This window comes from Jidongwangia harbinensis, from assembly GCF_020216025.1.
In the GTDB taxonomy this organism is placed as follows: Bacteria; Actinomycetota; Actinomycetes; order Mycobacteriales; family Micromonosporaceae; genus Actinoplanes; species Actinoplanes harbinensis.
Genome location: NZ_JAIWNC010000018.1, coordinates 1 through 115,343 on the forward strand (window position 1 = coordinate 1; position 115,343 = coordinate 115,343).

Consider the following 115,343-nt stretch of genomic DNA (forward strand, 5'->3'; position numbering starts at 1 on the left):
ACCCAACCACCCAAACACCAACACACCGCCGACGAGGAACTCGCCCTACAACACTGACCACCCAACGACACGAACAACATCCGGGACGGGCCCCACGCCCGTCCCGGACCTCTTCATACCCCCCACCGCTCCGCGGCGGGTGAGCCGCGCCGCCGGGGCGGCCGGGACGAGTCAGCGCACCGCGGTGTCCTCCCCGGCGGTGAGCCGCGCGACCGGGGCCGGCGGGGCCGCGGCCGGGAGGTCGACCCGAAGCAGCGCGCCACCGCGCATGGACCGGGCGACGGCGGCCCGGCCGCCGTGGGCATCGACGACCCGCTGCACGATCGACAGCCCCAGGCCGGATCCCGGCAACGCCCGGGCGCTGTCCGCACGGTAGAACCGGTCGAACACCCGCGGTACGTCGGCGGCGTCGATGCCCGGCCCGGCGTCGTCGACCTCGAGCACCGCCGACGCGCCCTCGGCACGGAGCCGGATCTGGACCGGCTGGTCCGCGGGGGACCACTTGCCGGCGTTGTCGATGAGGTTGAGCACCGCCCGCTGGAGCGCCGCCGGACGCCCGCTCACCCACACGGACGTGACGTCGAGCGCGATCTCGATGTCGGGCACCCGGGAACGCGCCCGGGTCGTGGCGGCCACCACCACGTCGGCGAGGTCGAGCAGCTCGGTGCTCTCGTTGCTGACGTCACCGCGCGCCAGGTCGGTCAACTCGGCGGCAAGGGTGCTCAACTCGGCCGCCTGGGCGCCGAGATCGTTGAGCAGCCGGGTCCGGCTCTCCGCCGGCAGTGCGCTGTCCAGGGTGCCCCGCCGATCGAGCCGGATCAGCAGCTCGACGTTGAGGCGCAGGCTGGTGAGCGGGGTCTTCAACTCGTGGGCGGCATCCTCGGCGAGCAGCCGCTGGGCCCGACGGGAGTCCCGGAGCGCGGCGAGCATGTCGTTGATCGACTGGATCAGCCGCCGGATCTCCCCACCACCCTCGTCCGGGATGTCGGCGTCGAGATCCTGGGTGTGCGCGACCCGTACCGCGGCGGCGGTCAGCCGGTCGATCGGTGCCAGCGCGGCCCGCGCCACGGTCCGCCCGACAAGGGCGCCGCCGACCACGCAGAGCAGCCCGATCAGCAGCATGCCAAACCCGAACTGGTTGATCGGGCTGTCGTCGGCGAGGTCGGCCACCTGGACCGCGCCGTCGCCCGCCCGCAGTGTGTAGATGCGGTAGCCGTCGTTCCAGTCGGTCGACTCCAGCAGGTCGGTCGACAGGCCCTGCGCCACGCGCCCGGCGTCCTCGCTGAGCGGGGGCAGCGCGGGTTGGCCGGCCGGCGTCCGGGTCGAGCCGTCGGGCAGGATGACCCGCACCAGCCGACCGGATCCCGGATACGGCGACAGCTGGACCTGCGCCAGACCGGCGCGCTCCGCGCTCGTCGCCAGGACGCGGGAGTCGGCGCGCAACTGATCCTCGGCGGTGTCCCGCAGCTTCCGCTCCATCAGGTCGCTGGCCACCTGGAAGGCCAGGAACACGCTGACCGCGATGGCCGTCGCCGCGATCACCGTCAGCCGGGTCCGCAGGGACTGCCGCCGCCACCATCGGAACGGCCAGCGCGTTTCCCGGCGGGCGGGCCCGCTCACGGAGGAGTCTCCCGCAACGTGTATCCCAGGCCGCGCAGTGTGTAGATCAATCGTGGCTCACCCTCGGCCTCCATCTTGCGGCGCAGGTAGCTCACGTACACCTGGAGGTTGTTGGCGGTGGTGCTCATGTCGAAGCCCCAGATCGCCTCGAACAGCGCGTCGCGGGTCAGGACCCGCGTCGCGTTACGCACGAGAACCTGCAGTAGGGAGAACTCGGTCCGGGTCAGGTACAGCGGCCGCTCGCCCCGCCACGCCTCGAAACGGTCAGGATCGAGGCGGACGTCGGCGTACGACAGGATCTGCGACTCTCCGTCGATCGGCGTGCGCCGGCGCAGCAGCGCCCGTACCCGGGCCAGCAGTTCCTCCGTGGCGAACGGCTTGGGCAGATAGTCGTCGGCGCCCGCGTCCAGCCCGGCGACCCGGTCGGAGACCTGATCCCGGGCGGTCAGCATGAGCACCGGCAGATCCCGGCCCGCCGCCCGCAACCGCCGGCAGGTCTCCAGCCCGCCGAGGCGGGGCATCATCACGTCGAGGATCAGCAGATCCAACGTGTCACCGCCGGCCCCACTGACCCCGTCGAGCACGGCGAGACCGTTGGCGACGGTGCTGGTGTCGTACCCCTCGACCTGGAGCACCCGCTCCAGCGACTCACGGATGGCCGCCTCGTCATCCGCGATCATGATCCGCACGCCGGCCCGCCCCCCTCCAGTCGATGCTTTTGCCGCTCATTCTCGCCGATCAACCTGAGGCCAGGATTAGAGCCGTCGCCGCTGTGATGCCCGCGAGGGGTGGCATTCCGACATCTGACGTTGCCAGTAGATCTTGCCGGATCGGGCCATCGCCGACGGCAGAATCCTGATCTGGTACGCCGTCCAGGGCCGGCCGGCGAGCGGCGCCAACCTCGTCGCCGTCCGGCTTGGTGCCGACGGACGGTCTGACCTGGGCCGGCTACACCGCCGACGACGACATCGCCGGTTTCCTCACGGACTTCGGCGATCTGGAGCACCAGGCGCGGTACTGACCTGCGAACCATATGCCTGCTGCCGCCGTGGCCGGAAAGAGCGCCGGGACGCAGTGTCGGCAAGGCATTCCGTTCGGCCCGCCGTGCTACAGCGATGTCGCCGGCGGATCGTATTTCGGCTGGTAGAGCGCCATCTCGGCGCCCTTCGCCGGCAACTCGGCCATGGTCGCGTCGAGGTCGTCACACATCAGCGAGACGTCGAACCGCTGATCGGTGGAGCCGACGGCCCCTTCCCGCCGCTTCGACGTCGTGGGCGTAGATGAGGGTGTGCACCGTGGTGATCACACGGGTCGTCGTATCGATCGGATGGTCCGCCCAGACAGCCTTGACACGATCTCTGCGCACCTGCGCGTCACGGGTGCCGGGGCATGGCAAGAACAATCGAAAGACGGCCTTCTTGCCATCACCCCGGGTCGGGGCGTCCGATGAGGACATGACGTCGACAGACAGCGCTGAACACCCCGGCTCCACGGGCAGCCCGGTGATGCTCGCCCTGCACCAGACCGTCCTCGGCGGCCCCGAGGTCCTGCGGCTGACCGAGCTTGCGCGGCCTGCGCCCGGCCCGGGCGAGATCCTGGTCGCCGTGCACGCGGCCGGGCTGAATCCGACGGACTTCAAACACCGCGCCCACCCCATCTTCCTGCCGCCACCGCCGATGACCCTGGGGTGGGACGTCTCCGGCACCGTGGTCGAGACCGGCATCGGCGTCACCCTGTTCCGCCCCGGTGACGAGGTCTTCGGCATGCTGCCTTACCCCCACGGCGCCGGTTCCCATGCGGAGTACGTGACCGGTCCCACCCGCGCCTTCGCGGCCAAGCCCGCCGGTATCGACCACGTCCAGGCGGCCGCTCTGCCGCTGGCCGCGCTCACCGCCTGGCAGGCTCTTGTCGACACTGCGGACCTGCGGGCGGGGCAACGGGTGCTGATCCACGCCGCGGCCGGCGGTGTCGGCCATCTCGCGGTGCAGATCGCCAAGGAGCGCGGCGCGCACGTCACCGGGACCGCGAGTGCCGCCAAACATGACTTCCTGCGCGAGATCGGTGCGGATGCCTGCATCGACTACCGCACGGAGGACTTCACCGACACCGAACAGCGGTACGACGTCGTCCTCGACCCCCTCGGCGGGGACACCGCGACCCGTTCGGTGCGTGTGCTCCGTCCCGGTGGGATCCTGGTGTCCCTGGTGCCGGGCGCCGAAGACACCCCGGCCGCCGCGGAGAGGGCGCAGGTCCGCGCCGTCATCATGCTTGTCGAGCACGACCAGGCCGGAATCCGCGCCATCGCCCGGCTCGCTGACCGGGGAATGCTCCGCGCGCACGTCTCCAGCACCTTCCCCCTCGCCGAAGGCGCCCGGGCGCACGCCCTGGGCGAGACCGGACACACCACGGGCAAGGTGGTCATCACCGTGCGCTGAGCCCCGAGGCCGGACCATCGCCCCATACCCGGGCGCGGTGCGAAGCCCAGTCTTCTAGCTGGAACTCGGCGGTCCGGGAAGTGACTTCTCCGAAGAGCCGGCCTTGCGGTTCGGACCGGCCAGCACGGGACTTCTGCTCGGCCGGACGACTGTGGCCAGCGCCGTCACATCGTCGCCCGGCTCACCTGTTACCCGGCCGGCGAGGCCGTACCCAGCCACAAGGGCGTGCTCGGCGACTGGACCACCCTGGTCTACAAGGACGCCGGCAAAGCCGGCCGGCGCGTGGTCCCGCGACCCGACCACGTTCATCGACCAGCTTGGCGGCAAGATGCGCGACGAGCTCGCCGCGCTCGACACCGGCCTGCCGGAGCTGGCCTGGCCGGAGGTCGCCGACCGGGGCAGGAACGGTGCGATCAGCTCACCGACGCCGACCGGCGCGGCTTGACCCCGGTGTTTTGGACGCATGTCGCCCGTACGGGCAGGTGAAGCTGGACGTGAGTAGCCGTCTGTCGCTGCGTATCTGACGAGTAACGCCGATGGCCTCGGTGGGGTGCACCCGGTCCTCTTCCGCCTCGGTGTCGGAGGTGTCGGGCAAGGTGATGGCCGGTCGGTGGTGCTTACGCCGTGCGGGTGGCGGTGAAGGGGATCGTCATCATCGCCGCTTTCGCTTTGCCGGACATGGTGTTGTTCTCCACCGTGGCCGTGCACGTGATCTTCATTTTGAAGGGCGAGGTGAGGTGGGCGGTGTAGGTGAGTTCGCCGTTGTCGATGCGGCCGTCCTGGATCGGGGTGCCGTCGTAGGTGCCGGTGACCGCGGACCCGTCGGTGGTCAGGATCAGGGGCGCGGTGCGTTCGCCGCTGCCGGTGGTGAAGGTCATGGTCCAGGTGCCGACGATGGTGTTCATGTCAGTGGTGCCTTCCTCGGTGGGGTTGGAGCCGGGGATCTGGTCGACGGTGGCGACCCACCGGGTCAGCGCGTCGGTCAGCGTCGTGGGCTTGAAGGGGGTCGCGGTCGGCTTGACCCAGGCGACGTAGCCGTCGGGGCGCACGAGGGCGGCTTCGAAGGGTGGGATGTCGCCGAAGACGGGGACGTGCCAGAGGCCGCCGCGTTCGTCGGGCGCGTACTCGGCGGTCACGTGCTTGATCCGGCCGGCCCAGGGGGCGAGGGTGTCGGCGATGCCGTCGACGCCAAGATCGATCAGGACCGGACGCGCGTCGTGCAGCAGGGCGAAGACGTCGGTGCCGCCGGTGAGGGCCAGATCGGGCATGCGTCGCCCGAGCAGGGGGTGGTACTCGCCGAGCGGGTAGCGCAGCGCCAGGCCGCTGAGCCCACCGGCGAGTTGCAGGGTGGCCTCCGGTGCCGCGAACAGGTCGCTGAAGATCTCCCGGACGGCTTCGCGGCGGCGGCCGGGCTTGAGGACTTCGGTCTGCGCCATCGACCACTTGAGGGCGTCGGCGCCGGCCGGGTGCCGTTCGTCGTGGTAGGTGTCGAGCAGGCTGTCGGGTGCGTCGCCGCGCAGGACGGCGGCCAGCTTCCAGCCGAGGTTCACCGCGTCCTGGATGCCGAGGTTCAGGCCCTGGCCGCCGACGGGGGTGTGGATGTGGGCGGCGTCGCCGGCGAGGAAGACCCGGTTGTCCCGGTACGTGGCGGCGTGGCGGTAGCCGTCGGACCAGCGCGACATCCAGCGCGCCCCCCGCAGGCCGTAGTCGGTGCCGAAGGCATAGATCATCGCCTCGCGGATCTCGTCGAGGGTGGTCGGCTGGTCGGGGTCCTGCGGCGGTGTCTGGCGCATCACCGACAGCCGGATCCACTCCGGCTCGGCGCGCGAGATCTGGTAGAAGCCGACCCGGTCGTTGTAGCCGAACCCCTGGTCCGGCGGACAGGCGAGGTCAAGGTCACCGACCACCCACCAGGTCTCGCCGGGCAGGCCGGGGAAGTCGATGCCGCTGCTCTTACGGACGGTGCTGCGTCCGCCGTCGCAGCCGATCAGGTAGGCCGTGTGGATCTGTTCGGGTCGGCCCGCCGAGAGCAGCTGCACCTCGACGCCGTCCCGGTCCTGCTTGATGCCGGTCACCTCGGTGGACCACTGGATCCGCGTGCCGAGTTCGACGGCGCGCTCGGCGAGGATCCGCTCAGTCTGGTGCTGAGGCAGGATCAAGGCGTCCGGCCAGTCCGGGTCGATGCTCTGCGGGTCGAGCAGGATGCCGGAGAACATGACGCCGGACAGCGGCTTGCCCACGGCGCGGAACGTGTCGGCCAGGCCCCGTTGGGCGAGGACCTCCATGCTGCGCGCGTTGATACCGGGGCCGCGTGACTCACCGACCGTGCCGGCCGGCCGGCGCTCCACGACGAGCACCTCGACGCCGCCGAGCCGCAGTTCGGTGGCGAGCATCAGGCCGACCGGGCCGGCGCCGGCGATGACCACCTGGGCAGTGTTGTTCATATCGGTCACCCTTCGATTGCCGTCCAACTAAATAGGATCCGATGCAACCGTAACAAGCATAGGATGCAATGTAAAGTCAGGAACATGACTTCACGTACGCCCAAGGCGTCGCCGAGCCTGTCCCAGTCGATGAATCGGGTAGCCCGTGCACTGGCCCGGCACGGCGATGCGGCACTCACGCCTCTGGGGTTGCGGTTCGCCCAGATCCCGGTGTTCGCGCTGCTGAAGAGGCGCACCGGGATGACCCAGAAGGCGCTGGCCGAGGCGACCGGCATCGAACAGTCTTCCATGGCCCAGTTACTCGCGCGCATGGAACGCGACGGGCTGATCGTTTACCAGCCGCACCCCACGGACGCGCGCAGCCGCACGATCGTCCTTACTGACCCCGACGACCCCCGGATCGGCGAGGGCAGGAACCGGCTGACGGACCTCGAGCGCCGGGCCGTCGCGGGACTCAGTGAGGAGGAGGTGGAAACGCTCACGGCGCTGCTCGCCCGCGTGCTGGAGAACCTGGAACGCTGACCCAGCGATTTACATCGGGTCGCTCGCTCCTGCTGACCGTCGCCCCCGGCGGCGAGGCGGCCACAACACCCACGACGGCGTTCCCATCCACGACGGACGCGCGTCGTCGGCAACGAGCTCACCTACACCGCCCGGCTCAGCCCTTCGCGATCGGGATAAGCGCCAAGGCGACAGTCACAGGCGACACCATGACCAGTGCATTTGGTGGCCTTGCTGGCCACAACCCGTCGGCTCGGGCCACGATTCTGACCAATCACCTAAGCTTCGCGTTTAGCGTCTGAGTTGGGTTCAGTCGCTCCATGGAGGGACTGGCATGGAACGGCCACCTGACCACTCTGAGGAGGGGCGAATCTTTTCGGGAGGTTCAGGTGGCCGTTGTTCGTAGTGTCGCGCAGGCCGGGTGGCCTGGCCAGGGTGAACTGCGCCGGTTCCGTGGCGAGGTGTGCGACTGTTTCACTGCTCGGCCGGACGCGTTGTTCGATCTGATCGATGGGCTATGCACGCCGATCTGAACACCCACCCGCACCGGCCGCCGCCCGCACCACGAAGTCTCACGCCGAATCCGACACACGGCGAAAAGGTCACGCCGAACGGCATGCGAGTCGTGCCGCAACGCAGCGATGGCGGCGGTAACGGTCATCGGCATCCCCTCAGTCGGTCATCCGTAGCCGGTGGGCCACCGAACGGATCCTGCGTCCGGCAGGTGGGCGGTCGAGCGGACGTTCTCCTGGATCACCGGTGCCGACGCACCGCGATTACGACGGCTCCGCAGCATCACGCTGCGACGGTTCAAATGGGGCCATGATCATCATGATGCCCCCGCCGGCTAGCCCGCCGCCACCACACCTGAAACCCTTATTTACCAGGGTCTGAGCGCCGCATTAACGGTCGCCTAAGGTTCGCTCGGTACGAAGTATGCATCAGTTAAGCGATGCAACTCGCATGAGGAGCTGTTGATGACAGTCAATGCACGGCCGTCTGGGAAAGTATGGAAATTCGGGGCGGCCACCATGGCGCTGGTGACGGCGTTCGCTGTCGCCGCCTGCGGGTCGGATGCCGACAACAGTGCGGCGCCCGCCGCGCCCCCCGCGGGTGTCTCGCACGGCGCGCACGCGGGCGCGTCGGTGGGTCCACCGCTGCCGCTGCGCGCCGGTGAGCGGTTTCTCGACCTGAAGATGGCCGAGGCATACACGCCCGCTCCGCCGGATGGTAGCGGCACGGACGAGTACCGGTGCCAGGTGATCGATCCGGGCCTGACCAAGGCGGCGTTCCTGACCGGGACCCAGGTCATGCCGGAGAACCTCGACATCGCGCACCACGCCCTCGTGTACGCGGTGCGGCCGGGCAAAGCTGCCCTGGTGCGCGAGCAGGACGCGAAGGTCCCCGGCCCCGGCTGGCAGTGTTTCGGTGGAACCGGCGTGGAGGGCGCCGACGTGGAGGGCGACGGCGAACCGGGCGCGATGTGGGTGGACACCTGGGCGCCGGGTGCCACGGAGGCGCTGCTCGACCAGGACGCCGGTTTCAAGCTGGAGCCGGGCACCCTGATCATCTTCCAGATGCACTACAACCTGTTGACGACCGACGGCAAGCCGGCCGGGCCGGACCGCTCCGCGTTGCGGCTGCGGCTGACCGACGGCACGCCGCAGACCCGGGAACTCGACACATACCCGCTCGACGCGCCGACGGAGCTGCCCTGCGCCGCCGACGAGTCGGGCCCGCTCTGCGACCGGGCGGCCTCGATCGCCGACGTGACGAAGCGGTTCGGGGCGGAGACCGGCGAAACCGCGGATCGTCAGGTGGAGGAGTGCGGCCAGAGCGCACCGAAGCCCGGTAACACCCAGACCTGCGACCACGAGGTGGAGGAACCGATGACGGTGTTCGCCGGTTTCGGGCACATGCACTGGCTTGGGCGATCCATCAAGGTCGAACTCAACCCGGGCACGCCGAGGGCCGAGGTCCTGCTGGACGTGCCGCAGTTTGACTTCGACAACCAGCGGCTACAGAAGCTGCCGTCGCCGGTGGAGGTCGGCCCCGGCGACACGCTGCGGGTGACCTGCACGCACGACGCGGGGCTGCGCAAACAGCTGCCGCAGCTGAAGAAGCTGCCGCCGCGCTACGTGGTGTGGGGCGACGGCACCAGCGACGAGATGTGCGCGGGCATCATGAGGGTCTCCCCCCGCAAGTCCTGACGAAGCGTCGAACCTGTGTGGGATCCCTGAGGTCAACGAGCTGAGCTCCCATACGTCCGCACTGAACTCACACCCGTGCGGCGTCGTGGCGGTCGGACGGGCGGTGACGTGGGGCGGCAGCACGCTGACCGGGCCGCGGAGCACCGACCGCGAACCCGGCGGCCAGGCGGGTCAGGTGTCACCGTTACGCCGGTGAGCCAGAGCGAGCAGTGCTTGCCGGCCGGGCTCCAGGCGCCGCCAGCGGGATCGTCGCTCTTCCCGACGCCGCCGAGCCAACCCCGTCCGTGACGCCCGATGGCAGCGTGCGGCTGAGACGTGTGCCGGGCAGGACATCGCCGCGCGCCCTCGGCGGCGCCGGTGCGACCACGACTCAGGTCGGCGTAGAGCGATCGGAACCATTCCGCCCGGAAGCGACGACCAACAGTCCGTAGAACTCAGTCCAGATCGACTGGGTGTCCACGAGGGAGGCCGGACGTCACCGGAAGTGGCGATCTCGGTGCCCACCACCACCCACCCTTGCCGCGAAGGAATGGATGCCATGCCTGCTGTTCTCACGCCCCGCGCCGCGAAGGCGGCGACTCTCCCCGGCTTCGGACGTGCTGCCCTCGCGCTGACCGTCGTTGCCACACTTGTCGGCGCGGGTACGCCCCCCGCACCCGCGGCCGGGCCGTCCCCTGATTCCACCATGCGCGACGTCGCCAGGCAGGTGCTGGACAGCGGGGTGCCCGGATATGCCGCACGAGTCGACGACGGCCGACGGATTGCCGTCACCGCCGCGGGGGTGGCGGACCGGGCCACCGGACGACCGATGACCGGCCGCGATCAATTCGAGATCGGCAGCGTCACGAAGGCATTCACCGCAACGCTCGTGCTGCAACAGGTCGACCGCGGCCGAGTCGACCTCGACGCTCCCATCGATCGTTACCTGCCAGGCGTCGTGCCCGGCGGCGGCGAGATCACGGTGCGGATGCTGCTCAACCACACCAGCGGCCTGTTCCAGTACGTCGCTGATCCCGGCTACTTCGTCCGGATGGAACAAGACCCATATCACGTTGCCACCGAGCGGGAACTACTCGACATTGCCTTCGCCCATGGGCCCGAGTTCCCACCCGGGCAAGGCTGGAGCTACTCCAACACCAACTACGTCCTGCTCGGCATGCTGCTGCGGGAGGTGACCGGCAGGACCATGCCTGACCTCGTTCGCCGGCACATCGCCGTCCCTCTCGGCCTCACGCGTACCTACTACCCCGACCCGAACGCCAGAAGTACCGGCCCCGGGTACGCCCACGGCTATTCCGTCTCGTTCGGCGATCCCACTCCCACCTACGTAGACGTGTCCGACCGGCCGCTAGGCGGTTGGGCCGGAGCCGGCGGCGCAATCATCTCCACCCCTGACGATGTGTCCCGCTTCCTGTCCGGGGTGCTGCAAGGCAGGTTGTTCTCACCGGCGGCGCTGACACAGATGAAGACCACAGTCCCACTCCCGGACGAAGTCGGCGTTCAGGGCGGCTACGGCCTCGGCCTGTTCCGCCTCGACACGGCGTGCGGCATCGTCTGGGCCCACGCCGGCACCACCAGAGGCCATCAGACCAGAGCCACCGCCACCGAGGACGGCAAACGCACCGCCGTCGCCGATATCACCGCCACACCCGGCATCACCGCGACACCCGGAGGCCAAACCCGCTACGCCCAGGTCGTATCCGCCGCCGACACCGCTCTCACCTGCCGGATGCTCAATCGCCCGGTTCCCCCCACCGTGACTCGATCCCTCATCAACTGAACCGCGAACTACGAGTCCGGCTGGGCCGCGATCACCGCGGTGGCCCAAAACTCGGCGTCGGTACCGCGGAGACGCTACGGAAATGGGTCCGCGAGGCCGAGGTTGACCGCGGGCAGTGGGCCGGAGCCAGCACTGATGAGTCCGCGGAGTTGAAGCGGCTGCGCCGCGAGAACGCACTCACGCAGTTCGGGTGGCCGATCGCGTCCAGCACCTACCGCGCCGTCTGCCGGTGGCTGCCATCGGCCAGGGCCCGCCGCGACGCCTGGCTGAGCGAGCAGATCCGCCGGGTCCACGCAGCCAACTACGGCGTCTACGGCGCTCGCAAAGTGTGGCCAGCGCTCAACCGTGAAGGCATCGAGGTGCCCCGGTGCACCCGTCGAACGGCTCATGCGCGAGGTTGGCCTGCGCGGTGTCGTGCCCGGCCGCACCCGCCGGACCACCATCGCCGACCAACACGCCACCCGGCCGGCGGACCTGGTCCAGCGCCGGTTCAACGCCGACCGGCCGAATCGATTGTGGGTCGCTGATTTCACCTACGTGCCGACCTGGTCCGGGATGTCTACGTCGCGTTCGTCATCGACGTGTACTCCCGCCGCATCCTCGGCTGGCGCGCCCCGACCGGCATGAAGACCGCCCTCGTGCTGGACGCCCTCGAGATGGCGATCTGGCCGGGCCGACACGGCGCCACCGATCTGAGCGGGCTGATCCACCATCACGACGCCGGTAGCGCAATATACGTCCATCGCCTTCACCGAACGCCTCGCCGCAGCCGGCGTCGACGCGGCGGTCGGCACCGTCGCGGACGCCTACGACAGTGCTCTGGCAGAGTTCACATCGGGCTGTTCAAGACCGAACTGATCAATTGACGAGGACCGTGGAAGACCTGCGACCAGGTCGAGATCGCCACCCTGGAGTACGTCGACCAGTACAACGACCGCCGCCCGCACAGCGGCGCCGCGGACCTGCCCGCCACCGCCACAAACAAACCAAAGCGATCAACGACCCCGAGGCCACGACGCATGAGTTGAGATCGAGCTAGTACTGGCCCCAGACCGCCGTGGCGCCCGAGTCGCCAGTCCGGTAAACGTAATAGCCGGTGACCGCGGCCAGCGCCACCATCACCACGGCCAGCCCCAGGTCGGCCACCCGCGGCAGCGAACCGGGCCGGCGCTGAGTGGTCAGGACTAGGACCAGCGTTACCACGCCCAGGGCCAGCGAGAACCAGAACGTACTCGTGCCGAAGCCCATGTGGTCGTTGATGATCTCCGCGCCGCGCCCCTTGAGTCCCTGCTCGAGCAGCCGCTCATGCAGTTTGTTGCCGGACAGCACGGTGACCAGCGCGCTGATCGGCGCTATCACGGCCAGTAGCAGAACCGCCCAACCGATCTTGGCGCGCCACCGTCCGACCAGGGCGTATACGAAGGCACCGAACGCCAGCAGCGGCACTAACACGACGGCGGCATGCAGCACGAGAGCGTGCACCGGCAGGCCGTTCACCTGGTCGAACACGGAGCGCCTCCTTGATCATGGACCGGGCGACCGACCGAGAGCCGGCCAGGCGCCGAACAGGGCTGCCAAGCGACCGGCCGCGCTTCCCCGGACGGCTCTGCGTTGACTGCCATCAACGGCCCCCGTACATACGGGTTACATGGCTTATCTAATGCTTACTTCGTACTGAGCGAACCTGAGACGACCGTTAATACGGCGCTCAGGCCGGTTGGCCGAACCAGGTACCGTCGATCACCGACCGCGCGGAGTAACTTAAATGCGCGCTGGTGCCGTTTCTCGGCGTCTGAGTGCCTCCCGACGGCGCCATGCCAGGAAGCCGAGGTTGGTGAGCGCTTCGGCCTCGCCAGCGAGGTCGCCGGCGGCACGGGCAACACGTGTCGGCGTACGGGTTCCGATGGCTCTGGCAAGATCTTCGTGGCAGGAGATCACTTGAACGGGGAATTGCGACAAACGCGGCCTCCGGGCGATCCTGTCGATATGTAATGTTGAACTCTCTGAACTGCTTCCCCATCTGGCCACCGTCATGGTCACCTCGGTCGACACGGCCGGTCCTGTAGTAGTCGTTCGCGCCCGCCGCTCGCCGAGAAGGCGTCTGCCTGCATTGGTGGCAGCAGGGAGAGGTCTGGATCCACAGGAGATATACGCGCCGTCTGGCCGACACCGCGATCGGTGGCCGACCTGCTCGCATCGAGCTGCAGGTTCGCCGTCTGTACTGCCCCAGCTAAGGTCGATGATCGCGTCCGCGTTCTGACGGCGACGAGGGACGGTTCGAGGAGTACCTCGTCGGCGAATTCGCCGCATCGATCCTGCTGCCCGCCGCCGTTCTGACACTTGCGCTAAGGCGATGCCCGATCCTCGGGCGTAGCCAGACCTCAGATCGACACATAGTGTCAGCGAATGGAGACCACGAGTAGTGAGTGGATCTCGCTGCCGGACGCTGGTGATGGTCGTAGTCGACACCGTACCGACCCGAGCCGTCCGGTGTGGACGTTGTGCGGCCGGCAGCTGCCGGCCGCAAAGCAGCCCGCACCTCGGGAACAAGCCGGCTTCCCCTGCGCGCGATGTTCGGCTCGGTTCACCGCCCTCGCTCGGATCGGGATGGCGCCGATGAACGCACCGGCTTCCCGACTACCGCGTCAACGCACGCCGTCACGCAAGACAGCCCGTGTCGAACGCCGGTCAGTGGCACGCACTCGGACACGCGAACGCAACCCGAGCCCGCCGATCGACCCGCCTCGGCGGCCAACCATCGCCAAGACCTCCGCGAATCCCTGGCACACCACAGGATGGGTCATCCTGACAGAAATCCCAGGTCGCCCCGTCGTGCACCAACCGTATCCGGGCCTGCGCCTACGGGCGATGTGCGGACGCCGCTTCTCGCCGACCGCACAGATCTGGTTCCGGCGGCCATCCGCAATTCCTCGTGCCGCGATGCAGCACGATTCGTGCCGCCGTTCTGGCCGAACGCCAGGCGCCCTCTCGTAGGACGCCCGCGGGTCGCCGGCGAGCCGGCGACGTTGCCGAGATCCGTCTGCGGGTAGTGCGCGGAGGTCTACCTGGCCTGGGGCGTCAGCGATAGCCGGAGGTAGCAAAGACGTTCAACCCTTGGCAGGCCGCAGCGCGCGACGATCGCCGCGGTCAGCCCCGCCGGGTACATCCTGTTGATCGACTACACCAATGGCCGGGACTGGGTCGACCTGCCTGGCCGCGAGCAGGACTGGACCAAACTGTCGACCCGAGCAGCCGGCGAGCGGCCCAGCGACGAGGAACTGATCGCCGTCGACGTTGAACTCTCCAGCACGGCGGCTGCGGCGCACTGAAACCATGGGGAATCGACGGCGAGGGGCGTCTTTGCGCATCGGTGATCTCGGCACGCGCCTGATCAGCAACGACGAGTAGCCCCACTTGGTGGGACCCGCCATAGTCGCCGGTCACCCCAACAAGCGCCGACCGAGATGGCCTGGGTGGCACAGGATCCAGGGATCAAGAGCCCGTTCGGCCTGAGGCAGGGTGCAACCACCCTGCCTCAAGTTTTCCCAGCTCGAGTGACGTATCGCGAGCAACACGAAATAGGCATTCTACGCGAACGCCATATCGTGGAGCTGAGGGGACTCGAACCCCTGACCCCCACACTGCCAGTGTGGTGCGCTACCAGCTGCGCCACAGCCCCATGCCGTCCCCGGTCTCCCGGGCACTCACGGAATAGTACACACCATCCCGGACCACCGTACGCAGGCCCCTCAGTTCAGCGACACGTCCGGCGGGAAGTGCGCCACCGCCGCCAGGATGTCGCCCTGGCGGCGCAGCACCATGGCCCACAGGTCGTCCGGCCGGGACACGAACGGGTCGCCGGGCAGGGCGTCGAAGACGAACCAGGAGCCGGACGAGATCTCCTCCTCGAGCTGTCCGGGAGACCAGCCGGAGTAGCCGGCGAAGACCCGGATGCCGGCCACGCTGCCCCGGAGCCGCTCCGGGTCGGCGGAGAGGTCGACCGTGCCGAGCGCGCCGGCCACCTGGTGGAAGCCGCTCACCCTGGTCTTCACCTGGGGGCGGGTCCGGGCGAGGCAGATCGCCGACTCGGGCTGCACCGGGCCGCCCTCGAACAGCACCGCCGGGTCACCGGCCAGTTCGCCCCAGGCGCCGAGCACGTCGGCGACCGGGACCTCGGTCGCCCGGTTGAGCACCACGCCGAGCGCGCCGCCGGTCTCGTGCGCGACGAGGAGGACCACCGTACGGTCGAAGTTGGGGTCTTTGAGCGTCGGGGTCGCGACCAGCAACTGACCGGTCATCGACTCCATCGGCCGACCTCCAACCCGTTGCTCCTCGCTATGCACGGCAACCCCACGGGGGGTGCCCGCCGGGAAGCTCACCCGCGTTTCGTGCGGGTGTGTCAGACGCCTGCGTACCACGTGCGAGCAACGCCATGCTTGGCACATTAGCTTGCGTCTCCGGCCGCGGATAAGGTCTGCGCATGAACCATCCACCGTCAGCGGCGGACATCGGTGTCATCGGCGGCTCCGGCCTCTACGCCCTTCTGGAGGGTGCCACCGAGATCGAGGTGTCCACGCCCTACGGCCCTCCGTCGGATCCGATCACGGTGGCCGAGGTGGGTGGCCGCCGCGTCGCGTTCCTGCCCCGGCACGGGCGCGATCACCGGTTCCCGCCGCACAAGATTCCGTACCGGGCCAATCTCTGGGCACTGCGTTCGATCGGGGTACGCCAGATCGTCGCGCCGTGCGCGGTCGGTGGGCTGCGGCCGGAGCTGGGTCCGGGCACGTTCGTGGTGCCGGATCAGTTGATCGACCGGACGAGCGGGCGCGCGCAGACCTACTACGACTCGGGCGCGGTGCACGTGTCGTTCGCGGACCCGTACTGCCCGGACGGGCGGCGCACCGTGCTGGCCGCCGCCGAGCAGGTGGGTGCGGTGGACGGCGGGACGATGGTGGTGGTGGAGGGGCCCCGGTTCTCCACCCGGGCGGAGTCGCGGTGGTTCACCGCGATCGGCGGGTCGATCGTCAACATGACCGGACACCCGGAGGCCGCGCTGGCCCGGGAGCTGGCACTCTGCTACACCGCGATCGCGCTGGTCACGGATCTGGACGCGGGCGTGGAGGGCGACCACGGCGTCACCCAGGAGGAGGTCTTCCGGGTCTTCGGGGAGAACACCGCCCGCCTCCGCGGGATCCTGCTGGACGCGGTGGCGGCGCTACCGGCGACGCGGTCGTGCCCGTGCGCGGGTGTCCTCGACGGGATCAAGCTGCCGATCACGCTCCCCTGACCCGCCGCCCTGGACCGGCCCGATCGGCACGACTTTCTCCGTACTTCCGGGCATTCCCACCGCATCGGCATTCCCGCCCGCACCGCCTCGGATGAGGATTCGCCCCTCGGCGTGGCATAGTTCCGCATCGGCGTCGCGTTGCGCCATGGTATTCGCGCAGGCGCCCGGCCTGGCCCACCCGGCCGCTCGTCGGCCCGACGAAGGGACACTCCGTGAACCGGCTCCCGATCCGGATCGGATGGCGCGTCGCGTCGGTCGGCCTGCTGCTCGCCGGCCTGGTCAGCGGCGTGTACCTCGGCCAGGACCGGGACGTCCGGCAGCACGGGGTGTCGCGGAACGCCGGGCACGTCGAGGTCGACGACATCCAGCTGCTGAAGGAGCGGCACAACGCGCACGCGGCCGCCCGCGCCTGGCAGCGCGAGGCCGAGGGCGTCGCCGCCGAGCGGGCCGCGGTCGAGGCCAGGACCGCCGCCGCCAAGGCCAAGAAGATCGAGACCCGGGTGATCGCGAAGAAGAAGGCGGCCGAGGAGAAGAAGAAGGCCGAACAGAACGGCGGTACGGTCGAGTTCACCGGACCGATCCCCGACTCGTGCGACGAGTACAGCGGCAACCGCGAGATCGGATGCGCGCTGATGCTGGAGGCCGGCTTCAAGATCGACCAGTTCCCCTGCCTGGACAAGCTCTGGAAGCACGAGAGCGGCTGGAACCACCGCGCCGAGAACCCCAACTCCGGCGCCTACGGCATTCCGCAGGCCTACCCGGGCAGCAAGATGAGCTCCGTCGGCTCCGACTGGCGGAGCAACCCGGCGACCCAGATCAAGTGGGGTCTCGGCTACATCGAGGGCCGGTACGACACCCCGTGCGGCGCGTGGTCCCACTTCCAGGACGCCGGGTCCTACTAGCCTCCGTTCCAGACGGGGCGGTGGCCGATTCCTTCTCCGAATGTGCGAGCACGATCGTCGCGTCGATGTCCAGCACGAACCCCGGCAGCGCCCGCGCGAGGACCTGGTGGCGGGCAACGAGCGGCGCGTCTCCTGCACCTGCAGCCAGGCCAGTTCGGTCTTGTCAGCAAGATCGGTGAGCAGGCGGGACCGGCATGACCGACCACACCCCGGGCCCCACCGCTGACGACAACCTTCGGACGCGTGCCGGTACTCTGCTCTGCACCTTTCGCGTTCCGCGGTCCGCCACCCGTCAGCCTCAGTGAAGGCGCAAGGTTAACGACTCACGACGCCAGGTTAAGCGGTGGTGACCACGCCGTCGACGATTCGAACCGGGATTCTGGCCAGCGGTGCCGGTGGTGGCCCGCCGGTCACTTGGCCGTTGCGGTCGAACTTACCGCCGTGGCAGGGACAGCGGAATCCGTTGTCCTCCACGCTGACGGGGCACCCCTGATGTGTGCAGGCAGCTCTGAAGGCGAGGTAGGAGTCGGGTGCGGGATGCAGCAGATAGGCCATGCCGCCGTCGGAAGTTGTGAACTTCAAGGACTCACCGACGGACAGTTCGGCGACTGGCACGATTGCCAACCCGGTAACAGCCGCGTTGTTAGCCCTTCTGCCACCCCTCCGGCCGAGTGCGACTGCACTGCCCACGCTGACGCCGGCCGCGGCGAGCGTCGTCGCAATGGAGCCGCCGATAATCATTGTTCGCCGTTCGGCGTTTCCCTCGGGCCACCGCCTACGCACGGCGGTGCGCAGGCGGTTCGCTATCGAAAATCTACCGTGATCCCCGACGATCGCCAGTGGCGTCCAGGCGAAGGCGACGAATATGTCTGCACCGAGATAGTAGGGGCTGACGTTCCAGCTTATTGTGAGGAAGAAGCTGAGTGCCAGAAGGGCACCACCGATTGCCGCGACGCGGGTCCAAAACCCGACCAGGACGGCCGCTCCGATGGCAACCTCACCGAAGGCAATCGCCAGCCCTGTGAACGTCGAGTATTCGGCGCTCAGTCGAACGACGGCTCCGATCGGCGAGGTCTCGGCGGCCGTCAGCATCTGCTGCTTGACGCCGAGCGGTGATGACGGATCCAGATAGACTCTGTCGAATATTTTGGAGAGGCCGGCATACAGGAAGGTGAAGCCGAGGAAGAAACGCAGGGGCCACAGTGCGAGGTCTCTCATGACGCCGAAACGGTGAGCAGGCCGGTGCACATTTCATCGGTTGTTCCGTCGCCCCAGATAACGTATCGCGGTGGAGTGTTCTTGAGCTGCGGCAGTTTTCGGCGAAGGGTGGCGTCGTGGGTGCAGGTGAGCTTGAGTGTGTCTCCCTTCTTAAGGTCGACAGGGGCTGGCAGCAGGTGCAGCGCTTGGTCGTCGAAGTTGAAGGTCGGAACGTCGAGAAGGGTCTGCTGCTCGGGCGTTCCCGGGTTGAGCTCCACCTTGATCGACTTGCCCAGCATGTGCATGTGCCCGCGCGTAGCGTGGATGGTGATCGGTTCCGGAACCTGAATGGTGCAGGTCTGGGTGTTGCCCGGCTTGGGAGCGGTGTGCCCGCATTCCCGGAGTAGCTCGTCCGCCTTGCCACCTTCCTGCTCACCGAAGCGCTTCTTGACGTCGGCGAACGAGGCGGCGCGTTCACATAGCGGGCCGGATTCGTTCTCGGCGCACGGCAGTTCGATCGGCCCGTTCATCGGCAGTGTGTCCAGCGCAATTGTGGTAGCAGTCCCCTTGGTGACACGCAACCGGACCTGGGACTGGTCGGATTCGGCGGCCTTGCCGTTGGTGGTGAGAAGGTTGTAGTGGACCTGCAGAATCACCAAACTGCCGGGTTCCATGCGATATCCGACGTCACCATCGAAAAGAGTCTCCTTGGCGCCGGGCGTCCAGGTATCCACCCACGTTGAGGAACTCAGGCCATCATTGCCGAAACAGGTGTAGCCCTCGCCCGGATCCGCGGCGTCCTTCGTGCGGGCGGCGGCGGCTTCCTTCGGGTCGACCACATAGGTGATGGCATGATGCGCGATCGGCTCGTTCTGGGCTTGGAACTGGATGCCGGTCAAGTATTCCTGACCAGCGGCCTTCGGATCCAGCACCATACATCGATACTCGTCCGTGCCGCCGTTCGGCGGAGTCGGCGTGTAGGACTTCGCCACGGTCAACTCGACGAACCGCTCGCCAGGCCGTAGCGGCAGAGCTGGCGCATCCGATGACGCGTGGCTGTGCGAGGGTGCCGCCGGCTCCGTGATGCCGGAATCGCTGTTACCACAGGCCGAGACCGTCGCCAGCAGGGCGCCCACGACGACGGCGACGGCCGGACCGGTTCTGAGTTCCACCATGTTCCTCATAGGGATAAATGGTGTGGGCGGGGGCCATTGGTGAGCATCCTCCCGTTGGTGGCAAACCAAGCTCCTCCCCCGGGTGTAGGCAGGGGTACGGAGTACCGCAGAAGGACGATGCGGGTGCGCACGACGCCCGCCTACCATCGCCGCCATGACGCCGAAGCGGGTGCTACCCGGAATCTCCGACGCGATTCGGAAGTACCCGGTCCTCGGAGACACGTTTCTGGCTACGGCTCTGGCCTTGACGGCGACTGCGTTGGCGCTGATCGAGTCCTCGCCGGAGAGACACCTCCCCACGACGACCGCCGACCTTGTCGCGTTCGTCTTCGCGGTGATCGCCGTCGCCGCGCGCCGCCGGTTCACCGTCGCGGCCATGCTCGTCAGCGTCGCCGCGGCGACTGCGCTTACCGCCATCGCGCATCGTCAGGATCCGGTCCTGACGGCGGCGATCGTCCTGCTGATATACACGTTTGCGACCCGTACCGAGCGACAAACCGCTTGGCTCACCGCGGGTGGCGTCGCCGCTTTCTTGACCATCGGCACGCTCCTCTGGGACCCCTTGAACGGGCACAGGCTCAGCACCATTGCCGCGATCGGCGTCGGCGCCGCGATCGGTGATGCGACTCGCAGTCGCCTCGCCTACGTTGCCGAGGTGGAGCACCGGGCGCGGCAGACCGAACAGTCCCGCGATGAAGAGGCGCGGCACCGTGTCGCGCAGGAACGGGTACGAATCGCGCGGGACATTCACGACGTCGTCGCACACCACATTGCGGCGGTCAAGGTGCTGGCGGCCGGGGCGAGGCGCATCGTGGACCACCGTCCGGAGCAGGTCACCCCGGCTCTGGAACACATCAGCCAGCTGGCGGACGATGTGCTCAAGGAGATGGCATCCGTCATCGGCCTCTTGCGCCAAGAGCCCGATCAGGATGCACTCACGATTGAACCGGCCCGGGGACTTGCCAGCCTCCATCGGCTCATCTGCGACTTTACGGCGACGGGCCTGTGTGTCGAGCGCCAACAGATTGGAGTTCCCCGGAAGCTGCCGGCCATGGCAGATCTGGTGGCCTATCGAATCATACAAGAGGGTCTTACGAACGCTTGGAAGTACGGTGACGGGAAGGCTCACCTGACCATCACCTACACCAGCGCCGGGGTCACCGTCGACATTATCAACAAGGTTGGCCAAGGCTATTCCGGGCAGAGTTTTGGTTACGGCATTCTCGGCATGGGCGAACGGGTGGCCGCGAACGGCGGAAGATTCGCGGTCGGCCACGCTGAAGGGAACGCATTTTCGGTCCGAGCCGAACTGTCCGCGCCGGCGTCATGACCATTAGATTGTTGCTCGTCGACGACCAGACCCTGGTCCGGGCAGGATTCCGTATGTTCGTGGATCCGGAACCCGACATCGAGGTCGTCGGAGAAGCTAGCAATGGTATCGAGGCGGTTGCCCTTGCCCGTACGCTGCGCGCCGACGTCGTCCTCATGGACCTGCGCATGCCCGACATGGATGGACTGGAGGCCACCCGGTTGATGGCACAAGCCGAGGATCTGGCCGCCGTCCGAGTGCTGGTCCTGACGACGTTCGAGGACGATGAGAACGTAATCCTTGCGCTGCGAGCTGGCGCTAGCGGCTTCCTCGGCAAGCATGTGGAACCGGCCGAACTAGCCAACGCGATCCGGGTGGTGGCGACGGGCGAAGCGCTGTTGTCTCCCAGCGCGACAAAGGGGCTGATCAGCCACTTTCTGAACCAGCCAATGGCCGCTTCGCTGCCTGTCGCGCCCAGCCTGACGCAGCTCACCAATCGGGAGAGGGAGGTCTTGTCGCTAGTTGCCTGCGGCCTGTCCAACGAGGAAATCGCCGGTCGGCTTCACTTGTCGCGGCTGACGGTTAAGTCACACGTAACGCGAACGATGACCAAACTCGGCGCACGCGACCGTGCACAGCTCGTCGTGATTGCGTATCAGAGCAAGCTAGTCCGCATCGATGAGCCGTACCCGCCAGAGTCTTCGGCGTGATGGCATCGCCGATGCCAGCTCCCCGGCTGGCAGCAGGTTGCGCTGTTTCGAGCACCGGGGTGCGCGAGCCTGACAGACGCGGTCACTTGCCGAGTTGGGCGGCGAGGCCGTCGAGCAGAAGGGCGAGGTGCCGTTCGAACCGCCGGTCGCCTTCATCCCGGACGTACCCGGCCTCCCTGACCAGGGGCATGTCTTCGCCGAGCCAGGCGTCGCGCTCCGCGAGCGAGTACCGGGTCTGGTCGGCCTCGGCCGACTGGCGGCGTTCCTGCTCCTCGATGACGAAGCCGACCACGAACGCGGTGACCAGGTCGACCGCGTCGGTGGCACCGGCGAGGTCGAACCCGTCCGCGATCAAGCGGGCCAGCCAGGGTTCCAGCGTGCGTAACACCTCGGGGTCGGTGATCCGGGCGCCGCTGAAGGTGCGGGCGCCGTCGCGATGCAGCAGGTACTCCGCCCGCAGGGCGCGGGCGAAGGTCGCCGAGGCGGCGCGCCAATCGGTGCCGGAAGGGCTCTGGGCCAGGGCGCGGGCGACGCGTCGGTGCACCACGGTGCTCATCTCGTCGAGCAGTTCCTGCTTGTCGCGCACGTGCCAGTAGAGCGCGGGCGCTTTCACGTCGAGGCGTGCGGCGAGCGCCCGGACCGTTACAGCGTCGATGCCCTTCTCATCGAGCAGATCCAATGCCGCCGCCACGATGCGGTCCCGGGTGATGCCCTTGGCCATGGGAACAGTTTAACGTCGCTAAGGAGCGTGGGCGCCATCCCCCGTTGCCGGTGCGGGGATGGCGCCCAGCGCCGACCGGGTCAGGGCTTCCAGTTGCCGATCATCTCGACATAGTTTCTTCCGCTGACCTTGGTGTTCTGATAGGTGCCGGTGAAGGCGGCGGTGGCCTCCAGGCGCCCGTTGTCGCCCTGGGCGAATTCCTGATTGTCGGTTCCGGTGATGTCGACCGTGAGGTCGGCCGAGAGCGCGGGAATCTTGATCCGCCAGCGGGTCGGGTACCTCTGGCCGCTGGTGGGGCTCGTCCAGAACTGGTTCGCACGCTTGGCGACCGGTTCGACCGCGACGACCTCGTGGGAGCCGTCGCGGTGCACGACGGTCGCCCAGGAATTCTCACCTGTGTCGGTGAGCGTGTCCCAGATGGCCACGGCGTCGCCGTTGGGCAGGTTGAGGTTCATCCAGGTCCAGTGCAGGCTCGGGTCGTCCGGGGTCGGTCCCCACTGGCGGTCCAGCCAGGACCGGCCGGTCACCCGCTGGGCCTTGCCGTCGATGGTCAGGGTGCCGGTCGTCCGCATGTCCGGTAGGGCGTACTCGTAGTTGGTGTCGCCGAGGATGGGGAACACTCCCGTGCCGCCGTAGTACAGGACCGGTCCCCGCGAGGTGAGCGTGACGTCGAGGGAGCCCCACGGCACGGTGAGCGACACCGACATTCGCTCCGCGTTCCCGGTCCACTTCAGTCCGGGCGCCGAGATGTCCAGGCCGGTGGTGCTCCAGTGGTAGTCCTCCGGGTCGACGCCAAGCATGTAGTTCTTGTACCAGCCGGTGGTCACGTCGGTGACCGCGAACGACACCAGTCGTCCGAACCCCTTGGGGACGTTGATGGTGTGCACCAGTAGCCCGATGTCGTGGCCGCCGGCCTTTACCTGGCTGGTGAAGTAGATGGAGTCGGCCCAGCGCGTCTCCGGTCCGGGCGGCTTGGATCCCAGGTCCGCGTCGGGGTCGACCATCGCCGGAATCCCGTTGTCCACGGTGGTGGCGGGTGTGCCCCGGGTCGATTCGCCGGCAGCCTGTGCGCCGGTCGGCACGAGGGTGGAGCAGAGCAGTGCGGTCAGGGCGACGGCAGCGCCCACTTTGGTTGCGGTCGTTCTTTTCAACGGAACCTCCGATGGTGATGAAGAGCGATGACGTTCAGGTCAGTCCGGGACCACCACGGCCCGGGTACGTCCCCGGTGCGCCCACGCGTCGCCGACGCGACTGAGCGGGTAGGCGGTGTACGGCGCGTGCAACCTGCCGTCGGCGAGGTGCAGCATGACCGCGGGGATCACGGCCAGCATCTGCTCCTTGGTCACCGCGCCGATGCCACTGCCGGTGACCCGGAACCGCCGACTGCGCAACAGCGCCGCGGGCAGCGCCGCATGGTCCCCGGCCAGCGAACCGACCTGCACATAGGCGACGCCGGGGGTGTTGTCGTCATGCATGCCGGTCCCGCCCAGCGCGGCGAAGGCAGCCACGGCGACCCAGCCCCACAGATAGTCGAGGACCAACGTCGGCGGCGTGCCGGCGAAAGCCGTACGCAGAGCCGCGGCCAACGCCTCCGGTGTGGCGTCCGCGAGCGACACGGTGGTGGCGCCCAGGCTCCGCAGCCGGTCCAGCGCCTCGGGGTCACGTCCGGCGGCGACGACCCGCTCGGCTCCGAGAGCGAAGGCCGACTGCACCGCCATGCTCCCCGACACGCCGGTCGCCCCGAGCACGAGCACCGTGTCGAGAGCGCCCACTTCCTCGCGCCGGTCGGCCAGGGCCACCCAGCCGGACGTGCCCGGGTTGATACCGGCGGCGATCGCCAGCGGATCGGCCCCGGCCGGCAGGTCCAGCGCGAACGGGGTGGCCATCCGCTCGGCCATGGTGCCCCACGGCGCCTGGGCGAAGCCGGTGTAGACCAGGCGCCCGTCGCCGGTGCGGGCGACCGCGTCGATGCCGGGTACCAACGGATAGACGTTCGTACTGCGGTAGTGCCGGCCGGCGGCGACCCCGCGTACGACGTTGTGCACACCGGCACCGACCAGGTGCAGCGCTTCCAGGCCGGGCGGTGGCTCCGGATCCGGGAAGTCGGCACAGACGGGCGGTGACTCAGGGGCGGTGACCACAGCAGCGCGCATCAGCTCTCCTTAACTAAGTTCAACTGACTGCATCCCAGAGTCCCTTAACACCGTTAAAGTGTCAAGGGCAGGTTGGGGCTCGACGGCCGGCGGGCGTCACGGTCGGGAACCGGCTCCAGCTCGACCTCGACACTTCTCCGGTGAGATCACGCAGGCTCGGCCGGAAGGACGAAAGAACCCGGCCGAACACCCCGTCGGCATGCATCTGTGCAGCTCACATACGTTCATGAGCCGGCCGGGACTCGCGCTCACCAGGTTCGGCCCGTGGCGCCGACTAGTACCGCGGTACCACGGCGTCGTCGAAACGTCGGACCGGAGTACGACGGTTCGTTCCCCGCCCAGACCTAGCGTTCTGGTGACAGACAACAGATCCGGCGATGGAGGCACCATGATCGAGGCTCGACAGCTCAGGAAACGATACGGGGACAAGACCGCCGTCGACGCCGTAGATTTCACTGTCCGGCCGGGCGCGGTCACGGGCTTTCTGGGGCCCAACGGCGCGGGCAAGTCCACCACCATGCGCATGATCGTCGGGCTGGACGCGCCGACGTCCGGGACCGTGACGGTGAATGGCCGCCGATACGACCGGCACGCCGCGCCACTGCACGAGGTCGGCGCGCTGCTGGAAGCCCGGTCGATCCATCCCGGGCGGTCCGCGTTCCAACACCTGATGGCCCTCGCGCACACCCACGGCATCTCCCGGAGCCGGGTCGACGACGTGATCGAGATGACCGGTCTGCAGTCCGTGGCGCGTAAGCGGGCCGGCGCCTTCTCGCTGGGCATGGGCCAGCGCCTCGGTATCGCCTCGGCGCTGCTGGGCGACCCGCAGACCGTGATGCTGGACGAGCCGGTCAACGGACTCGACCCGGAGGGCGTGCTCTGGATCCGCAACCTGCTGACCGGTCTGGCCGCCGAAGGCCGCACCGTGTTCGTCTCCTCGCATCTGATGAGCGAGATGGCTCTGGTTGCCGACCATCTGATCGTGATCGGGCGGGGGCGGGTGCTGGCCGACACCACCGTGCAGGACCTGGTTCGGCAGGTGGGCGGCGACACCGTGCTGGTCGCCGGCACGGATCCGGCCCGGCTCCGCAACGTCCTGGCCGGCCCCGGCGTGAACGTGGTGGGCTGGCCCGGCTCGCAACAGCTGAGCGTCACCGGCCTGCCGGCGCGCGAGATCGGGTTGCGGGCGGCCGAGCACGGCATCGCCCTGTTCGAACTGACCGCCAAGACGGTGTCCCTCGAGGAGGCCTTCATGGAGTTGACCAGGGACGCGGTCGAGTACCACGCCGCAAGCAGCACCGGGAGCGCAGCATGAGCATCGTCGCCGAGAAACCGCAGGAGCGTACGCGCCACACCCAGCAGGGCACCAAGCTCACCGCCATACGGGTGGCCCACTCCGAGTGGGCCAAGCTCTGGTCGCTGCGCTCGACCTGGATCACGCTCAGCCTGGGACTGCTGGTGCTGCTGGCCTTCGGCACGATCGCGGCCCTGCAGTACACCAGCATGACCGAGTCCGGGGCCGAGATGGATCCGGAGTGGGCCGAGGCGAGCACCCTGACCCTGGCGTTGTTCGGCGTGCCGTTCGCCATGATCGCTCTGGGCGTGCTCGGGGTACTGACCGCCTCGGGCGAGTACACGACGGGCCTGATCCGGTCGACCCTGGCCGCCGTACCGACCCGGCTGCCGGTGCTGTGGGCCAAGGCCGCCGTCTACGGGGGGTTGGCGTTCGTGGTCGGCACGGTGGGCGCGTTCGCCGCGTTCCTCATCGCCAGTGGCCTGCTGTCGGACAGTTCCATCGCAATGAGCATCTCGGACACCGGTGTGGTGCGCAGCCTGTTCGGCGCCGGCGTCTATCTGGGCCTGGTCGGCGTGGCCGGCGTCGCGCTGGGCGCGCTGCTGCGCTCCACCGCGGGCGGCATCTCCGCGCTGGTCGGCACGTTCATGCTGGTGCCCGGCCTGATGTCGCTGCTGCCGGAATCGTGGCGGGACGACATCACCCGGTACCTGCCCAGCAACGCCGGGGAGGCGATCTTCGCGTTGCCGCAGGCTGACGGGATGTTGTCGGCCGGGGCCGGTCTGCTGGTACTGACCGGCTGGACGGCGCTGGCTCTGGGCGGCGCCGCGTACCGGCTGAGACGGTCCGACGCCTGATGCTGCGGGCCAGGTGGCGCGGCACGGGGCCGGCCCCGGTGCCGCATGCGGCTGTTCAGCGTAACCTGGGCCAAGCCGCAACCAAGGTGACCGATGATCGTGCTGTGAGCCACGAAGATGGCGCCGTCGCGCTCATCTCGCATCCCGTCGCCGCCCGGCTGTTCCAGGCCGGGCGGCGGCTGCGGCAGTGGGACACCGCCCACCGGTGGGCGTGGGACACCGCTCTGGTGCTGGTGTTGTTCGGGTTGTTCAGCGGCGCCGACCTGAGCCACCAGGAACGTCCGCCGGACACACCGTTCGATTTCTCCCACCTGTCGGTGCGGCAGGTGCTACTGCTGCAGGCGGCGTTGGTGCTGCCGCTGTGGTGGCGACGCCGTACGCCGCTGCCGGTGTTGTACGCCACCGTCGCGGTCTTCCTGCTGCAGTTCTCGGCGGGCATCATCCTGCGCGCCGACGCCGCGGTCCTGGTGGCCGTGTACAGCGTCGTCCGGCACGGCCGGATACGACGGCTCTGGTGGGCGATCCCGCCACTGCTGGCGGTGTTCGTCGTGGCCCCGGTGCGGCTGGCGCCGCTGGCGTCGGTGTGGGACGTCTCGTTCTTCATCGCGACCGCCGGCACGGCCGCCGCGGCGCTGGGATTCGCAGTACGGGTGCGCGGCGCCCAGCTTGCCGTGCTGCGCGACCGCGCCGTCCGGCTGGAGATCGAGCGCGACCAGCGCAGCCGGCTCGCCATTGCGGCCGAACGCAGCCGGGTCGCCCGAGAGATGCACGACATCATCGGTCACAGCCTGTCGGTCATCGTGACGCTCGCCGACGGCGGCGCGTATGCCGCGGAGACCGCACCGCACCGCAGCAAGGAAGCGCTGGGCCTGATCGGCGACACCGGCCGTCGATCGCTGGCCGACCTCCGCCGCATGCTGGGCGTGCTGCGCGAGCAGACCGACGAGCCGAGCCTGCAGCCCCAGCCCGGCATCGCGGACATCAGCCTGCTGTGCGAACGCATCCGCGCCGCCGGACCCGCTGTCGAGTACCGCAGCACCGGCGACCTGAGCACTCTGGACCCGGGCGTGCAGCTGGCGACGTACCGCATCGTGCAGGAAGCGCTCACCAACACCCTCAAGCACGCCGGCCCGCACACCACGGTGCAACTCGCTTTGAGCGTCGACGGCAGCAAGCTACGCATCCTGGTCCGGGACAGTGGTTCACCCGGCGCGGTCACCCGCCCCAGCCATGAGGGCCACGGACTGATCGGGATGCGGGAACGCGCCGCGCTCTACGGCGGGACCGTTACGGCCGACCCTGCTTCCGACGGCGGATGGCAAGTCCGGGCGGAACTCGATCTGACACCACTGCCGCACTCGGGAGGGAACCCGGCATGATCACCGTTCTGATCGCGGACGACCGGCCGCTGCAACGCCTGGGCTTCCGCATGCTGCTGGACAGCACCGCCGACACGCATGTCGTCGGAGAGGCCGGGAACGGCGCCGAGGCGGTGCGCCGGGCCGCGGAGCTCAAACCCGACGTGGTGCTGATGGACGTCCGGATGCCCGGCATGGACGGTATCGAGGCCACCCGGCGGATCGTGGACGCCGGCGGCCGCTCACACATCCTCATGCTCACCACATTCGACCTCGACGAGTACGTGCACGCCGCGCTGCGCGCGGGCGCCAGCGGATTCCTGCTCAAGGACGCCCACCCGGAGGAACTGCTGGCCGGCATCCGCGCGGTCGCCGCCGGCGACGCCGTCATCGCTCCCGCCCTCACCCGGCGGCTGCTCGACGAGTTCGCGCAGCATCTGGGCGGCGCCCCCGCACCCGAACGCCCCACCGATCCGCGGCTCGGCACGCTGACCGACCGGGAGCACGAGATCCTCCTCGCCATCGCCCGCGGCCTGACCAACGGCGAGATCGCCGAGGAGCTAGTCGTGTCCGAGTCGACGGTCAAGACGCACGTCGGCCGGATCCTCGCGAAGATCGGCGCCCGCGACCGGGTCCAGGCCGTCATCTTCGCCTACGACCACGGCCTCGCCGGCAGCCCTTCCCCGGAGCCCGTGCCCAGACGCCGGATCTCCCCGGAGCAATGACCGGCGTGGCTGGCACCGCGGCTCCGCCAGCAAGGCGGCGCCCGCGGTGGTCCGGTCAGCCCGTCGGCAGGCGCCGGCAAAGCGTCGGTATGACGATGGCTGCGGCGGCCACATGCGTCAGCATCAACACGATCCTCGAACCGAAGCTGACCTGCACCAGTAGATCCGGCACCAGCGACAGCACGGTCAACACGACCGTGGTCACCGTGAAGGTGCGCCGGGGCCGGCGTGTCCAGTGGGCCAGAGCCACGGCCAGCGCGATCCCGACCACACCGGCGATCACGGTGAACATCGGGAACGCGAGGAGCGGAATGGCTTCGCCGTCGATGGCGATGGGTGCGCCGAGAGCGCGACCGACGACCGCGATCACGGTGGTCGCGGCGGCCGCGACCGCGACCGCGGCGGCACCGGCCGGCCAGAGGTTCCGAGGTACGGACCCGCCGGTCTTGCGTCGCCCGGTCACCGGATGTGTCATGGTCATCGCCCCTCCTGTCATTCACGGGGCTGTCGGCCCCAACCACCACGAACGCTAGGAGCCGCCACCAGCCGGATCGTCATCCCGCGGCATGACAACCGGACGCCGCGGGTGGTACCGCGGTACCACCCGAGCACCGGCCGGCCCATGGCGAACCGGGAGTCCTTCCAGGTGCCGACCTGCTTCCCGTCTCCCGGTGAACGACCTGCGCGGCCGTCGGCGTCGATGTCCACCGTGATCCGGCGCAGCCCACCGGTTCGTCGAACGGGAACACCGCTGTCCGCTCGACCATTTTGGGCCGGTTCGGATATCTGCGGGGCATCATCTGCGTCCCCGACGGGATGACCAGTAGTCCCCGAATAGAGGCGCCGCGGTGCTACCGCGCTTCGAAGCGGCGGTCGCACCGCGAGGCCTCGTGCTGGCGTCACTCCTCCTTGCCCGGCGGAACCTCCTCTCCCTGACCGTCCTCGGATTCCTCGTCGAGGGGCGGAGGCGGCGGGGGAAGCTTGCCGGGGGCGAGGGTGCTCACGTCGACGGTGGCGAATCTGCGGAACGGGTGCCGCCGGCCGTCCAGCACCGCCGTCTGGCCGGTGTCGCCCTTGAGGTAGCGGCTGAGGAACGCGTCCAGGTAGCCGGTCAGGACCCGGCGCTGCTCGGTCTCGGTCAGCTGCTTCTCCACCTGTTCGACCCGGCGGCCGACGCAATGCCCCGGCTTCGGGTGCCCGCCATCGTCGGCGTCATCCTCGGCGAACAGCAGCCCGCTGTTCGGCGACCAGTTCGTGTTGGAGAAGTTGTGGTTGGCGCCGTGCACGAGCATTCGGTGGACCGGTGCCCGGCTCGGGGCGACCAGCCAGTCCCACTCGCCGCCAGCGCCGTAGTCGCAGTTGCCGTTCCAGACCAGCAACGGGATGCGAGTCGTGCGGTAGTCGGCCACGAGAACCGGGTCCGGGCGGTATGGGTCGACGGCCCCGGGTTCCGGACTGGCGAGCGTCATCGCCGCCTGGATCCGTACACCGCGCGGCACCTCGCCGGCGTGCTTGTCCGCCACCTGCCACATCATTCCGCGACCGCCCCGTGAGTGGCCCATCAACCCGACCCGTTGCAGGTCAATGTGCCCCCGGAAGGGCGAGGCCACAGCCTTGCCGGTGCGCGCGTCGCGCAGGACGCTCTTGAGCGGGCCGGTGCCGGCGACCAGGTCCCGCCACAGCCGCAGGTGTTCGTTGCCGACCGCGGCGCGGGCCATGTCCGCCGCCTCACCCATCGGGCCGGCGTTCACCCCGTTCACGCTGACCGACAGCACCACGAAGCCCTTCGCCGCGAGGGCGCTGCCGAGGTAGTCGTAGCCGCGATGGCTGTCCAGCGCCGGCACGCCCGGCGCGCACGGCCACTGCACGATCGGGTCGTACGCGGCGGATGACTTCTCCTCCAGGCGCTCCTTCTCGGCCGGGTCGGTGGCCGCGTCCGCCTCGGCCTGCAGGCGGTTCGACTTCTCCAGCGCAGACTTGTCCAGGCAGGTGACCGCCAGGCCGTGCTGCAGTACGACCAGTGGCAGCTTGCCGGTCAGCTTGAGCGGGTAGTGGACGACTCCGGTCAGCTCAATCGGGGCCGGCGGCTTACCTTCCTCTCGGAAGTCTCTGATCCCGAAGGCCTTGTCTCCCAGCGAATAGGTGAGCACGCCGACCCCGGCACCCGCCGACGTCCGGGCGGAGCGATCCGTCGACGCCCCGGCCACCATCGTCGTCGTGACCACCGCCGCGCAGGCCGCGATCGCGACGAGCGCCAACCCGGCCCGCGGTCGCCACCGGGGCCGTTGCCTCCGCGGTTGTCGCGCGGGCTCCTGGGAGACCCCATCACGCCGTTCGTTTGCAGTCATGCCCGACGAGGCTGCTACGGCTTTGTCAGGAACCGGTGAGGAGGGACCGTCAGGGACGCGGAAAGTGCCCCGGCCTCGTGGCAGGGACAAGCCCACTTTTCCGTCCCATGTGGGCAAGCTGCCATCTGGCAATCGTCTGGTGAACGGCTTCGCGCAAATATCTGTCAATGGCGGGCGGCGCGGGCGGCGACGTGCCGCCGTCCGCACCCGCGGCCCCGGCTGCCCCCGCCACCACGGCCGACGGCGCTCTGACCGCCTGTCGGTCCCCCGCAGGTAGCCGCCCTCAGCCCTTGGGCGCGAACACCAGCACGCCGAGGCACATCTCGTCGCTGGTGCCCTCGCCCCACACCACGTAACGCGACGGGAGCTTCTTCAGCTGCGGCAACTGCTTGCGCAGCGTCGCGTCGTGGGTGCAGGTGACCCGCAGGTTGTCGCCCTCGTCGACGGTGATCGGTGCGGGCGGCGGTACCAGCGCCTGGTTGTCGAAGTTGTACTGCGGTACGTCGATGACGGTCTGCGCTTCGGGCGTACCCGGATTGACCTCGACCTTGATCGAACGACCGAGCAGGTGCATGTGGCCGCCGGCGAGGTGGATCGTGCCCGCCTGGCGCACCGGCCGGTCGCAGTGCTGGGTGTTGCCGGCGACGGGCGCGGCACCCTTGTTGCACATCTTGTTGAGGCCGCGGACCACCTCACCGGCCCGCGCCCCGAACCGCTGCGCGACGTCGGCGACGGCGGCGTCCCGGTCGCAGAGCGGCCCGCTGCCGCCCGGCTCGCACGGCAACTCGATCGGCGCCGCCACCAGCTCGGTCTGCAGCGCCTTCAGCGGGGCCGTCCCGCTGGCCAGCCGCATCCGGATGCCGGAACGGTCGGAAGGGGGCTTGCCGGGGTCGGCCGCCAGCAGGTTGTAATGCACCTGCATGACGAGCTTGCTGCCCGGCGGCATGGTGAATCCGAAGCCGTCCGGAAGCAGCGTCTCACCGGTGCCCGGGGCCCACTGCGCGACCCAGGCGGTTTCGCCCTGCACCCCGGTGTCGCCGAAGCAGGTCCAGCCCTCCCCCTTGGCCTGCGCGTCGACCTGGCTGGCCGCCTTGGCCTGTTCCGGGCTCAACCGGTAGAAGATCGCGTGGTGCACGATGTCCGCGTTCTGCGGCCGGAAGCTGCTGCCGGTCAGGTACGCGGCCTCGGTCAGCTTCGGATCGACCAGGAAGCACCGGTACTCGTCGGTGCCGCCGTTCGGGGCCGCCGGGGTGTACGGCCGCGGCAACGCGAGATCGACGAAGGTCTCACCCTGGCGCAGCGGCGCGGGCGGTGCCGCGGAGGCCGCCGTATGGGTGCCGTGGTCGCTGGGCGTCGCGGCGGGTGGGCCGCCCGAGCCGCTTGCCGGGGTGGCCGGGTCCGAGCCGCATGCCGCGATGAGCAGCAGGGCGGCGAGCGTAGTGACGGTTCCGAGCGTGGGGCGCGTGAGTCTCATGGCTGCCTTCCCGTCGGCCAGGCTACGAGGTTCCAATCATTCCCGTGGATGTCTCGACGGGACATCCGGGAAAACCCCCAACCCACCCGAAACGGCCGTCACGCGACCGCGTCGGGGGCGCCGCCAGCCATCTGAGGGTTCCTGGTGTGACGCACACCATCAGGCACGATAGGTCCGAGCCTCCATACGCTGAGTAGTCACAGTCGTCCCCCCGGTCACACCTTCTCCTCGGCGCACGGGTTGCCCGACAATTGGGGCGAGAACTGGCGATTCGGCGGAGTTTCGCGTTCCCAACAGCCGATCCCGGGCCACCCTCAGACCGAGTGATCCCCCTCAACATCACGCTTAGTGTTCTCGCTGCCGCCGCCCTGCCCGGTGTGCTCGAGCAGCCAAGGAGAACACTTGCGACACAAGCTTGTGGCGACTCTCTCGACCGCCGCCGTTCTGGCCGGTGGCCTGATCGGCTTACCGGCCGTCGCCGCTCCGTCCGGCGCCGTCATCAACGAGGCGGACTGCATCGCGAACCCGCTCGCCGCGAACGACGACAGCTCCACCGCCCCGGTACTGCTCCCGTTCAAGGTCAACTTCTACGGGAGTACGTACGACCGGCTGTACGTCAACAACAACGGCAACGTCACGTTCGACACCCCGCTGAGCACGTACACGCCGTTCGGGCTGGCCGGGACCCGCGCCCCGATCATCGCCCCGTTCTTCGCGGACGTGGACACCCGCGGGGGCGGCGGCTACGTCGGCTACGGCTGGGGCACCACCCTGTACGAGAACCGCCCGGCGTTCTGCGTGAGCTGGAAGTCGGTCGGTTACTACAACAACCACAGCGACAAGCAGAACACCTTCCAGATGCTGCTCGTGCAGCACGGCAGCGGCGGCGACCTGGACATCGTCTTCAACTACGACCAGGTCCGGTGGGAGACCGGCGACGCCAGCGGCGGCAGCAACGGCCTCGGCGGCAGTTCCGCCCGGGTCGGCTTCTCCAACGGCTCCGGCGAGGCCGGCACCTTCTTCGAAATGCCCGGCTCTGGCGTGCCCGGCGCCTTTCTGGACAGCAGCAGCACCGGACTGTCCGTGACGAACACCGACAGCGCGCAGCGCGGCCGACACGTATTCCGCATCCGGGGCGGCTACGCGCCGCTGACCCGATACGTGGCGCTGGGCGACTCCTACTCGTCCGGGTACGGCATGGGCGGCTACGCCCGCGGCACCCACCCGGACACGTGGGGCGGGGTCAACGACTGCCAGCGCTCCGACAAGGCCTACAGCAACCTCGTCGCCCAGGAGCTGCGCCTGAACCTCGACTTCCACGCCTGCCAGGGCGCGGTCACCGAGGAGTTCTACCAGTCCCGCGAGGGCGGCGCGTGGGGCGAAAAGCCCCAGCTCGATCACCTCGACACCAACGACGTGCGCCTGCTGACCTTCACCATCGGCGGCAACGACTCCGGCTTCGCGGACATCTACGAGGAGTGCGTCCTGGGCATGGAACTGCTGCCCTGGAACACCTGCAACGGCGACGACAAGGTCACCAAGCCGTTGGCGGCCGCGATGGCACGCCTCGACGGCGGAGCCGACGGCGGGGACGCCGCCATCGCCAAGATCCACCCGTACCCGTCCGTCTTCGGCGAAGCACGCCGGCGGACCCCCTACGCCCAGCGGGTCGTGGTCGGCTACCCGACGTTCTTCCGGCAGGGCGGCGCCGACACCACCTTCCGCTGCCAGGGCATCAAGCGGGTGGACCAGGCATGGATGCACGACAAGACGGTCGAGCTGAATAAGATCATCAAGCGCAACGCTGAACTCAACGGCTTCCGGTACGTCGACCCCAACGAGTACTTCCAGAACCACGAGTTCTGCGGCACCGACGGCAGCTGGTTCTACGGAGTCACCGACGACGGCGCGGTGCACCCGACGCCGCCGGGGCACGAGGCGATCGCCAAGGCCATCCTCGAAGAACTCACCAACGACAGCCGCCCGCACTTCATGGTGAAGCCGAACGCCTCGGTCACCACCAGCATCGCAGTCGGCCAGGCCCTGCAACGCCTCGCGGTCGGCATCGAGTGGCCCGGCAGTGACATCCAGCTGACGCTCACCTCGCCGTCCGGCACGGTCTACGACCGTACGGCGCGGCCCGGCGGCGCTTCCGGCTCGCACGGTCCCACCTGGGACCAGCTGTCGATCCCGAACCCGGAGCCGGGCACCTGGACGGCGACCATGTTCGGCGCCGACGTCGACCCGCTGGGTGAGGAGGCCCGGCTGAGCGTGGCCCAGCTCGAGGCACCCAACAAGGCGCCGGTCGCCGACTTCGACGTCGCCTTCACCAACGGCGCCCTGATGCTCGACGCGACCAGGGCCGCCGACGCGGACGGCACCATCCAGTCCTACGACTGGTACGTCCAGCTCGCCGACGGCACCGAGCGCGTCCTGCACGGCGTGCGAGCCAGCACGGCACTGCCCGCCGGCCAGCAGTTCAAGGTGACCCTCGCGGTCCGTGACGACGACGGCACCAGCACCTACGCCGCCCGTACCGCCGTGGCCGCCACCATGGACGTCAAGCCGGGCTCCGCCGACAACCCGGTCAACATCAAGAGCAAGGGCGTCACCCCGGTGGCCATCCTGTCCACCGCCGGCTTCGACGCCACCGCGGTGCAACCGTCTTCGGTGCGCGTCGGACCGGCCGGCATCGCCATCGACAAGTCGGCGGTCCAGGACGTCAACGGCGACGGCCGGGCCGACCTGCTGGTGCACGTGTCCACCACATCGCTGGGCCTGCGCGGCGGCGACACCAGCCTGGCGCTCTCCGGAACGCTGCGCACCGGTGTCCCGTTCGTCGGATCGGACCGCGTCCGAGTGCTGCAATGACAACCATGTCCCGACCGAACTCGCCGCGTCGGACGACCATACTGGTCGTCCGGGTGGTGGCCGCCCTGCTCCTCGGATACCTGGGCGCATTGCTTGCCTTCGGCAGCTACGTGGCCATGATGTGGCAGTTGCGCCCGTCGGCCGGGGGCAGCGGCACCGCGCTCGGCGCGGCCGGGTTCGGCCTCCTGGCGGGCGCCCTCGTCGCGGCCGCCATGGCGGCCTGGTGGTTCCTGGTGCCGCCGGCGCGCTGGTGGGGCATTCCGATCAACACGCTGTTCGTCGCGGGCACCTTCGCCGCGTTCCTGTCGAACGTCTGATCACTCGGCCGAACACCGTGCCCGGGGCGGCCGACCCGCCGCCCCGGGCACGGTGCTGTCCGCATGCTCGCCGGCTCGTACCGTGGAGGAACGCTTTACCGGCAGCGGTGGGCTCCGCCGCAGCGAGCGCCTCGCGGATGATCCGCGCGCCCGCCGGCGTACCGGGACAGGGAATGGCAACGAAAGCGGCACCGCCGTGCTGGGCGGTGCCGCTGGGGGTTCACGTAAGAACCCTCTCGTGGAGATGCTGTCGGCCTACTTGAACCCTGCGCAGGACGTGCAGCAGCTTCGGGCAGGCACTCGCAGATCTCCATCACCCGGTGCGCCAGCCGACGAGCCGGAGCCCGGAATGATCAGTCACTGGCGACCGGCCGTCCTGCTGGGCGAGCGGAATGTCGTAGGCATGTGGTTAGGTGAGACCACAGTTGGTCGGCATCAGCCTTTGCGGCTCACCCGACTGACCGCCCGTCACTGTGTCTACCCAGTTACAGGGAGTATTGATGATTCGATTCTTCTATGTCTACGTTCCCGCGAGCGGCAGGACCAACCTCGACATCGGCATCACCGGTGGCATCTGGGGCTGGAAGTCCGAAGCGCTGAACGATCGCCTCAAGGAGTTCAACCGCACCGAAGCCCGGCAGATTGCCCGGGAGATCCAACCCGGTGACTATCTCATTCTGGGCCATCGCGGTCCGAACTCCCGGGTATCCAAAGGAACGTGGACGTCCGGCGTCCTTCACCAGGTCGTGTTCGGGCAGGTCAAGGCCCCACTGTTTCGGTCGGAGGAGCCGGTCTGGCCGGACGACACCTACCCCGAGCGGATCCGGCTCGACGTTCTCCATCGTGCCGAGAACGTATCCGGCGTCCACCTCGGCGCCGCGGCAATGGAGGCGTTGCGGTCTTCGGCCAACGTCGGCGGCGTGCCGATCCCTTCGGACCCGGTCGACATCCTTTCCGTGGAGGATGAGATGACCGCGGAGCAGGGCGCCTCAGGCCGAGAGTCTGATCAGATCCTGGGTGTCGAAGGCGGCTTGGACGCGCTCGCTCGCGTCCTGGTACGCAAGGAGCAGAGGAAGCTCCGCAGGATGAAGTTCGGCGACTCCGCCGAGATCCGCTGCGAACTCTGCGGCCGGCTGTTCCCGCGACGATTCGTCCGCGCGGCACACGTCAAACGCCGCGCTGACGCCAACGAGCAGGAACGCCGCAACCTGGCCAACATCATCGCGGCTTGCTTGTTCGGGTGCGACGAACTCTTCGAGCACGGATATGTGTTCGTCGACGCGGGCGGCCGGATCCGCGTGAGCAATGGACCTACGAAGCACTCCACTGCTGACCTGCTGGCACTCGCGACCGTGCTCGACGCGCGGCAATGCGCAGCAGCGAAGCCGTCGTCGGCGGAGTTCTTCGCCTGGCACCGCCGCTGGGCCACCGAGGCAGGCTGAGTCAGCCCGCTTGGACAACGAAAAACATCGGCGGTACCGCCGTGAGGCGGTACCACCGATGATCTTGCAGTGGAGGTGCTCACTACTTACTTGAACCTTGCGGACGGAAATGTCCCTGGTTGGCCGCAGTCTCCCGACCGTCGCCGGCAGATGGTGCAGGGGATGCAGCGTGGACTGGGCGTCGAGGCAGCGGGCTGACCACCCGTTCAGTTCTACCTTCTGTTCAGTAATACCGAACCGAGGCCAATACTGAACGCTGCTCTCCAACCCACGAGCTGTACCGGCAGGCGTGCAAGGACCCGCCGCGTGCTCGATTAGCCGCCTTCCGCGCAGTACCTCGGTGACGACGGGAACGGCCCGCATGTTGCCACCGATGAGCTGGCCGACCCCTCTCTTACGCTGGTCGGCCAAGGCCAGAAACGAGAGCGGCACCGCCCTGGCGAGCGGTGCCGCTTCGGGTTCGGGTAAGAACCCTCTTCGTGGAGGTGCCGGGAATCGAACCCGGGTCCTTCGTTGTTTTGTCAGGGCTTCTCCGAGCGCAGCTCACTATGCCTCTACTCGGCCCCACCAATCACGTGAGCAAGTTGGTGTGACGGGCCCAGTCGCTGATTAATCTCGCCGCACGGACCCCGCGACCGGGTCCGATTGGCCAACCTCCTAGCTGATGCCGGTTACTGGGCCGGAGGCACTCCCAGACCGACAGACTCCGCTACTTGCCTCAGGCGGCGAGAGCGTAAGAGTCAGCGCTATCCTGCTTGGCGCTTATAAGTTTCCGACGACCGATTCTCGAGACGACGTCGGCTTCCTCGGCTCGCTTCCCCTGTCTCCACGTACGAAGTCGAAACCAGTCACCCCCTGGACAGCTGCCCCAGTGGCAGCCCCACCAGCCTAACGCCTCCCCGCCCCGACTTCATTCCGGTATCGCCTCCGAGTTCGGCACCGGGCTCAACGAAAGGAGATGCCGGGCTCAACGAAAGGAGATGCCGGGCTCAGCGGGAGGAGGTGCCGGGGCTCAGCGGGAGGAGATTTCGCAGGCCCGGCCGTCGACCTGGCAGGACGTGGGACGGATCTCGCCGTCCCCTTCGGTGGACGCGCGGAAGCCGATCATCGTGCTCCGGCCCGCGGCGAGCGGGCCGCCGCTGAAGACGACGGTGCTGCCCGAGGTGCTGGCGTCGGCGCCGAACGTGCGCTCCACGCGTACCTCGGCGTCGGGGTGGTAGGTCACCCGGACCTGCCAGTTCCGTGCGGTGTCACCCTCGTTCTCGATGACGATGCCGGCCTGGAACTGGCCGCGCCGCTCGCCGCCGCTCAGGTAGCGGGCGGTGAAGGCGGGCTTCGGGGTGGGCGAGGCGGACGGGCGCCGGGACGGGGTCTTGGCGGGGCGCGCCGACTTCGACGCGGACACCTTCCTGGTGGCGGGGCGGGACGACGGCGGGCGGGACGACGGCACGACGGACGGCGCCGGGGGCACCGCCGTCGGGGACGGAGTCGCACCCAGTGCCGGGGTGATCATCAGAGGTGGGTCGAGGTCGCGGCGCTGGGTGACGGACCACAGGACGACCAGGGCGAGGAGCAGCACGGCGAGCACCGCGGCGAGGAGGGTACGGGGACGGGATGCCCAGGTGGCGCCTTGCTGGTCGGGCATCGTTCCTCCGCTGTCGTGGATCACGAAGCGGGACCCTAACTCAGGTCATGCCCTTGCCGCGTCGGCCCAACGCCCGAGTGATCTCCCGCTGAGCGTCTCGATTCGCCAGGTCCTGACGTTTGTCGTAGCTCTTCTTGCCCTTCGCGAGACCCAGCTCGACCTTCGCGTACCCGTTGTGGAAGTACACCGAGAGTGGCACCAGGGTGACGCCGTCGTCGCGCAGCTTGCCCTGCAGCTTGTGGATCTCGTCGCGCTTGAGCAGCAGCTTGCGCACCCGGCGCGGCTCGTGGTTGGTCCAGGTGCCCTGGGTGTACTCAGGGATGTGCATCCCGTGCAGGAAGATCTCGCCGTTGTTCTCGTGGCCGAACGCGTCGACCAGCGAGGCCCGGCCGGCGCGCAGTGATTTGACCTCGGTGCCGGTCAGCGCCATGCCGGCCTCGTAGGTGTCGAGAATGGCGTAGTCGTGCCGCGCCTTGCGGTTCGAGGCCACGACCTTGCGCCCCTGTTCGCGCGGCATGCCGGTCTCCAAGAGGTATGCGGAGGGATCGGCTCAATCTAACAGAGACAGGAAGGCAGATATTTCGCCGGATTCTTCGGTACGCCGCTCAGCCGGGTCTCGAAGTGCAGGTGGTATCCGGTGGAGGCGCCGGTGGTGCCGACCCGGCCGATGACCTCGCCGCGCCGGACGTACTCGCCGGTGCGTACGCCGATCCGGGACTGGTGGCCGTAACAGGTGGAGAAACCACGCCCCTGCAGCCGGCCGTGGCTGATGCAGGTGTAGTTGCCGTATCCGCCGTTCCACCCGGCCCGCATCACCCGGCCGGCGGCGGCGGCCCGGATCGGGGTGCCGCCACCGGCGGCGATGTCCATGCCGGCGTGCAGCTGCCAGACCCGGTAGTACGGGTCGAAGCGGTGGCCGAAGTTGCTGCTCTTCCAGCCGCGGACCGGCATCAGGAGCCGGCCGCCGCGGTGTACCGCGGTGCTGCCGGCGCGCGCCTGGCCCCGTTCCCACGCCTGCAGCGCGGCCACCACCCGGAGTTCCTCGGCGCGGACCGCCCGGTAGCGGGCCAGCACGGCGGCGCGCTGCGACTGCGCCACGGCGAGCGCCTGGCGGCGCATCTCGGTCAGGCGTACCACGGCGGCGCGGGCCCGGACCGCGGCGGCCTGCGCCGCCCGCGCCTTGGCCAGGGCCCGGGCGGCCTCCCGCTCGGCGTCCTCGGCGTTGCGCTTGGTGAGCCCGGCCCGGTCCTGTTCGGTACGCGCGGCCCGGCGCGCCACCGCCATCTCGTCGACGCTCTCCTGCCGCTTCTGCATGACCTGTTCGACCAGGCCCATCCGGTCCATGATGTCCTGCGGCCCGGTGGCGCTGACCAGCACGTTCAGGGAGGCGAAGTCGGCGGCGCCCATGTAGCTGGCCGCGGCCACCCGGCCGACCCGCTCCCGGGCCTGCTCGACCCGCCGGTGTGCCTGCTCGTACCGGGACACGACCTGCTGGTGCAGGGCACGGGCGGTGTCCGCCTTGCGCCGCGCGGTGTTCGCCTCGGCCTGGGCGGCGACGACCACCCCGTTCGCGGTGGCGACCCGGTGCTGGGCGGCGGGCAGCGCCGCGTTGGCGAGTTCCAGGCGGCGGGCGGCGGCGCGGGCGACGGCGGTGGCGTCCTCGAGGACGGCGGCGGCCCGGTCGGCGGCCCGGCCCGCGTTCCGGGCGTCGTCGCGCGGGTCGGCGGCGACGGGCCGTGGCCCCACCAGTCCCACACCGGCGATGCAGAGCAGGCCGAGACACACGGCCCACGCGGGCGAGACACGGCGATGTCGTCGACAGGACCCCACATCGGCACCGTACCCCGGGTAAGCCGCTTAAGGGCCCAAAACGACCAATAGCCGCATCCCGGACGGGAATGCGGCCATCGGGCCGGGCTCGGAGTGCCTAGACGCGCAGGTAGAAGCGCAGCGTGATCCAGCCGGTGATCGCGCTGACGCCGGCGCCGGCCGCGGCCAGCAGCGGCAGCATCAGCCACACGTTGCCGTCCGGGATCGGGGTCAGCACGTTCGTCAGCGCCTGGAGGCGGCCGTCGAGGAGCACCACCTTGATCAGGAACAGCGCGATGAAGGCGAAGATGGAGCCGATCAGGCCGGCCACCACCGCCTCGAGTACGAACGGCGCCTGGATGAACCAGTTCGACGCGCCGACCAGTTTCATGACCGCGACTTCCCGGCGCTTGCTGTACGCGGCCACCTGGATCGTGTTACCGACCAGCAGCAACGCGGCGCCGGCCATGAACACCGCCCCGATCAGCGACCCCAGTTGGATGGTGTTGAAGATGTCGAACACCTTGTTGAGCAGTTCGCGCTGGTCGACGATGTCCTGGATGCCCTGTTGGCCCTGGATCTGGTCGGCGAACGCCTTGTACTGCTCGGGGTCCTTCAGCTTGACCCGGAACGACTCGGGCAGGCTGTCCGGGCCGACCGAGTTGATGAAGTCGGGCGAGTCCTGCCACATGACCTGGAACCGCTTGAACGCCTCGGCCCGCGTCTCGTAGGTCTTGTCCTTGACCAGCGGGTTGGTGTCGATCGCCTGGTTGATCGCGTTGCGCTGCGCTTCGGTGACGTCTTCCCGCAGGAAGATCGAGACCTGGATCTCCCCGTAGTAGAAGTCCTTCATCTGGTCGACCTGCATGTACATCAGGACGCTCGCACCCAGCGCGAAGAGCGAGACCGACATGGTGATGATCATGGCGATCGACATCGTGACGTTGCGCCACAGGCCTACCAGGACCTCGTTGAGGACATACTTCACGCGCATCGGGGGAGTTCCTTCCGGGACCTCGCGTCTTCTACCGAACAGTGCATCCGAAGCCCGGAGCTATCCGTACACACCGCGAGCCTGGTCACGGACGATCCGTCCGCTTTCGATCTCGATGACCCGGCGGCGCATCTGGTTGACGATGTTGGAGTCGTGGGTGACCATCACGACGGTGGTGCCGGTGCGGTTGATCCGGTCCAGCAGTCGCATGATCTCGATGGAGGTGTCGGGGTCGAGGTTTCCGGTCGGCTCGTCGGCCAGCAGGATCAGCGGCCGGTTCACGAACGCCCGGGCCACCGCCACGCGCTGCTGCTCACCGCCGGACAGCTCATGCGGGTAGCGGTGTTCCTTGCCGCCGAGACCGACCAGCTCCAGCACCTCCGGCACGACCCGCCGCGCAACGGCCTTGGTCTTGCCGATGACCTCCAGGGCGAAGGCCACGTTCTCGTACGCGGTGCGGTTGGGCAGCAGGCGGAAGTCCTGGAACACACAGCCGATGGACCGGCGGAAGTGGGGGATCTTCCACGACCGCATGGTCGTCACGTCCTTGGCGTTCACCATCACGCGGCCGGCCGAGGGGGACACCTCGTGCAGCAGAAGCTTGATGATCGTCGACTTCCCGGAACCGGAGGGTCCGATGAAGAAGACGAACTCACCCTTCTCGATACCGACGCTGACATTGTCCAACGACGGCCGAGACGCCTTCGGATACGTCTTCGTCACGTTCTCGAGCTGAATCACGGGAGCAGAGTCTACGCGGTGTAACGGAAACGCCAAGTCCGGCGGTCCTCGCTATTTGCACCTACCGTACGGAATCGAACCGTCACGCAGGCGCCACCGGAACGTTCGTTCCGGTGGCGCCGGTACCTTCGGGCGACCGCCCAGGCTCCTCGGTCAGCTGCTCATCTGGTTCTGCTTGCGCCACCGGATGCCGGCCGCGATGAACTCGTCGATGGCCCCGTCGAAGACCGACGACGGATTGCCCGTCTCCTGCTCAGTGCGCAGGTCCTTGACCATCTGGTACGGGTGCAGGACGTACGAGCGCATCTGGTCGCCCCACGATCCGGTGGTGTCCTGCTTGAGGCCGGCGAGCTTCGCCTCCTCCTCCTGGCGCTTGCGCTCGAGCAGCCGCGCCTGGAGTACCCGCATCGCCGAGGCCTTGTTCTGCAGCTGGGACTTCTCGTTCTGGCACGTTACGACGATGCCTGTCGGGATGTGCGTCAGGCGCACAGCGGAGTCCGTGGTGTTCACGCTCTGTCCACCTGGACCCGACGAACGGTAGACGTCGGTCCGCAGCTCGTTCTCCGGGATGTCGATGTGGTCGGTCTGCGCGACCACCGGCATCACCTCGACCCCGGCGAAGCTGGTCTGCCGGCGGCCCTGGTTGTCGAAGGGGCTGATCCGGACCAGACGGTGCGTGCCGGACTCGACACTCAGCGTGCCGAAGGCGTACGGCACCTTGACCGCGAACGTGGCGGACTTGAGGCCCGCCTCCTCCGCGTACGAGGTCTCGTAGACCTCGGTGGGGTAGCCGTGCCGCTCGGCCCAGCGCAGGTACATCCGCATCAGCATCTCGGCGAAGTCGGCGGCGTCCACTCCCCCGGCGCCGGCCCGGATGGCCACGACGGCCTCCCGCGAGTCGTACTCGCCGGAGAGGAGCGTGCGGACCTCCATCTCCTCGACCGCCTTCTGCAGGGCGGTGATCTCCTCACCGACCTCGGTGATCGACCCCTCGTCCGCCTCCGCCTGGGCCATCTCGAGCAGCAGCTCGGCGTCGTCGATCCGGGACCGGAGCCGCTCCAGGCGGGAGATCTCACCGGTGAGGTAGGAGAGGCGGGAGTTGACCTCCTGGGCGCGCGCCTGGTCGTCCCACAGGTCGGGGGCGGAGGCCTGCTCCTCGAGCTCCGCCCGGTCACGGCGCAACTTGTCCACATCGAGGACGTTCTCGATATTGCGCAGGGTGGCGTCGAGGGCTTTGAGCTGTTCAGGAAAGTCGGCTGCACTCACGACTCTCGAGTTTACGCCGCCCGGCCGGTCGCCCGGCCGGGCGGCAGTGGTTCGTCACTCCGCGGGCGCGACCTTCAGCCAGTTCAGAGCCGCCTTGTGATAGGCGACGGCGAACTCGAGCGCGGCGGCGCCGTACGCGTCGCCCGCCTTCTTGGCCTCCTTGGCCTGCTCGCGGGCCATCACCAGGGCCTCCGAGTGGTACTCGTTGGCGCCGGTGTAGAGCGACTTGAGCTGGTTACCGGAGTGCTGTTGGCCAAAGGCCACCCGCAGGGCGACCGGGTTGCGGAGCGCGTCCCGGCCGGGCGACTCGGCGAGCCACCGGCTGAAGGCGCGCTTGCCGGACGCGGTGATGGCGTAGGGCTGGCTGGACCGTGGCCCGGGCTTGCCGAGGCGGACGTATCCCATCTCGGCGAGAACGGGCAATTCGCGGTAGACCTGGCTCCGGGTCATCGACCAGTACGGCCCGAGGCGACGTTCGGCAGCCACCATGAGCTGACCGCCGGTCATCGGGCCCTCGTGAAGCAGGCCCAGGAGGGCGGCAGCTGTTGGGTTGATTTGAGAGTCGGGCATGCCTTCTAAGCTGCCACTTTGTCGACGCGGCGTCCAGGATTTCGCCCGATCCGTCCAATTTGCGTCTCCACATGCGACTGTCCCGCACAGACAGTCCGACCACGAGGGTCGTGACCGGGCGTTTTACCCATCTGGATCAGTCTCGCGAGGTAGACTGGCACGCTGAAACGCCCAGACGGCGATGCGTGGGCGGAAGCCGTCAAAACGGACGGCTCTCGGGCGGGAAACGGCGGGGCCGTCGCGCATAAACTCGCAACGGCCCCATACCGGGACGATCATCCCATGTGGGGGTATCGCCAGTCCGTCGGCGCGTCGAACGTTTCCTTGATCGTCCGCGGCGACACCCAGCGCAACAGGTTGAGCACCGAACCGGCCTTGTCGTTGGTGCCACTTCCGCGGGCCCCGCCGAACGGCTGCTGGCCCACCACGGCGCCGGTCGGCTTGTCGTTGACATAGAAGTTGCCGGCCGTGAAGCGCATCGCGTGCGAGACCCGGTCGATCACCGCACGGTCGGTGGCGACGATGGACCCGGTCAGCGCGTACGGCGAGGCGGCGTCCGCCTGGGCCACCACGTCGTCGAAGTCGCCGTCGTCGTAGACGTACACGCCCAGAATCGGACCGAAGTACTCGGTCGAGAAGATCTCATGTGCCGGGTCGGTCGACTCCACCAGCGTGGGCGCCACGAACCAGCCCTCCGAGTCGTCGGCCGTACCGCCGGCCAGCACCGTGCACGACGCGCTGTTCTTGATCCGGTCCAGCGCGGCGGCGTGCTTCGCGAACGCCCGGCCGTCGATCACCGCACCGCCGAACGTGGACAGGTCGGTCACGTCGCCGTACTGGATGGCGGCCACCGACGCCGCCAGCCGGTCCCGCAGGCCACCCTCCCAGAGGCTCCGCGGCAGATACGCCCGGGACGCCGCCGAGCACTTCTGCCCCTGGTACTCGTAGGCCCCGCGGATCAGCGCGGCGTGCAGCACGTCGGCGTCCGCGCTGGCGTGCGCCACCACGAAGTCCTTGCCGCCGGTCTCCCCCACCAGACGGGGGTACGACCGGTAGCGGTCGATGTTCGCGCCCACCTCACGCCACAGGTGGCGGAACGTGGCGGTGGACCCGGTGAAGTGGATGCCGGCCAGGTCCGGGTCGGCGAGCGCCACCTCGGACACCGCGAGCCCGTCCCCGGTCACCATGTTGATCACTCCGGGCGGCAGACCGGCCGCCTCGAACAGCCGCATGGTGAAGTGCGCCGAGAACTGCTGGGTCGGCGACGGCTTCCAGACCACGGTGTTGCCCATCAGCGCGGGCGCGGAGGGCAGGTTGCCGGCGATCGCGGTGAAGTTGAACGGGGTGATCGCGTACACGAAGCCCTCGAGCGGCCGGTGGTCGAACCGGTTCCACACGCCCGGGGACGACTGCGGCTGCTCGCGCAGGACCTGCTCGCCGTACGCGACGTTGAACCGCAGGAAGTCGATCAGCTCGCAGGCCGCGTCGATCTCCGCCTGGTAGCAGGACTTCGACTGCCCCAGAATGGTGGCCGCGTTCAGCGTGTCCCGCCAGCCTCCGGCGAGCAGCTCGGCGGCGCGCAGGAACACCGCGGCGCGCTCACTGAACGGCAGCGACCGCCACATCGGCGCGGCCTGCTTCGCGGCCCGCACCGCGGCGGTCGCGTCCTCCCGGGTGGCGTTGCCGGTCACGCCGAGCACGTCCCGCCGGCGGTGCGGCTGGACCACCTCGATCGCCTCGCCGCCGCCCATCGACTGGACGCCGCCGATCGTCATGGTCAGGTCGAGGCGGTCACCGCGCAGCGCCGCCACCCGGGCCTGCAGCGCGGCCCGCTCGGCACTGCCCGGCGGATAGCTGCGTACCGGCTCGTTCCGCGGCTCCGGCACGGAAAGCTGGGCGTCCATCTCGCACTCCTCGACGTCGTCTCCTGGGATCATCACCATCCTCGCACGGGGCGAACGACCGTTCAGGGCCCCGCGCGTACCCTGAGCCGCATGAGTACGCAGGAGGAAGCCGTGGTCCCGAAGGCGCCCGCGGAGCGGCCGCCGGCCACCGGGATCGTGCTCGCCGCCGTCGGCACGCTGTACATGGCCGCGCTGCTCTGGTCGGCCCGGGCCACCATCACCGGCCGGGTGGACGCCGAGTCGGAGGTCACCTCGGCCGCGTACGCCCTGCCCGGGGCGATCTCCGCCAGCCTGGTCGCCGGCGCGGCCGTCGCGCTCACCGCACTCGCGCTGGCCGGCCGCCGCCGCACCCTGGGACCCACCGCCCGCTTCGCGGTCGCCATCGGCGCGGGACTGACGCTCGGCCTGCTGGGCGCGCTCTCCGTCATCACGATCAACACCGAGGGCTGGGTGTACGCGGTCCTCGGCGGCACCGTGGCCGCCGCCGCGACGATCGGTGGCGCGCTGGCCGGCGTGCGCGCGCCCCGGGTGGTGGCGGCGGGCTGCTGGGCGGCGATCGCGGTGTTCGCGGTCGGCTTCGTGCTCAGCCTGGCCGTGGTGCAGAACCCGGCCCGGGACCTGCTCGGCGGCGGCGACAGCCAGGCCGCGCAGTCGTCCGCCGCGAACTGGTACTCGCTCCTGCAGGCCGTGCTGAGTGGCGTGGCCGCCGGCGTGGTGGCGTACACCGCCCTGCGCCGGGCCTCCCGCCGCGACGCCGGCACCGCCCCGCCCTGGCCGATGTACGCCCTGGCCGGGGCCGCCCCCGGCCTGGTCCTGGTGCTCGCCGAGCTGCTCACCCGCACCGCCGGCGCCCGCGTCGTCGACCTGGCCGGACGGGTCAGCGAGCTGGAACTGACGGTGCAGCAGATGCTCAGCGGCTCCCGGCTCAACGGCGGCCTGATCATCCTGTTCGTCGGCGCGGTCACCGCCATCATCGCGGTCGGCCGCACCCTGCAGCCGCCGGCTAGGTGAGCCCGTCCAGCTCCGAGACCGCGTACCACTCCAGCTCGTGATCCTCCGCCCCGTCCACCGTGAACTGGGCGTCCGGGTCTCCCGCCAGCGCCTCCTCCACCACCTCGGCGGCCGCCGCGACGGACTCGGCCGCGTCCGCACCGTCCAGGTGGATGGAGGCGATCTCCTTCAGGGACACCGGCTGCGGCAGGCGCACCGTGCTGGAGCCCAGCTCGACGTCCTCCCGGACCAGGTCGCCGGAGGGCACGTCGGCCGAGACCACCACCCGCCGGCGAGGGGCCGCCGGATCGTGCCGGAGGAGCTGCAGCGCGGCCTGAGCGGCCCGGGTGAACGCCACGTACTCCAGCTCTTCCTCGTCGCCCTCGGCGTACCACTCACGCAGCGCCGGGGTGACCGCGTGCGCCACCGTCGGGCCGGTGCCGAGCCGGCCGTCGACGCGCAGAGCGGCCAGCATCGGCACGGTGGCCGGGATGTAGACCCGGACCAGGTCGGTGATCGGCACGCGTTTCCTCCTGCGGTTGGGCTCACCCGTAGTACACCGCCGGTGCGGCGGCCGGAAAGCCTATTCCCCCAGTCGTGTCCGTGCCGTGTCTTTCCGGCGGTGGTGTACCACTGGAGCGCTCCAGTGGTACACCGACGCTGCTATGACCGGCCGATAACGACGGTGGTGTACCAGTGAGCGCCGCCCGGGGCGGGTCAGCAGCCGCAGGACGGCCCATGCACCGGCGACGTCAACGGGTCCGCCGGGCGACGGACCTCACCGCCCGCGGTACGCAGCGGACCGCCCTCCCGGATCCAGTACTCGATCCCGCCGAGCATCTCCCGCACCGCGTACCCCTCCCGGGCGAACGCCAGCGCCGCCCGGGTGGCGCCGTTGCACCCGGGACCCCAGCAGTACGCCACCACCGGCGCCGCCGGGTCGATCAGGTCCCGGGCCCGCTTGGCGATGTCGGCGTGCGGCAGGTGGATCGCCCCCGGGATGTGCCCGTGGTCCCAGGACTCGGTGTTCCGGGTGTCGACGAGCACGAACCCCGGGTCCCCGCCGGCCATGGCGGCCCGTACGTCGGCAGCGTCGGTCTGGAAGGCGAGCCGTTCGGCGAAGAACTCCACGGCCCGCGCTGAGTCGAAGATCGTCATGCCGAAACGCTAGGTCCCCGGCGCGGCGGGTCACAGGGGATGTCAACGGCACCTGGCCCCGACCACCGGGGATTCACCGGTACATTGGGCGGATGGCAGCGGATCTCACGGTCGACCGTACCGATTGGCGCCTGCTCGAGGAACTGCAGCGCGACGGCCGGGCCAGCTACGCCGACCTGGCCCGGGTGGTCGCCATGTCGCCCAGCGCCGTGGCCGAGCGGGTACGCCGCCTGGAGGAGGCCGGGGTGATCGCCGGCTATCGCGCCACGGTCGACCCGGAGCGCGTCGGGCTGCAGGTGATGGCGTTCGTCCGGCTGCGCTATCCCACCGGCAACTACCGGCCGTTCCACGCGCTGCTGGACACCACGCCCGAGATCGTCGAGGCGCACCACGTCACCGGCGAGGACTGCTTCGTGCTGAAGGTGCTGGCCCGCTCCATGCGCCACCTCGAGGAGGTGACCGGCCGGATCTCCGGGCTGGGCTCGGTGACCACCAGCGTGGTCTACTCCAGTCCACTGACCGGTCGCGCCGTCGCCGGTCCCTAACGCAGGCCGTCGAAGGCAAACCGAGGGATATAGGATCGGATCATGGAGGCCAGGTTCATGCTGCTGTCCGAAGTGGCAGCGGAGCTGAACGTCTCGGACTCGCAGGTCTACCACATGGTGCGCAGCGGGGAGTTGCCCGCGATCAAGATCGGTGGGCGCGGTCAGTGGCGCGTCGAGCGCGCCCGACTGGAGACCTACATCCAGCAGAAGTACGCCGAAACGGCCGAATGGGTCAGCCAGAATCCGCTGGTCGAGCGGGACCCCGAGTAGGTCACCGGCGGCGCTGCCCCCGCCACCTCCCCTGACGGCCATCGGTCGTTCCGCCCACCGCTGCGGATGGCCGGATCGGGTTATCCCCAGGTTGTCCACAGGGGATTGACGTCTCTGAGTGCCGTCTGCAGACTCGTTGTCACAAGCAAACGAAGGCAAACGCAGGGATCGGTGGTGCGATATGTCGACGGTCGAAGTGGCGCCCCAGGGGCCCCGGCCCGCGATCCGACTCCGGCCGGTGCCCCGCTGCGATCCGCCCTTCGACGACGAGCGGGATCCGCAGGCATGGTCGTCCCCCCATCAGTTGGCACTGGAATGGCCCGCCCCGCCGCCGCGTGGCGAGCCCACCGGCACGGGCGGCCCGGCCGGCACACGGGCGCCCGGAGGGGCAGGAACGCCGAGGATGGACGGGCAGAGGTGGAAAACCGGCCCCGCCGGTCCCGGGCCGACCGGTCCCGGACTGACCGGTCCCGGGCCGGCCGGTCTGGCGTGCGTGGGTCCCGCCCAGGGCTCGGCACCGCCGGTGGTGGCCGGCGCCTCCGGGGATGCGCGGCTGGCCGTGCGGCGCTTCGTCAGCATGTGTGTCGAGGTGCTGAACGGCTACCGGCCGGCCGCCCACCTCCGCCGGTTGGCGCTGCCCACCGAGGCGGCGCGGGTGGTGGCGCAGGGATTGACCGGTTCCCAGCGGGTCGCGGAGTTGCGCCGCGCCGTCCGAGGGCCGCACCGGCATCGGCGGCAGGCGGGACCGGTGGCGGTGCTCAAGGCGCGGCTGTGCGAGCCGCGCCCGGGTGCGGTGGAGGCGGCGGTGCTGCTGGTGACCGGGGAACGCACCTGGGCCATGGCACTGCGTCTGGAGTTGCACCAACAAAGCTGGTGCGCCACAACGCTGCACCTTCTCTGATCTACTGGCCCGAGCGGCACCCACAAGCCCCCGGGGCGTCCACTGAGCGACATAGGCGGCGGACGTCCCGGGCTCATCCACAGCGGCGAGCACCGAGCACCCCGGCACCCCACCCGCCCGGGGCCGCGCGCCCGGCGGAGGACGGCCCGGGGAACCTGCGCGCGCCGAACGGAAACGGCCCGCACAGCGCGGCGTGAGCCGGATGTGCGGGCCGTTCGGCGGACCGGGGCGGTCAGACGGCGCCCGGGGCGCCGTGGCAGCGCTTGTACTTCTTGCCCGAGCCGCAGTAGCACGGCGCGTTCCGGGACGGGCCGGCCGACTCGGCCTGGGCGGTGCGGTTGGTCGGGGTCTTGCGGTTGGCGCCGGTGTGCGCGGGGCTGGCGGGCACCGGCGAGCTGCCGTTGCCGATGCCGAGCGCAGGCGCCTGCTGCTGCTGGATGACCGGGGCGCCGGCACCGGCCTCGCCGTCGATGGCGGGGGCGGTGTACTGCAGGTTCTGCGGGCGACGGCCGCCGCCCAGTCCCTTGGCGCGGACCTCGACGTGCGATTCGGCGCCGTCGCCGGCGGCCTGGGCCGAGGTGGGCAGCGGGACCGCCTTGGTCGGGTCGACCGTGACGGTGGGCTGCTCTTCGACCTGGACCTCCAGGTTGAACAGGAAGCCGGCGGCCTCCTCCTTGATGCCCTCCATCATCTGGTTGAACATGTCGAAGCCCTCGCGCTGGTACTCGACCACCGGGTCGCGCTGGGCGTACGCCCGCAGGCTGATGCCTTCCTGCAGGTAGTCCATCTCGTACAGGTGCTCGCGCCACTTGCGGTCGATCACGGCGAGCAGAACCTGGCGCTCGAGTTCGCGTACCGCCTCGGCGCCCAGCTCTTCCTCGCGGGCCTGGTACGCCGCCCGCGCGTCCTCTTTCAGCTGCTGGATGAGGAAGTCCTGGTCGATCGAGCTGCGCTCGCCGCCGGACTCCTCGATGACGTCCTCGACGGTGATGCTGACCGGGTACAGCCGGCGGAGGTTGGTCCACAGCTGGTCGAGGTCCCAGTCCTCGGCGTAGCCCTCGCTGGTGGCGGCGCGGACGTAGTCTTCGACCACGTCGTCGATCATGTGCTGGGCCTGGTCGTGCATGTCCTCGCCGTTGAGCACGCGGCGGCGCTCGGCGTAGATGACCTGGCGCTGCTTGTTGAGCACCTCGTCGTACTTGAGGACGTTCTTGCGGATCTCGGCGTTCTGGCCCTCGATCTGGGTCTGCGCGCTGCGGATCTGCCGCGTCACCATCTTGGACTCGATGGGCACGTCCTCGGGGATGTTGAACCGCTCCATGACGGCCTCGACCGCGCCGGCCCGGAACCGCTTCATGAGGTCGTCCTGCAGCGACAGGTAGAACCGGGACTCGCCCGGGTCGCCCTGCCGGCCGGAGCGGCCGCGCAGCTGGTTGTCGATGCGGCGGGAGTCGTGCCGCTCGGTGCCCAGCACGTACAGCCCGCCGGCCGCGATCACCTCGGCGGCCTCGGTCTCGCAGGCCTCCTTGACGGCCGGCATGACCTCGTCGAGCGCCTTCGCGTACTCCTCCGGGGCCTCCACCGGGTCGAGCCCGCGCTGATGCAGCTCGGCCGCGGCCAGGAACTCGGGGTTGCCGCCGAGCAGGATGTCGGTGCCGCGGCCGGCCATGTTGGTGGCCACGGTGACCGCGCCCTTGCGGCCGGCCTGCGCGATGATCGTCGCCTCCTGGGCGTGGAACTTCGCGTTGAGCACGGCGTGCGGGATGCCGCGGCGGCGCAGCAGGGTGGAGAGGATCTCGGAGTTCTCCACCGACACCGTGCCGACCAGGACCGGCTGACCGGTGGCGTGCCGCTCGGCGATGTCCTCGATGACCGCGTTGAACTTGGCCTTCTCGGTCTTGTAGATGACGTCCGGGTGGTCGACGCGGATCATCGGGCGGTGGGTCGGGATGCTCACCACGCCGACGCTGTAGACCTTGTTGAACTCGCCGGCCTCGGTCTGCGCGGTACCGGTCATGCCGCCGAGCTTCTCGTACAGCCGGAAGTAGTTCTGCAGGGTGATGGTCGCCAGGGTCTGGTTCTCCTGCTTGACCTCCACCCCCTCCTTGGCCTCGATGGCCTGGTGCATGCCCTCGTTGTAGCGGCGGCCGTGCAGGATGCGGCCGGTGAACTCGTCGACGATGAGGACCTCGCCGCCCTCGTTGACGATGTAGTCCTTGTCCCGCTTGTAGAGCTCCTTGGCCTTGATGGCGTTGTTCAGGTAGCCCACCAGCGGCGTGTTCACCGACTCGTACAGGTTGTCGATGCCGAGGCGGTCCTCCACCCGGGAGACGCCGCGCTCGGTGATCGCGACGGTCCGCTTGGCCTCGTCGACCTCGTAGTCGCCCTCGCCGTCCTTGCCCTTCTGCAGGCGGCCGACCAGCGCGGCGAACTCGCCGTACCAGCGGGCGGAGTGCTCGGCCGGGCCGGAGATGATCAGCGGGGTGCGCGCCTCGTCGATCAGGATGGAGTCGACCTCGTCGACGATCGCGAAGTTGTGCCCGCGCTGCACTAGCTCGTCCTTCGACCACGCCATGTTGTCGCGCAGGTAGTCGAAGCCGAACTCGTTGTTGGTGCCGTAGGTGATGTCGCACAGGTAGGCGGCGCGGTGCTCGGCGGCCGGCCGGTTCGGCAGAATCACGCCGACGGTGAGCCCGAGGAACTCGTGGATCCGGCCGACCCACTCGGCGTCGCGCTGGGCCAGGTAGTCGTTCACCGTGATGATGTGCACGCCCTTGCCGCTCAACGCGTTGAGGTAGGCCGGGAACACGCCGGTCAGGGTCTTGCCCTCACCGGTCTTCATCTCCGGGATGTTGCCGAAGTGCAGCGCGGCGCCGCCCATCAGCTGGACGTCGTAGGCCCGCTGGCCGAGCACCCGGCGGGCACCCTCGCGAGCAGTCGCGAACGCCTCGACCAGGAGCGAGTCCAGTGACTCGCCGTCGGCGTACCGCTCCTTGTACTGCTCGGTGAGCTCGCGCAACTCGTCGTCGGTCAGATTGACGTAATCGTTCTCGATCGACGTGACCGCGTCTGCGATCCCTTTGAGCCGACGCACCAGGCGACCTTCGCCGGCGCGTAGCACCTTTTCCAAAATCGACACGGGTCAGCGCTCCCCTAGACAGTCTGCCGAACCATCGTAGGCGCCCTTCGGGGACGACCGTGACCCGAGCCTCCTGTTAACCGCGCAAAACAGTCGAAAAACGGCTGAGAGTTCGCTGACAGCGCATCTTCGGGCCACTCGGCAACCCGGTGGTGCCGGTCGGCGTGGCCGGGCAGGATGGCCGGGTGCAAATGGTGGAAATCCGCACCGATGACCTCCTGCTGCGACCGTGGCGGCCGGCGGACGTGGCGGACGTGCGGCGGGCCGGCCGGGACCCGGAACCGGTCGGTGCGGACGCGGTCTCGCTCGCGGTGTGCGACGCCGGGGACGGAACCCTGCTCGGCGGCGCCTGCCTGAACGCACTCGACCGGTCCCGCGGCACGGCCACGTTCGACTACTGGGTCGCTCCCTGGGCCCGCTCCGCGGTGGTCGCCACGCACGCCGGCCGGGCGCTGCTGGGCTGGGCGTTCGAGCGCCTCGGCCTGGTCCGGGCCGACTGGTGCGCGGTGGTCGGCGACCACCCCGCCCGGCTCACCGCGCTGCGGCTCGGGTTCCGGATGATCGGGGTGCGGCCGGCGTCGTCGGGGCAGCCGGAGGAATGGCTGGCGGCGCTCGTACCCGGGGATCTGACCGGGCCCGGCCACGACGTCGGCCCGGCGGTCCGGCGGCAGGCCACGGTGTTCGGCGGCGACCCGCCGACGCTGGTCGCCGGTCCGGTCTCGCTGCGGCCGCCGGCCGCCCGGGACACGGCCGGGCTGCGCGCGGCATACCGGGACCCGGAGATCATTCGTTGGTACGGCGTACCCGAACAGGCCACCGACGCGGACATCCACCGTTTCCTGGTCGACACGGTGCGCTGGCAGTGGGCCCGGGGCGAGGAGGCGGTGTTCGTGGTGGCCGGACCGGACGACGCCTTCACCGGCATCGCGGACCTGCGGATCGGCGACGACCCGGAGGTCGGCGAGGTGGGCTACGCGATGCTGCCGGAGGCCCGCGGGCGCGGTCACGCCACCGCCGCGTTGCGGGCGCTGACCCGGTGGGGCGTCACCCAGCTCGGGCTGGCCCGGATCCAGTGGCAGGCCGAGGTCGGCAACGACGCCTCCCGGCGGACCGCGGAGAAGGCCGGCTTCACCGTCGAGGGTGTGCTGCGATCCGGGTACGAGCAGGACGGGCGCCGGCGCGACTGCTGGGTGGCCTCGATGCTGGCGAGGGAGATGACGGCATGACGGCGGTGCGACTGCGCGACCTGCGCCCCGACGACCACGACGCGCTGGCGGCCGGACTCGGTGACCGGTTCGTCCGGACCGAGGTGCCGCAGATCCGGGCCGGCGGCGGCGACGTGCTGGTGATCGCCGAACCGGAGTCGGACCGGCTGCTCGGCAGCGTCGCCCTGGACCGGGTGGTGCCGGCCCGAGGCCAGGCGGAGATCGGCTGCTGGGTGCGTCCGGCGGACCGCGGCCGCGGGGTCGGCACGGCCGCGTTGCGGGCCCTGGCCGGGCGCGCGTTCGCGGCCGGCCTGGCCCGGCTGGAGCTCATCACGCACGGTGAGGACCCGTTCGGCCAGCGGGCCGCGATGGCGGCCGGATTCCAACGCGAGGGGGTACGCCGGGGCGCCGCGCCGAACCCCGACGGCGGCCGTGACGACCTGCTGGTGTTTACCCGGCTCGCGACCGACCCACCGGGGCCGGTGGCGCGAGCGCTGCCGGACCTGCCGGGCGGCGAACTCACCGACGGGGTGATCACGCTGCGTCCGCTCACCGTGGCCGACCTCGACTTCTACGCCGCCCTGCACCGGGAGGCGGACGTGGTGGCGACGACCGTGCCGCCGGTGCCGCCGAGCCCGGCCGAGATGCGCCGGCGGTGCGGGTGGGCGGCGGCGAACTGGCTCGCCGGTCAGCGCGCCGACCTGGTCATCACGGATGCCGCCACGGGTACCCCGGCCGGCGAGATCGGCCTCTTCTACCAGGAACCGCCGACCGCCCAGGCCATGATCGGCTACAGCATGCTGCCGGCCTGGCGGGGACGCGGATTCCCCACCAGGGCGGCGCAGCTGGTCGCGCTCTGGGCGTTCGCGGAGACGTCCATCGCGCGGTTGATCGCCGGCGCGCTGCCGACGAACCTGGGTTCCCAGCGGGTGCTGGAGAAGGCCGGCTTCCGGCGCGAGGCGTACCTGCGCTCCCGCCTGCCCGGCCCCGACGGCACCCGCTACGACGACGTCCAGTTCGTCCTCCTCCCGGAGGACGTGGTCGACCGCCTCGGCCTCTAGGCCGTGGCTTCCAGGCTCAGGATTCCGTAGTCGTAGCCACGTCGGCGGTACACCACGCTGGGCCGGCCGCTCTCCTTGTCCAGGAAGAGATAGAAGTCGTGGCCGACGAGCTCCATCTGGAAGAGGGCGTCGTCGACGGTCATCGGGTCGGACGGATGCTCCTTCTCGCGCACGATCCGCCACGGCTGGCTGTCGTCGTGCTCGGCGAGTGCGGTGGCCACCGGTGCGGAGTCCGCGACCGGTTCGAGGCTCGGCAGGTCGGTCGGCAGGCCGGCAGTGGCGGCGGCGACCGAGACGGGGGCGTGGCGCCCCCGGTGGACCCGGCGGCGGTCGGCGGCGCGGCGCAACCGGCCGTCGAGCTTGTTGATGGCGGCGTCCAGGGCGGAATAGAAATCCTTGGCGCAGGCCTCGGCGCGTACCACGGGACCTCTGGTCATCACCGTGATCTCGACGCGCTGGCACTTGTCGGACTGCCGCGGGTTGCGCTCGTGGAAGAGTTCCACATCCGCTCTCATCAGCTTCTGGTCGTAGCGCTCGACCTTGCTCAGCTTGTCGGCGACGTGTTCCCGATAGTGATCGGGAACCTCTACGTTGCGGCCCTTGACGACAATGTCCACTCGTGACCTCCCCCAACGTTTCGTCCTGCAGACGCCGCTGCGGCGGATGCCGCGGGCGTCAGATTGCGACGCGGTGTGCTGGTCTCGGTACGCCGGGAGTCACCGAACGACCCCGGGAGGCGTGACCGAACGGGCTTGACGGCTCCTTTCCGGCGCGACGATCGCTCGTGACGACTGCGCTCCGGTACGGGCAAGGCATGTGGCTTACCCTCGTCATCTTGACGCTAACGTGCGGATGCCCGCCCGTCACCCCTCGTTGGGTGAACCGATCGGATGACGGAAGGCACTTGCGGAACCGCCCGGCGGCAAGTACCGCAAATCCCCCGGAGGCGTCCTGCGCAACCGCGTGGCGGCCAGCACCGCCGCACCCGCCACCTGCACATTCGCCTCCCGGAGCCGGGTCGTCGCCGCGGCCAGCGTGGCGCCGGTGGTGACGATGTCGTCGACTACCACCAGCGTCCTCCTGATCGTCGGATCGCGCCGCAGATCGCGGATTCGAGCGGGCCGGATTCGCAGCGAACTCTCAGCGGCGGCTACCCGGCCGGCCGGGTCCAGTGACGCAGAGTCGGGTCGCGGGGTGACCCGGAGCGGCCGCCGGATCTGGGCCCGCCAACCGGCCCGGCGCAGCCGTCGCACCGCGTGCCGGCCGAGTCGCGACATGTGGTCACCGTGGCGCTCCCGGACGGCCCGGGCGGTGGACGGCACCGGCACCACCACGACCGGCACGCCGGGGCCGCCGCCGGCCCGGGTCGCCGCAGTCGCCACCGCGGCGGCCAGCAGCGCGCCGAGCGGCCCGGCCAGGCGGTGCCGGCCCTTCTCCTTGTAGCCCAGCAGCACGCCGCGCAGCGGGCCGGCGTACGGCCCGAGCGCGGTGCACGGCGGCAGGCCGGCCGGCGGCGGCTCGGGCGCGGTCGGGTGCGGCACGAGCGCCTCCAGGGCGGCCGCGCAGTCGGCGCAGACGGCGAAGCGCAGCGGCACCCGCTCCGCCCCGCACCCGGCGCAGGCACCGGGCAGCACCAGGTCGGCCAGGGCACCGGCCAGCGCGGTCACCGCAGGAACAGCGGCGCGGTCGGCGCCGCGCCGGCCGGCGGGTCGGCGACCGGATCCGCGAGGTCGGCCGGGCCGATCGGGGTCGGGTCGACGAGCGCCTCGTACGCCGCGCCGCTCGCCACGTACACCACCGAGTCGGAGTGGGCGCTGTCCGGGGCGGCCGGGTACGCCGTCAGGTAGCTCACCGTGACCGAACCGAGGTCGTTCAGCCGTTCCGAGCGCTGCGCGCCGTCGATCGACACGTCCATGATCGCCACCCGGTTGTTCTGTTCCCGGATGCCGCCGATGGCGAGCCAGCCCTCGCTGCTCCAGTCCACCGCGGTGTGCGTCCGCATCGGGGTGCGCAGCAGCTGGGGGGTGCCCAGCTCCCAGCCGTCGCCCGCGGTGACCAGCGCGGCCAGGTAGAGCCGGCCGTCCACGATCGCCGCCACCCGGTGCCCGTCCGGGGCCACCGCCACCGCGGTGATCCGCCCGCCGCCCTCCGGCCAGGTCAGGCGCCGCGCCGCGCCGCCGTTCGTGGTGAAGCTGTACAGCTGGTTGCCGGCCACGACCAGGCCGGTGCCGGTGCCCTCCGGCTGGTCCGGGGTGACCACCCACACCGGGGGGCCGATCTGGCCGCGCAGCGTCACCCGGCGCAGGTCGGCCAGTTCGCCGGTGCGGGCACTGGCCACCCGCAGCGACGTCCCGGAACCCTCGGCCACCACGACGGCCGCGTAGGTGCGCGTGTTGGTGCTGCTGAACGCGGCGGACCGGACGTTGCGGTTCGCCTCGGGACGCAGCAGCGGCACCGCCTCCTGGGCGTACGCGGAGCGGGCCAGCCGGCGGATCTGCCCCTGGTAGACCACGAACCGTTCCGGCTCGTCGGCCAGCCGGTACGCGGCGTTGCTGCTCAGGTAGTCGTTGCTGTCGTACTCGACCGGGTCGTTGTGCCCGACCGTCAACTCGAGCACCTTGGGCAGGTTGGGCCGCAGGGACCACATCAGCTGGCGCCGCAACCGGTCCAGCGCGGCCGGGTCCTCCGGCGGCACGGCCTGGCCGGTGAGCGCGATCTGGAGCTTGTCGTTGCTGGCCGCCGGCACGTTGCCGACCACCGTGGTGCCCTGCGGCAGGGTGTCGACCGCGTCCCGGATCAGCGGCGACGGGCCGTTCGCCAGCCAGCGGATGATCTCGGTGGGCTGCTGGGTGGCCGGGACGCTGGCCGGCAGGTACCGCAGGTCGGGCACGAGCGACGTGTGCTCGGTGTTCCAGAAGTAGACGGTGCGCGGCCGGTAGAACTGGGTCAGCGCCTCGTCGCTGATCAGCAGGCCGGGCGGCGGCTTGGTGACGAACAGGCCGGGACTGCCACCCACGCTGCTCTGCACGGTGATCGTGTAGTTGGTCACCGTGGCGTCGCCGGACGGGGTCAGGATGCCGTTCGCGTCCAGCACGCCGACCTGCTGGGCCTTGAAGCTGATCTGATCGCTGCCCGGGTTGATCAACGGTTCCTCGGCCAGGCGGATCACCCGGACGTCCACCGCGGCCTTGAACGTCTCGGCCGCCGCCGGTGACAGAAACTGCTTGACCCGGCCGACCGCGCCGTCCGGGTCGCCGGCCGCCGCGGACAGGTAGAACTTCAGAAATTGCGCCCGGTCGGTGGTGTCCTCGCGGTTGTTGCGGGTGGGGCTGTTGTCGCCGCCCGGCGAGGTGCCGATCGATGGGCCGGGCGCCACCGCCAGCACGTCGCTGTTGTCCGGTATGCCGCACCCGCCGGCCAGCAGTGCGGTGGCCGCGGCGGCGATCAGCCAGCTCCGCACCGCCCGCCGCCTCACCGCGCCACCTCGGCGGCGTCGGCCACGACCTCGCCGGCCGGCTCCGGACGGGCGGTGAGCGCCGGTGGTGCGCCACTGCGGTCCCGCGGGATCAGCGGAAGGGGCGCGGCGACCAGCCGGTCACCGGCCCGCACCGGCAGGGTCAGGCGGAACTGGGCGCCGCCGCCGGGCGTACCCCAGGCCTCCAGCCAGCCGCCGTGCAACCGGGCGTCCTCGACGCTGATCGACAGGCCGAGGCCGGTGCCGCCGGTCTGCCGCGCCCGGGACGGGTCGGCCCGCCAGAACCGGTTGAACACCAGCCGCTCCTCCCCCGCCTTGAGCCCCACGCCGTGGTCCCGGACGGTGACCGCCACGGCCGCGTCGTCGGCGGCCAGGGTGACCTCGACCGGCCGGGCCTCGCCGTGCTCGACCGCGTTGCCGACCAGGTTGCGCAGGATCCGCTCGACCCGGCGCGGGTCCACCTCGGCGATCACCGGCTGGTCCGGCAGTCGCAGCTCGATCGCGACGCCGACCCGCTCGGCCAGGCCGGCCAGGCGGTCCGCGACCCGCTCCACGATCGGCACCAGGTCGGCGTGCTCGGCGTCCAGGGCGGCGAAGCCGGCGTCGAAGCGGCTGATCTCGAGCAGGTCGGTGAGCAGGCTCTCGAACCGGTCCAGTTCGGCCTGCAGCAGCTCGGCGCTGCGGGCCACGGTCGGGTCGAACTCGTCGCGCTCCGCGAAGATCAGATCAGCGGCCATCCGGACCGTGGTCAGCGGGGTGCGCAGCTCGTGCGACACGTCGGAGGTGAACCGCCGCTGCAGCCGGGACATCTCCTCCAGCCGGACGATCTGCCGCTGCAGGTTCGCCGCCATCTGGTTGAAGGACGCGGCGAGCCGGGCCAGGTCGTCCTCGCCGTCCACCTTCATGCGCTGGTCGAGCAGGCCCGCGGAGAGGCGCTGGGCGGTGCGCGCGGCGACCCGTACCGGGGTCACCACCAGCCGGGTGACCAGCGCGGCGACCACGCCCAGCAGGATCACCAGGGCCAGCCCGGTGGCCAGCACGGTGGTGCGGATCTGATTGGCGGCCCGGTCCTCGGTGGTCAGTGGCACCAGGTAGTACAGCTCGACGTGACCGAAGCTGGTGGGCACCGGGGAGCCGTACACCAGATATTTGGTCTGTACGCCGTCGACCTCGACGGTGCGGATCTGCCGGGCCACCCGCCGCTGGTCGGCCACCGCGCGGGTCAGGTCCGGCGTGATCAGTGCGGCGGTGTCGACGTTCGCGGAGGTGACCGGCTTGAGGTCGGGGTAGCGCTCGGCGCGCATCGCGACCACCGCGCCGCCGCTCTCCGCCGGGTCGCCGTCGGCCAGGTAGTTCACGGTCTCGCTGAGGGTCAGCGGCAGCTTCGGGTCACGCGGCTGGACGTGCACGGTGAGCTGCTTGTACGCGTAGTCGACCTTGCCGCGCAGCTGGCTGTACACCTCGTCCTGGGCACGGCTCAGCAGGATCTTGGCGCTGCGGTCCGCCACGAACCAGCCGAACGCGGCGACCAGCAGACTGGATGCCACCAGCGTGAGCACCACGACGCGCAGTTGCAGCGACCGGCGCCAGGCCCGGCGGGCCGGCTCGGCGGCACGGCGGCCCCGCCGCAGCGCGACACGCCAGTAGCGCCGCACCACCCTCAGGGTGCGGCGGACGGGCATGGGCAGCCAGGCGGGAGCGCGCATCTCGCGGCAAGACTAGCGCTTTCGGGTCCCGGCGCCGTCCCGCGCCGGTAGCGGCTCAGCCCGCCGGGCGATCAGCCGGTGCCCGCCTTGTAGCCGACGCCGCGGACCGTCAGGATGATCTCCGGCCGCTCCGGATCTGGTTCGATCTTGGCGCGCAGACGCTGCACGTGGACGTTCACCAGCCGGGTGTCCGCGGCGTGCCGGTAACCCCACACCTGCTCCAGGAGCACCTCGCGGGTGAACACCTGGCGCGGCTTGCGGGCCAGCGCGACCAGCAGGTCGAACTCCAGCGGGGTCAGCTTCACCTCGTCGCCGTCGCGGGAGACGGTGTGCGCGGGCACGTCGATGGTGATCTGGTTGCCGGGCGGCCCGATGGTCAGCATCTCCGGCGCCACGTCCTCGCCCCGCCGCAGCCGGGCCCGCATCCGCGCGACGAGTTCCTTGGGCTTGAACGGCTTGACCACGTAGTCGTCGGCGCCGGACTCCAGGCCCAGCACCACGTCGACGGTGTCGCTCTTGGCGGTCAGCATGACGATCGGGATGCCCGACTCGGTGCGGATGGCGCGGGCCACGTCGATGCCGCTCATGCCCGGCAGCATCAGGTCGAGCAGGACGATGTCCGGCCGGCTCTCCCGGAACGCGGCGAGCGCGCGCTCGCCGTCCGCCACGAAGGAGGGCAGGAAACCTTCGCTGCGCAGAACGATGCCGAGCATCTCCGCCAGCGCCGGATCGTCGTCGACCACCAGTACCCGGGCTCTCATGCGACCCAATATTGCACTGTCCGGCTCGCTGCTGCGTGACCCGGGGGCGATCATGCTCAGCGCGCCTGGGCGAACAGGGCCTTTCCCCAGTAATCGTCCGGCCCGCTGAGGCCGGGCGGGCAGGCGAACAGGCCGCTGGACACGTGCCGCAGGTACTCGTTCATCTCGTCGCTGCGGGCCAGGCTGCGCTGCACCGGCACGAACCCGGTCCGCGGGTCGCGCTGGTAGGCGAGGAAGAACAGTCCGGCGTTGAGCCGGCCCAGCCCGTCCGAACCGTCCACGAAGTTGTAGCCGCGGCGCAGCATCCGGGCGCCGTTGTTGTGGCTGGGGTGGGCCAGCCGCACGTGCGACGTGGTGGCCAGCAGCGGCTCGCCGTCCGCGCCCACCGCCGCGAAGTCCGGCTCGTCGAACTCGTCCTGCTTGCCCAGCGGCGCGCCGCTGCCCTTGCGCCGGCCGACGATCGTCTCCTGCTCGGCCAGCGGCGACCGGTCCCAGGTCTCGATCAGCATCCGGATCTTGCGGGACACCAGGTACGACCCGCCGGTCATCCAGTCCGGCCCGTCGCCCGGCTGCACCCAGAGGTGGTCGCGGAGGCGGTCGGTCTCCTCGGCCTTGAGGTTCTTGGTGCCGTCCTTGAAGCCGAACAGGTTGCGCGGCGTGGCCTGGTCGCGGGTGGTCGACGAGGTACGCCCGAAGCCCAGCTGCGACCAGCGGACGCTGACCACGCCCATGCCGATCCGGGCCAGGTTCCGGATCGCGTGCACGGCGACCTGCGGGTCGTTGGCGCACGCCTGCACGCACAGGTCGCCGCCGGAGATGGCCGGGTCGAGCGCGTCGCCGGGGAACCGGGGCAGGTCGGCGAGCGCGGCCGGCCGCAGCGCCGCGAGCCCGAACCGGTCGGAGCCGGCCGCGTCCCGGAACAGCGTCGGCCCGAAGCCCACCGTGACGGTCAGCCCGGACGGCGGCAGCCCGATCGCCTCGCCGGTGTCGTCCGGCGGAGCCTCGGGTACGCCGCCCACCGCGCCGATCTCACCGGCGTCCCGCCCGGCCGTCATCCGCGCGGCCGCGGCCGCCCAGTCCCGCAGCATCCCGGTGAGCCGGTCCCGGTCCTTGGTGATCACGTCGAACGCGACGAAGTGCACCCGGTCCTGCGCCGGCGTGACGATCCCGGCCTGGTGCTCGCCGGTGAACGGCACCGCGCCCGCGGCCAGGTCGCCCTGCAGATCGTCCTTACCGGCGCCGCGGACCACGGCACCGCCCACGGCCGCCGCACCGGCGATCCCGGTCACGCCGATGCCGGCGAGCGCGATGGCCCGCCGGCGGGACAGAGAGGTCTCGGACATGGCTCCTACTTCTTGGACACCACGGCGGCGACCCGGCTGATCGGCTCGGCGAGCGCGTTGATCGCGTCGGAGAGCGCCTTCAGGTCGGCCTGGGTCAGCTCGGTGTGCAACTTCCAGCCGTCACCCTTGCGGTGCTTGGCCAGCGCCGCGTCGACGTTGGCGAACTCCGTGTCGAGCGTCTTGACCAGCGCCGGGTCCCGCTCCTCCAGGACCGGGCGCAGCGACGCGACGGCCGCCTTGGAGCCCTCCACGTTGGCGTTGAAGTCCCACAGGTCGGTGTGCGAGTAGCGGTCCTCCTCGCCGGTGATCTTGCCGGTGGCGACCTCGTCCAGCAGGGCCTTCGCGCCGTTGGCGAGCTGCAGCGGGGAGAGCTTCTCGGCGTTCGCCTTGGCCACGATCTCCTTGACGTCGGCGAGCAGCTGGTCGGCGATCGGGCCGTCCTTGCTGACGTCGCCGCTGCCCCACAGGTCCTTCTCGATGCGGTGGAAGCCGGTGAACGGCATGCCCTCCTCGACGACCTCCTCGCGGCCGTCGATCTTCGGGTCCAGGTCGCCGAAGATCTCCGCGACCGGCTCGATCCGCTCCCAGTAGGTGCGGCTGATCGGGAACAGCTCCTTGGCCTTGGCGACCTCGTTGGCCTTGACCGCGGCCACGAACTCCTCGGTCTTGGTGAGCAGCGCGCCGGTCTGGCTCTTCACGTACCGCTGGTAGCTCGCCGTGGCGTCGGCCAGCTTGGCGTCGTCGGTGAGCGGCGCGGACGAGCCGGACACGGTGAACGCGCTGCGGATGCCCTTGCCGATCATGCCGGGCTTGCAGGCCGTCTCGTAGGTGCCGGCGGGCAGTTCCACGTGCATCTCCCGGGACAGCCCGGGCGCGATGTTCTCCACCTCGGCCATCACCCGGTCGCCCGGCGCGTACACGTAGAACTCGGTGACCTTGCTGCCGGAGTTGGTGATCGCGAAGACGTTCGTGCCGGCGTCCGCGGAGTTGCGGGCGACCGCACAGCTGGTGTCGGACGCCTGGACCGCGATCGGGCCGTCCGTGCCGGCGCCGGCGCCGGTGTCGTCGCCACCGCAGGCGGCGAGGCCGGCGGAGAGGACGCTCACCGCGGTGAGCGCGAGGATTCGAGGGGTACGCATGCGGTTCGGTGCTCCTATGGCTGCGGCGCGGGCGCCGGGGTGGACTCGGTGGCCGGCTCCGGTGCCGGCGCCGTCGCCGGTCGGACCTTGCGCGTCGGGCGCAGGAAGATCGCCAGGACCGGGATGCCGTACGCGGCCCAGGCGACGACCTCGAGCACGCTCGCGGTCGGAGTGATGTTGAACATTCCGGTGAGCAGGGCGGTGTACCAGGCGTTCGGGTCCAGCACGCCGCTGATGTCGTACGCCAGCGTGTTGAGGCCCGGCAGCACGCCCGCCTCCTGCAGGTCGTGCACGCCGTACTTGAGGATGCCGGCGGCGACCAGGATGAGCAGCGACCCGGTCCAGGCGAAGAAGACCGAGAGGTTGATCCGGACCGCGGTGGCGTACATCAGGTAGCCGATCGCCACGGCGGTGGCGATGCCCCCGATCAGCGCGTACAGCGGGCCGCCGTTGACCGACGCGCCCTGCACCGCGGAGTAGAAGATCAGCGACGTCTCCAGACCCTCGCGGACCACCGCGAGGAACGCCATGCCGGCCACCGCGACCGAGCCCACCGCGAGCGCGTCCTGCAGCTTGCCGCGCAGCTCACCGGCGATGGACCGGGCGGCCTTACGCATCCAGAAGATCATCCAGGTGACGAAGACGACCGCGGCGATCGAGGCGACCGCCTCGAACAACTCCCGGTGCTGGTACTTCTGCAGCAGGGTGGTCGAGGTGTAGCTGAGCAGCCAGCCGAAGAAGACGGACAGCGCCACGGCCAGCCCGACGCCGGCCCAGACCTGCACCAGCCGGTCGGTACGCCGGGACTTCACGAGGAAGGCGACCAGGATGCTCACCACGAGCGTGGCCTCCAACCCCTCGCGCAGGCCGATGAGGTAGGTGGCGAGCATGGCACTCCATTAGCTAAGGCATTCCTAAGTAAGGCTCGGCATACCTTAGACGCGGGGTTGCGCGGCCAGTCAAGTCGACGCCGTACTTCTGGCGTCACACATGCGAAAGGGCGGCCCCACCTGGGGGCCGCCCCGACGGACAAGCAGGTTAGGGGCGGTCGAACTCCCCATTTCGCACGCCCGCCACGAAGTCCGCCCAACCCGGCGCGGCGAACCGCAGCACCGGACCGGTGACGTCCTTCGAATCGCGGACCAACACGGTCGCCGGGGTCTCCGCGACCTCCACACAGTGACCGGCGGCACCACTGCGGGTGCTCTTACGCCAGATCAGATTATTCTCGGACAAAGTTGTCCCTCCCACAGGTCGATACCCACCGGGTAAACGAGTGGGACTTACCGGAGGGCATCACCCGTTCGGGCGATCAGCGCCCGACTGTCGTCCGGTGACAACGCGCGGCGGCGCAGGTCGTCGTACGCCTCCCGGTAGATTTGGACGTCGTCCCGCTTCAGGCGGAACTGCCCGCCGGTGAGGCTCTCGCTGTGCACCACCGGCCCCCGGCTGCCCGGCGCGAACTCCAGAATCATGAACGACTCCGGCAGCGCGGCGTGCGCGCCCACCGAGAACGGCAGCACCAGCACCTCCACCTTCGGCCGCAGACTGGCCTCGGACAGCCGCTGCAGTTGCCGGCGCAGAACCTCGGGCCCGCCCACCTCGCGGTGCAGCACCGCCTCGTCCAGCACCACGGTCAACTCCGGCGGCGGCTCCCGGAGCAGCACCGTCTGCCGCGCCATCCGCAGCGCCAGCCGCCGCTGCACGGTCTGCGGATCGCGGACCCCCGCACCGGCCTGGATCACCGCGAGGGCGTACTCGTCGGTCTGCAGCAGGCCCGGCACGATCTGGGTCTCCCACTCACCCATCGCCTCGGCCTCGGCCTCCAGGGCCAGATACTCGTCGTACGGGTCCGGCACCGACGACCGGTACGGCGTCCACCACACCCGGACGCGGCCCCGGCGGGCCAGGTTGCGCAGGCGGGTGCGGACCTCCGGACGAGCGGCGTACGCCGCCAGCAGACGGTCCAGATCGGTGTCACTGATGCCGGTGCGCGCGGTCTCGATCCGGCTCAACTTGGACTCCGACCAGCCCAGCGCCCGGGCCACCGCGGCGCCTCTGCGGTCGCCACGGAGGCGGCGGAGTTCGTCACCCAACTCCTGCCGCGCCGTCGATGTCGGCCTCGCCACGCGAACACCGTACCGGCACGCCGGTGACCTACTGCAACTTGCACGACACAAGATGCACTTGCCGCAGCTCAAGCGACGTGGGCTAATGGGATCGACAGTCCGATTCGCGGAGATCCGGTGGCGGCAACCGGCGGGCCTCCGCACACGCATCGAGCCCCGTCCGGCGTCGGACGGGGCTCGATCGGTCTGCCGGCCGGCCCGCGCCGAATAGCGAACGGGACGGCAGGTCATAGACCAGCCGCCCCGTTCATCCCCCCGGTTTGGTACCGCGCGCGTCCGTGGGACCCCCCGATCACCAATGACGCTGCGTACATGTAGCTTCACACTCCGCACAAGCCCGTGTCAAGCAAATCCGCATATTTGCTGTTTTGTGTTGGAAGCGGGGGTGCCGGCGGGCGGCGCGTTGCCGCTGGTGGCGGCGCCCCACACCGCCACACGGACAGGCGCACCGTGCCCGCCGTGTCGACCTCGGGCGCGGACCGCACCACACCCCCACACACACGCCCGAGCCACACCGCGCCTGTCGACCTCCGGCACGGACCGCACCACACCCCCACACAGACACCTGGGTCAGACCGCGCGTGTCGACCTCCGGCACGGACCGCACCACAGCCCCACACAGACACCTGGGTCAGACCGCGCGTGTCGACCTCCGGCACGGACCGCACCACACCCCCACACAGACACCCGAGCCACACCGCCCGTGTCGACCTCCGGCACGGACCGCACCACACCCCCACACACACGCCCAGCCACACCGCCCGTGTCGACCTCCGGCACGGACCGCACCACACCCCCACGCAGACACCTGGGTCAGACCGCGCGTGTTGACCTCCGGCACGGACGACGCCACGTCCGCGTCTGGCGTGTGGCGAAAACGGGCACCCAGCGCGCCGGAACTCCGCACGCGCACGCCACCCACATGGCACGCCGGCGAGCGGCGCCGAGTGCCCCTCCCCCGAGGGGCGCGAGGCGACGGGCGACGGGCCGCAGGCGACAGGCCGCAGGCGACGGGCGACAGGCGACAGGCCGCAGGCGACGGGCGACAGGCGACGGGCCGCGGCGCGGACGTCTACGGGCGGGGTGGGGTGTTCTCGATCGGGACGGCCGCGACGAAGACCTCGCCGACGCCGGCCACCGTGACCGGTCCCGCGTCGGCCGGTGCGAACGCCGCCGTGCCCGCCGTGACGCCGGCCGGAATGCCGTGCGCCTCGCCCACGAAGACCTCGCCCTCGACGCCCAGCACGATGCGCGGGCCGGCGGCCGGCACCACGACCGGCGGGCGGGTGCCGTCCAGGCGGATGCGGTACAGGACGAACTCGCGTGCCGGCACCTGCCAGGTCACGACGCCGGGGGCCAGGTCCGTCGCCGGCAGTACCGGGTCGTGCAGGACCTCGAAGCGCAGCACCCGGAGCAACTCGCCGACGTCGACGCGCTTGGGGGTGAGGCCGCCGCGCAGCACGTTGTCGCTGGCCGCCATGATCTCCACGCCGGTGCCCTGCAGGTAGGCGTGCAGGTTGCCGGCCGGCATCCAGATCGCCTCGCCGGGCTGCAGCTGGACGTGGTTCAGCAGCAGCGCGACCAGGACGCCCGGGTCGGTGGGGTACCGCGTGCCCAGGTCGGCGGCCAGGGCCAGATCCGGGGCGGGGGTCCGGCGGGCGGACCGGACCACCTCGTCGAGCAGCGCCGGGCGGTCGTCCTCCGGCCAGGTCAGCAGCTGCTCGACGGCGTCGCGCAGGCCGGTCGTACCGGCCCGGAGGGCCGCGACCACCGGGGCCAGCCGGGGCACGTCCAGGGCGTCCAGGGCCGCGGCCGAGACCTCCGGCGCCCGGAACCCGCAGAGTGCCGCGAACGGTGTGAGCGCGACCAGCATCTCCGGCTTGTGGTAGGCGTCGGTGTAGTTGCGCGGCGCGTCCGGGTCGGCCTGCTGGGCGGCGTAGGCGGTGCGGGCGTACTCGGCGTCCGGGTGAGCCTGCAACGACAGCGGGGCGTCGGCGGCCAGCACCTTCATCAGGTACGGCAGGCGGGTGCCGTACTCCGCTGCCAGGTCCGGGCCGAGCTGGCCCTTCGGGTCGTCCGCGATGAGCGTGTCCAGGGCGACCGGGCCGGCCGGGCCGGGCACCGTGGACGGGTCGCCGGGGTGGGCGCCCAGCCACAGTTCCGCCTCGGGTTCCGCGGTGGGCGCCGGACGCCCCTGCAGCCGGGCCAGCGACGTCCGGGATCCCCAGGCGTACGGCCGGATCACTCCGGTGAGCGGATAGACACTCACGGGGCCGCCTCGGCGGGCTGGTAGATGTCCGGCTCGATGTAGATCACCCGGGCCACCGGCACCGCGGCGCGGATCCGGGCCTCGGCCTCGTTGATGTGGGTGGCGAGCTGTTCGGCGGTCTCCGAGCGCGGCACCCCGACCTTCGCCGCCACCAGCAGCTCGTCCGGGCCCAGGTACAGCGTTTTCATGTGGATGATCCGCTCGACGCCGTCGCCGGCCACGATGGCCTGTTCGATCTTCGCCACGTCCTCGGGGTTGGCGCCCTCGCCGAGCAGCAGGCTCTTCGTCTCGATGGCCAGGATGATCGCGATGCTCACCAGCAGCACACCGATGGCCGCGGTGCCGATGCCGTCCCAGATGCCGTCGCCGGTGACCAGGGTCAGCGACACGCCGATCAGCGCGAAGATCAGGCCGAGCAGCGCGCCGGCGTCCTCGAGCAGTACGACGGGCAGTTCGGGGGCCTTGGCGCGGCGGACGAAGGTGACCCAGGAGACGGTGCCGCGGACGTGGTTGGACTCGACGATCGCGGTACGGAAGGAGAACGTCTCCAGGCCGATCGCGACCACCAGCACCACGATCGGCACCCACTGCCACTCGTCGATCGGCTCCGGGTGCGAGATCTTGTGGTACGCCTCGTACAGCGCGAACAGGCCGCCGACGCTGAACAGCACGATCGCCACGATGAACGCGTAGATGTAGCGGTCCCGGCCGTACCCGAAGGGGTGTTCCGGGGTGGCCTTGCGTTGTGCCCGCTTGCCACCGAGCAGCAGCAGCGCCTGGTTGCCGGAGTCCGCCACCGAGTGGATGGACTCGGCCAGCATCGACGACGACCCGGTCAGCAGCCACGCCACGAACTTGGTGACCGCGATGCCCAGGTTGGCACCGAGGGCCGCCACGATCGCCCGGGTGCCGCCGCTGGCACTCACTGAAGCCCCTCGGGCAGCAGGTTGCTCAGCTCCTTCATCTCGCTGATCGCCGGCACGGCCATCGGGTCGAGTCCGTGCGCGAGCGCGAGATAGAGCGACGCGAAGTCGGGCACCGCGGTGAGGGACGCCAGGCGCTCCAGCGCGGAGCCGCCCTCGGCCACCAGAACGTCGCAGCGCACGCCGCGCCGCTCGGCGATGGCCTGGACCGCGTCCGCGCGGCGTTCCTCCACGGCCACCGGCTCGTCGGCGTCGTCCTCGGGGTTGAGGCCGCCGTCGCGCAGCACGACCAGCCGCAGCCGGGTGGAGTCGCCGGCCTCCTCGGTGTCCGGGTCGGCGAAGATGTCGCGGGACGACTCGGCCAGGCCGCCGAAGACGCCGTCCAGCAGGCCGACCCGGCCGCGGCTGGCTTCACCCAGCGCACCGGCCATGGCCGGGTAACGCGCGTTGGCGGCGAGCGTGTCGGCGAACCGGCGGGCGGCGACGGTGGCCAGCGGCGACGAACCCCAGACGATCGGCACCGAGCCGGCCAGCCCGAGGGCCAGCGACTTCGCCGGGTTGACGAACGAGTCGGCGGCCGGCCGGCACCGCTCGGCGTCGGCGTCGAGCCGGCTGGCGGTCTCCGCCAGGTCCGCCTCGTTGACCTTGACCAGGCCCAGTGCACGCGCGGCGAGCAGCACCGGGATGGTGAGACCCCACATGCTGGCCCGGGCCGGGGCGCGCCGCGGCACACCGATGAACGGCGCCCGCGCCCGCTCCGCGACCGCCTGCAGTTCGGAATCGGGGTTGCCGATCGCGACCAGCCGCGCGCCACGCCGGGCGGCGGCGTCCGCGGCGGCCAGGGCCTCCGGGCTGCGACCGCTGGCCGACACCGCGATCACCACGTCGGCGGCACCCACCCAGCCGGGCACGCCGGCGCTGCGGTGCCCGATGATCGGCACCGGGCAGCGGGGGCCGGCCACGGTGGAGAGGATGCTGCCGGTCAGGCCGGCCGTGCCGATGCCGGCGACCACCACCGCCCGGGGGCGGCCGTCGTCCTCGAGCAGGCTCAGATCGGTCTCGACGGCCAGCGCCGCCGACTCGCGGACCTGGGCGCCGGCCGAGGCGGTGGCCCGCAGCATGCCGCCCGGGTCGTTGCCGAGCATCGCCTTCTCGTCGTCGAGCAGAGCCTCGTCGGCGGCGCGATGGCCGTTCACCCCGGCCGTACCGTCCATCGGGGTCACCATCGTCAGGCCTTTCCGCTGTCCGGTGTCCGTGCCTCGTCCAGCAGCAGAACCGGGATGTCGTCCCGCACCTCGAAGATCCGGCCGCACTCGGTGCAGGTCAGCGTCTGCGCGTCGGCGTCGTAGTCGAGCGGCGCGTGGTGCGTGTCCGGGCACGCGAGAATCTCGAGCAGTTGCGCGTCGAGGGCCACCGAGGGGCTCCTTGGGTCGGGGGGTGAAACGGGAAGGCCAGCAGATCCTAACCGCGGACGATGGCGAGCACCTCGTCGCGGAGGGCCGCCATCCGGTCCGGCTTCGGCGCCTCCACGTTCAGGCGCAGCAGCGGTTCGGTGTTCGACGCCCGCAGGTTGAACCAGGCGCCCTCGCCCACGTGCACGGTGAGGCCGTCCAGGTCGTCGAACTCCGCGGCCGGGAACGCGGCGCGCACCTCGGCCACCTTCGCCGCCGCGTCGTCAACCGTGGAGTTGATCTCACCGGACGCGGCGTACCGCTCGTACTCGGCCGCGAACTCCGACAGCGGCTGGTCCTGGCCGCCCAGCGCGCCCAGCACGTGCATGGCGGCGAGCATGCCGGTGTCGGCGTACCAGAAGTCGCGGAAGTAGTAGTGCGCCGAGTGCTCACCGCCGAAGACCGCATTGGTACGGGCCATCTCGGCCTTGATGAACGAGTGCCCGACCCGGCTGCGCACCGGCTTGCCGCCGCGCTCGGCGATGATCTCCGGCACCGCGGCCGAGGTGATCACATTGTGGATCACCGTGGCGCCCGGGAACTTGGCCAGCTCCCGCGCGGCGACCAGCGCGGTGATGGCGGACGGGGACACCGGGTCGCCGTTCTCGTCCACCACGAAGCAGCGGTCCGCGTCGCCGTCGAACGCCAGCCCGATGTCCGCGCCGTGGGCGCGCACCGCGGCCTGCAGGTCCACCAGGTTCGCCGGCTCCAGCGGGTTGGCCTCGTGGTTCGGGAAGGTGCCGTCCAGCTCGAAGTAGAGCGGCACGATCTCCAGCGGCAGGGCCGGCAGCGCGCGGTCGCCCAGCACCGCCGGGACGGTGTGCCCGCCCATGCCGTTGCCGGCGTCGACCACCACCTTCAGCGGGCGGATGCCGGACAGGTCGACCAGGGAACGCAGGTGCGCCGCGTAGTCGGTGAGCAGGTCCCGGTGCTCGACCTGGTCCGGCCCGTCGGCGACCGCGGCGATCGAGTCGAGCAGTTCCTCGGCGCGCTGGCGGACCACGGCCAGGCCGCTGTCCTGACCGACCGGGCGGGCGCCGGCGCGGCACAGCTTGATGCCGTTGTACTTGGCCGGGTTGTGGCTGGCGGTGAACATCGCGCCGGGCAGGCCGAGCGCGCCGGAGGCGTAGTAGAGCTGGTCGGTGGAGGCCAGGCCGATGTGCACCACGGCGGTGCCGGCCGCGTTCGCGCCCGCGGTGAACGCGGCGACCAGGCCGGGGCCGGAGGCGCGCATGTCGTGGCCGACGACGATCCGGTCGGCGTCGTCGCCGGACTCCCGCAGCATCTCCACGAACGCCGTGCCCAGGGCCCGCGCGCTCGACTCGTTGAACTGGTCGGGAACGACGCCGCGCACGTCGTACGCCTTGACGATCTGCGACAGGTCAGACAAAACTCGCTCCTCAGGCCACGGTGCCAACTGCCTGGAGACTAACGGAGCGCGGCGGCTGTCCGAGACGCAACGACACGGCTCCACCGTCTCGAACGAATCACGTCTCGCCGCGTTCACCGGCCCGTCCCCGGTTGTCGCCGGACGTGATGCCGGTCACGATGGGGTGGGACGGGAGGTGCGTATGGCGAACCCGTGGCTCGCGCTCGACCTCGGCACCGACCCGGCGGAACGAATCCGGCAGATCGGGCGCGCCCATGAGCGCTTCGTGACCGGCGACCGTCCGCGGGACGGCCGGCCGGCACCGCCGGTGCGCTCGGTCGTCGCCGAGTCCTGGCAACGGTCCGCGGGTGCGGTCGGCCCGGACAGCACCGCGCCCATCGACCTGGCCGACGGCGCGCTGGAGGCGTACCGGGCGGCCCATCCGCTGGCCCGGGTGCTGCCGATCTTCCGGGACCTGCTGGGCGGCCTCGCCGACGACGGCGCACACCTGATGGCGGTGTGCGACGCGGACGGCCGGCTGCTCTGGGTCGAGGGGCACGCGTCGATGCGGCGCGGGGCGGAGGCGATGAACTTCGTGCCCGGTGCGCGCTGGGACGAGGCGCACGCCGGGACGAACGCGCCGGGCACCGCGCTCGCCGTCGACCACCCCCTGCAGATCTTCGCCACCGAGCACTTCAGCCGGCCGGTGCAGCGGTGGACCTGCGCGGCGGCGCCGATCCACCACCCGGTGACCGGGCGGCTGCTCGGCGCCATCGACGTGACCGGCGGCGACCACCTGGCGAACCCGCACAGCCTGGCCCTGGTCCGGGCGACCGCGCTGGCCGCCGAGGCGTACCTGAGCGGCCACCTCGAGGTCCCGGCCGGCCGGGACGTCGCCACGGTCGCCGCGCTGGGCCGCGACGAGGCCGTGCTGACCGTCGGCGGGCGGCGCACCCGGCTCGGCCGGCGACACTCGGAACTGCTGGTCCTGCTCCTGGAGCACCCGGACGGGCGTACCGGGGAGCAACTCGGTGTCGACCTTTATGGGGACGGGCTGAATCCGGTGACCGTGCGCGCCGAACTGTCCCGGCTGCGGCGGATCCTGTCCCCGGACCTGCTGGACTCCCGGCCCTACCGGCTGCGGGCCGAGGTGGAGGCGGACTTCCGGACCGTGCCGCGGCTGCTGGAACGCGGGCGGGTGGGCGAGGCGCTGGCCGCGTACCCCGGACCCCTGCTGCCCGGTTCGGACGCACCCGGAGTGGCCCGGCTGCGCCGGCTGATCGACGGCCAGCTGCGGGCCGCGGTGCGGGCCAGCGCCGACCCGGCGCTGCTGCAGACCTGGGTACGGTCGCCGTGGGGCGCCGACGACCTGGAGATCTGGGAGAGGTACGCGGACGCCCTCCCGCCGCGTTCCCCGGCCCGCCCGCTGGCCCTCGCCCGGGCCGCCGACCTGGCCCGCGAGTACGGGCTTGCAACGTCGTTGCAACGTCACCGGAATTAGCGTCGGCCTCCACCGCTGCAGTACGGAGGCCCCCCATGACCGTGTACGCCCCGCCCGGAACCGACGGCGCGATCGTCGCCTACGAGTCCCGCTACGACCACTGGATCGGCGGCGAGTACGTCCCGCCGGCGAAGGGTCAGTACTTCGAGAACCCCAGCCCGGTGAACGGCCGCCCGTTCTGCGAGATCGCCCGTGGCACCGCCGACGACGTCGAGCGGGCGCTGGACGCGGCACACGGCGCGGCCGACGCCTGGGGCCGTACCTCCGTGGCCGAACGCGCCGTCATCCTGCACCGGATCGCCGACCGGATGGAGGAGAACCTGGAGAAGCTGGCGGTCGCCGAGGCGTGGGAGAACGGCAAGCCGGTACGCGAGACGCTCGCCGCCGACCTGCCGCTGGCGATCGACCACTTCCGCTACTTCGCCGGCGCGCTGCGGGCCCAGGAGGGCACGGTCGGCGAGCTGGACGACGACACAGTCGCGTACCACTTCCACGAGCCGCTCGGCGTGGTCGCGCTGATCATCCCGTGGAACTTCCCGATCCTCATGGCGACCTGGAAGCTCGCGCCGGCGCTGGCGGCCGGCAACGCCGTCGTGCTGAAGCCCGCCGAGCAGACCCCGGCGTCCATCCACTACTGGCTGTCGCTGATCGCCGACCTGCTGCCGCCCGGCGTGCTGAACATCGTCAACGGCTTCGGCGTCGAGGCCGGCAAGCCGCTCGCCTCCTCGCCGCGGATCGCCAAGGTCGCGTTCACCGGCGAGACCACCACCGGGCGCCTGATCATGCAGTACGCCTCGGAGAACCTCATCCCGGTCACCCTGGAACTCGGCGGCAAGAGCCCCAACCTGTTCTTCGACGACTGCAGCTCCGCGGACGACGAATTCTTCGACAAGTCGCTCGAAGGCTTCGCGATGTTCGCGCTGAACCAGGGCGAGGTCTGCACCTGCCCGTCCCGGGCGCTGATCCAGCAGGGCCACTACACCGACTTCCTGTCCGCCGCGGTGAAGCGGGTGGAGAACCTGAAGCAGGGCAACCCGCTGGACACCGACACGCAGATCGGCGCGCAGGCGTCCAACGACCAGCTGGAGAAGATCCTGTCTTACCTGGACATCGGCCGGCAGGAAGGCGCCCGCGCGCTGACCGGCGGCGCCCGGGCCGACCTGCCCGGCGACCTGGCCGGCGGATACTACGTGCAGCCGACCATCTTCGAGGGCTCGAACTCCATGCGGATCTTCCAGGAGGAGATCTTCGGGCCGGTGGTCTCGGTGACGTCGTTCGCCGACCTCGCCGACGGGCTGAAGATCGCCAACGACACGCTGTACGGCCTCGGCGCCGGCGTGTGGACCCGGGACATGAACCAGGCGTACCGGGCCGGCCGCGGCATCAAGGCCGGCCGGGTGTGGACCAACTGCTACCACCTGTACCCGGCGCACGCGGCGTTCGGCGGCTACAAGCAGTCGGGCATCGGCCGGGAGAACCACCGGATGATGCTGGACCACTACCAGCAGACCAAGAACCTGCTGATCTCGTACTCGCCCAAGGCCGCGGGCCTGTTCTAGACATGGCCACTCGAGTCGACGTGACTCCCGCGGCGGCCGCGGTGATGCGGTCGCTGCGGGAGCGGCACGGTCCACTGATGTTCCACCAGTCCGGCGGCTGCTGCGACGGCAGCTCACCGATGTGTTACCTGGAGGGCGAGTTCCGCACCGGAGCCTCCGACGTGCTGCTGGAGTCGCTACGGGTCGAGGGCGTGCCGGAGCCGGTGACGTTCTGGATGAGTGGCGCCCAGTTCCAGCTGTGGAAGCACACCCACCTCACGGTCGACGTGGTGCCGGGGCGCGGGGCCGGGTTCTCGCTGGAGGCCCCGGACGGCGTGCGCTTCCTGATCCGGTCCCGGCTGCTCACCGAGCACGAGCAGGCCGCGCTCGCCGACCGGCGGCCCGGTCAGGGGTAGTACACGCGCAGCAGGAAGGGCATGTCCAGGTGCCCGTCGTTGCGGCAGTCGAAGGCCGTCCAGGTGCCGCGGTACCGGCCGTACTCGCCGACCGAGACGCAGGACTGGATGGTGTAGTAGCGGCTGTGGTTGGCCCAGACACCCCGCAGCGCCGAGGTGGCCTGGTCGGTCCGAGTCGCTTCGGGAGCGGCCGTGGCGGGCGTGCTGAACGCCACCGGGCCGGCCAGGACGGCGCCGGCGATACTGAGGCTCATCAATGTCTTTCGCATGCCGAGACGAAAGCACGGGACCGTACAAAGTGGATATAGTCCCAGCTCGGTCAGCGGCGGCGGGGCCGGAAGGTGGTCACCGCGACCAGCGCGACGGCCACCCCGAACGCCGCCGTCGCGACCACGTTGACCTGGGGCGGGATGCCGCGCTGGGCGGTGCCCCAGACGTACATCGGGAACGTGGTGGTGGTGCCCGCGGTGAAGTTCGTGATGATGAAGTCGTCGAAACTGAGCGAGAACGCCAGCAACGCCGCCGCCAGGATGCCCGGCAGCGCCAGCGGCAACGTGACCCGGTGGAACGTCTGCCACGGTCCGGCGTACAGGTCGGCGGCCGCCTCCGGCAGACGGGGGTCCAGGCCGGACAGCCGGGCGCGCACCGTCACCACCACGAACGAGACGCAGAACAGCACGTGCGCGATCACGACCGTCCAGAGGCCCAGCGGCACCCGCGCCGCGCCGAACAGCGCCAGCAGCGACGAACCCATCACCACCTCGGGCGTCGCCATCGGCAGGAACACCAGGATGCTGGTCGCCGCGCGGCCGCGGAACCGGTACGTGGTCAGCGCGAACGCCATCAGCGTGCCGAGCACGGTGGCGATCACGGTGGCGGCGAAGGCGATCTGCACGCTGCGGACCAGGGCCGCGCACATGCCGGGGGCGCCGCACGGGTCGGTCCACCAGGCGAGGGTGAAGTCGTGGAAGTCGTAGGACAGCCGGGAGGACGGGCGGTTCACCGACAGGCCCGCCACGACCGCGACCGGGAGCAGGAGGTACGCCAGCACGAGCAGTCCGGCGCCGAGCACCCAGTGGTCGGCGATCCAGCGGCCGGCGCGGGTCACGCCACCCGGTCCAGGGCGGCGGCGCCGGCCCGGCGCAGGTACGCGACGACCAGCAGCAGGACCGCCGCCATCAGGACGAACGACAGCGCCGCCGCCTGCGGGTAGTCCAGGCGGATGAGGAACGCCGAGTCGACCACGTTGCCGATCATGGCGGTGCCGGGCGTGCCGAGCAGCCGCGCGTTGATGTAGTCGCCGGCCGCCGGGATGAAGGTCAGCAGCGTTCCGGCCACGATGCCCGGGGCGGCCAGCGGCAGCGTCACCCGGCGGAACGTGGCGGCCGGTCCGGCGTACAGGTCGGCGGACGCCTCCAGCAGGCGGCCGTCCAGCCGTTCCAGGCTGGCGTAGAGCGGGAGCACCATGAACGGCAGGAAGTTGTAGGTCAGGCCGGCGACCACCGCGAACGGCGTGGCCAGCAGCCGCCCGTCCGGGCCCAGCAGGTGCACGTCGCGCAGCAGCCCGACCAGCAACCCGGAGTCCGACAGGATGGTCTGCCACGCCAGCGTGCGCACCAGAAAACTGGTGAAGAACGGCGCCACCACCGCGATCAGCAGCACGTTGCGCCAGCGGCCCGCCTTCACCGCGATCGCGTACGCCAGCGGCAAGCCGAGCACCAGGCAGGCCACCGTGGCCGCGGCGGCGTAGCCGAGCGAGCGCAGCAACTGCGGCCAGTACGCGGCGAGCGCCGCCGGATAGTTGCCGAACGCCCACGTCATCCGGTAGCCCTCGGTGAGCGAGCCGGCCGGGTCGTACAGGCTGGTGCCGAAGAGCTGCACCGCCGGCACGACGAAGAACAGGATCAACCACAGACCCGCGGGCAGAAGCAGGAGGTACGCCGGGCGCGATCGGCTACCGGTCACGCCGGTACGCCCAGGTTCGCGTCGGCCGGCGCGGTGCGGTCTCCCTCGCCCGGCGGCCGGTTCAGCAGGAACGCGTGCCGCGGATGCCAGTGCGCGCACACCTCGGCGCCCAGCGGGACCTGGCGTTCGGCGCCGGTGTTCGGTGCGAACACGGCCAGTTCGGTGCCCCAGCCGGTGCGTACCAGGTAGTGGCTGCTGACCCCCACGTAGGAGCTGTCGGTGACCACGCCGGTGACGTGCTGGTGGGCAGGCGGTACGTCGTCGCCCGCGGTGGCCAGGTGCAGCTTCTCCGGGCGTACCCCCAGAAAGATCGTCTCGCCGGTGGCCCGGGACCGGGCGGCGGGCACGGTGAACCGCGCGCCGTACGCGGACACCGCGATGTCGTCGCCGGTGCGGCCGGCGGCGTCCCCGGCCAGCAGATTCGACTGCCCCAGGAACGTCGCCACGAACGGGGTGGCCGGCAGGTCGTACAGCTCGGCCGGCGGGCCGGTCTGCTCGAGTCTCCCGGCGTGCATCACGGCGACCGTGTCGGCCATCGTCATGGCCTCCTCCTGGTCGTGCGTGACGTGCACGAACGTGATGCCGACCTCGGTCTGGATGCGTTTCAGCTCGATCTGCATCCGGCGGCGCAGGGTCAGGTCGAGCGCGCCCAGCGGCTCGTCCAGCAGCAGCACCCGGGGCTTGTTGATGAGCGCGCGGGCCAGCGCCACCCGTTGCTGCTGCCCGCCGGAGAGCTGCGCCGGCCGGCGTTTGCCGTACCCGCCCAACTGCACCAGCGCGAGCATCGCCTCCACCTGGGCCTCGACATCGCGCTGCCGGCGCCGCCGCAGGCCGAACGCCACGTTCTCCTCGACGTCCAGGTGCGGGAACAGCGCGTAGCTCTGGAAGACGGTGTTCACCGGCCGCCGGTACGGCCGCAGCCCGGTGATGTCGTCGTCGCCGAGCAGCACCCGTCCCGCGGTCGGCTGGTCCAGGCCGGCGATCATCCGCAGGGTGGTCGTCTTGCCGCAGCCGGACGCGCCGAGCAGCGCGAAGAACGATCCGGCGGGTACGGTCAGGTCGAGGTCGTCGACGGCGGTGACGGCGCCGAACCGCTTGGTCAGGCCGTGCAGTCGCAGATCTGCCATCAGGCTCCGATCGCCACCTGGAACAGGTCGTTGTACAGGCGGTTCTCCGGCTGGGTGAGCGGCATGAACTCGGCCGCCCGGGCCAGCAGGCCGGGAGTCGGGAAGATCAGCGGGTTCCGGGCCAGTTCCGGATCGATCTTGTCCATCGCCGCCTGCGCCCCCTCGACCGGACAGATGTAGTTCACGTACGCCGCGACCTGCGCCGCGACGGTCGGATCGTAGTAGTAGTTCATCAGCCGCTCGGCGTTGGCGCGGTGTGCCGCCCGGTTCGGCACCACCATGTCGTCGGAGTACAGGATGACGCCGGATTCCGGTGCCACGAAACGGATCTCCGGGTTCTCCGCGGCCAGCTGGATGATGTCACCGGACCAGCCGATGCACGCCGCGATGTCACCGCGCTGCAGCTCCGGCGCGTAGTCGTTGCCGGTGAACCGGCGGATCTGCCCCGACTCCACGGCCCGGCGCAGCGTGCCGAGCGCGTCGTCGAACTCCAGCTCGGTGAAGTCGCCCGGGTCGTGGCCGCGGGCCTGCAGCAGCAGCCCCATGGTGTCGCGCAGCTCGCTGAGCAGCGTCACCCGTCCCTTCAGATCGGGCCGGGTGAGCAACTCGTCGACGGTCCGCACCTCGCCGGTCACCCGCCCGTTGTACGCCAGCCCGGCCAGCCCGCCCTGCCACGGCACGGCCCGGTCGCCCTGCGGGTCCACCGCGCGCCGGCGGAGGCTGGGCAGCAGGTTGCCGGTCACGTTCGGCAGGGCGGCCGGGTCGAGCCGTTGCACCCAGCCGAGTTCGACCAGCCGTCCGACCAGCCAGTCGGTGACCACGACGATGTCCCGGCCGGTGGGCCGGCAGTCGGCGAGCTGGTTCTGCACCTTGCCGAAGAACTGGTCGTTGTCGTTGATGTCCTCGGTGTACGTCACCCGGATGCCGGTCCGCCGTTCGAACTCGGCCAGGGTGGGCCGGCCGTCGTCGTCGACGTCGATGTACTGGGGCCAGTTCGCGAACACCAGCGACCGGTCGGCCGCCGAGGTGTCCACGCTGACGCAGCTCGCCTCGGTCTGCCGGGAACCGGGGATGCCGCAGCCGGCCAGAGCGGCCAGACCGGCGACGCCGAGGGCGGAACGCCGGGAGACGCGGTGCGCGCGGAGCACGGCGGCCGCCTCCGGCGACAGGGCGGGGCGTCGCATCACGGCGGGTGGTCCGGCCCGGTCGCCCGCGGACGCATCAACGACTTTCCTCCCCCATCAGTGCCATGCCCGGGTCCGGCCGCACCGGTCCGGGGCCGACCCGACAAGTATTCCCGGCGTCGGTTACCGGCGCGCAACGCCGGGGGCCATGAGGCTGATGCGCGACACGCCATCGGGGGCGGGCAGCGGCCTGATGGCCCCCGGCCGTCCGCGTCGGTCCTCCACGGCCGTCCGCGTCGGTCCTCCCCAGGGCCGACCGGCATGGCCGACCTGCACGGCGGGCGCGGGATCAGAGCGGGCGCGGGATCAGAGCGGGCGCGGGATCAGAGCGGGCGCGGGGTCAGTGCGAGGGCGGGATGACGCGCAGGTGGCCGCGACGCCCGGTCTGGTGGCCGGGCAGCGGGTCGTGCTCGTCCGGGCGGGGCGGCGGCGCCGGCCGGGCCGCCTCGCGGACCGCGTCGGCCAGGGCGACCAGATCGTCCGTGGTGGGCGGCGGCGGGGCGAAGTCGCCGTCGTGCCGGACCAGTTCCCAGCCGCGGGGTGCGGTGAGGCTGCGGGCGTGGGGTTCGCAGAGGTCGTACGTGTGAGGTTCGGCGAACGCGGCCAGCGGACCGACCACGGCGGTGGAGTCGTTGTAGACGTAGGTCAGGGTGGCGACCGCCTGTCGGGGACAGCCGTTGCGGGAGCAGCGCCGTGGGGACCTCACGGCGGCACGTTATCGCCCCGCCGCCCCGCGTGGGGCGCTTGCCGCCCGCGACACGCCGCACCACCATGCATCACGATTCGGCCATGGCGGGCCGACACGCCGCCCCGATGGGACGAATTCCCGGTACCGAAACGCGCCCGACACCGCCTGGACCTGCTCCGCGCGCCGATCGGGCTAGGCTGACGGCGTGACCACCAGCCCCGAACGCCGCCGGACCGGCGCCGAGAAGACCCGGAACGCCCGCACCGCCGGCCCGGGACGCCCGGCTCGCCGCGACCGGCACGGGCGGGGTCTGCGCGGGCGGCTGGTGCCGGCCACGGTGCCGCTGGCCCGGACCAAGGCGGAGATCTTCGACGACCTGGTGCTGGACACGGTGGAGAGCCTGGAGCGGCGGTACGCGAAGGAACTGGCCGGCGTCGAGTTCGCCGTCGAGGACGTGCCGCCGGACCTGAACGTGTACGACTCCGACGTGCTCGAGGACGGCGAGGTCCCGCTGGCCCGGCTGTTGCCCGGCCGACCGGGGCGTCAGGAACTGCCTCCGCGGATCGTGCTGTACCGCCGGCCCCTGGAGTTCCGGGCGATGGATCGCGAAGACCTCGCCGACCTCGTTCACGATGTGATCATCGAGCAGGTTGCCAACCTGCTCGGGGTGGATCCCGACGAACTCTCGTAGCACGGCCCCCCGGCGGCCACGAGAACCCAGCGGTCAATCGGTCACGCGGTGCTGCCTTTAGCGTGCCCTCCTGGCCCTTGCTTCGCTGCGGTGCAGTCGGTCACGCCACCCGGCGCTTGAGCTTGCGTCGTTCCCGTTCGGACAGGCCGCCCCAGATGCCGAAGCGCTCGTCGTGTCCCAGCGCGTACTCCAGGCACTCGGCCTTGACGTCGCACCGGCCGCAGATCCGCTTCGCCTCGCGCGTCGATCCGCCCTTCTCCGGGAAGAACGCCTCCGGATCGGTCTGTGAGCACAGCGCCCGCTCCTGCCACTCGGGCGCGTCCCCGAGCAGATCAACCCCTTCAATCTGCGCTTCCATCGGCGTGCCTCCAATTCCGCGCCGGCCGCGAAGCCGACGCTGACCCCCCACGCACGCGGCGTGTTTCTTGCGGGAGCGACGCCACTCGCGTCCCGCCTCTCCCGCAACCCCACCGAAATTACACGCGTGTAAGACGTGCGTCGTCAAGCCGAACCTGATAAATAGGCCCGTTTCCCCGAAGCCCCGCAGCACCTCGTGGTCCCGTTCCAGCCCTATCTCTCAGAACCACCGAAAGGTAACGCCGCCACGGCGCGTCGCGTCCATTTTACCCCGATTTGTGATCTAGCGTCTGCCGTATACCGTGGTGCGCTCCACGGCCGGGCGTCCCGCCGCCGCGGCCAACTCCTTCAGCTGGGCCACCGTCCGGGCCGATCCGTGCTCGGAACCGGCCATCCGCGAGATGGTCTCCTCCATCAGGGTGCCGCCGAGGTCGTTGCAGCCGCCGTTGAGCATCGCCCGGGTGCCGTCGTCGCCCAGCTTCACCCAGGAGCACTGGATGTTGTCGATCCGGCCGTGCAGCAGCAGCCGGGCCATCGCGTGCACCACCCGGTTCTCCCGCCAGGTGGGACCGGGGCGGGCGATGCCGGCCAGGTAGATCGGCGCGTTGGTGTGGATGAACGGCAACGCCACGAACTCGGTGAAGCCGCCGGTCACGTCCTGGATGCCGGCCAGCACCCGGAAGTGCCCCAGCCACTGGCGGGGATGATCCACGTGGCCGTACATCATCGTCGAACTCGACCGCAGGCCCACCTGGTGCGCGGTGCTCACCACGTCCACCCAGGTCGACGCAGGCAGCTTGCCCTTGGTCAGGACCCAGCGGACGTCGTCGTCGAGGATCTCCGCCGCCGTACCCGGAATGGTGTCCAACCCGGCCTCGCGCAGCTCGGTCAGCCACTCCCGCACCCCGACGCCGGCCTTCGCCGCCGCGGTGACGATCTCCATCGGCGAGTACGCGTGGACGTGCATGCCGGGCACCCGCTGCTTCACCGCCCGGACCAGGTCGGCGTACGCGGTCACCGGCATCTTCGGGTCGATGCCGCCCTGCATGCAGACCTCGCTGGCGCCGTCCCGCCAGGCCTCCTCGGCCCGGTCCGCGACCTGCGACACCGAGAGCCGGTACGCGTCGGCGTCCCGCTCCCGCTGGGCGAACGCGCAGAACCGGCAGCCCACGTAACAGACGTTGGAGAAGTTGATGTTCCGGTTCACCACGTACGTGATGTCGTCGCCGACCACGTCCCGGCGCAGCTCGTCGGCGATCCGGACCAGCTCGTCCAGGGCCGAGCCGTCCGCGTGGAACAGCGCGAGCGCCTTGTCCTCGTGCTCGGCCAGCAGCAGCGCCGCCGGGTCCTCCGCGGCCAGCCGCAGACCGGCCAGCACGTCCGAGTCGGTGCGCTCCGGCGCGGCCGTGACATGCGCGGCCACCTCGGACCAGTCGCCGTACACGCTGTCGAAGTCGCCGCGGCGGTCGGCGGTGCGCCCCTCGGTGTCGATCGTGGCGAACAGGTCGGTCCGCCCGCCGGTCACGTCGTCCGGCTCTTGCCACGGCAGCCCGCGCGGCATCGCGTCCTCGTCGGCCAGCCCGGTCGCCGGGTCGGCCAGCGCCGCCACGTGCGCGGCCAGCCGGGGATCCAGCCAGCCCTCGCCGCGGCGGACGTACTCCGGATAGATCGTCAGGCGCTCCCGCAACTCGAACCCGGCGGCGCGGCTGCGCGCGGCCAACTGGTCGATCTGCGGCCAGGGCCGCTCCGGGTTGACGTGGTCCGGGGTCACCGGCGAGACGCCGCCCCAGTCGTCGATGCCGGCCCGCAGCAGCAGGTCGAACTCCGCGTCGATCAGGTTCGGCGGCGCCTGCAACCGGGCCCGCGGCCCCAGGATGATCCGGGCCACCGCCACCGTGGCCGCGAGGTCGTGCAGCTCGGCGTCCGGCATGCCCCGCATCGCGGTGTCCGGCTTGGCCCGGAAGTTCTGGACGATCACCTCCTGGATGTGCCCGAACTCGCGGGCCACCCGCCGCATCGCGAAGATCGCGTCGGCCCGTTCCGCCCGGGTCTCGCCGATGCCGATCAGGATGCCCGTGGTGAACGGCACGCCGACCCGGCCGGCGTCCTCCAGCACCCGCAGGCGCACCGCCGGTTCCTTGTCCGGCGAGCCGTAGTGCGGTCCACCCGGCTCCGACCACAGCCGGGTCGCGGTGGTCTCCAGCATCATCCCCATGCTCGGCGCCACCGGCTTCAGCCGCTGCAGGTCGGCCCAGCTCAGCACGCCCGGGTTGAGGTGCGGGAGCAGGCCGGTCTCCTCGAGGACGGCGATCGCGCAGGCCCGGACGTAGTCGAGCGTCGAGTCGTACCCCCGCTCGTCCAGCCATTGCCGGGCGGCCGGCCAGCGCTCCTCCGGGCGGTCGCCGAGCGTGAACAACGCCTCCTTGCACCCCTGCGCGGCACCCTCCCGGGCGATCGCCAGCACCTCGTCGCGCTCCAGGAACGCGGCCGGCAGCCGGTGCGGGACCGTCGCGAACGTGCAGTAATGGCAGCGGTCCCGGCACAACCGGGTCAACGGAATGAAAACCTTCTTCGAGTACGTGACCACGCCCGGCCGGCCGGCTTCCCGCAGACCCGCGTCCCGCACGCCACCCGCCACGGCCAGCAGCTCCTCGAGCAGCTCGGCCCTGGCGGCGAGCAGGGCGGCCGCCTCGTCCGCGTCGATCGCCTTGCCGTCGGCCGCCCGGCGCAGGGCCCGGCGGATGCTGGCCTCGGTCGCTGTGTGCTCCACGTCCACCACGGTGTGAGCCTAGGCCGTGATCCGGAGCGGTGCCGGTGGGCGCCGGCTACGTACACAGTGTCGTGGGACACCCGTCGAGCCACGGGTTGCGGCGACGTCGGCTCCGAGGCAGCGGCGAAGCCGCCCGGCGACGGAGTAGCTGCCAAGGAAACCGCGCACCCTCGGAGCCGCCCTCACCGCGCCCCCGTCGCCCGTCACCGCGCCCCCGTCGCCCGTCGCCGCGCCCCCTTCGCCCGTCACCCCGCCCCCGTCGCCCGTCGCCGGTCGCACGTCGCCCGTCGCCCGTCGCCCGTCGCCCGTGCCCGTCCACGATCTACCGCCTCTGCGCTTCCGGCGGCCGCGATCTTGTGGACTACGGGTCGTATATATCGACCACAGCTGCACGACTTCGGCCCGCACGCCGGGCGCGCAGACGGCAATGTGACCGACGTGCCCCACGGCGACCCCGCCACAGCGTGTGGAGGGAGGGCGGTCCCCACCGCATCCCGCCAAGCCCTGTCACCCCGAGCACATCGTGCAGACATGCGGCATGCGCCGAGCCCGAAGATCCCATGCACCGTCACGCCGAGCACCGCGTGCAGAGAAACGGCGCGCTCCGCACCCAAAATCCCCACGCGCCGTCACGCCGATTACCGCGTGCAGAGATACGGCGCGCTCCGCACCCGAAACCCCCACGCACCACCACGCCGAACACCGCGTGCAGAGAAACGGCGCACTCCGCACCCGAAACCCCCACGCACCACCACGCCGAACACCGCGTGCAGAGAAACGGCGCACTCCGCACCCAAAATCCCCACGCACCACCACGCCGAACACCGCGTGCAGAGAAACGGCGCACCCCGCACCCGAAACCCCCACGCACCACCACGCCGAACACCGCGTGCAGAGAAACGGCGCACCCCGCACCCGGAAACCACACGACCTCAAGACCGGCCGAAGCACACGCGACCACGAGCCTGGACCCACGCCGCCCCGCCCGACTTTGGTGATCCGGGCGCTGCGCCGCGTCCCGCCGCGGTCGCACCGCCAATTGCGGCACCGGCCTGCGGCGAGATGCGGCTTTTGGTCTCCACCGCAACGCCGAGATTGTGAGGTTGCGTGGGACGCCGCGAGAGTGCGGAAAGGGACTAAGCGGGTCAATACGGCGGATGATGCAGCGGCGACCGGGGTCGGCGGGCCCTCGGAGCACGCCCGGGCACCGCGTGCCGAACCTTCACAGCACCGACACCCGAACCCGGACCCTCACAGCACCGACACCCCGAACCGGGCACCGCGAGCCCAGACCCTCACCACACCGACACCCCGTGCCGGGCACCGCGAGCCCAGACCCTCACCACACCGACACCCCGTGCCGGGCACCGCGAGCCCAGACCCTCACAACACCGACACCCCGTGCCGGGCACCCGTGAACCGGACCGTCGGGGCACCGACGGTCCGGCCCGGCGTCGTCAGCGGCGCGGCGGGTCCTGGTCGGCCGGGCCGAAGCCGGGACGGTCGTCCGGCAGCATCGCGGTCTGGTCCGCGTCCGGCGGCGGCACGGTGCCGGGACGCGGCACCGCCTGAGTCGGCTCGGAGTAGGTGTCGGCCGTCGGCGAACCGTAGGTGCCCGGTCCGGGCGGGTACGGCCCAGCCGGATATCCGCCGGGCCCGCCCTGGCCCGGACCCCCAGCCGGCGGCGCACTGAACGGCGGAGAACTGGCCGGCGGCGCACTGGCCGGCGGCGCACCGAACGACGGACCCCCAGCGGGCGGACCGCCGGCAGGCGGACCCCCGGCTGGCGGACCCCCGGCTGGCGGAGCGCTGGCCGGAGACGTGCCGGCCGGCGGCGTACCGAACGGCGGAGCACCGGCCGGCGGCCCACCCGCGGGCTGTCCGGACACCGGCGGCTGACCCCATCCCGGTGCCGCGGGCGCACCCGGGTGCGGCGGCGGACCGTACCCCGGCTGGCCCCAGGCCCCCGGCTGCCCGTAGCCCGGCTGGCCCGGTCCCGGCGGCGGGTATCCGCCCGGCTGGCCGTATCCCGGCTGGCCGGGGTAGGTGCCCGGCTGGCCGTACTGCGGCTGGCCGTAGACCCCGGGCTGCGGCTGCGGCTTGGGAACGTAGAAGAGGTTGCGCCAGACCAGGTACGTGGCGTAGGCCGCCAGCCCGAACACCGCCAGCCACGCCGCCCGGACCAGCAGTTCCTCGAACGCGGTCCGGACGCTGAAGTCGACGATCTGGATCAGGCCCACCAGAATCCCGAAGATCACCGCGAAGAAGGCGGCCACCGCGTACTCCGCCGCGGCCACCAGCGTGATCAGCTTGGCCTTCGGGTGCTGCGGCTTGACCATCAGCGCGAGCAGCACGGCACCGAGCGGGAAGAAGATCGTCGCCGGGTTCACGAAGCTGTAGAAGCTGTCCTGCGTGCGGCTGGTGAAGTCGAGACCGTCGCCGGACGGGATCAGGCGGATGACCGCCACGAACAGCAACACGGCGGGCGCGACCACCAGGACCAGCGCGGCGAGGTCGCGCAGCGGCCGGAGGAACGGACCGACCGGACGGTCGCCGCCCGGTGCGGGCTGCGGTTGGCTGGTCACTGGCAACTCCTCGGGTCTTCCGGGACGGTGAGTGAGATCGGCCCAGCCTAGACCGCCGCGTTTTCCCGGGCGGCCCCGGCGAGCGGTTCTGTCGTACCCGTGCGCGAGGATGACGGCATGCGGATCGTGGTCCTTACCGGGGGCATCGGCGGTGCCCGGTTCCTCGTCGGCGTTCGAGCCTATGCGCGGTCGGTCGGTGCCGAGGTCACCGCGGTGGTGAACGTGGGCGATGACGTACGCATGCATGGTCTGCAGATCTGCCCGGATCTCGACAGCGTGATGTACACGCTGGGCGGCGCGGCCGACCCGGAGCGCGGCTGGGGCCGCGTCGGCGAGACCTGGGTGGTCAAGGAGGAGCTGGCGCGCTACGGCGCCGAGCCGAGCTGGTTCGGCCTGGGCGACAAGGACACGGCCACCCATCTGGTACGCACCACGATGCTCAACGCCGGCTATCCGCTGTCCGCGGTGACCGCCGCGCTGTGCGAGCGCTGGCAGCCCGGCCTGGCCATGCTGCCGGCCACCGACGACCGCCTGGAGACGCACGTGGTGGTCGACGTGGACGGTGAGCGCAAGGCCATCCACTTCCAGGAATGGTGGGTGCGGTATCGCGGCGACGTTCCGACCCACCGGTTCGTGTTCGTCGGCGCCGACGCGGCGAAACCGGCCGCCGGGGTGCTGGAGGCGATCGGGTCGGCCGACGTGGTGCTGATCGCGCCCAGCAATCCGGTGGTCAGCATCGCCCCGATCCTCGCCGTGTCCGCGCTGCGCGAGGCCGTGGCCGGCGGGCCGGCACCGGTGGTGGGCGTGTCCCCGATCATCGGCGGGTCCCCGGTGCGCGGCATGGCGGACCGCTGCCTGGCCACGCTGGGCGTGGAGGTGAGCGCGGCCGGGGTGGGCCGGCTGTACGGCGCCCGCGCGGACGGCGGCCTGCTGGACGGCTGGCTGGTCGACGACACCGACGCCGGTGCCGCTGTGCCCGGGGTCACCACCCGCGCGGTGCCGTTGTGGATGACGGACGAGACGGCCACGGCCAAGATGGTCGAGGAGGCGATCGACCTGGCCGGACCGCGGACCGGGGACGCGGAACGCCGGGGCGAGGCGGAGTGACACCATGATGGACGGCCTGGAGATTCTTCCGGTACGCGGCATCGGCGACGTCACCGCGGGCGACGACCTGGCCGAGACGATCCTGCACGCCGCGCCCTGGCTGCGCGACGGCGACGTGCTGGTGGTGACCAGCAAGATCGTGTCCAAGGCGGAGGGACGGCTGGTCGAGGTGCCGGCCGACGGCCCCGAGCGTGAGGTGGCCCGCGAGCAGATCCTCGCGGACGAGACCGCGCGGGTGGTGGCCCGGCGCGGGCCGACCGCCATCGTGCAGACCCACCACGGCTTCGTGATGGCGTCCGCGGGCATCGACGCCTCCAATGTCGACAAGACCCACCTGGTGCTCCTCCCCCGCGACCCGGACGCCTCCGCACAGGCCCTGCGCGACGGTTTCCTGGCCCGTGGCCTGCACGTCGGCGTGATCGTCTCGGACACCACCGGCCGCGCCTGGCGCAACGGCCTCACCGACGTCGCCCTGGGCTCCGCCGGCATCGAACCGGTGCGCGACCACCGCGGCGAGATCGACCCGTACGGCAACGAGCTACAGCTCACCCAGATGGCCGTGGTCGACGAGCTGGCCGGCGCCGGTGAGCTGGTCAAGGGCAAACGCGACCGGGTGCCGGTGGCGGTGGTGCGCGGCTATCCGGGCGCGGGTCTGGCCGACACCCCGGGGGCCCGGCTGCTGTTGCGCGACGCCGCCAGCGACATGTTCTCCCTGGGTACCGCGGAGGCCCGCGCCGCCGGTCTCCGCGAGGCGGCCACCCTCCCGGAGGCCGCGCCCGTCCCGGCGGCGTCCGGGCCCGGAGCGTCCCCGCCGGCCGCCACCGACCCGGCCCGGATCGAGCGGGCCCTGGCCACGGTGGCCGACCACCTGGCCTCGGACACCACCCCCACCACCGCGGCCCCGGCGGACCCGGCCGCCGGCACCGGGCCGGTGGTGATTCGGCTGACGACCAGCGGGACCGGTCCGGCGGCGTGGGTGCGGCTCGGCGCCGACGCCCACCGTCTGCGTGCCGCCCTGGCCGCGGAGGGCACGGCCGCGAGGGTCACCGTGGACGACGAAGGTGTCCTGATCGTTCCGGTCCCGTGAGGGCCGGCGCGGCGGGCCGGCGGCACCGGCACTCGATGGCCGGATGGGCCGTTCGGTGGGCGAGTTGCCACCGCGTACCGGACAATCGACAGCCATGAGCGAACAAGCGCGTCACCGCGAGCTGGATCTGGTCGTCTACGGGGCAACCGGGTTCGTCGGCGCGCTGGTCGCCGAGCACCTGGCCGCGCACGCCCCGGAGGGCACCCGGATCGGGTTGGCCGGCCGGTCCGCCGCCAAGCTGGAGTCGCTGCGCAACCGGCTCGGCGTCGCCTGGCCGCTGCTGACCGCGGACGCCGCCTCCACCGCCGATGTGGAGCGACTCGCCGCCTCGGCCCACGTGGTCATCACCACGGTCGGCCCGTACTCGAAGTACGGCAGCGCCCTGGTCCGCGCCTGCGCGGCGGCCGGCACCGACTACCTCGACCTCAACGGTGAGGTGATGTTCGCCCGGGCCAGCGCGGACGAGAACGACGACGTGGCCCGCTCCACCGGCGCGCGCATCGTGCACTCGTGCGGCTTCGACTCGGTGCCGTCGGACATCGGCGTGCACGTGCTGCACGAGAAGGTCGCGGCGGACGGTGCCGGGGATCTGACCGACACCACGCTCGTGCTGACCAGCGTGCGGGGCGGGTTCAGTGGCGGCACCATCGACTCGATGCGGCACGTGCTGGACACCGTGCGCCGGGACCGGACGCTGCGCCGGATGGCCGCGAGCCCGTACTCGCTCAGCCCGTCCCGCGCGGACGAGCCGGACCTGGGCCGTCAGGAGGACCTGGTGACGCTGCCCGGTCCGCACGTCGACCCGTCGTTGCGCGGCACGCTGGCGCCGTACTTCATGGCGCCGTACAACACCCGGGTGGTGCGCCGCAGCAACGCGCTGCGGAACTGGGCGTACGGTCGCCGGTTCCGCTACCGCGAGGTGATGAGCGTGGGCACCTCGCCGCTGTCGCCACTGCTGGCGGTCGGCACGAAGGTCAGCGTGGGCGCGTTCGCGATGGGGCTGTCGTTGCCGCCGACCCGGTTCCTGCTGGACCGGCTGCTGCCCAAGCCCGGCACCGGCCCGGACGAGCGCACCCGCCGCACCGGCCACTTCACCATGGACCTGTTCACCACCACGACGACCGGCGCGCGCTACACGGCCCGGTTCCGGGCCAAGGGCGATCCGGGGTACGCCGCCACGTCCGTCATGATCGCGGAGGCGGGCCTGGCGCTGGTCCTGGACCGCGACGCCCTGCCGCCGTCGCCGGGCGGCGTGCTCACCCCGGCCACCGGGCTCGGCAACGCCCTGGTGACGCGGTTGCGCGCCGCCGGCGTGGAGATCAGCGCCCGGGCCCTGCCCACCCCCGTCCCGGCCTGACCACCCCGTCCCGGCCTGACCGAGACGGCCGGGCCGAACCGAGACCGCCCGGCCGAACCGAGACCGCCCGGCCGGACCGAGACGGGGCGGACGGACCGAGACGGGGCGGCCGGACCGAGACGGGACGTTACGGCTCGGATCGGCTTCGCGCCTTCCGCAGCACGGTCGCCCGGCGCCGCAGCCTCGCCTGCTCGCCCTGCCGCCGCTTGGGCAGCAGGTCCGCCTGCCGGTCCAGCGCCGCCGCGAGCAGTTGCCGGTACCGCCCGGGGCCGGCCTCGCGCAGGCCCTCGATCAGCTCCACCGACTCCACCGCGGCGGCCAGCGCTTCGCCGCTCCGCCCGGCCTGGCCGAGCCGTCCGGCCTGGCCGAGCAGCGCCCGCGCCAACGTCTCGGTGCGGGCCGGGTCGGCGGCGGCGCACTCGCGGTGCAGGTCGACGGCCTCCTCGTCGGCGCGTACCGCCTCGTCCAGGCGGCCCGCGTCGGCCAGGGCGCCGGCCCGTTCGCGCAGGGAGTCGGCGAGGTCGGGCAGGTGCCGGGCCCGGTTGCCGGCCACCAGTTCGCGGCGCAGGTCGACGGCCTCCCGGCTCGCCGCCAGGTGGGTGGGGACCTCCTCGGCCAGCGCGGCGCGCTGGTGCACCGCCTGCGCCAGGCCGCCCAGGTGGCGCGCCCGGTTCGTCGCGACCAGCGTCCGGTACAGGTCCACCGCCTCCTCCGTCGCGGTGCGCGCGTCGCCGAGCCGGCCGGCCCACCTCAGCCGGCTGCCCAGTCCGGCCAGGGCCTGCGCCAGTCCGGCCGAGTGCCGGCCGGGTGCCTCCGCCGCCAGGGCCCGCCAGCACGTGACCGACTCCTCCGCGGCGGCGAGCGCCTCGGCGTCCCGGTCCTGGCGGGACAGCAGGACGCTGTGGCTGTGCAGGGCCTGGGCGAGGCGGTGCCGGTGCGTGCCGGGGTGGTCGGTGGCCAGACCACGGCACAGGGCCACCGCCTGCGCGCTGAGCGTCACGGACTCCGCGGTACGTCCGGCCACGTGCAGCCGGTTGGCGTGGTTGTGCATGGCCTGGGCCAGCTCCAGGGTGGCGCCGTCGTGGCCCGACTCGGCGAGCTTCCGGCGCAGTTCGACGGTCTCCGCGCTGGCCACGAGGGCCTCGTCCGGCCGGCCCACGGCGGCCAGCGAGATGGCGCGGTTGCCCAGCGCGGCGGCGAGTCCGTCCTGCGCGGCGGACCGGTCGTCGTGGCCGGCCACGTCGCGGGCCAGGTCGACGGCCTCCGCGCTGACCTCGAGGGCGCGGTGGGTGTCGCCGGCCGCGAGGAGGCGGTTCGTGAAGTACGCCAGCGACAGGGTCAGCTCGGGCAGGTACCGGTAGCGGTCCCAGGTGACCATCGACCGGGCCAGGTCCACGGCCTCCTGGGTGAGCGGTATCGACTCGTCGTGCCGGCGCAGCTCGGTGAGGTAGACGCCCTGGTTGCGGAGCGCCAGCTGCAGGGCCGGAAGGTAGCGGCGGCGGTCGGCGGCGGCGAGTTCGCGGGTCCGGCGGATGGCCTCCGCACCGACCTCGACGGCGTCCTCCAGCCGGCCCACGCGGCCCAGGTGCACGGCGTCGTCGATGGCGGCGATCGCCTGCCGCAGCGGGTCGCGCGGGACCGCCCGTCCGGTGAGGAGCCAGCGCCAGCTCCGCTGCAAACGGTCCACGCCCACGTGCGCACGGTACGGGGCCGGTGCCACTACGCTGGCCGGACCGGGCGAATCCAGGGGCGAGGGGACGACATGAGCGCGGAGCTGTATGCGGACGCCGTACCTCTGCTGGAGGGCTGGGCCGCCACCTCGCCGGAGGCGGACGACGCCCGGCGGCGGACCCTGAAGCTGCTCACCGACGGCCCGGCCGCGGTGACCCGGGCGCACCGCGCCGGGCACGTCACGGCCAGCACGATGATCGTCGGTGCCGACGGTCGGGTGCTGCTGTGCCTGCACGGCCGGATGAACATGTGGATGCAGGTCGGCGGGCACTGCGAGGCGGGCGACGCCACGCTGGCCGCGGCGGCGTTGCGGGAGGCGACCGAGGAGTCCGGGATCGCCGGGCTGCGGCTCGACCCGGAGCCGATCGACGTGGACATCCATCCGGTGCGGTGCCGGCCGGCCGAGGGGGAACCCGCCGGGCCGACGCACCACTACGACGTGCGGTTCCTGGCGGTGGCGCCGGCCGGTGCGGTGGAACAGGTCAGCGACGAGTCGTCGGCGCTGGGGTGGTTCGCGCCGGACGCCCTGCCCAGCCCGCTGGCCGACGGCGTCACCGGCCAGTTGGCGGCGGCCCTGGCCCGGATCGCCCGCGACCGGCGCTGACCCGCGCGCCGGGGATCAGACGTACCCCAGCTCGCCCTTGTCCTTCAGCTCGTCGACGATGTGCTTGACCTCCTGGGCCCGGTCCCGCGGGCACACCAGCACCGCGTCCGGCGTGTCCACGATGATCAGGTCGCGGACCCCGAGCGCGGCCACCAGCCGGCCGGAGTTGGGCACCACGACCAGGCCCTCGGTCTCGCGCAGCAGCACGCCGAGCTTCGCCGAGGGGTCGTGTCCGACCACCACGTTGCCGGCCGAGTCGGCGGTGAGCACCTCGCCGAGGGTGTGGAAGTCGCCGACGTCGTTCCAGCCGAAGTCGCCGGGGACCGTGCCGACCCGGCCGACCGTGGCCGCGCCCTCCATGACCGCGTAGTCCACCGAGATCCGGGGCAGCGTCGGCCACACCTCGCCGATCACCTCCTCGCGGGCCGGGGTGTCCCAGGCCTGCGCGATCCGGGAGATCCCGGCCGCCAGTTGCGGCTGCTGCCGGGACAGCTCGGCGAGGAACACGTCCACCCGCCAGACGAACATGCCGGCGTTCCACAGGTAGTTGCCGGACTTCACGTACATCTCGGCGACGTCGTACGACGGCTTCTCCTTGAACTCCTCGACCGCGAGCACGTCGCCGTCCGCGACCGGGCCGCCGCACTGCACGTACCCGTACCCGGTCTCGGGTCTGGTCGGGGTGATCCCGAGCGTCATCAGCAGGCCCTGCCGCGCCCCGGCCATCGCCTGGCGGATCACCTCGATGAAGCTGGCGCTGTCGGCGATCAGGTGGTCGGCGGCGAACGAGCCCATGACCGCCTCCGGGTCGTGCCGGGCGATCACCGCGGCGGCCAGCGCGATGGCCGCGCAGGAGTCCCGGGGCGACGGCTCGACCAGGATGTTCTCCTCCGGTACGCCGGAGAGCTGCCGGGACACCGCGGCGGCGTGCGAGACGCCGGTGACCACGTAGACGTGATCGGGCGCGGACAGCGGTTCGAGCCGGGTGACCGTGGCCTGGAGCAGCGACGCGTCCGTGCCGGTCAGCGGATGCAGGAACTTGGGGTGACCGGCACGGGACAACGGCCAGAGGCGGGTGCCGCTGCCACCTGCGGGGATAACGGCGTAAAGTCCGCCCGGTTCCTCACTCATGTGCACCGAGTGTAACGAGGCTCACGCCGCCTGACTGGCCGACACCCGGGTCCACGTGTTGACGTGCACCTCGGCACTGGAGGCCCAGGTGAACTCCTTCGCTCGGTCGAAGCCGGCCTTCGCGAGGGTGACCCGGCGGGGCTCGTCGTGCAGTAGGTCGGCCAGGTCCTCGGCGATCCGGTCCGGGTCCTCGGTGGTGTAGGCGACCGCGTCGCCGCCCACCTCGGGCAGGGACAGCCGCGGCGTGGTCAGTACCGGCGTGGCGCAGGCCATCGCCTCGAGGATGGGCAGGCCGAAGCCCTCGCCGAAGGACGGGTAGCAGGCCACCAGCGCACCGCCGAGGAAGCCGGGCAGGTCGGCGTAGCGCAGGTAGCCGGGGCGCAGCAGCCGCAGGTGCGACGGCACCTCGGCCACCGCGCGGTCGATGTCGTCGTCGTGACCCTGGCCGCCGGCCAGGACCAGCGCGGGCGGGCGGGGCCAGTCGGCCACCGCGCGGGCCCAACCGCGGATCAGATTGGGTACGTTCTTGCGCGGCTCCTTGGCGCCGAGGAAGGCGACGTAGCCGGCGTCGGTCAGCCCGAGGCGCGCCCGCACCCGGGCCTTCTCCTCCTCGGTGGGCGCGTGGAACGCCGCCGGGTCGACACCGTGGTAGGCCACGTCGATCCGGGTCGGGTCCGCGTCGAGCAGTCGGATCAGCTCGTCCCGGGTGGCCTTGCTGGGCACGATGACCCGGGCGGCGCGGCGCAGCGACGTCTTGATCGCGCTGCGGAAGAACGTGCGCTTGGTGTTGTCGTAGTGCTCCGGCTCGGTGAAGAACGTGGCGTCGTGCACGGTCACCGTCACCGGGCAGCCGGCCCGCAGCGGGCAGGTGTAGAACGGTGAGTGCAGCACCTGCGCCCCGACCTGTTGGGCGAGCAGCGGCAGGCCGGTCTGCTCCCAGGCCAGGCGGGCGGGGCGGTGCGCGACGGCCGAGGGACCGGAGATGACCTCGGCGGTCGGGAGCATCCGGGCGTAACGCTCCGCATCCGTGCGCTGGGTCACCACGGCCACGTCGATCCGGTCGGAGCCGAGCTGGCCGAGTGCACCGAGCAGTCCGTCGACGTATCGGCCGACACCGCCTCGGTCAGCGGGAACGCTGGTGGCGTCGACGAGCACTCGCGGGGGGCGACCGGCGGTCACGAGGCAACTCCTTGGCGTCTCGGCGTATCGACTCGGCATGTGGGCCAAACCACTCGCAAGCGTACGCCGGAGATGCATCGTCGTGCTGACCGCGACACCGGTCCATAGGGGCAGTTCGCCGGAACGCGAGGCAACCTTCCCGGCGCGTTCAGATTCCGTCACACAGCGTCACAAGGCTAGGGTCGGTGGTGATGGAGACGACGATTCCCGCCGCGTTCGCCGCGGCCGTCCGGCGCGAGCCCACCACGCCGCTGCTGACCTGGTACGACGACGCCACCGGCGACCGCACCGAACTGTCCGGGGCCACTCTGGACAACTGGCTGGCGAAGACCGCGAACCTACTGGTCGACGGCGCCGGGCTGGGCGCCGGAGACACCGCCGGGGTGCTGCTGCCGCCGCACTGGCAGACCGCCGCGGTGCTGCTCGGCGCCTGGGCGGCGGGGCTGGCGGTGCAGGTCGGCGGCCCACCCCAACCGGTGGACGTGCTGTTCAGCACGCCCGACGCCGACGCGGCGGGCGCCTGGTCGGCCGGCGACCGGTACGTCACCGGGCTGCTGCCGCTCGCCATGCCGCTGCGCGACGTACCGCCGGGTTCTGTCGACTATCCGACTGAAGTCCGGAACTACGGGGACCACTTTCGGGCGACCCGGCCGGTCGGTCCGGACGCCCCGGCGTTCGCCGGGGCGGGGCCGCGGAGCCACGCGGACGCGATGCGCGCGGCGACCGAACGGGCCGCCGCGCTGGGCCTGGCGGCCGGCGCCCGGGTCCTGATCGACGCCCGGGCCCATCCGGACCCGGCCGACTGGCTGCTCGCCCCGCTCGCGGCCGGCGCCAGCATCGTGCTCTGCGCCCACCTGGACGCCGCGAAGGTGCCGGACCGGGTCTCAGCCGAGCGGGTCACCCACACCCTGGCCTGAGGCGGCGGCCCGGGACGCGGCCAACCGTTCGAACGCGGTCAGCGACTCCGGGTTGGCCAGTGCGCCCCGGGCCGCCGCGGACTCCGACGGGGTGCCGGTGAGGATCCGTTTCACCGGCACCTCCAGCTTCTTCGCCGACAGGGTGCGGGGCACCGCGCGTACCTGATGGATCTCGTCCGGGACGTGCCGCGGCGACAGCGCGGCACGCAGCTCGCGCCGGATCCGGCCGCGGAGCTCGTCGTCGAGTTCCACCCCGTCCGCGAGCACCACGAACAGCAGCAGCTCGTCGCCGTCGGCGTCGAGGTGCACGACGACCGAGTCCAGTACCCCGTCGATGCCCTCGACGACCGTGTAGAACTCGGCGGTGCCCAGCCGGACGCCGCCCCGGTTCAGGGTGGCGTCGGACCGGCCGGTGATCACGCAGCTGCCGTCCTCGGCGATGGTGATCCAGTCGCCGTGCCGCCAGACCCCCGGGTAGACCTCGAAGTACGCCTCCCGGTAGCGCCGGCCGTCCGGGTCGTTCCAGAAACCGACCGGCATGCTCGGCATCGGCGCCGTGATGACCAGCTCGCCCAGCTCACCGGTCACCGGCCGGCCCGCGGCGTCGAACGCCTCCACCTTCGCGCCCAGACACCGGCACGGTATGGCGCCCTCGGTCACCGGCAGCAGCGGCGCGCCGCCGACGAACCCGGTGCACACGTCGGTGCCGCCGGACAGCGACTGCAGCTGCAGGTTCGGGCCGACCGCGTCGTACACCCAGGCGAAGCCCTCCGGCGGCAACGGCGCGCCGGTCGAGCCGATCGCCCGGATCGACCGCTGTTCCACCGCCAGGCCGGCCTTGCGGCACGCCATCAGGAACGGCGCGGACACCCCGAGGTAGGTGACGTCCGGCAGCGTCCACAGCGTGGACAGGTCGGGAAAGCCGGGGTTGCCGTCGAACAGCACGATGGCCGAGCCCACCGCCGGGCCGCTGGCCAGGAAGTTCCACATCATCCAGCCGGTGGTGGTGAACCAGAAGAACCGGTCCCCCGGGCCCAGATCGTGGTGCAGCGCCAGCATCTTCAGGTGTTCGAGCAGGATGCCGCCGTGGCCGTGCACGATCGGCTTCGGCAGGCCGGTGGTGCCGGAGCTGTAGAGCACGTACAGCGGATGCGCGAACGGCACCGGAGCGAACTCCAGCGGGTCGTCGCCGCCCAGGTCGGCCCAGTCGCCGCCGGCATGCAGGTAGCCGATCGTCACCACGTGCTCCACCGACGGCAGCGCGGCCCGGATCTCGGCCACCTCGGCGCGCCGGTCGACCGCCTTGTCGCCGTACCGGTAGCCGTCCACCGCGACCAGCACCCGGGGCTCGATCTGCTGCCAGCGGTCGGTGACGCTGCGGGTGCCGAACTCCGGCGCGCAGGACGAGAAGACCGCGCCCAGGCTGGCGGTGGCCAGCATCAGCACGTAGGTCTCCGGGATGTTCGGCGCGTAGGCCGCGACCCGGTCGCCCGGGCCGACGCCCAGACCCTTCAGCCCGGCCCGGACCCGCCGGACCTCCTCGCGCAGCTGCCGGGCGGTGAGCGTGGCCGGGCTCCGGGTCTGCGAGTACGCGAACACGACCGGCTCGTCGTCGGCCACACCGGGCATCCGGAGTACGTGCTCGGCGTAGTTCAGCGTGGCGCCCGGGAACCAGCTCGCCCCCGGCATGGTGTCGTCGCCCAGCACGGCGGTCGGTTCGGTGTGCGCGATGATCTCGAAGTAGTCCCAGATCGAGCGCCAGAAGGCGGGCAGATCGGTGACCGACCACTGCCAGAGACCCGGGTAGTCGGTGACGTCGACGCCGCGCTCCTGCCGCAACCAGCTCAGATAGCGGCCCATCCGGGACTTCTCCGCCGCGTCGGCAGGCGGCGTCCACAACACTCTGCCCGTCATGCCCTTACCTTAATGATGTTTCAGGTGGGTCCGCCCGGGCCTGCTGGATGGCGGTGCGGCGGGCCAGGCGGTGCTCCCGCCGGATGATCGCCTCCCGGAACCGGCGCTGGTCCTCGCCGGTCTCCGGCACCACCGGCGGCACCGGCCGGGGATGACCGGAGACATCCACGGCCACGAACACGAGGTACGCGGTGGCCACGGTCAGCGGCACCCCGCCCGCGGTGTCCCAGCGCTCCGCGGCCAGCTTCACGCCGACCTCCATCGAACTGCTGCCGGTCCAGTTCACCTGCGCGTACGCATGCACCAGGTCACCCACCCGCACCGGCTCGGCGAACACGATCTCGTCGATCGCCGCGGTCACCGCCGTGCCACCGCTGTGCCGGGCCGCCGCCGCCCCGGCCACGTCGTCCACGAACTTCATCAACACCCCGCCGTGCACCGTGCCGTACAGGTTCACGTCGATCGCCGTCATGATCCGGCTGAGCGTGACCCGGGAATGCGCCGTGGGACGGCCGTCGAGATCGTTCATGGTGCTCACGGTACGGATGAGCTTTCCCGTCGTTGCCTGGTCCGGGTACGGTCCGGGGGCGAGCGAGCCACCGGGAGAGAACCTTGCGCCACCTCAGGTCGATTCTGTACGCCCTCGTCCTCGGCCCGGCGGTGTGGATCCTCAGCGGCGTCGGCCTCACCCAGGACCTGACCGGCCGCGCCCGGGACGCCGGCGGCTCCCTCGAGACGATCACCGCGGCGCTGTTGCTCCTGCTGGCCGGCACCGGGTACGCCATCCTGCTGCTCTCGCCGCTCTCCCCCGCCGGCCCCACCCTGACCGGCCTGATCTTCCTCGGCGTCGGCCTCTGGGGCCTGACCGCGCCGGACTCCTACGCCGGGGTGTGGCCGGCCGGCGTGACCCGGGAGGGCTTCGACCTCAGCCGGCCCGGGTACGCCCTCGCCGTCCTGCTGGCCGTGCCACTGCTGTGCACGGCACTGAGCGCACGCCGCTGGGCCCGGTACGAGCCCCCGGAACTGCCGCTGATCGGCACGCTCGGCCGGGCGCGCGGCAAGGCGGCGGTGGCGGGTACGCCGATCGCGGCGGAGCGGACCACGCTGATCAGCTCGGACGACCACACTCAGGTGATCCCCCCACCGGCGGACGCGCCTGCTCCTCCGGCGCCGGTGCCGGCCCGGGTGTCGCCGCCGGCCGAGGAAGCGACCACCGTTCTGCGGACAGGCGGCTCGGGGCAGGCCGACGAGCCGACCACCGTCATCTCCCGGGCCGAGGAACCTACCGCCGCCCTCTCCGCGGTCGAGGAGCCGACCACCACTCTCGTCTCGGCCGAGGAACCCACCACTCTTCTCTCGCGGGACGGCGAACCCACTCCCCCGCGGAGCGACGAACCGACGGCGGGCCTCGGGCCGACCGGCGAAATCGCGGCGGACGAGCCCACCACCGCCTTGACAGACAGGGACGAGCCCTCCGCCGAGACCGACGAACCCACCACCGCCGCAACGCAGAACGACGACCCGATCGCACCCATCGCCGAGGCGGACGAGCCGACCGCCGCCGTCGCCATCGCGGAGGCGGACGAGCCGACCGTCGCCGTGACGGAGACGAACGAGCCGACCGTCGCCGTGGCGGAGGCGGACCAGCCCACCACGGCGATCGCAGAGACGGGTGCTGCGGCGCCCCCAGCCGTCGCAGCGACACCATCCCGCGACACCACCCCATCGGACAAGTCGGACTTGTTAGACAAGGGCCCCGGTGCGGCCGAGGAAGCCACCGAACCGCTCACCCCGCACGTCGATCCGCACCCGGACGACGAGGAGAAGACGCAGGTCATCCGCCTCGCCGCGGCCCGTTCGCACGACACCGACCACGCCTACGAACCCGGAACGGGCGAGACCACCCGGATCATCGGGCCGGGTGAACGTACCCAGATCATCGCCCGCCCCCAGCTCGATATCCAGGCCCGCGCCGCCGCCCAGGCGGCCCATGACCGGGCCGCCCAGGAACGGGCGCGGCAGGCGTTCCGGGACCGTGCGGCACAGGAGCGCGCCCGGCAGGCGTTCGACGAGCGGGCGGCGCAGGAGGCTCGCGAACACGGCGAGCAGACCCAGGCGATCTCGGTACGCAAGGACCCGGCCGCTGTTCCCGGGCCCCGCAGCGTGCTCGACGTGGAGCGGCCGCCCGACGAGACGGACGAGACCCATCCGGCGATCCCGGAACAGCGCCGTCCCCCGACAGCCGAGGCCGACCAACCCTGATCGGCACCGCCTCGTCCCCGCACTGCGGCCCTTGATCATCACCAGTGGAACACCAACGTCGCTTTTCCGCCCGGATAACCACACTGGCGTTCCACTGGAGCGCTCCACTGGAGCGCCACCGCTGCAACGCAGCCCCGCAGCCCCGCTGCGCCGATGCGCCGATGCGCCGATGCGGTCGGCGGAAGGTCGCGCCGAACGGGGACAATCCCGACCATCCCGGCACCCGCGCGTCTGCCCGACGTCAGATCTTGGAGCCGGAAGCAAATCTTGGAGGCGGACGGCCCCCAGGAGGGCAGTTTCGCTCCAAGATTCGCCGCAGCCTCCAAGATCGCGGCACTCGGGACGGACCGGACCGCGCCAATCGGCCGTTATCGGACACGCTGCCGCCTCTACGCCCCCGCCACCATCCACAGTTCCGGCCCCACCGCACACGGACGTGTGGAACTACGGCAAGGAGCGCACCCTGCCCCCACACAGCCCGACCGGCGCCACCAACCGTGTGGCACTACGGCGCGGAGCGCACCCTCCCCCCACACAACCCGACCGGCGCCACCAACCGTGTGGCACTACGGCGCGGAGCGCACCCTCCCCCCACACAGCCCGACCGGCGCCACCAACCGTGTGGCACTACGGCGCGGAGCACCCGCACAGCCCGACCCTGTGGACCTCCAGCGCGGAACGAACGTCCGGCGTCTCTATGCCTCCTTCGACATCGCCTCGATCAGGGACTGCGGGCGCATGTCGGTCCAGTGCGCCTCGACATGGTCCAGGCACTCCTGCCGGGACGCCGGACCGTGTGCCACCGTCCAGCCGGCCGGGACGTCCGCGAACGACGGCCACAGGCTGTGCTGGTTCTCCTCGTTGACCAGCACCAGGAAGGTGCCGTCCGGGTCGTCGAAGGGGTTCGTCATGGTGTGCTCCTCGTGGGATCGGCGGGCGCGGCCAGCGCCCGCAGGGTACGGGTCCAGACGTCGGCCAGGCGGCGCACGTCGCTCTCCGCGAGCACGCCCTCCGGCCAGGTCCAGGTGGCGGTCAGGTACGGCCCGTCGGGGTGGTCGTCGACCACCACGGTCAGGCTCAGCGGGTACGCCAGCGGCATGTCCGGGTCGGCGGCGTACCGGGCCGCCACCGCCATCTCCGGCGCCGGTGCGAAGTCGGCGTCGTCGGGTGCGCCGAACCGGCCCAGGTAGTTGACCTGGATCGGCGGCATCGGGCGGTCCGCCAGCGTCGCCGACGCCTCCGGGTGCAGGTGGCGCAGGAGGCCGAAGCCGATGCCGTCGTCGGGTACGGACCGCAGCTGCCGTACCGCCCGGCCGATGGCGTCGGGGCCGGTGACGTCCAGGTGGACCGGGTACACGCTGGTGAACCAGCCGACGGTCGCGGACAGGTCGGCGTCGGCGAGTTCCTCGGCGCGGCCGTGGCCCTCGACGCTGAGCCGGGTCCGGCCGCCCACCGCGTCGGCGACGGCGTACAGGAACAGGTCGTGCACCCGGGCACCGAACCGGCGCGGCACGTCGGCGAGCAGCGGGCCGGTGTCCGCCGGTGGCAGCACCACGCGGTGTTCGCGGGCGGTGCCGTGGGTGTCCCGCCGCGGGTCGAGGGGCCGGCGCAGCGGCAACCCGTCCGGCCCGGGGTCGGCACCGTCCAGCGCGGACGTCCAGTACGGCAGCTCGGCGGCGCGGCGCGGGTCGGTCGCCGCGGCGGGCAGCGCCCGCGCCCAGTCGGCGAACGGCGTGGGCACCGGCGGCAGGTCGGTGCCGGCGTACGCGGCGGCCAGGTCGGGCAGCAGCAGGCGCCAGGAGACCCCGTCGACCGCCAGGTGGTGCACCATCAGCAGCAGCCGGCCGGGCCGCTCCCCGGCGTCGCACCACACGGCCTGCAGCATCGTGCCGGCGTCCGGGTCGAGCCGGGCCCGCGCGTCCCGGGCGGCCGCGTCGAGCACCGACGCCAGATCCTGGTCGCGGGCGTCCACCCGGCGCAGCCAGGTTTCCGCCGCGACGGTGCCGGCCGGTGCCACCCGCAGCGTCCAGGTGCCGGTGCGGTCCAGCCGGGTGCGCAGCGCGTCGTGCCGGTCGGCCAGTGCCCGCACGGCCCGGCCGAGCCGGTCGGCGTCCAGGCCGGCCGGGGTACGCACCACGGCGGCCTGGTTGAAGCCGGCGATCGGGCCGTCCACCTCGCGCAGCCAGTGCATGATCGGCGTGGGCGGCGCCTCGGTGCCGGTGACCACGGCGACCTCGGCCAGCGCCGCCACGGTGCGCAGCTGGAACACGTGCCGCGGTTCGACGGACAGGCCGGCGTGCCGGGCCGCGACGACCAGGCGTACCGAGGTGGCGCTGTCCGCGCCGAGCGCGAACAGGTCGTCGTCCACGCCCACGGCGGGCAGGTCCAGCGCCGCCGCGGCGAGACCCGCGAGCAGTTCCTCGACCGGGGTACGGGGTGCCCGCCCGCCGCTGCCGTCCGGGTACTCGGGCGCCGGCAGTGCGGCCCGGTCCAGTTTGCCGGTGGGCAGCAGCGGCAGGTCCGGCAGCACCGCGTACGCGGTCGGCGCCATGTACTCGGGCAGCGTCGCGGCCGCGTGCCGGCGCAGCCCGTCGACCTCCACCCCGCCCGGGGCGGCGACGTAGGCGACCAGGTGCCGGCCCCGCGCGGCGTCCTCGCGGACCAGCACCGCGGCCCGGGTCACCGCCGGATGCCGGGCCAGCGCGGCCTCGACCTCGCCCGGCTCGATCCGGAAGCCACGGACCTTGACCTGGTCGTCCGCGCGCCCGCCGTACTCGAGCTGACCGTCCGCGGTCCACCGGGCCAGGTCACCGGTGCGGTACAACCGCCCGCCGGCCGGGCCGTACGGGTCGGCCACGAACCGTTCCGCGGTCAGCCCCGGCCGGCCCAGGTAGCCGCGGGCCAGCCCGGCACCGCCGAGGTACAGCTCGCCGGTGACACCGGGCGGCACCGGGCGCAGCGCGGCGTCCAGGACGTACGCCCGGACGTTCGCCACCGGCCGGCCGACCACCGGGGTCGGGCTGTCGGAGAACCGGCCGAGCAGCGCGTCCACGGTGGCCTCGGTGGGGCCGTACAGGTTGACCGCGGTGGTGCCGGCCAGCCCGCGCAGCCGGGTCCACAGGGCCGGAGGTACGGCTTCACCGCCGACACCCACGGTGGTCAGGCCGCACCGGTCGCCGTCGAGGAGGCCGGCGTCGGCCATCGCGGCGAAGTGCCCGGGGGTCACCTCGATGAAGTCCAGCCCAGCCGCGGTGACCTCCGCCGCGAGCCGCGCCGGGTCGCGGCGGGTCTCGTCGTCGATGACGTGCACGGCGTGGCCGTCGTAGAGCCACAGTTGCGGCTGCCAGGAGGCGTCGAACGAGAACGACCAGGCGTGGCCGACCCGCAGGTGCGGGCGGCCGGTCGCCGCCACGGTCGGCCGGTGCAGCGCGGCCCGGTGGCTGTGGAACAGGTTGACCAGGCCACGCTGGCTGACCAGCACGCCCTTGGGGCGGCCGGTGGAGCCGGACGTGTAGATGACGTACGCGGGGTGGTCCGGGTGCCGGGCCACGTCCGGCGGGTCGGCCGGTCCCGCGGTGAGGTCGAGCTCGTCGGTACGGAGCACCGGCACCTCGGTGGACGGCAGGCCGGCCGCGGTTTCCGCGGTCGCCAGCAGCAGCACCGGCCGGGCGTCGGCCAGCATCGTGGCGACCCGTTCGGCCGGCAGGTCCGCGTCGACCGGCAGGTACGCCGCACCGGCCGCGTGCACGGCCAGGACCGCGGCGAGCGTGTCGGCGGTGCGCGGCAGCGCCAGCGCGACCAGCCGTTCCGGTCCGGCGCCGCGGGCGGCCAGCACCCGGGCCAGCCGGTTCACCCGGGCCGCCAGCTGGGCGAACGTCCAGCCGGCCGGTCCGGTGTCGACACCGACCACGGCGACGGCCTCCGGGGTGCGGGCGACCTGCGCCGCGAACAGCTCCGGCAGGGTGCCGGCCGGGTCGCCGGCGTCGGCCGCGGTGTCGTTGAAGTGGGTCAGCACCCGGTGCCGCTCCGACTCGGCGAGCAGGTCCACCACGCCGACCGGGCGGTCCGGGCCGGCCGCGAACGCGGTCAGCACCGCCTCGTACGCCGCCGCGAAGCGCGCCACGGCGTCCGCGGTGAACAGGTCCGGGCGGTACTCGGCGACCAGCCGGAGCCGGTCTCCGGTGGTGATCGCCCAGGTCAGTGGGTAGTGCGTGGCGTCCCTGCCGCCGGCCGGGTGGATGCCCAGCACGGAGCCGTCGTCCTCGGCCGGCGCCTCGGTGTACGGGTAGTTCTCCACCACCACGAGCGAGTCGAACAGCTCACCGCCGGCCGCCTTCTGCACCTCGCCGAGGCCCAGGTGCTGGTGGTCCAGGGTGCGGATCTGCGCCGCCCACACCCGGTCCAGCACGGCACCGAGCGGGTCGGCCGGGGCGGACCGCACCCGCACCGGCACGGTGTTGATGAACAGGCCGATCATCGACTCCATGCCGGGCAGGTCGGCCGGACGACCGGAGACCGTGGCGCCGAAGACGACGTCGGCGCGGCCGGTGAGCCGGGCCAGCGCCACCCCCCAGGCGGCATACAGCAGCGCGCTGACGGTCACGCCGCGCTGCCGGGCCAGCGCGGTCAGGGCCGCGGTCCGGGTCGCCGGCAGTTCCACCGCGTACTGGTGCGGTGTGATCGGGAGCCGGGCCGGGTCGGCCGGGGCGAGGCGGGTCGGTTCGGTGACGCCGGCCAGTTCGGCCGCCCAGGCGGCCCGCGCCGCGTCCCGGTCCTGGGCGGACAGCCAGCGCAGGTACTCGGCGAACGGGCGGGCCGGCGGCAGCGCGTCGGGCCGGTCGGCGGCGTACAGCGCGGCCAGTTCGTCCCGCAGCGGCGGGCCGGACCAGCCGTCGAGCAGCACGTGCTGGTGGGTCAGCACCAGCCGGTGGCCGGCCGGGCCGCCTCGGACCAGGGCCAGCCGGATCAGCGGCGGCGCGGCCGGGTCGAACCGTGCCGCCTGCTCGGTCAGCAGCGTCTCCCAGGCGTCGTCGGCCGCACCGGTGAGGTCGTGCACGCTCCACGGCAGCGTCGCGGCCGCCGGTACCAGCGCGACCGGCCGGCCGGTGTGCAGGTGGCGGAAGCCGGCCCGCAGGTGGGGGTGCCGGTCGAGCAGGGCCTGACCGGCGCGGCGCAGCCGGTCCGCGTCGACCGGTCCGGTGAGGTCGAACCAGGTCTGCACCGTGTAGACGTCCGGGCCGCCCGCGTCCATCTGGGCGTGGAACAGCAGCCCGGCCTGGAGCGGGGTGACCGGCAGCAGGTGGTCCGGGGCGGGGTCGAGCGCGGCGAGTTCGGCGCGTTCGGCGTCGGTGAGGTCCAGCAGGCCGGCGGCGGGCACCGCGGCCGGCGTGCTGGCCGGTGCATCGCTCTCCGGCACCGCCACCGCGGCCAGCGCGGCCGGGGTGGAGGCGGTGAACACGTCCGCCGGGCGGATCCGCAGCCCGGCGCGCCGGGCCCGGCCGACCAGTTGGATGGCGACGATGCTGTCCCCGCCGAGCGCGAAGAAGTCGTCGTCGGCACTCACCCGCGGCAGGTGCAGCAGGTCCGCGACCAGGTCGCAGAGCAGCGCCTCGCGCGGGGTGGCCGGCGCCCGGCCCCCGGCGCCGAACTCCGGGGTGGGCAGGGCGCGCCGGTTCAGCTTGCCGTTCGGGGTGATCGGCAGCGGCCCGTCGAGCACCACCACCGCGGACGGCACCATGTGCTCGGGCAGGCGGGCCGCGACGGCGGTCCGCAACGCCGCGCCGTCGAGGGCGGCGCCGGCCTCCGGGACCACGTACCCGACCAGGCGGGTGATGGCGCCGTCGGCGTGCACGGCCACGGCCGCCTGGACGACCTGCGGCTGCGCGGCGAGCGCGGCCTCGACCTCGCCCAGTTCCACCCGGAAACCGCGGATCTTGACCTGGTCGTCGGTGCGGCCGAGGAAGTCGAGGTTGCCGTCGGCGCGCCACCGGGCCCGGTCGCCGGTGCGGTACATCCGGGCGCCGGGCGGGCCGAACGGGTCGGCCACGAACCGTCCCGCGGTCAGTGCGGGCTGGCCCAGGTAGCCGCGGGCCAGGCCGCGACCGGCGACGTAGAGCTCGCCCACCACGCCCGGCGGCACCGGCCGGAGCCGGTCGTCGAGCACGTAGACCCGGGTGTTCGGGTCCGGCCGGCCGATCGGCACGGCCCGGTCCCAGCCCGGCTCCGCGGCCCAGAGCGTCGAGTTGACGGTCGCCTCGGTCAGGCCGTACGCGCCGAAGACCCGCTGCCGTTCCGCCAGCCGGCGCACCAGGCCCGGCGGCACGGTCTCGGTGCCGACCAGGACCACGCCGCCGTCCGGCAGGTCGCAGCCCGCGGGCAGCGCGGAGAGCAGGGACGGCGGGAGGATCATGTGGCTGATCCGCTGCGCGGCGAGGAAGTCGGTGAGCGCGCGGTCGGCGACCCGGGCCTCCTCCGGGATGAGCACCAGCGTGCCGCCCACGCAGAGCGACATGACCACGTCGAACACCGCCACGTCGAAGCCGATCGAGGCGAACTGCACCACCCGGCTGTGCGGGGTGACGCCCATCCGGTCCACCGCCGTGGCGGCCAGGCTGGCGACGCCCTCGTGGCTGACCACGACGCCCTTCGGGCGGCCGGTGGAGCCGGAGGTGTAGATGACGTACGCGGCGTCGTCCAGCCGGACCGCGGCGGCCGGCGGGTCGCCCTGTTCCGGGGCGCCGGCCACGTCCACCGTGGTCACCCCGGGCACCTCCGGCACCCGGTCCGCGCTGTCCGTGGTGGTCAGCACGAGCCGGGCACCGCTGTCGCCGATCTGGTACGCCAGCCGGTCCGCCGGATGGCCGAGGTCCAGCGGCAGGAACGCGGCGCCGAGGCGCTGGATGCCGAGGATCGCCGCGACGGTGGCGGCGGACCGGGGCACGGCCAGGCCGACCACGTCACCGCGCCGTACCCCGAGCCCGGCGAGCAGCGTGGCGATCCGCCGGGCCGACGCGTCCAGCTGGGCGTACGTCAGCTCGGTGTCGCCGTCCACCACCGCGACCGCGTCCGGCTGCTCGGCGGCCCGGGACCCGAACAGCGCGGGCAGGGTACGTTCGTCGACCCGGCGCGCGGTGTCGTTGAACGTCTCCAGCACCAGCATCCGCTCGGCGTCGTCCAGCAGGTCGACCGCGCCGATCGCGGTGTCCGGGTCGGCGGCGACCGCGGCGGCGAACCGGGCGAAGCGGCGGCCGATCGCCGCGGCGGTCTGCTCGGTGAACCGGTCCGCCCGGTACTCGATCAGCACGCGCAGCGCGTCGCCGTCCTCCAGCAGGCCGAACACCAGGTCGAACCGCGCGGTGCCGGTGGCGTACGGTTCCGGCGTGACGGTGAGCCCGGGCAGCGTCAGCTCGGCCGCGCCGCGGGGCCGGTGCACCACCATCACGTTGAACAGCGGGTTGTCGCCGGCCGACCGCTCCGGGTTCAGGTCGCGCACCACGGCCTCGAACGGCACGTCCTGGTGGTCGAAAGCGGCCAGGTCGGCGGTGCGTACCCGGGTCAGCAGGTCGGCGAATCCGGCCGCGCCGTCCACCTCGGTGCGCAGCACCAGCGTGTTGACGAAGAAGCCGACCAGGTCGGTGAGCGCCGCCTCGGTGCGGCCGGCGACCGGTGCGCCGAGCGGGATGTCGGTGCCCGCGCCCAGCCGGTGCAGCAGCGCCGCGACCAGTGCCTGACCCACCATGAAGAGGCTGGCGCCGATCCGCTGCGCGAGTTCCCGGAGGGCCCGCACGGTGTCCGCGTCCAGCGGTACGAGCAGCTCGCCGCCGGGTGCGCCGGACGCGCCGGACGGCGGGGCGTCGACCGGCAGTTCCAGCCGCTGCGGCGCACCGTCCAACGTGGTGCGCCAGAACGCGAGCTGCCGGGCGGCGCGGCTGTCCGGGTCGGCCGGGTCGCCGAGCAGTTGCTGCTGCCAGAGCGTGTAGTCGGCGTACTGCACGGGCAGCGGGGTCCAGTCCGGCGCCGCGCCGGACCGCCGGGCGGTGTACGCCCGTGCCAGGTCGTGCAGGAACGGCCCGTCGGACCACTCGTCGGTGGTGATGTGGTGCAGCACCAGCACGGCGAGGTGCTCATCCGCGGCGACCGGGATCAGCCGGACCCGCAGCGGCAGCTCGGTGGACAGGTCGAACGGGCGGGCCGCCGCGGCCCGTACCGCCGCGGTGGGATCGGTGCCGGCCGCGACCGGGGGCAGCACCTCGACCACCGGCACCGCCTCGCCGGCGGGCACGATCCGCTGGGTGGGCCGGCCGTCGTGCGGCACGATCAGCGTGCGCAGCGCCTCGTGCCGGGCCATCACGTCGCGCACGGCGGCGCGGAACGCGGCCACGTCCAGCTGCCCGCGCAGGCGCGCGACGATCGGGAAGTTGTAGGCGGGCGACGCCGGGTCGAGCTGCTGGATGACCCAGAGGCGCTGCTGCGCGGGGGACGCCGGCAGCAGCTCGGGCCGGGCCGCCGGGGCCAGCACCGGCAGCGCCGGGCCGGTGTCCGCGCCGGCCCGCTCGGCCAGCTCGGCCACGGTCGGCGCCTCGAACAGGTCCCGGATGGACAGTTCCGCGCCGAGCGCCGCGCGGGCCCGGCCGACCAGCCGGGTGGCCAGCAACGAGTGGCCGCCGAGGTCGAAGAAGCCGTCCCGGATGCCCACCTCGGGCACCCCGAGCACGTCGGCGAACAGCTCGGCCAGCAGCCGTTCCGCCGGGGTGCGGGGCGCCTCCGCGGCCGGCACCGGGCCGGCCGGTTCCACGTCGGGCAGCGCCCGGACGTTCAGTTTGCCGTTCACGGTCAGCGGCAGGTCGGCGACGGTGACGAGGGCGGCCGGCACCATGTAGTCGGGCAGCCGCTCGCGCAGGTAGTCGCGGAGCCGGGGGCCGAGCGCGGCGATGTCCCGCGCGGCGGCCGGCCGGTTGGTGCAGTCGGCCGGGTCGGCGGTTCCGCGCACCGGCGTGGCCAGGTCCACCGCCGCCGCGCCGCCGAGCGCGTCCGGCGTCACGAACAGCGCGTCCAGGCTGCCGTCCGCGGCCGGCGCCCAGGTGAGGAACGCCCGGTAGCCGTGCCGTTCGGCGAGCGCGTACAGCTCCTCGGGTTCGACGCCGGCGGTGGGCGGGCCGGATCCGTCGAGCCGGGCTTCGACGGCCAGCTCGCCGGTGAGCCGCGCGTTCGGGATCCGGGTCACCCGCAGCAGCGAGGGCCGCTCGGTGTCCAGCGTCGCGGACAGCCCGGCCAGGTCTGAGTCCCAGCGCCGGACGGGCGCGCCGGTCAGCGACCGGACCGTGGCCGGCGCGCGGTACAGCACCGCGTCGTACCGGTACCGGGTCAGCTCGTTGTGCCGGTGTCCGCGCTTGGTGTGCACCGCGACCCGCACGTCGTCGGTGGCCAGCGCCGCGAACAGGTCCGGGTCGACCAGCAGTTCCTTCTCCAGCAGCACGGCCCGGGCGACGCCCGCACGCAACCGGTCGTCCGCCGCGGCGGGCCCACCACGGGTCGCCTGCACGGCGGCGTGGAAGGTGCGGGCCAGCCGCAGGTTCCGTACGTCGCCGACGAACACCGTGCCGCCCGGCCGGACCAGCTCCAGCGCCGCGGTGAGGACACCGGTGAGGTACTCGGCGGACGGGAAGTACTGCACCACCGAGTTGATCACCACGGTGTCGAAGTCGCGGGGCAGCCCGGCGGTCTCGTGGGCCGGCTGGTGCCGCAGCTCCACCCGGCCGGCCAGTTCCGGCACCGCCGCCACGTCCGCGCGCAGCTTGGCGACCACCGGCGCGGCGAAGTCGGTGGCCCAGTACGCCTCCGTCTGCGGCGCGATCCGGGACAGCAACAGGCCGCTGCCGACGCCGATCTCCAGGACCCGCCACGGCCGGCCGGCCGGTCGCAGTTCGGTGATCCGGGCGACCGTCGCGTCCCGCCACTCGCGCATGTCGGCCAGCGGGATCGGCCGGCCGTCGTAGCTGGAGTCCCAGCCGGCGAAGTCCTCGGCGGCCACCGCGGTCGGGATCTCGGTGTACTCGTCGTGGTAGATCTGGTGCCACTCGGCCAGGTGCGCGGCCTCCCCGCCGGCCTCGTCCGCCGTGGGCGCCGGGGCCGCACCGGTCGCGGCCGGAACCACGTAGCCGACCAGGCGCTTGCCGGCGCGGCCGTCGCGGGCCACCACCGCCGCCCGGGCCACGTCCGGGTGCTCCGCGAGCACCGCGGAGACCTCGCCCAGCTCGATCCGGTAGCCGCGGATCTTGACCTGGTCGTCGGTGCGGCCGAGGAAGTCCAGGTTCCCGTCCGGCCGGCGCCGGGCCAGGTCACCGGTCCGGTACAGCCGCTCGCCGGGCGCACCGAACGGGTCCGCGACGAACCGGGCCGCGGTGAGCCCCGGACCGTGCAGGTAGCCGCGGGCCAGGCCGGCGCCGCCGATGTACAGCTCGCCCGCGCATCCGTCGGGCACCGGGCGCAGCCAGGCGTCCAGCAGGTACGCGCGGGTGTTCCAGATCTCCCGGCCCACGGTCGGCGTGGCGCTGTCGGTGGTGCCGCCGCCGAGCGTGTTGATCGTGTATTCGGTCGGCCCGTAGAGGTTGTAGCCGAGCGTGCCCTCGGTGTCCCGCAGGGTCCGCCACACCGCGTCGGACACCGCCTCGCCGCCGAGCAGCACGAGGCCGGGGCGGTGCCGTCCGGCGCCCGGGTCGGAGGCCAGCAGTCCCTCGGCGATCAGGTGCTCGGCGTACGTCGGCGTCACGTTAACCACGTCGATCGCGTGCCGGTCGCAGTAGGCCACCAGCGCCTGCGCGTCGCGGCGCAGCTCCTCGTCGCAGACGTGCACCTCGTGGCCCTCGACCAGCCAGAGCAGCTCCTCCCAGGACATGTCGAAGGCGAACGACACGGTGTGCGCGATCCGCAGCCGCCGCCCGCCGGCCGCCGCCACCACCGGCTCGAAGATCTCCTCGCGGTGGTTGAGCTGCATGTTGGTGAGCCCGCGGTACGGGGTGATCACGCCCTTGGGACGGCCGGTGGAGCCGGAGGTGTAGATCACGTACGCCGGGTGGGCCAGCCGGTCCGCCCGGGTACGGGCGAACGCCGGGTGTTCCGCGTCGGTGAGCGGTTGCGGGGACAGCCCGGCGAGTTCGGCCCGGACCGCCGGGTCGTCGAGGGCGACCAGGTGCCGGTCGGGCAGCCGGGGCGCGACCGCGGTCGTGGTGAGGACACACACCGGGCCGGCGTCGTCGATCAGTGCGGCCAGGCGGGCCGCCGGGTGGTCCAGTTCCAGCGGCAGGTACGCGGCGCCGGTACGCAGCACCGCGAACAGCGCCACCACCATGTCGGCGGTCCGCGGGACGGCCAGCGCGACCACCCGCTCCGGACCGGCACCGCGGGCGAGCAGCAGCCGGGCGAGCCGGCTGACCCGGGCGTCCAGTTCGGCGTAGGTCAGCGTCTCGCCGCCGGACACCAGCGCGGACTCGGCCGGGGTACGCCGGGCCTGCTCGGTGAGCAGATCGGCGACCGTCTCGGTGGGCAGTGGCCGGGCGGTGGCACCGGCCCGGGCGACCAGCGCGGCGCGTTCCGCGGCCGGTACCGGGTCGAGCCGGCCGAGCGGGGCCGCCGGGTCCGCGGCCAGCCGGTCCAGCACGGCGGTGAACCGGGCCAGCAGCGCGGCCGCGGTCTCGGCCGGCACCTCGGTCCGGTAGGTGAGCGTGATGCCGAGCGACGCACCGGGCGACACCGTCAACGCCAGCGGGAAGTGCGTGGCGTCCACACTGTCCACTTCGGTCACCCCATGCCGGTCGCGCAGCACCTGCGCGTCGTCGTCCCCGGCCACCTGCTGCAGGGCGAAGAGCGTGTCGAACAGCTTGGCGTGCCCGGCCGCCCGCTGCACCTCGCCGAGTCCCAGGTACTCGTGCGGCATCAGGGCGGTCCGCTGCGCCTGCATCCGGCGCAGCAGGTCGCCGACCGGCTCGGCCGGGTCCAGCGCGACCCGGACCGGCACGGTGTTGAGGAACAGGCCGACGGCCCGGTCCACGTGCGGCAGTTCGGCGGGCCGGCCCGCCACCGTGGTGCCGAAGACCACGTCGGCGCGGCCGACCGCGGTGGACAGGACCACCGCCCAGGCCGCGTTCAGCATCGTGTTGAGGGTGACCCCGGCGGCGACGGCGGCCGCGCGGATCCGGTCGGCGGCGTCCGGCGGCAGCGTGGTGCGGCGGCGGCGCGGCGCCGCGGCGGTGCCGTCGGCGGCGCCGCCGGGTGCGACGAGCGTGGGTTCCGCCAGGCCGGCGAGCGCGTCCCGCCACGCGGCGGTGGCCGCGGCCGTGTCCCGGCCGGCCAGCCAGGCGAGGTAGTCGGCGTACGAGCCGGCGGGCGGCAGGGCGCGGTCGCCGGCCGCGTACAGCTCCAGCAGTTCCTCCAGCACCACCCGCGCGGACCAGCCGTCCCAGACCAGCACGTGGTGCGTGATCACCAGGCGGTCGGTGTCGCCGAGGCGGACCAGCAGGACCCGGAACAGCGGCGGGCGGGCCAGGTCGAAGCCGCGTCCGCGGTCCTCGGCCAGCAGTTCCGCCACCCGCTCGGCGGGCGCGCCGGTCAGGTCGGCGACGGTCACCGGTGGCGCCGGGTGGTCCGTGATGAACTGCACCGGCGCGGCCAGGCCGTCGCCGGTGAACCCGGCGCGCAGGCCGGCGTGACGGGCCAGCAGGGTCGCGGTGGCGGAGCGCAGCCGGTCGGCGTCCATCGGGACGGCCACGTCGAACGCGACCTGCGCGGTGTAGACGTCCGCGCCACCCGCGTCGAAGCCGGCGTGGAAGTACAGGCCCTCCTGCAGCGGCGACAGCGGCCACACCTCGGCCACCGGCCACGGGCTGCGCTGCCGCAGCACGGCCCATTCCGCCTCGGTGAGCGCCACCGCCGGTCGCGGCCGGACCGGCTCGGCCGGTGCCGCCTCGGCGCCGGCCACGGCCAGGGCGGCGGCGGTGCGGTGGGTGAACACGTCCCGCGGGCTCAGCGGCACGCCGCGGGCCTGGGCCCGGCTGGCCACCGCGATCGAGCGCAGGCTGTCGCCGCCGAGCGCGAAGAAGTCGTCGTCCGGGCCGACCGGGCGGCCCAGCACCTCGGTCAGGATGCCGCAGAACAGTTCCTCGGCGGCACCGGCGGGCGCGCGGGACGGTCCCGGTGCGGGTTCGGCGGGGTCCGGCAGGGCGGCCTCGTCGATCTTGCCGCTGGGCGTGCGGGGCAGGGCGTCGAGCACCACCACCGCGGACGGCACCAGCGCGGACGGGAGCGCACCGGCGAGCGCGGCGCGCAGGCGCGCCGGTTCCAGGCCGGCGCCGGTCGCGTACGCCACCAGGGCCGCACCGCGCACCGCCACGGCGGAACCGGTCACGCCCTCCTGGGCCGCGAGCACGGCCTCGATCTCGCCCGGCTCGACCCGGTGCCCGCGGACCTTGAGCTGCCGGTCGCCGCGTCCCAGGTAGTCCAGGTTCCCCTCGGGGTCGTACCGAACCAGGTCGCCGGTGCGGTACATCCGCTGCCCGGCCGGGCCGTACGGGTCGGCCACGAACGCCGCCGCCGTGGCACCGGGACGGCCCAGGTAGCCCCGGGCCAGTTGCACCCCGGCCACGTACAGCTCGCCGGGTACGCCGGGCGGCACCTGCCGCAGCGCGGTGTCCAGCACCCGCAGGCGGACCCCGCCGACCGCCCCGCCGATGCCGACCGGGCCGGTGCCGTCCGGCACCCCGCCGTCCGAGCTGGTGACCTGGATGGTGGTCTCGGTCGGGCCGTACACGTTGTGCACCGGCACCCCGGTGAGCCGGTGCCAGCGGCGTACCGTGCCGGCCGCCAGCACGTCGCCGCCGGACAGCACTCGCCGCAGGGTGGGCAGCGTGGGGTCGGCGGCGAGCGCGAGCGCGTCGGTGAACGCGGCCAGCACCGAGGAGACGATGACCAGGGTGGTGGCGCCGTGCCGGCGGATCGCGGCGGTCAGCAGGGCCGGGTCGCCGGTGGCGGCGGGCGGCGTGAGCACCACGGCCGCGCCCGCGGTGAGCGGCCACAGCAACTCCAGCGCGGCCGGGTCGAAGCTGGCCGACAGGTGGTGCAGCACCCGGTCGCCGGTGCCCAGGCCGAACCGGTCCCGGGCCCAGGTCAGCTGGCTGGCGATGGCCCGGTGCGGGACCAGCACGCCCTTCGGCCGCCCGGTCGACCCGGAGGTGTAGATCAGGTACGCCGGGTGCTCCGGCCGTACCTCCGGCAGTGGTCCGGCCGGGGCCGGCTCGTCCGCGTCCAGCAGCAGCGTCGGCGTGCCGGGCGGTAGCGCGGCGGCGGCGTCCACGGTGGTCACGGTGAGCACGGCGGCCGAGTCGGCGAGCAGGTAGGCGAGCCGGTCGGCGGGCAGCGCCACGTCCAGCGGCAGGTACGCGGCACCGGCGCGGAGCGCGCCGAGCAGCGCGACCAGGAGCCCGGTGGAGCGCGGCACGGCGACCGCGACCACGGTCTCTCGCCCGGCCCCGGCCGCGACGAGCCGCGCGGCCAGGGCGTCCGCGTCGGCGGAGAGTTCGGCGTAGCTGCGCGCGCCGTCGTCGCCGAGCACGGCGGGAGCGTCCGGGGTACGGCGGACCTGTGCCGCGAACGCCTCGAGCAGCGTTCCGGGCGCGTCCACCGGCGGCCCGGCCAGCCGGTCCTGCACGTCCGCGGGAACCAGGTCGATCCGGCCCGCCGCCCGCGACGGGTCGTCGGCGATCGCGGTCAGCAGCGTGGTCAGCGAGCCGGCGAGCCGGCGCACGGCGGCGTCGTCGAGCCGCGCGGCGTCGTGCTTGAACCGCAGGTCCAGCCGGTCCCCCGGCACCGCGATCAGCGCCAGCGGATAGTGCCCGGCGTCGTGGTAGTCGAGCCCGTCGAGGGTCAGCCCGTCCGGCGCGGCGGGCTGGTCCGGGTAGTTCTCCAGCACCACCAGCGTGTCGAACAGCTCGTCCACGCCGGCCGTCCGGTGCAGGTCCGCCAGCGACACGTGCTGGTGGTCGAGCAGCTCGGACTGGGCGGCGTGCAGGCCGGTCAGCAGGTCCGCCAGCGACTGCCCAGGCGACCAGCGCAGCCGTACCGGCACGGTGTTGATGAACAGGCCGACCATGTCGCCGATGCCGTCCACGTCGGCGGCCCGGCCGGAGACGGTGGTGCCGAAGACCACGTCGGACCGGCCGGTGTGGCGGCCGAGCAGCACGCCCCAGGCGGCCTGGAGCACCACGCCCAGCGTCACCCCGAGTTCCCGGGCGCGGGCGGTCAGCGCCGCGGTGAGCGGCTCCGGAAGCGTGTGCCGCACCTCGGCGGACC

89 protein-coding genes, 1 tRNA gene, 1 other RNA gene and 4 pseudogenes (1 of these 95 running past the window's edge) are annotated in these 115,343 nt (G+C 71.7%); 34 read left to right on the top strand and 61 right to left on the bottom strand.

The genetic code is table 11. The features are described from left to right. Positions 1–171: 171 nt before the first annotated feature. From LDL48_RS21955 to LDL48_RS21965, 3 genes are all read right to left on the bottom strand, one after another. A complete protein-coding gene (locus LDL48_RS21955) occupies positions 172–1,620 on the bottom strand; it encodes a sensor histidine kinase (protein WP_225257074.1) in 1,449 nt (482 codons plus the stop codon). Next, positions 1,617–2,300 carry a response regulator transcription factor gene (locus tag LDL48_RS21960; RefSeq protein WP_225257075.1) on the bottom strand — a complete coding sequence of 228 codons (684 nt, stop codon included), beginning with the start codon at positions 2,298–2,300 and terminating at the stop codon, positions 1,617–1,619. Before LDL48_RS21960 ends, LDL48_RS21955 begins: the two co-directional genes overlap by 4 nt. A 427-nt stretch (positions 2,301–2,727) precedes the next feature. Next, positions 2,728–2,829 carry a VOC family protein gene (locus LDL48_RS21965; RefSeq protein WP_225257076.1) on the bottom strand — a complete coding sequence of 34 codons (102 nt, stop codon included), beginning with the start codon at positions 2,827–2,829 and terminating at the stop codon, positions 2,728–2,730. Positions 2,830–2,915: 86 nt separating this feature from the next. Here LDL48_RS21965 and LDL48_RS21970 point away from each other — a divergent pair, with 86 nt between their 5' ends. Further along, entirely contained in the window at positions 2,916–4,055 is a 1,140-nt protein-coding gene (locus LDL48_RS21970; RefSeq protein ID WP_225257077.1) for an NADP-dependent oxidoreductase, read from the top strand. A gap of 617 nt (positions 4,056–4,672) precedes the next feature. Here LDL48_RS21970 and LDL48_RS21975 read toward each other — a convergent pair. Then, positions 4,673–6,499 (bottom strand): FAD-dependent monooxygenase, encoded by a 1,827-nt coding sequence (locus LDL48_RS21975; protein ID WP_225257078.1) that lies wholly within the window; start codon positions 6,497–6,499, stop codon positions 4,673–4,675. An 84-nt stretch (positions 6,500–6,583) separates the two neighbouring features. Here LDL48_RS21975 and LDL48_RS21980 point away from each other — a divergent pair, with 84 nt between their 5' ends. Both LDL48_RS21980 and LDL48_RS44595 read left to right on the top strand, forming a co-directional pair. After that, the gene (locus tag LDL48_RS21980) at positions 6,584–7,021 is read left to right on the top strand and encodes a MarR family winged helix-turn-helix transcriptional regulator (protein WP_225257079.1); all 438 of its coding nucleotides are present in this window, start codon (positions 6,584–6,586) and stop codon (positions 7,019–7,021) included. Between the two features lie 1,010 nt (positions 7,022–8,031). Next, positions 8,032–9,210 carry a monooxygenase gene (locus tag LDL48_RS44595; RefSeq protein ID WP_372472185.1) on the top strand — a complete coding sequence of 393 codons (1,179 nt, stop codon included), beginning with the start codon at positions 8,032–8,034 and terminating at the stop codon, positions 9,208–9,210. A 142-nt stretch (positions 9,211–9,352) separates the two neighbouring features. Here LDL48_RS44595 and LDL48_RS21990 read toward each other — a convergent pair. Then, positions 9,353–9,543: pseudogene (locus LDL48_RS21990) on the bottom strand (IS5/IS1182 family transposase); the annotation flags it as partial. A 352-nt stretch (positions 9,544–9,895) separates the two neighbouring features. Here LDL48_RS21990 and LDL48_RS21995 point away from each other — a divergent pair. From LDL48_RS21995 to LDL48_RS45095, 3 genes are all read left to right on the top strand, one after another. Beyond that, a complete protein-coding gene (locus LDL48_RS21995; protein WP_225257081.1) occupies positions 9,896–10,990 on the top strand; it encodes a serine hydrolase domain-containing protein in 1,095 nt (364 codons plus the stop codon). A 149-nt stretch (positions 10,991–11,139) separates the two neighbouring features. Then, positions 11,140–11,517 carry an IS3 family transposase gene (locus LDL48_RS45090; protein ID WP_372472176.1) on the top strand — a complete coding sequence of 126 codons (378 nt, stop codon included), beginning with the start codon at positions 11,140–11,142 and terminating at the stop codon, positions 11,515–11,517. Positions 11,518–11,535: 18 nt separating this feature from the next. Continuing rightward, positions 11,536–11,856 (top strand): DDE-type integrase/transposase/recombinase, encoded by a 321-nt coding sequence (locus LDL48_RS45095; protein WP_372472186.1) that lies wholly within the window; start codon positions 11,536–11,538, stop codon positions 11,854–11,856. Positions 11,857–12,025: 169 nt separating this feature from the next. Here LDL48_RS45095 and LDL48_RS22005 read toward each other — a convergent pair whose 3' ends face one another. Then, on the bottom strand, positions 12,026–12,499 hold the full coding sequence (locus LDL48_RS22005; protein ID WP_225257082.1) for a DUF2231 domain-containing protein: 474 nt from the start codon (positions 12,497–12,499) through the stop codon (positions 12,026–12,028). A gap of 1,661 nt (positions 12,500–14,160) precedes the next feature. Between LDL48_RS22005 and LDL48_RS22010 the strand changes: the two genes are divergently transcribed. Beyond that, positions 14,161–14,319: a hypothetical protein gene (locus tag LDL48_RS22010; RefSeq protein WP_225257083.1), complete on the top strand. Its 159-nt coding sequence runs from the start codon at positions 14,161–14,163 to the stop codon at positions 14,317–14,319. Positions 14,320–14,596: 277 nt separating this feature from the next. Here LDL48_RS22010 and LDL48_RS22015 read toward each other — a convergent pair. Together LDL48_RS22015 and LDL48_RS22020 are read right to left on the bottom strand one after the other, a co-directional pair. Further along, positions 14,597–14,669 (bottom strand) — tRNA-Ala (locus tag LDL48_RS22015). Positions 14,670–14,739: 70 nt separating this feature from the next. Then, complete coding sequence (locus LDL48_RS22020) at positions 14,740–15,297, bottom strand: YqgE/AlgH family protein (protein ID WP_225257084.1); 558 nt, start codon at positions 15,295–15,297, stop codon at positions 14,740–14,742. A 173-nt stretch (positions 15,298–15,470) separates the two neighbouring features. Between LDL48_RS22020 and LDL48_RS22025 the strand changes: the two genes are divergently transcribed. Both LDL48_RS22025 and LDL48_RS22030 read left to right on the top strand, forming a co-directional pair. Further along, complete coding sequence (locus tag LDL48_RS22025; protein ID WP_225257085.1) at positions 15,471–16,277, top strand: S-methyl-5'-thioadenosine phosphorylase; 807 nt, start codon at positions 15,471–15,473, stop codon at positions 16,275–16,277. Positions 16,278–16,489: 212 nt separating this feature from the next. Then, positions 16,490–17,179: an aggregation-promoting factor C-terminal-like domain-containing protein gene (locus LDL48_RS22030; protein WP_225257086.1), complete on the top strand. Its 690-nt coding sequence runs from the start codon at positions 16,490–16,492 to the stop codon at positions 17,177–17,179. A 19-nt stretch (positions 17,180–17,198) separates the two neighbouring features. Here the strand turns inward: LDL48_RS22030 and LDL48_RS22035 are convergent. The 3 genes and pseudogenes from LDL48_RS22035 to LDL48_RS22045 form a co-directional block, all read right to left on the bottom strand. Further along, positions 17,199–17,475 (bottom strand): annotated as a pseudogene (locus LDL48_RS22035) (hypothetical protein); the annotation flags it as partial. A gap of 40 nt (positions 17,476–17,515) precedes the next feature. Further along, a complete protein-coding gene (locus LDL48_RS22040; protein WP_225257087.1) occupies positions 17,516–18,397 on the bottom strand; it encodes a Rieske 2Fe-2S domain-containing protein in 882 nt (293 codons plus the stop codon). Beyond that, entirely contained in the window at positions 18,394–19,560 is a 1,167-nt protein-coding gene (locus tag LDL48_RS22045) for a monooxygenase (protein WP_225257088.1), read from the bottom strand. Before LDL48_RS22045 ends, LDL48_RS22040 begins: the two co-directional genes overlap by 4 nt. 145 nt (positions 19,561–19,705) lie before the next feature. On the opposite strand from LDL48_RS22045, the gene LDL48_RS22050 reads away from it, so the two are divergent. Together LDL48_RS22050 and LDL48_RS22055 are read left to right on the top strand one after the other, a co-directional pair. Next, positions 19,706–20,881, top strand: coding sequence for a sensor histidine kinase (locus tag LDL48_RS22050; protein ID WP_225257089.1), 1,176 nt, complete (start codon positions 19,706–19,708; stop codon positions 20,879–20,881). Continuing rightward, positions 20,878–21,570 carry a response regulator gene (locus tag LDL48_RS22055; protein ID WP_225257090.1) on the top strand — a complete coding sequence of 231 codons (693 nt, stop codon included), beginning with the start codon at positions 20,878–20,880 and terminating at the stop codon, positions 21,568–21,570. The genes LDL48_RS22050 and LDL48_RS22055 overlap by 4 nt, the downstream gene beginning before the upstream one ends. Positions 21,571–21,652: 82 nt before the next feature. Here the strand turns inward: LDL48_RS22055 and LDL48_RS22060 are convergent, their stop codons facing one another. From LDL48_RS22060 to LDL48_RS22070, 3 genes are all read right to left on the bottom strand, one after another. After that, on the bottom strand, positions 21,653–22,291 hold the full coding sequence (locus LDL48_RS22060) for a TetR/AcrR family transcriptional regulator C-terminal domain-containing protein (RefSeq protein ID WP_225257091.1): 639 nt from the start codon (positions 22,289–22,291) through the stop codon (positions 21,653–21,655). Between the two features lie 80 nt (positions 22,292–22,371). Further along, a complete protein-coding gene (locus LDL48_RS22065) occupies positions 22,372–23,418 on the bottom strand; it encodes a lipocalin-like domain-containing protein (protein WP_225257092.1) in 1,047 nt (348 codons plus the stop codon). 63 nt (positions 23,419–23,481) lie between these two features. Beyond that, positions 23,482–24,444 (bottom strand): zinc-binding alcohol dehydrogenase family protein, encoded by a 963-nt coding sequence (locus tag LDL48_RS22070; protein WP_225257093.1) that lies wholly within the window; start codon positions 24,442–24,444, stop codon positions 23,482–23,484. Between the two features lie 388 nt (positions 24,445–24,832). Here LDL48_RS22070 and LDL48_RS22075 point away from each other — a divergent pair, with 388 nt between their 5' ends. From LDL48_RS22075 to LDL48_RS22090, 4 genes are all read left to right on the top strand, one after another. Further along, the gene (locus LDL48_RS22075; protein ID WP_225257094.1) at positions 24,833–25,759 is read left to right on the top strand and encodes an ABC transporter ATP-binding protein; all 927 of its coding nucleotides are present in this window, start codon (positions 24,833–24,835) and stop codon (positions 25,757–25,759) included. Further along, entirely contained in the window at positions 25,756–26,595 is an 840-nt protein-coding gene (locus LDL48_RS22080; protein WP_225257095.1) for an ABC-2 transporter permease, read from the top strand. The genes LDL48_RS22075 and LDL48_RS22080 overlap by 4 nt, the downstream gene beginning before the upstream one ends. A gap of 104 nt (positions 26,596–26,699) precedes the next feature. Then, a complete protein-coding gene (locus LDL48_RS22085; RefSeq protein ID WP_225257096.1) occupies positions 26,700–27,974 on the top strand; it encodes a sensor histidine kinase in 1,275 nt (424 codons plus the stop codon). Then, entirely contained in the window at positions 27,971–28,678 is a 708-nt protein-coding gene (locus LDL48_RS22090) for a response regulator (protein ID WP_225257097.1), read from the top strand. The genes LDL48_RS22085 and LDL48_RS22090 overlap by 4 nt, the downstream gene beginning before the upstream one ends. Positions 28,679–28,733: 55 nt before the next feature. On the opposite strand, the gene LDL48_RS22095 is transcribed toward LDL48_RS22090, so the two are convergent. From LDL48_RS22095 to LDL48_RS22105, 3 genes are all read right to left on the bottom strand, one after another. Beyond that, on the bottom strand, positions 28,734–29,174 hold the full coding sequence (locus LDL48_RS22095; RefSeq protein ID WP_308016481.1) for a DUF6069 family protein: 441 nt from the start codon (positions 29,172–29,174) through the stop codon (positions 28,734–28,736). 403 nt (positions 29,175–29,577) lie between these two features. Beyond that, entirely contained in the window at positions 29,578–30,936 is a 1,359-nt protein-coding gene (locus LDL48_RS22100; protein WP_225257098.1) for an alpha/beta hydrolase, read from the bottom strand. Between the two features lie 373 nt (positions 30,937–31,309). Beyond that, the gene (locus LDL48_RS22105) at positions 31,310–32,500 is read right to left on the bottom strand and encodes a monooxygenase (RefSeq protein ID WP_225257099.1); all 1,191 of its coding nucleotides are present in this window, start codon (positions 32,498–32,500) and stop codon (positions 31,310–31,312) included. 402 nt (positions 32,501–32,902) lie between these two features. Between LDL48_RS22105 and LDL48_RS22110 the strand changes: the two genes are divergently transcribed. The 3 genes from LDL48_RS22110 (at position 32,903) to LDL48_RS22120 (ending at position 37,130) form a co-directional block, all read left to right on the top strand. After that, positions 32,903–35,371, top strand: coding sequence for a nidogen-like domain-containing protein (locus LDL48_RS22110; RefSeq protein WP_225257100.1), 2,469 nt, complete (start codon positions 32,903–32,905; stop codon positions 35,369–35,371). Between the two features lie 5 nt (positions 35,372–35,376). After that, positions 35,377–35,688, top strand: a complete 312-nt coding sequence (locus tag LDL48_RS22115; RefSeq protein ID WP_225257101.1) for a hypothetical protein — start codon at positions 35,377–35,379, stop codon at positions 35,686–35,688. A 500-nt stretch (positions 35,689–36,188) separates the two neighbouring features. Next, the gene (locus LDL48_RS22120) at positions 36,189–37,130 is read left to right on the top strand and encodes a hypothetical protein (RefSeq protein ID WP_225257102.1); all 942 of its coding nucleotides are present in this window, start codon (positions 36,189–36,191) and stop codon (positions 37,128–37,130) included. 477 nt (positions 37,131–37,607) lie between these two features. Here LDL48_RS22120 and ssrA read toward each other — a convergent pair. From ssrA to pruA, 9 genes are all read right to left on the bottom strand, one after another. Beyond that, positions 37,608–37,986: a transfer-messenger RNA gene (gene ssrA / locus LDL48_RS22125) on the bottom strand. Between the two features lie 156 nt (positions 37,987–38,142). Continuing rightward, positions 38,143–38,775 carry a cellulose binding domain-containing protein gene (locus tag LDL48_RS22130; RefSeq protein ID WP_225257103.1) on the bottom strand — a complete coding sequence of 211 codons (633 nt, stop codon included), beginning with the start codon at positions 38,773–38,775 and terminating at the stop codon, positions 38,143–38,145. Positions 38,776–38,815: 40 nt separating this feature from the next. Next, positions 38,816–39,292, bottom strand: coding sequence for an SsrA-binding protein SmpB (gene smpB / locus LDL48_RS22135; protein WP_225257104.1), 477 nt, complete (start codon positions 39,290–39,292; stop codon positions 38,816–38,818). A gap of 38 nt (positions 39,293–39,330) precedes the next feature. Then, entirely contained in the window at positions 39,331–40,521 is a 1,191-nt protein-coding gene (locus LDL48_RS22140; protein ID WP_225257105.1) for a peptidoglycan DD-metalloendopeptidase family protein, read from the bottom strand. A gap of 181 nt (positions 40,522–40,702) precedes the next feature. Further along, positions 40,703–41,578 carry a permease-like cell division protein FtsX gene (gene ftsX, locus LDL48_RS22145; RefSeq protein WP_225257106.1) on the bottom strand — a complete coding sequence of 292 codons (876 nt, stop codon included), beginning with the start codon at positions 41,576–41,578 and terminating at the stop codon, positions 40,703–40,705. Positions 41,579–41,638: 60 nt separating this feature from the next. Continuing rightward, positions 41,639–42,319 (bottom strand): cell division ATP-binding protein FtsE, encoded by a 681-nt coding sequence (gene ftsE / locus LDL48_RS22150; RefSeq protein ID WP_225257107.1) that lies wholly within the window; start codon positions 42,317–42,319, stop codon positions 41,639–41,641. A gap of 153 nt (positions 42,320–42,472) precedes the next feature. Then, positions 42,473–43,585, bottom strand: coding sequence for a peptide chain release factor 2 (gene prfB, locus LDL48_RS22155; RefSeq protein WP_225257108.1), 1,113 nt, complete (start codon positions 43,583–43,585; stop codon positions 42,473–42,475). Positions 43,586–43,639: 54 nt separating this feature from the next. Then, on the bottom strand, positions 43,640–44,155 hold the full coding sequence (locus LDL48_RS22160) for a PadR family transcriptional regulator (RefSeq protein ID WP_225257109.1): 516 nt from the start codon (positions 44,153–44,155) through the stop codon (positions 43,640–43,642). 275 nt (positions 44,156–44,430) lie between these two features. Further along, entirely contained in the window at positions 44,431–46,059 is a 1,629-nt protein-coding gene (gene pruA, locus LDL48_RS22165; protein WP_225257238.1) for an L-glutamate gamma-semialdehyde dehydrogenase, read from the bottom strand. A 90-nt stretch (positions 46,060–46,149) separates the two neighbouring features. On the opposite strand from pruA, the gene LDL48_RS22170 reads away from it, so the two are divergent. Further along, the gene (locus tag LDL48_RS22170; protein WP_225257110.1) at positions 46,150–47,070 is read left to right on the top strand and encodes a hypothetical protein; all 921 of its coding nucleotides are present in this window, start codon (positions 46,150–46,152) and stop codon (positions 47,068–47,070) included. On the opposite strand, the gene LDL48_RS22175 is transcribed toward LDL48_RS22170, so the two are convergent. After that, positions 47,063–47,524, bottom strand: coding sequence for a DUF6912 family protein (locus LDL48_RS22175; protein ID WP_225257239.1), 462 nt, complete (start codon positions 47,522–47,524; stop codon positions 47,063–47,065). The two genes, LDL48_RS22170 and LDL48_RS22175, sit on opposite strands and share 8 nt — an antisense overlap. A 242-nt stretch (positions 47,525–47,766) precedes the next feature. Beyond that, on the bottom strand, positions 47,767–48,207 hold the full coding sequence (locus LDL48_RS22180) for a rhodanese-like domain-containing protein (protein WP_225257111.1): 441 nt from the start codon (positions 48,205–48,207) through the stop codon (positions 47,767–47,769). 92 nt (positions 48,208–48,299) lie between these two features. On the opposite strand from LDL48_RS22180, the gene LDL48_RS22185 reads away from it, so the two are divergent. The 3 genes from LDL48_RS22185 (at position 48,300) to LDL48_RS22195 (ending at position 49,923) form a co-directional block, all read left to right on the top strand. Then, positions 48,300–48,752, top strand: a complete 453-nt coding sequence (locus tag LDL48_RS22185; protein WP_225257112.1) for an Lrp/AsnC family transcriptional regulator — start codon at positions 48,300–48,302, stop codon at positions 48,750–48,752. A 42-nt stretch (positions 48,753–48,794) separates the two neighbouring features. After that, positions 48,795–49,022 (top strand): helix-turn-helix domain-containing protein, encoded by a 228-nt coding sequence (locus LDL48_RS22190; protein WP_225257113.1) that lies wholly within the window; start codon positions 48,795–48,797, stop codon positions 49,020–49,022. Between the two features lie 403 nt (positions 49,023–49,425). Beyond that, entirely contained in the window at positions 49,426–49,923 is a 498-nt protein-coding gene (locus LDL48_RS22195) for an Rv3235 family protein (RefSeq protein WP_225257114.1), read from the top strand. A 232-nt stretch (positions 49,924–50,155) separates the two neighbouring features. On the opposite strand, the pseudogene LDL48_RS45100 reads toward LDL48_RS22195, so the two are convergent. Then, positions 50,156–50,464 (bottom strand): annotated as a pseudogene (locus tag LDL48_RS45100) (SEC-C metal-binding domain-containing protein); the annotation flags it as partial. 77 nt (positions 50,465–50,541) lie between these two features. Beyond that, a pseudogene (secA, locus tag LDL48_RS22200) lies at positions 50,542–53,062 on the bottom strand (preprotein translocase subunit SecA); the annotation flags it as partial. 191 nt (positions 53,063–53,253) lie between these two features. On the opposite strand from secA, the gene LDL48_RS22205 reads away from it, so the two are divergent. Both LDL48_RS22205 and LDL48_RS22210 read left to right on the top strand, forming a co-directional pair. Continuing rightward, positions 53,254–54,288, top strand: a complete 1,035-nt coding sequence (locus LDL48_RS22205; RefSeq protein WP_225257240.1) for a GNAT family N-acetyltransferase — start codon at positions 53,254–53,256, stop codon at positions 54,286–54,288. Next, on the top strand, positions 54,285–55,328 hold the full coding sequence (locus LDL48_RS22210; protein WP_225257116.1) for a GNAT family N-acetyltransferase: 1,044 nt from the start codon (positions 54,285–54,287) through the stop codon (positions 55,326–55,328). The genes LDL48_RS22205 and LDL48_RS22210 overlap by 4 nt, the downstream gene beginning before the upstream one ends. Here the strand turns inward: LDL48_RS22210 and hpf are convergent. The 15 genes from hpf to LDL48_RS22285 all read right to left on the bottom strand — a co-directional run bounded on the left by hpf (position 55,325) and on the right by LDL48_RS22285 (position 71,914). Next, on the bottom strand, positions 55,325–55,945 hold the full coding sequence (gene hpf / locus LDL48_RS22215; protein WP_225257117.1) for a ribosome hibernation-promoting factor, HPF/YfiA family: 621 nt from the start codon (positions 55,943–55,945) through the stop codon (positions 55,325–55,327). The two genes, LDL48_RS22210 and hpf, sit on opposite strands and share 4 nt — an antisense overlap. 246 nt (positions 55,946–56,191) lie before the next feature. Then, positions 56,192–56,995, bottom strand: coding sequence for a phosphoribosyltransferase family protein (locus tag LDL48_RS22220; protein ID WP_225257118.1), 804 nt, complete (start codon positions 56,993–56,995; stop codon positions 56,192–56,194). After that, entirely contained in the window at positions 56,992–58,803 is a 1,812-nt protein-coding gene (locus LDL48_RS22225) for an LpqB family beta-propeller domain-containing protein (RefSeq protein ID WP_225257119.1), read from the bottom strand. The genes LDL48_RS22220 and LDL48_RS22225 overlap by 4 nt, the downstream gene beginning before the upstream one ends. Next, on the bottom strand, positions 58,800–60,485 hold the full coding sequence (gene mtrB, locus LDL48_RS22230; RefSeq protein WP_225257241.1) for an MtrAB system histidine kinase MtrB: 1,686 nt from the start codon (positions 60,483–60,485) through the stop codon (positions 58,800–58,802). The genes LDL48_RS22225 and mtrB overlap by 4 nt, the downstream gene beginning before the upstream one ends. A gap of 95 nt (positions 60,486–60,580) precedes the next feature. Further along, a complete protein-coding gene (mtrA, locus tag LDL48_RS22235; RefSeq protein ID WP_225257120.1) occupies positions 60,581–61,270 on the bottom strand; it encodes an MtrAB system response regulator MtrA in 690 nt (229 codons plus the stop codon). A gap of 56 nt (positions 61,271–61,326) precedes the next feature. Further along, entirely contained in the window at positions 61,327–62,613 is a 1,287-nt protein-coding gene (gene efeB / locus LDL48_RS22240) for an iron uptake transporter deferrochelatase/peroxidase subunit (RefSeq protein WP_225257121.1), read from the bottom strand. A gap of 5 nt (positions 62,614–62,618) precedes the next feature. Beyond that, complete coding sequence (gene efeO, locus LDL48_RS22245) at positions 62,619–63,752, bottom strand: iron uptake system protein EfeO (RefSeq protein ID WP_225257122.1); 1,134 nt, start codon at positions 63,750–63,752, stop codon at positions 62,619–62,621. A 14-nt stretch (positions 63,753–63,766) separates the two neighbouring features. Next, the gene (efeU, locus tag LDL48_RS22250; protein WP_225257123.1) at positions 63,767–64,642 is read right to left on the bottom strand and encodes an iron uptake transporter permease EfeU; all 876 of its coding nucleotides are present in this window, start codon (positions 64,640–64,642) and stop codon (positions 63,767–63,769) included. Between the two features lie 148 nt (positions 64,643–64,790). Beyond that, positions 64,791–64,988: a DUF397 domain-containing protein gene (locus LDL48_RS22255; protein ID WP_255628681.1), complete on the bottom strand. Its 198-nt coding sequence runs from the start codon at positions 64,986–64,988 to the stop codon at positions 64,791–64,793. A 47-nt stretch (positions 64,989–65,035) separates the two neighbouring features. Next, positions 65,036–65,881, bottom strand: coding sequence for a helix-turn-helix domain-containing protein (locus LDL48_RS22260; RefSeq protein WP_225257124.1), 846 nt, complete (start codon positions 65,879–65,881; stop codon positions 65,036–65,038). Between the two features lie 1,072 nt (positions 65,882–66,953). Continuing rightward, positions 66,954–68,150 (bottom strand): mannose-6-phosphate isomerase, class I, encoded by a 1,197-nt coding sequence (gene manA / locus LDL48_RS22265; protein ID WP_225257125.1) that lies wholly within the window; start codon positions 68,148–68,150, stop codon positions 66,954–66,956. Beyond that, a complete protein-coding gene (locus LDL48_RS22270; protein WP_225257126.1) occupies positions 68,147–69,076 on the bottom strand; it encodes a cation diffusion facilitator family transporter in 930 nt (309 codons plus the stop codon). Before LDL48_RS22270 ends, manA begins: the two co-directional genes overlap by 4 nt. Further along, positions 69,073–70,287: an SIS domain-containing protein gene (locus LDL48_RS22275; protein ID WP_225257127.1), complete on the bottom strand. Its 1,215-nt coding sequence runs from the start codon at positions 70,285–70,287 to the stop codon at positions 69,073–69,075. Before LDL48_RS22275 ends, LDL48_RS22270 begins: the two co-directional genes overlap by 4 nt. A gap of 14 nt (positions 70,288–70,301) precedes the next feature. Continuing rightward, entirely contained in the window at positions 70,302–70,487 is a 186-nt protein-coding gene (locus LDL48_RS22280; protein WP_225257128.1) for a Trm112 family protein, read from the bottom strand. A 47-nt stretch (positions 70,488–70,534) separates the two neighbouring features. Then, positions 70,535–71,914, bottom strand: a complete 1,380-nt coding sequence (locus LDL48_RS22285) for a phosphomannomutase/phosphoglucomutase (protein ID WP_225257129.1) — start codon at positions 71,912–71,914, stop codon at positions 70,535–70,537. A gap of 181 nt (positions 71,915–72,095) precedes the next feature. Here LDL48_RS22285 and LDL48_RS22290 point away from each other — a divergent pair, with 181 nt between their 5' ends. The 3 genes from LDL48_RS22290 to LDL48_RS22300 are packed head-to-tail and all read left to right on the top strand — an operon-like array spanning position 72,096 to position 75,348. Further along, a complete protein-coding gene (locus tag LDL48_RS22290) occupies positions 72,096–73,394 on the top strand; it encodes a GAF domain-containing protein (RefSeq protein WP_225257130.1) in 1,299 nt (432 codons plus the stop codon). Positions 73,395–73,429: 35 nt separating this feature from the next. Next, positions 73,430–74,953, top strand: coding sequence for an acetaldehyde dehydrogenase ExaC (exaC, locus tag LDL48_RS22295; protein WP_225257131.1), 1,524 nt, complete (start codon positions 73,430–73,432; stop codon positions 74,951–74,953). Positions 74,954–74,955: 2 nt separating this feature from the next. Next, positions 74,956–75,348 carry a DUF779 domain-containing protein gene (locus LDL48_RS22300; protein ID WP_225257132.1) on the top strand — a complete coding sequence of 131 codons (393 nt, stop codon included), beginning with the start codon at positions 74,956–74,958 and terminating at the stop codon, positions 75,346–75,348. On the opposite strand, the gene LDL48_RS22305 is transcribed toward LDL48_RS22300, so the two are convergent. The 6 genes from LDL48_RS22305 to LDL48_RS22330 all read right to left on the bottom strand — a co-directional run bounded on the left by LDL48_RS22305 (position 75,339) and on the right by LDL48_RS22330 (position 80,330). Then, the gene (locus tag LDL48_RS22305; RefSeq protein ID WP_225257133.1) at positions 75,339–75,617 is read right to left on the bottom strand and encodes a hypothetical protein; all 279 of its coding nucleotides are present in this window, start codon (positions 75,615–75,617) and stop codon (positions 75,339–75,341) included. The two genes, LDL48_RS22300 and LDL48_RS22305, sit on opposite strands and share 10 nt — an antisense overlap. Positions 75,618–75,667: 50 nt before the next feature. Then, a complete protein-coding gene (locus LDL48_RS22310) occupies positions 75,668–76,456 on the bottom strand; it encodes an ABC transporter permease (RefSeq protein ID WP_225257134.1) in 789 nt (262 codons plus the stop codon). After that, on the bottom strand, positions 76,453–77,313 hold the full coding sequence (locus LDL48_RS22315) for an ABC transporter permease (RefSeq protein ID WP_225257135.1): 861 nt from the start codon (positions 77,311–77,313) through the stop codon (positions 76,453–76,455). The genes LDL48_RS22310 and LDL48_RS22315 overlap by 4 nt, the downstream gene beginning before the upstream one ends. Further along, positions 77,310–78,440 carry an ABC transporter ATP-binding protein gene (locus LDL48_RS22320; protein WP_225257136.1) on the bottom strand — a complete coding sequence of 377 codons (1,131 nt, stop codon included), beginning with the start codon at positions 78,438–78,440 and terminating at the stop codon, positions 77,310–77,312. Before LDL48_RS22320 ends, LDL48_RS22315 begins: the two co-directional genes overlap by 4 nt. Further along, a complete protein-coding gene (locus LDL48_RS22325; RefSeq protein WP_225257137.1) occupies positions 78,440–79,624 on the bottom strand; it encodes a polyamine ABC transporter substrate-binding protein in 1,185 nt (394 codons plus the stop codon). Before LDL48_RS22325 ends, LDL48_RS22320 begins: the two co-directional genes overlap by 1 nt. Before the next feature lie 340 nt (positions 79,625–79,964). After that, positions 79,965–80,330 carry a DUF3499 domain-containing protein gene (locus LDL48_RS22330; RefSeq protein ID WP_225257138.1) on the bottom strand — a complete coding sequence of 122 codons (366 nt, stop codon included), beginning with the start codon at positions 80,328–80,330 and terminating at the stop codon, positions 79,965–79,967. A gap of 187 nt (positions 80,331–80,517) precedes the next feature. Here LDL48_RS22330 and LDL48_RS22335 point away from each other — a divergent pair, with 187 nt between their 5' ends. Next, positions 80,518–81,003, top strand: coding sequence for a metallopeptidase family protein (locus LDL48_RS22335; protein WP_372472182.1), 486 nt, complete (start codon positions 80,518–80,520; stop codon positions 81,001–81,003). Between the two features lie 100 nt (positions 81,004–81,103). Here the strand turns inward: LDL48_RS22335 and LDL48_RS22340 are convergent, their stop codons facing one another. The 3 genes from LDL48_RS22340 to LDL48_RS22350 form a co-directional block, all read right to left on the bottom strand. Then, complete coding sequence (locus LDL48_RS22340) at positions 81,104–81,361, bottom strand: WhiB family transcriptional regulator (protein ID WP_225257139.1); 258 nt, start codon at positions 81,359–81,361, stop codon at positions 81,104–81,106. Positions 81,362–81,643: 282 nt separating this feature from the next. Further along, a complete protein-coding gene (locus tag LDL48_RS22345; protein ID WP_225257140.1) occupies positions 81,644–84,130 on the bottom strand; it encodes a bifunctional FO biosynthesis protein CofGH in 2,487 nt (828 codons plus the stop codon). A 1,457-nt stretch (positions 84,131–85,587) separates the two neighbouring features. Further along, positions 85,588–86,715 (bottom strand): hypothetical protein, encoded by a 1,128-nt coding sequence (locus LDL48_RS22350; RefSeq protein ID WP_225257141.1) that lies wholly within the window; start codon positions 86,713–86,715, stop codon positions 85,588–85,590. Positions 86,716–86,832: 117 nt separating this feature from the next. Between LDL48_RS22350 and cofD the strand changes: the two genes are divergently transcribed. The 3 genes from cofD to LDL48_RS22365 all read left to right on the top strand — a co-directional run bounded on the left by cofD (position 86,833) and on the right by LDL48_RS22365 (position 90,266). Beyond that, on the top strand, positions 86,833–87,822 hold the full coding sequence (cofD, locus tag LDL48_RS22355; protein WP_225257142.1) for a 2-phospho-L-lactate transferase: 990 nt from the start codon (positions 86,833–86,835) through the stop codon (positions 87,820–87,822). A 4-nt stretch (positions 87,823–87,826) separates the two neighbouring features. After that, positions 87,827–88,909 carry a coenzyme F420-0:L-glutamate ligase gene (locus tag LDL48_RS22360; protein ID WP_225257143.1) on the top strand — a complete coding sequence of 361 codons (1,083 nt, stop codon included), beginning with the start codon at positions 87,827–87,829 and terminating at the stop codon, positions 88,907–88,909. A 94-nt stretch (positions 88,910–89,003) separates the two neighbouring features. After that, positions 89,004–90,266: a saccharopine dehydrogenase family protein gene (locus tag LDL48_RS22365; protein ID WP_225257144.1), complete on the top strand. Its 1,263-nt coding sequence runs from the start codon at positions 89,004–89,006 to the stop codon at positions 90,264–90,266. A 127-nt stretch (positions 90,267–90,393) separates the two neighbouring features. Here LDL48_RS22365 and LDL48_RS22370 read toward each other — a convergent pair whose 3' ends face one another. Then, the gene (locus tag LDL48_RS22370; protein ID WP_225257145.1) at positions 90,394–91,959 is read right to left on the bottom strand and encodes a tetratricopeptide repeat protein; all 1,566 of its coding nucleotides are present in this window, start codon (positions 91,957–91,959) and stop codon (positions 90,394–90,396) included. Positions 91,960–92,028: 69 nt separating this feature from the next. Here LDL48_RS22370 and LDL48_RS22375 point away from each other — a divergent pair, with 69 nt between their 5' ends. Further along, positions 92,029–92,601 carry an NUDIX hydrolase gene (locus LDL48_RS22375; protein WP_225257146.1) on the top strand — a complete coding sequence of 191 codons (573 nt, stop codon included), beginning with the start codon at positions 92,029–92,031 and terminating at the stop codon, positions 92,599–92,601. Between the two features lie 15 nt (positions 92,602–92,616). Here LDL48_RS22375 and LDL48_RS22380 read toward each other — a convergent pair whose 3' ends face one another. Further along, positions 92,617–93,732: a mannose-1-phosphate guanylyltransferase gene (locus LDL48_RS22380; protein WP_225257147.1), complete on the bottom strand. Its 1,116-nt coding sequence runs from the start codon at positions 93,730–93,732 to the stop codon at positions 92,617–92,619. A gap of 21 nt (positions 93,733–93,753) precedes the next feature. Next, the gene (locus tag LDL48_RS22385; RefSeq protein ID WP_225257148.1) at positions 93,754–94,911 is read right to left on the bottom strand and encodes a glycosyltransferase family 4 protein; all 1,158 of its coding nucleotides are present in this window, start codon (positions 94,909–94,911) and stop codon (positions 93,754–93,756) included. 191 nt (positions 94,912–95,102) lie between these two features. On the opposite strand from LDL48_RS22385, the gene LDL48_RS22390 reads away from it, so the two are divergent. After that, the gene (locus LDL48_RS22390; protein WP_225257149.1) at positions 95,103–95,828 is read left to right on the top strand and encodes a TIGR03089 family protein; all 726 of its coding nucleotides are present in this window, start codon (positions 95,103–95,105) and stop codon (positions 95,826–95,828) included. Here LDL48_RS22390 and LDL48_RS22395 read toward each other — a convergent pair. Both LDL48_RS22395 and LDL48_RS22400 read right to left on the bottom strand, forming a co-directional pair. Then, a complete protein-coding gene (locus LDL48_RS22395; protein WP_225257150.1) occupies positions 95,796–97,742 on the bottom strand; it encodes an acetoacetate--CoA ligase in 1,947 nt (648 codons plus the stop codon). The two genes, LDL48_RS22390 and LDL48_RS22395, sit on opposite strands and share 33 nt — an antisense overlap. 4 nt (positions 97,743–97,746) lie before the next feature. After that, on the bottom strand, positions 97,747–98,271 hold the full coding sequence (locus tag LDL48_RS22400) for an acyl-CoA thioesterase (protein ID WP_225257151.1): 525 nt from the start codon (positions 98,269–98,271) through the stop codon (positions 97,747–97,749). Positions 98,272–98,354: 83 nt separating this feature from the next. Here LDL48_RS22400 and LDL48_RS22405 point away from each other — a divergent pair, with 83 nt between their 5' ends. Continuing rightward, on the top strand, positions 98,355–100,004 hold the full coding sequence (locus LDL48_RS22405) for a hypothetical protein (protein WP_225257152.1): 1,650 nt from the start codon (positions 98,355–98,357) through the stop codon (positions 100,002–100,004). 695 nt (positions 100,005–100,699) lie between these two features. Here LDL48_RS22405 and LDL48_RS22410 read toward each other — a convergent pair. After that, positions 100,700–100,915 (bottom strand): MbtH family protein, encoded by a 216-nt coding sequence (locus LDL48_RS22410; protein WP_225257153.1) that lies wholly within the window; start codon positions 100,913–100,915, stop codon positions 100,700–100,702. Then, positions 100,912–115,343, bottom strand: the 3' portion of a protein-coding gene (locus LDL48_RS22415; RefSeq protein ID WP_225257154.1) for a non-ribosomal peptide synthetase. The gene runs 3,736 nt beyond the window's last position; the window shows 14,432 of its 18,168 coding nt (coding positions 3,737–18,168); its start codon lies off the right edge, out of view; the stop codon is at positions 100,912–100,914. The genes LDL48_RS22410 and LDL48_RS22415 overlap by 4 nt, the downstream gene beginning before the upstream one ends.

Excerpts from the sequence above, each read along its gene's own strand:
- LDL48_RS21960 (WP_225257075.1), bottom strand. The coding sequence starts at position 2,300 with ATGATCGCGGATGACGAGGCGGCCATCCGTGAGTCGCTGGAGCGGGTG.
- LDL48_RS21965 (WP_225257076.1), bottom strand. The coding sequence starts at position 2,829 with ATGTGTGACGACCTCGACGCGACCATGGCCGAGTTGCCGGCGAAGGGC.
- LDL48_RS21975 (WP_225257078.1), bottom strand. The coding sequence starts at position 6,499 with ATGAACAACACTGCCCAGGTGGTCATCGCCGGCGCCGGCCCGGTCGGC.
- LDL48_RS21980 (WP_225257079.1), top strand. The coding sequence starts at position 6,584 with ATGACTTCACGTACGCCCAAGGCGTCGCCGAGCCTGTCCCAGTCGATG.
- LDL48_RS44595 (WP_372472185.1), top strand. The coding sequence starts at position 8,032 with ATGGCGCTGGTGACGGCGTTCGCTGTCGCCGCCTGCGGGTCGGATGCC.
- LDL48_RS21995 (WP_225257081.1), top strand. The coding sequence starts at position 9,896 with ATGCGCGACGTCGCCAGGCAGGTGCTGGACAGCGGGGTGCCCGGATAT.
- LDL48_RS22020 (WP_225257084.1), bottom strand. The coding sequence starts at position 15,297 with ATGGAGTCGATGACCGGTCAGTTGCTGGTCGCGACCCCGACGCTCAAA.
- LDL48_RS22025 (WP_225257085.1), top strand. The coding sequence starts at position 15,471 with ATGAACCATCCACCGTCAGCGGCGGACATCGGTGTCATCGGCGGCTCC.
- LDL48_RS22040 (WP_225257087.1), bottom strand. The coding sequence starts at position 18,397 with ATGAGAGACCTCGCACTGTGGCCCCTGCGTTTCTTCCTCGGCTTCACC.
- LDL48_RS22045 (WP_225257088.1), bottom strand. The coding sequence starts at position 19,560 with ATGAGGAACATGGTGGAACTCAGAACCGGTCCGGCCGTCGCCGTCGTC.
- LDL48_RS22050 (WP_225257089.1), top strand. The coding sequence starts at position 19,706 with ATGACGCCGAAGCGGGTGCTACCCGGAATCTCCGACGCGATTCGGAAG.
- LDL48_RS22055 (WP_225257090.1), top strand. The coding sequence starts at position 20,878 with ATGACCATTAGATTGTTGCTCGTCGACGACCAGACCCTGGTCCGGGCA.
- LDL48_RS22060 (WP_225257091.1), bottom strand. The coding sequence starts at position 22,291 with ATGGCCAAGGGCATCACCCGGGACCGCATCGTGGCGGCGGCATTGGAT.
- LDL48_RS22070 (WP_225257093.1), bottom strand. The coding sequence starts at position 24,444 with ATGCGCGCTGCTGTGGTCACCGCCCCTGAGTCACCGCCCGTCTGTGCC.
- LDL48_RS22075 (WP_225257094.1), top strand. The coding sequence starts at position 24,833 with ATGATCGAGGCTCGACAGCTCAGGAAACGATACGGGGACAAGACCGCC.
- LDL48_RS22080 (WP_225257095.1), top strand. The coding sequence starts at position 25,756 with ATGAGCATCGTCGCCGAGAAACCGCAGGAGCGTACGCGCCACACCCAG.
- LDL48_RS22090 (WP_225257097.1), top strand. The coding sequence starts at position 27,971 with ATGATCACCGTTCTGATCGCGGACGACCGGCCGCTGCAACGCCTGGGC.
- LDL48_RS22095 (WP_308016481.1), bottom strand. The coding sequence starts at position 29,174 with ATGACAGGAGGGGCGATGACCATGACACATCCGGTGACCGGGCGACGC.
- LDL48_RS22105 (WP_225257099.1), bottom strand. The coding sequence starts at position 32,500 with ATGAGACTCACGCGCCCCACGCTCGGAACCGTCACTACGCTCGCCGCC.
- LDL48_RS22115 (WP_225257101.1), top strand. The coding sequence starts at position 35,377 with ATGTCCCGACCGAACTCGCCGCGTCGGACGACCATACTGGTCGTCCGG.
- LDL48_RS22120 (WP_225257102.1), top strand. The coding sequence starts at position 36,189 with ATGATTCGATTCTTCTATGTCTACGTTCCCGCGAGCGGCAGGACCAAC.
- LDL48_RS22130 (WP_225257103.1), bottom strand. The coding sequence starts at position 38,775 with ATGCCCGACCAGCAAGGCGCCACCTGGGCATCCCGTCCCCGTACCCTC.
- smpB (WP_225257104.1), bottom strand. The coding sequence starts at position 39,292 with ATGCCGCGCGAACAGGGGCGCAAGGTCGTGGCCTCGAACCGCAAGGCG.
- ftsX (WP_225257106.1), bottom strand. The coding sequence starts at position 41,578 with ATGCGCGTGAAGTATGTCCTCAACGAGGTCCTGGTAGGCCTGTGGCGC.
- LDL48_RS22160 (WP_225257109.1), bottom strand. The coding sequence starts at position 44,155 with ATGCCCGACTCTCAAATCAACCCAACAGCTGCCGCCCTCCTGGGCCTG.
- pruA (WP_225257238.1), bottom strand. The coding sequence starts at position 46,059 with ATGGACGCCCAGCTTTCCGTGCCGGAGCCGCGGAACGAGCCGGTACGC.
- LDL48_RS22170 (WP_225257110.1), top strand. The coding sequence starts at position 46,150 with ATGAGTACGCAGGAGGAAGCCGTGGTCCCGAAGGCGCCCGCGGAGCGG.
- LDL48_RS22175 (WP_225257239.1), bottom strand. The coding sequence starts at position 47,524 with ATGCTGGCCGCTCTGCGCGTCGACGGCCGGCTCGGCACCGGCCCGACG.
- LDL48_RS22180 (WP_225257111.1), bottom strand. The coding sequence starts at position 48,207 with ATGACGATCTTCGACTCAGCGCGGGCCGTGGAGTTCTTCGCCGAACGG.
- LDL48_RS22185 (WP_225257112.1), top strand. The coding sequence starts at position 48,300 with ATGGCAGCGGATCTCACGGTCGACCGTACCGATTGGCGCCTGCTCGAG.
- LDL48_RS22190 (WP_225257113.1), top strand. The coding sequence starts at position 48,795 with ATGGAGGCCAGGTTCATGCTGCTGTCCGAAGTGGCAGCGGAGCTGAAC.
- LDL48_RS22195 (WP_225257114.1), top strand. The coding sequence starts at position 49,426 with ATGGACGGGCAGAGGTGGAAAACCGGCCCCGCCGGTCCCGGGCCGACC.
- LDL48_RS22205 (WP_225257240.1), top strand. The coding sequence starts at position 53,254 with ATGGTGGAAATCCGCACCGATGACCTCCTGCTGCGACCGTGGCGGCCG.
- LDL48_RS22210 (WP_225257116.1), top strand. The coding sequence starts at position 54,285 with ATGACGGCGGTGCGACTGCGCGACCTGCGCCCCGACGACCACGACGCG.
- mtrB (WP_225257241.1), bottom strand. The coding sequence starts at position 60,485 with ATGCCCGTCCGCCGCACCCTGAGGGTGGTGCGGCGCTACTGGCGTGTC.
- mtrA (WP_225257120.1), bottom strand. The coding sequence starts at position 61,270 with ATGAGAGCCCGGGTACTGGTGGTCGACGACGATCCGGCGCTGGCGGAG.
- efeB (WP_225257121.1), bottom strand. The coding sequence starts at position 62,613 with ATGTCCGAGACCTCTCTGTCCCGCCGGCGGGCCATCGCGCTCGCCGGC.
- efeO (WP_225257122.1), bottom strand. The coding sequence starts at position 63,752 with ATGCGTACCCCTCGAATCCTCGCGCTCACCGCGGTGAGCGTCCTCTCC.
- efeU (WP_225257123.1), bottom strand. The coding sequence starts at position 64,642 with ATGCTCGCCACCTACCTCATCGGCCTGCGCGAGGGGTTGGAGGCCACG.
- LDL48_RS22275 (WP_225257127.1), bottom strand. The coding sequence starts at position 70,287 with ATGGACGGTACGGCCGGGGTGAACGGCCATCGCGCCGCCGACGAGGCT.
- LDL48_RS22290 (WP_225257130.1), top strand. The coding sequence starts at position 72,096 with ATGGCGAACCCGTGGCTCGCGCTCGACCTCGGCACCGACCCGGCGGAA.
- exaC (WP_225257131.1), top strand. The coding sequence starts at position 73,430 with ATGACCGTGTACGCCCCGCCCGGAACCGACGGCGCGATCGTCGCCTAC.
- LDL48_RS22300 (WP_225257132.1), top strand. The coding sequence starts at position 74,956 with ATGGCCACTCGAGTCGACGTGACTCCCGCGGCGGCCGCGGTGATGCGG.
- LDL48_RS22305 (WP_225257133.1), bottom strand. The coding sequence starts at position 75,617 with ATGCGAAAGACATTGATGAGCCTCAGTATCGCCGGCGCCGTCCTGGCC.
- LDL48_RS22320 (WP_225257136.1), bottom strand. The coding sequence starts at position 78,440 with ATGGCAGATCTGCGACTGCACGGCCTGACCAAGCGGTTCGGCGCCGTC.
- LDL48_RS22325 (WP_225257137.1), bottom strand. The coding sequence starts at position 79,624 with ATGCGACGCCCCGCCCTGTCGCCGGAGGCGGCCGCCGTGCTCCGCGCG.
- LDL48_RS22340 (WP_225257139.1), bottom strand. The coding sequence starts at position 81,361 with ATGGAAGCGCAGATTGAAGGGGTTGATCTGCTCGGGGACGCGCCCGAG.
- cofD (WP_225257142.1), top strand. The coding sequence starts at position 86,833 with ATGCGGATCGTGGTCCTTACCGGGGGCATCGGCGGTGCCCGGTTCCTC.
- LDL48_RS22360 (WP_225257143.1), top strand. The coding sequence starts at position 87,827 with ATGATGGACGGCCTGGAGATTCTTCCGGTACGCGGCATCGGCGACGTC.
- LDL48_RS22365 (WP_225257144.1), top strand. The coding sequence starts at position 89,004 with ATGAGCGAACAAGCGCGTCACCGCGAGCTGGATCTGGTCGTCTACGGG.
- LDL48_RS22375 (WP_225257146.1), top strand. The coding sequence starts at position 92,029 with ATGAGCGCGGAGCTGTATGCGGACGCCGTACCTCTGCTGGAGGGCTGG.
- LDL48_RS22380 (WP_225257147.1), bottom strand. The coding sequence starts at position 93,732 with ATGAGTGAGGAACCGGGCGGACTTTACGCCGTTATCCCCGCAGGTGGC.
- LDL48_RS22390 (WP_225257149.1), top strand. The coding sequence starts at position 95,103 with ATGGAGACGACGATTCCCGCCGCGTTCGCCGCGGCCGTCCGGCGCGAG.
- LDL48_RS22395 (WP_225257150.1), bottom strand. The coding sequence starts at position 97,742 with ATGACGGGCAGAGTGTTGTGGACGCCGCCTGCCGACGCGGCGGAGAAG.
- LDL48_RS22400 (WP_225257151.1), bottom strand. The coding sequence starts at position 98,271 with ATGAACGATCTCGACGGCCGTCCCACGGCGCATTCCCGGGTCACGCTC.
- LDL48_RS22410 (WP_225257153.1), bottom strand. The coding sequence starts at position 100,915 with ATGACGAACCCCTTCGACGACCCGGACGGCACCTTCCTGGTGCTGGTC.